The 115,343-nt window shown below is 35.2% G+C and carries 105 protein-coding genes, 2 tRNA genes, 1 pseudogene and 1 other annotated feature (1 of these 109 only partly in view); of the genes and pseudogenes, 20 read left to right on the plus strand and 88 right to left on the minus strand.

Going from position 1 to position 115,343, the window contains the following annotated elements; all coding sequences use genetic code 11:
• Positions 1 to 36 precede the first annotated feature (36 nt).
• From ymfI to LDM90_RS05790, 7 genes are all read right to left on the minus strand, one after another.
• Entirely contained in the window at positions 37 to 765 is a 729-nt protein-coding gene (gene ymfI, locus LDM90_RS05760) for an elongation factor P 5-aminopentanone reductase (protein ID WP_198213351.1), read from the minus strand.
• Between the two features lie 161 nt (positions 766 to 926).
• Positions 927 to 3,377, minus strand: coding sequence for an FtsK/SpoIIIE family DNA translocase (locus tag LDM90_RS05765; RefSeq protein ID WP_198213349.1), 2,451 nt, complete (start codon positions 3,375 to 3,377; stop codon positions 927 to 929).
• 19 nt (positions 3,378 to 3,396) lie between these two features.
• Entirely contained in the window at positions 3,397 to 3,789 is a 393-nt protein-coding gene (locus tag LDM90_RS05770; protein ID WP_034977408.1) for a DUF1149 family protein, read from the minus strand.
• Position 3,790: 1 nt separating this feature from the next.
• The gene (locus tag LDM90_RS05775; RefSeq protein WP_034977405.1) at positions 3,791 to 4,348 is read right to left on the minus strand and encodes a tRNA (cytidine(34)-2'-O)-methyltransferase; all 558 of its coding nucleotides are present in this window, start codon (positions 4,346 to 4,348) and stop codon (positions 3,791 to 3,793) included.
• Between the two features lie 37 nt (positions 4,349 to 4,385).
• Positions 4,386 to 5,612 (minus strand): AI-2E family transporter, encoded by a 1,227-nt coding sequence (locus LDM90_RS05780; protein ID WP_223896870.1) that lies wholly within the window; start codon positions 5,610 to 5,612, stop codon positions 4,386 to 4,388.
• Between the two features lie 13 nt (positions 5,613 to 5,625).
• Positions 5,626 to 6,006, minus strand: coding sequence for a PTS glucitol/sorbitol transporter subunit IIA (locus tag LDM90_RS05785; RefSeq protein ID WP_198213343.1), 381 nt, complete (start codon positions 6,004 to 6,006; stop codon positions 5,626 to 5,628).
• An 80-nt stretch (positions 6,007 to 6,086) separates the two neighbouring features.
• Complete coding sequence (locus LDM90_RS05790) at positions 6,087 to 8,843, minus strand: cation-translocating P-type ATPase (RefSeq protein ID WP_223896869.1); 2,757 nt, start codon at positions 8,841 to 8,843, stop codon at positions 6,087 to 6,089.
• Between the two features lie 170 nt (positions 8,844 to 9,013).
• On the opposite strand from LDM90_RS05790, the gene LDM90_RS05795 reads away from it, so the two are divergent.
• Positions 9,014 to 10,048: a lactonase family protein gene (locus LDM90_RS05795; protein WP_223896868.1), complete on the plus strand. Its 1,035-nt coding sequence runs from the start codon at positions 9,014 to 9,016 to the stop codon at positions 10,046 to 10,048.
• Between the two features lie 66 nt (positions 10,049 to 10,114).
• Here the strand turns inward: LDM90_RS05795 and LDM90_RS05800 are convergent, their stop codons facing one another.
• Genes LDM90_RS05800 through yjbM form a run of 3 tightly spaced genes read right to left on the minus strand, consistent with a single transcriptional unit; the run spans position 10,115 to position 12,427 of the window.
• Entirely contained in the window at positions 10,115 to 11,005 is an 891-nt protein-coding gene (locus tag LDM90_RS05800) for an RluA family pseudouridine synthase (protein WP_223896867.1), read from the minus strand.
• A complete protein-coding gene (locus LDM90_RS05805) occupies positions 10,992 to 11,798 on the minus strand; it encodes an NAD kinase (RefSeq protein WP_223896866.1) in 807 nt (268 codons plus the stop codon). Before LDM90_RS05805 ends, LDM90_RS05800 begins: the two co-directional genes overlap by 14 nt.
• On the minus strand, positions 11,798 to 12,427 hold the full coding sequence (yjbM, locus tag LDM90_RS05810; RefSeq protein ID WP_045927773.1) for a GTP diphosphokinase: 630 nt from the start codon (positions 12,425 to 12,427) through the stop codon (positions 11,798 to 11,800). Before yjbM ends, LDM90_RS05805 begins: the two co-directional genes overlap by 1 nt.
• Positions 12,428 to 12,780: 353 nt before the next feature.
• On the opposite strand from yjbM, the gene LDM90_RS05815 reads away from it, so the two are divergent.
• Together LDM90_RS05815 and LDM90_RS05820 are read left to right on the plus strand one after the other, a co-directional pair.
• Complete coding sequence (locus LDM90_RS05815) at positions 12,781 to 13,404, plus strand: CYTH domain-containing protein (RefSeq protein WP_223896865.1); 624 nt, start codon at positions 12,781 to 12,783, stop codon at positions 13,402 to 13,404.
• Positions 13,405 to 13,477: 73 nt separating this feature from the next.
• On the plus strand, positions 13,478 to 14,098 hold the full coding sequence (locus LDM90_RS05820) for a DsbA family protein (protein WP_223898733.1): 621 nt from the start codon (positions 13,478 to 13,480) through the stop codon (positions 14,096 to 14,098).
• Here LDM90_RS05820 and LDM90_RS05825 read toward each other — a convergent pair.
• From LDM90_RS05825 to ykzS, 6 genes are all read right to left on the minus strand, one after another.
• Entirely contained in the window at positions 14,084 to 14,899 is an 816-nt protein-coding gene (locus tag LDM90_RS05825) for a competence protein CoiA family protein (RefSeq protein ID WP_223898736.1), read from the minus strand. The genes LDM90_RS05820 and LDM90_RS05825 overlap by 15 nt on opposite strands.
• Before the next feature lie 99 nt (positions 14,900 to 14,998).
• Complete coding sequence (locus LDM90_RS05830; protein ID WP_198213333.1) at positions 14,999 to 15,724, minus strand: adaptor protein MecA; 726 nt, start codon at positions 15,722 to 15,724, stop codon at positions 14,999 to 15,001.
• A gap of 107 nt (positions 15,725 to 15,831) precedes the next feature.
• Positions 15,832 to 16,230, minus strand: a complete 399-nt coding sequence (spxA, locus tag LDM90_RS05835; protein ID WP_034977372.1) for a transcriptional regulator SpxA — start codon at positions 16,228 to 16,230, stop codon at positions 15,832 to 15,834.
• A 202-nt stretch (positions 16,231 to 16,432) separates the two neighbouring features.
• Entirely contained in the window at positions 16,433 to 18,166 is a 1,734-nt protein-coding gene (gene ptsP / locus LDM90_RS05840; RefSeq protein ID WP_223896862.1) for a phosphoenolpyruvate--protein phosphotransferase, read from the minus strand.
• Positions 18,166 to 18,432, minus strand: coding sequence for a phosphocarrier protein HPr (locus LDM90_RS05845; protein ID WP_034977366.1), 267 nt, complete (start codon positions 18,430 to 18,432; stop codon positions 18,166 to 18,168). Before LDM90_RS05845 ends, ptsP begins: the two co-directional genes overlap by 1 nt.
• A gap of 113 nt (positions 18,433 to 18,545) precedes the next feature.
• Entirely contained in the window at positions 18,546 to 18,728 is a 183-nt protein-coding gene (ykzS, locus tag LDM90_RS05850; RefSeq protein ID WP_034977361.1) for a protein YkzS, read from the minus strand.
• A gap of 170 nt (positions 18,729 to 18,898) precedes the next feature.
• Between ykzS and LDM90_RS05855 the strand changes: the two genes are divergently transcribed.
• The gene (locus LDM90_RS05855) at positions 18,899 to 21,094 is read left to right on the plus strand and encodes an ATP-dependent Clp protease ATP-binding subunit (RefSeq protein ID WP_198213328.1); all 2,196 of its coding nucleotides are present in this window, start codon (positions 18,899 to 18,901) and stop codon (positions 21,092 to 21,094) included.
• A 127-nt stretch (positions 21,095 to 21,221) separates the two neighbouring features.
• Positions 21,222 to 21,503 carry a DUF1827 family protein gene (locus tag LDM90_RS05860; RefSeq protein ID WP_034977791.1) on the plus strand — a complete coding sequence of 94 codons (282 nt, stop codon included), beginning with the start codon at positions 21,222 to 21,224 and terminating at the stop codon, positions 21,501 to 21,503.
• 30 nt (positions 21,504 to 21,533) lie between these two features.
• Here the strand turns inward: LDM90_RS05860 and LDM90_RS05865 are convergent, their stop codons facing one another.
• Both LDM90_RS05865 and LDM90_RS05870 read right to left on the minus strand, forming a co-directional pair.
• Positions 21,534 to 23,105 (minus strand): peptide chain release factor 3, encoded by a 1,572-nt coding sequence (locus LDM90_RS05865; protein ID WP_223896861.1) that lies wholly within the window; start codon positions 23,103 to 23,105, stop codon positions 21,534 to 21,536.
• Positions 23,105 to 23,977: a hemolysin family protein gene (locus tag LDM90_RS05870; RefSeq protein ID WP_034977355.1), complete on the minus strand. Its 873-nt coding sequence runs from the start codon at positions 23,975 to 23,977 to the stop codon at positions 23,105 to 23,107. Before LDM90_RS05870 ends, LDM90_RS05865 begins: the two co-directional genes overlap by 1 nt.
• A gap of 99 nt (positions 23,978 to 24,076) precedes the next feature.
• On the opposite strand from LDM90_RS05870, the gene LDM90_RS05875 reads away from it, so the two are divergent.
• Entirely contained in the window at positions 24,077 to 24,538 is a 462-nt protein-coding gene (locus LDM90_RS05875) for a hypothetical protein (RefSeq protein ID WP_223896860.1), read from the plus strand.
• Here LDM90_RS05875 and LDM90_RS05880 read toward each other — a convergent pair.
• Positions 24,535 to 25,020, minus strand: coding sequence for a hypothetical protein (locus tag LDM90_RS05880; protein WP_198213323.1), 486 nt, complete (start codon positions 25,018 to 25,020; stop codon positions 24,535 to 24,537). The two genes, LDM90_RS05875 and LDM90_RS05880, sit on opposite strands and share 4 nt — an antisense overlap.
• 8 nt (positions 25,021 to 25,028) lie before the next feature.
• Positions 25,029 to 25,844 (minus strand): recombination regulator RecX, encoded by an 816-nt coding sequence (recX, locus tag LDM90_RS05885; RefSeq protein ID WP_223896859.1) that lies wholly within the window; start codon positions 25,842 to 25,844, stop codon positions 25,029 to 25,031.
• A gap of 122 nt (positions 25,845 to 25,966) precedes the next feature.
• Here recX and rlmD (LDM90_RS05890) point away from each other — a divergent pair, with 122 nt between their 5' ends.
• The gene (gene rlmD, locus LDM90_RS05890) at positions 25,967 to 27,343 is read left to right on the plus strand and encodes a 23S rRNA (uracil(1939)-C(5))-methyltransferase RlmD (RefSeq protein ID WP_223896858.1); all 1,377 of its coding nucleotides are present in this window, start codon (positions 25,967 to 25,969) and stop codon (positions 27,341 to 27,343) included.
• 242 nt (positions 27,344 to 27,585) lie between these two features.
• On the opposite strand, the gene LDM90_RS05895 is transcribed toward rlmD (LDM90_RS05890), so the two are convergent.
• Positions 27,586 to 28,542 (minus strand): alpha/beta hydrolase, encoded by a 957-nt coding sequence (locus LDM90_RS05895; protein WP_034977340.1) that lies wholly within the window; start codon positions 28,540 to 28,542, stop codon positions 27,586 to 27,588.
• 71 nt (positions 28,543 to 28,613) lie between these two features.
• Here LDM90_RS05895 and LDM90_RS05900 point away from each other — a divergent pair, with 71 nt between their 5' ends.
• Positions 28,614 to 28,898 carry a hypothetical protein gene (locus LDM90_RS05900; protein WP_034977337.1) on the plus strand — a complete coding sequence of 95 codons (285 nt, stop codon included), beginning with the start codon at positions 28,614 to 28,616 and terminating at the stop codon, positions 28,896 to 28,898.
• 28 nt (positions 28,899 to 28,926) lie between these two features.
• Here LDM90_RS05900 and LDM90_RS05905 read toward each other — a convergent pair whose 3' ends face one another.
• From LDM90_RS05905 to map, 6 genes are all read right to left on the minus strand, one after another.
• Entirely contained in the window at positions 28,927 to 30,090 is a 1,164-nt protein-coding gene (locus LDM90_RS05905; protein WP_223896857.1) for a hydroxymethylglutaryl-CoA synthase, read from the minus strand.
• The gene (locus LDM90_RS05910) at positions 30,074 to 31,300 is read right to left on the minus strand and encodes a hydroxymethylglutaryl-CoA reductase, degradative (RefSeq protein WP_223896856.1); all 1,227 of its coding nucleotides are present in this window, start codon (positions 31,298 to 31,300) and stop codon (positions 30,074 to 30,076) included. The genes LDM90_RS05905 and LDM90_RS05910 overlap by 17 nt, the downstream gene beginning before the upstream one ends.
• On the minus strand, positions 31,301 to 32,449 hold the full coding sequence (locus LDM90_RS05915; protein ID WP_223896855.1) for a thiolase family protein: 1,149 nt from the start codon (positions 32,447 to 32,449) through the stop codon (positions 31,301 to 31,303).
• A gap of 156 nt (positions 32,450 to 32,605) precedes the next feature.
• Positions 32,606 to 33,493 carry a UTP--glucose-1-phosphate uridylyltransferase GalU gene (gene galU, locus LDM90_RS05920; RefSeq protein WP_045927754.1) on the minus strand — a complete coding sequence of 296 codons (888 nt, stop codon included), beginning with the start codon at positions 33,491 to 33,493 and terminating at the stop codon, positions 32,606 to 32,608.
• A gap of 65 nt (positions 33,494 to 33,558) precedes the next feature.
• Positions 33,559 to 34,476, minus strand: coding sequence for a YihY/virulence factor BrkB family protein (locus tag LDM90_RS05925; protein WP_223896854.1), 918 nt, complete (start codon positions 34,474 to 34,476; stop codon positions 33,559 to 33,561).
• 5 nt (positions 34,477 to 34,481) lie between these two features.
• The gene (gene map / locus LDM90_RS05930; protein WP_223896853.1) at positions 34,482 to 35,309 is read right to left on the minus strand and encodes a type I methionyl aminopeptidase; all 828 of its coding nucleotides are present in this window, start codon (positions 35,307 to 35,309) and stop codon (positions 34,482 to 34,484) included.
• Between the two features lie 136 nt (positions 35,310 to 35,445).
• Here map and LDM90_RS05935 point away from each other — a divergent pair, with 136 nt between their 5' ends.
• Both LDM90_RS05935 and LDM90_RS05940 read left to right on the plus strand, forming a co-directional pair.
• On the plus strand, positions 35,446 to 35,892 hold the full coding sequence (locus tag LDM90_RS05935) for a flavodoxin (protein WP_034977320.1): 447 nt from the start codon (positions 35,446 to 35,448) through the stop codon (positions 35,890 to 35,892).
• On the plus strand, positions 35,885 to 36,418 hold the full coding sequence (locus LDM90_RS05940) for a GtrA family protein (protein ID WP_034977316.1): 534 nt from the start codon (positions 35,885 to 35,887) through the stop codon (positions 36,416 to 36,418). The genes LDM90_RS05935 and LDM90_RS05940 overlap by 8 nt, the downstream gene beginning before the upstream one ends.
• Positions 36,419 to 36,470: 52 nt before the next feature.
• On the opposite strand, the gene wecB is transcribed toward LDM90_RS05940, so the two are convergent.
• Positions 36,471 to 37,613 (minus strand): non-hydrolyzing UDP-N-acetylglucosamine 2-epimerase, encoded by a 1,143-nt coding sequence (wecB, locus tag LDM90_RS05945; RefSeq protein ID WP_223896852.1) that lies wholly within the window; start codon positions 37,611 to 37,613, stop codon positions 36,471 to 36,473.
• A 418-nt stretch (positions 37,614 to 38,031) separates the two neighbouring features.
• Between wecB and LDM90_RS05950 the strand changes: the two genes are divergently transcribed.
• Entirely contained in the window at positions 38,032 to 38,268 is a 237-nt protein-coding gene (locus LDM90_RS05950) for a DUF2188 domain-containing protein (RefSeq protein WP_223896851.1), read from the plus strand.
• Positions 38,269 to 38,437: 169 nt separating this feature from the next.
• On the opposite strand, the gene LDM90_RS05955 is transcribed toward LDM90_RS05950, so the two are convergent.
• The 10 genes from LDM90_RS05955 to LDM90_RS06000 form a co-directional block, all read right to left on the minus strand.
• Complete coding sequence (locus LDM90_RS05955; RefSeq protein ID WP_223896850.1) at positions 38,438 to 38,878, minus strand: hypothetical protein; 441 nt, start codon at positions 38,876 to 38,878, stop codon at positions 38,438 to 38,440.
• 145 nt (positions 38,879 to 39,023) lie between these two features.
• Positions 39,024 to 39,096 (minus strand) — tRNA-Arg (locus tag LDM90_RS05960).
• Between the two features lie 53 nt (positions 39,097 to 39,149).
• Positions 39,150 to 40,478, minus strand: a complete 1,329-nt coding sequence (locus tag LDM90_RS05965) for a PTS sugar transporter subunit IIC (RefSeq protein WP_223896849.1) — start codon at positions 40,476 to 40,478, stop codon at positions 39,150 to 39,152.
• 2 nt (positions 40,479 to 40,480) lie between these two features.
• Positions 40,481 to 41,710, minus strand: a complete 1,230-nt coding sequence (locus LDM90_RS05970) for a DEAD/DEAH box helicase (protein ID WP_223896906.1) — start codon at positions 41,708 to 41,710, stop codon at positions 40,481 to 40,483.
• Complete coding sequence (locus LDM90_RS05975) at positions 41,707 to 42,414, minus strand: GH25 family lysozyme (protein WP_223896848.1); 708 nt, start codon at positions 42,412 to 42,414, stop codon at positions 41,707 to 41,709. Before LDM90_RS05975 ends, LDM90_RS05970 begins: the two co-directional genes overlap by 4 nt.
• A gap of 123 nt (positions 42,415 to 42,537) precedes the next feature.
• Entirely contained in the window at positions 42,538 to 43,539 is a 1,002-nt protein-coding gene (locus LDM90_RS05980) for a D-2-hydroxyacid dehydrogenase (protein WP_198213306.1), read from the minus strand.
• Between the two features lie 151 nt (positions 43,540 to 43,690).
• Positions 43,691 to 44,062, minus strand: a complete 372-nt coding sequence (locus LDM90_RS05985) for a hypothetical protein (protein WP_034977295.1) — start codon at positions 44,060 to 44,062, stop codon at positions 43,691 to 43,693.
• Between the two features lie 94 nt (positions 44,063 to 44,156).
• Positions 44,157 to 45,341 carry a metal-dependent hydrolase family protein gene (locus LDM90_RS05990; RefSeq protein WP_223896847.1) on the minus strand — a complete coding sequence of 395 codons (1,185 nt, stop codon included), beginning with the start codon at positions 45,339 to 45,341 and terminating at the stop codon, positions 44,157 to 44,159.
• A gap of 49 nt (positions 45,342 to 45,390) precedes the next feature.
• Positions 45,391 to 45,629: a binding site (T-box leader), on the minus strand.
• Positions 45,630 to 46,677: 1,048 nt separating this feature from the next.
• Entirely contained in the window at positions 46,678 to 48,741 is a 2,064-nt protein-coding gene (locus tag LDM90_RS05995; RefSeq protein WP_223896846.1) for a glucose PTS transporter subunit IIA, read from the minus strand.
• A gap of 1 nt (position 48,742) precedes the next feature.
• A complete protein-coding gene (locus LDM90_RS06000; RefSeq protein ID WP_223896845.1) occupies positions 48,743 to 49,444 on the minus strand; it encodes an N-acetylmannosamine-6-phosphate 2-epimerase in 702 nt (233 codons plus the stop codon).
• Positions 49,445 to 49,583: 139 nt separating this feature from the next.
• On the opposite strand from LDM90_RS06000, the gene LDM90_RS06005 reads away from it, so the two are divergent.
• Positions 49,584 to 50,405: a MurR/RpiR family transcriptional regulator gene (locus LDM90_RS06005; protein WP_223896844.1), complete on the plus strand. Its 822-nt coding sequence runs from the start codon at positions 49,584 to 49,586 to the stop codon at positions 50,403 to 50,405.
• A 70-nt stretch (positions 50,406 to 50,475) separates the two neighbouring features.
• On the opposite strand, the gene LDM90_RS06010 is transcribed toward LDM90_RS06005, so the two are convergent.
• The 3 genes from LDM90_RS06010 to LDM90_RS06020 all read right to left on the minus strand — a co-directional run bounded on the left by LDM90_RS06010 (position 50,476) and on the right by LDM90_RS06020 (position 55,117).
• Positions 50,476 to 50,961: a prolyl-tRNA synthetase associated domain-containing protein gene (locus LDM90_RS06010; protein WP_223896843.1), complete on the minus strand. Its 486-nt coding sequence runs from the start codon at positions 50,959 to 50,961 to the stop codon at positions 50,476 to 50,478.
• Between the two features lie 29 nt (positions 50,962 to 50,990).
• On the minus strand, positions 50,991 to 51,875 hold the full coding sequence (locus LDM90_RS06015) for a restriction endonuclease (protein WP_223896842.1): 885 nt from the start codon (positions 51,873 to 51,875) through the stop codon (positions 50,991 to 50,993).
• 125 nt (positions 51,876 to 52,000) lie between these two features.
• Positions 52,001 to 55,117, minus strand: coding sequence for a type I restriction endonuclease subunit R (locus LDM90_RS06020; RefSeq protein WP_223896841.1), 3,117 nt, complete (start codon positions 55,115 to 55,117; stop codon positions 52,001 to 52,003).
• 87 nt (positions 55,118 to 55,204) lie between these two features.
• On the opposite strand from LDM90_RS06020, the gene LDM90_RS06025 reads away from it, so the two are divergent.
• The gene (locus LDM90_RS06025; RefSeq protein WP_223896905.1) at positions 55,205 to 55,762 is read left to right on the plus strand and encodes a restriction endonuclease subunit S; all 558 of its coding nucleotides are present in this window, start codon (positions 55,205 to 55,207) and stop codon (positions 55,760 to 55,762) included.
• Here the strand turns inward: LDM90_RS06025 and LDM90_RS06030 are convergent.
• The 3 genes and pseudogenes from LDM90_RS06030 to LDM90_RS09500 form a co-directional block, all read right to left on the minus strand.
• Entirely contained in the window at positions 55,759 to 56,292 is a 534-nt protein-coding gene (locus LDM90_RS06030) for a restriction endonuclease subunit S (RefSeq protein WP_223896840.1), read from the minus strand. The two genes, LDM90_RS06025 and LDM90_RS06030, sit on opposite strands and share 4 nt — an antisense overlap.
• Complete coding sequence (locus LDM90_RS06035; RefSeq protein ID WP_223896839.1) at positions 56,282 to 57,814, minus strand: class I SAM-dependent DNA methyltransferase; 1,533 nt, start codon at positions 57,812 to 57,814, stop codon at positions 56,282 to 56,284. Before LDM90_RS06035 ends, LDM90_RS06030 begins: the two co-directional genes overlap by 11 nt.
• 335 nt (positions 57,815 to 58,149) lie before the next feature.
• Positions 58,150 to 58,649, minus strand: a pseudogene (locus LDM90_RS09500) (DUF7010 family protein).
• A 241-nt stretch (positions 58,650 to 58,890) separates the two neighbouring features.
• On the opposite strand from LDM90_RS09500, the gene LDM90_RS06045 reads away from it, so the two are divergent.
• Positions 58,891 to 59,325, plus strand: a complete 435-nt coding sequence (locus LDM90_RS06045) for a LytTR family DNA-binding domain-containing protein (protein ID WP_223896837.1) — start codon at positions 58,891 to 58,893, stop codon at positions 59,323 to 59,325.
• Positions 59,322 to 59,780 carry a DUF3021 domain-containing protein gene (locus LDM90_RS06050; RefSeq protein ID WP_223896836.1) on the plus strand — a complete coding sequence of 153 codons (459 nt, stop codon included), beginning with the start codon at positions 59,322 to 59,324 and terminating at the stop codon, positions 59,778 to 59,780. Before LDM90_RS06045 ends, LDM90_RS06050 begins: the two co-directional genes overlap by 4 nt.
• Before the next feature lie 129 nt (positions 59,781 to 59,909).
• Here the strand turns inward: LDM90_RS06050 and LDM90_RS06055 are convergent, their stop codons facing one another.
• From LDM90_RS06055 to rlmD (LDM90_RS06095), 9 genes are all read right to left on the minus strand, one after another.
• A complete protein-coding gene (locus tag LDM90_RS06055) occupies positions 59,910 to 60,275 on the minus strand; it encodes a TIGR02328 family protein (protein ID WP_223896835.1) in 366 nt (121 codons plus the stop codon).
• Positions 60,272 to 60,652: a YbgA family protein gene (locus LDM90_RS06060; protein WP_223896834.1), complete on the minus strand. Its 381-nt coding sequence runs from the start codon at positions 60,650 to 60,652 to the stop codon at positions 60,272 to 60,274. Before LDM90_RS06060 ends, LDM90_RS06055 begins: the two co-directional genes overlap by 4 nt.
• Before the next feature lie 117 nt (positions 60,653 to 60,769).
• Positions 60,770 to 61,387 carry a DUF6994 family protein gene (locus LDM90_RS06065; protein WP_223896833.1) on the minus strand — a complete coding sequence of 206 codons (618 nt, stop codon included), beginning with the start codon at positions 61,385 to 61,387 and terminating at the stop codon, positions 60,770 to 60,772.
• A gap of 110 nt (positions 61,388 to 61,497) precedes the next feature.
• The gene (locus tag LDM90_RS06070) at positions 61,498 to 61,764 is read right to left on the minus strand and encodes an AbrB/MazE/SpoVT family DNA-binding domain-containing protein (RefSeq protein WP_223896832.1); all 267 of its coding nucleotides are present in this window, start codon (positions 61,762 to 61,764) and stop codon (positions 61,498 to 61,500) included.
• 187 nt (positions 61,765 to 61,951) lie between these two features.
• Entirely contained in the window at positions 61,952 to 62,533 is a 582-nt protein-coding gene (locus LDM90_RS06075; protein ID WP_223896831.1) for an NAD(P)H-dependent oxidoreductase, read from the minus strand.
• Positions 62,530 to 63,069, minus strand: coding sequence for a TetR/AcrR family transcriptional regulator (locus LDM90_RS06080; RefSeq protein WP_223896830.1), 540 nt, complete (start codon positions 63,067 to 63,069; stop codon positions 62,530 to 62,532). The genes LDM90_RS06075 and LDM90_RS06080 overlap by 4 nt, the downstream gene beginning before the upstream one ends.
• Positions 63,070 to 64,151: 1,082 nt before the next feature.
• Positions 64,152 to 66,371 carry an N-6 DNA methylase gene (locus LDM90_RS06085; protein WP_223896829.1) on the minus strand — a complete coding sequence of 740 codons (2,220 nt, stop codon included), beginning with the start codon at positions 66,369 to 66,371 and terminating at the stop codon, positions 64,152 to 64,154.
• Positions 66,368 to 69,439 (minus strand): DEAD/DEAH box helicase family protein, encoded by a 3,072-nt coding sequence (locus LDM90_RS06090; RefSeq protein WP_223896828.1) that lies wholly within the window; start codon positions 69,437 to 69,439, stop codon positions 66,368 to 66,370. Before LDM90_RS06090 ends, LDM90_RS06085 begins: the two co-directional genes overlap by 4 nt.
• A gap of 637 nt (positions 69,440 to 70,076) precedes the next feature.
• Positions 70,077 to 71,429: a 23S rRNA (uracil(1939)-C(5))-methyltransferase RlmD gene (gene rlmD / locus LDM90_RS06095; protein WP_223896827.1), complete on the minus strand. Its 1,353-nt coding sequence runs from the start codon at positions 71,427 to 71,429 to the stop codon at positions 70,077 to 70,079.
• Positions 71,430 to 71,601: 172 nt separating this feature from the next.
• Here rlmD (LDM90_RS06095) and LDM90_RS06100 point away from each other — a divergent pair, with 172 nt between their 5' ends.
• A complete protein-coding gene (locus LDM90_RS06100) occupies positions 71,602 to 72,312 on the plus strand; it encodes a Bax inhibitor-1/YccA family protein (protein WP_223896826.1) in 711 nt (236 codons plus the stop codon).
• Positions 72,313 to 72,379: 67 nt separating this feature from the next.
• Here LDM90_RS06100 and LDM90_RS06105 read toward each other — a convergent pair whose 3' ends face one another.
• The 16 genes from LDM90_RS06105 to LDM90_RS06180 all read right to left on the minus strand — a co-directional run bounded on the left by LDM90_RS06105 (position 72,380) and on the right by LDM90_RS06180 (position 90,559).
• Positions 72,380 to 73,300: a diacylglycerol kinase family lipid kinase gene (locus tag LDM90_RS06105; RefSeq protein ID WP_122052089.1), complete on the minus strand. Its 921-nt coding sequence runs from the start codon at positions 73,298 to 73,300 to the stop codon at positions 72,380 to 72,382.
• A 30-nt stretch (positions 73,301 to 73,330) separates the two neighbouring features.
• The gene (gatB, locus tag LDM90_RS06110; RefSeq protein WP_034977233.1) at positions 73,331 to 74,761 is read right to left on the minus strand and encodes an Asp-tRNA(Asn)/Glu-tRNA(Gln) amidotransferase subunit GatB; all 1,431 of its coding nucleotides are present in this window, start codon (positions 74,759 to 74,761) and stop codon (positions 73,331 to 73,333) included.
• Between the two features lie 3 nt (positions 74,762 to 74,764).
• Entirely contained in the window at positions 74,765 to 76,204 is a 1,440-nt protein-coding gene (gatA, locus tag LDM90_RS06115; RefSeq protein WP_223896825.1) for an Asp-tRNA(Asn)/Glu-tRNA(Gln) amidotransferase subunit GatA, read from the minus strand.
• A complete protein-coding gene (gene gatC / locus LDM90_RS06120; protein WP_045927721.1) occupies positions 76,204 to 76,506 on the minus strand; it encodes an Asp-tRNA(Asn)/Glu-tRNA(Gln) amidotransferase subunit GatC in 303 nt (100 codons plus the stop codon). Before gatC ends, gatA begins: the two co-directional genes overlap by 1 nt.
• 14 nt (positions 76,507 to 76,520) lie before the next feature.
• Positions 76,521 to 77,660, minus strand: coding sequence for a CamS family sex pheromone protein (locus LDM90_RS06125; RefSeq protein ID WP_223896824.1), 1,140 nt, complete (start codon positions 77,658 to 77,660; stop codon positions 76,521 to 76,523).
• Positions 77,661 to 77,673: 13 nt separating this feature from the next.
• A complete protein-coding gene (ligA, locus tag LDM90_RS06130) occupies positions 77,674 to 79,686 on the minus strand; it encodes an NAD-dependent DNA ligase LigA (RefSeq protein ID WP_223896823.1) in 2,013 nt (670 codons plus the stop codon).
• Between the two features lie 46 nt (positions 79,687 to 79,732).
• Positions 79,733 to 81,985 (minus strand): DNA helicase PcrA, encoded by a 2,253-nt coding sequence (gene pcrA / locus LDM90_RS06135; RefSeq protein WP_223896822.1) that lies wholly within the window; start codon positions 81,983 to 81,985, stop codon positions 79,733 to 79,735.
• A gap of 80 nt (positions 81,986 to 82,065) precedes the next feature.
• Complete coding sequence (locus tag LDM90_RS06140) at positions 82,066 to 82,713, minus strand: glycoside hydrolase family 73 protein (protein ID WP_223896821.1); 648 nt, start codon at positions 82,711 to 82,713, stop codon at positions 82,066 to 82,068.
• Positions 82,714 to 82,876: 163 nt separating this feature from the next.
• Positions 82,877 to 82,962, minus strand: a tRNA-Leu gene (locus tag LDM90_RS06145).
• 72 nt (positions 82,963 to 83,034) lie between these two features.
• Positions 83,035 to 84,786, minus strand: a complete 1,752-nt coding sequence (locus LDM90_RS06150; RefSeq protein ID WP_223896820.1) for an ABC transporter ATP-binding protein — start codon at positions 84,784 to 84,786, stop codon at positions 83,035 to 83,037.
• Between the two features lie 80 nt (positions 84,787 to 84,866).
• The gene (locus LDM90_RS06155) at positions 84,867 to 85,547 is read right to left on the minus strand and encodes a MarR family winged helix-turn-helix transcriptional regulator (RefSeq protein ID WP_223896819.1); all 681 of its coding nucleotides are present in this window, start codon (positions 85,545 to 85,547) and stop codon (positions 84,867 to 84,869) included.
• Positions 85,548 to 85,654: 107 nt separating this feature from the next.
• Complete coding sequence (locus LDM90_RS06160; protein WP_223896904.1) at positions 85,655 to 86,119, minus strand: SprT family protein; 465 nt, start codon at positions 86,117 to 86,119, stop codon at positions 85,655 to 85,657.
• Position 86,120: 1 nt separating this feature from the next.
• Positions 86,121 to 86,819 carry a glycosyltransferase family 32 protein gene (locus tag LDM90_RS06165; RefSeq protein ID WP_223896818.1) on the minus strand — a complete coding sequence of 233 codons (699 nt, stop codon included), beginning with the start codon at positions 86,817 to 86,819 and terminating at the stop codon, positions 86,121 to 86,123.
• Positions 86,820 to 86,822: 3 nt separating this feature from the next.
• Positions 86,823 to 88,253, minus strand: a complete 1,431-nt coding sequence (locus LDM90_RS06170) for an oligosaccharide flippase family protein (protein ID WP_034977212.1) — start codon at positions 88,251 to 88,253, stop codon at positions 86,823 to 86,825.
• Positions 88,254 to 88,256: 3 nt separating this feature from the next.
• Entirely contained in the window at positions 88,257 to 89,399 is a 1,143-nt protein-coding gene (locus LDM90_RS06175; RefSeq protein WP_223896817.1) for a CDP-glycerol glycerophosphotransferase family protein, read from the minus strand.
• 311 nt (positions 89,400 to 89,710) lie between these two features.
• Positions 89,711 to 90,559, minus strand: a complete 849-nt coding sequence (locus tag LDM90_RS06180; RefSeq protein ID WP_223896816.1) for an aldo/keto reductase — start codon at positions 90,557 to 90,559, stop codon at positions 89,711 to 89,713.
• A 289-nt stretch (positions 90,560 to 90,848) separates the two neighbouring features.
• Between LDM90_RS06180 and LDM90_RS06185 the strand changes: the two genes are divergently transcribed.
• Positions 90,849 to 91,589, plus strand: a complete 741-nt coding sequence (locus tag LDM90_RS06185; RefSeq protein ID WP_223896815.1) for a CPBP family intramembrane glutamic endopeptidase — start codon at positions 90,849 to 90,851, stop codon at positions 91,587 to 91,589.
• An 8-nt stretch (positions 91,590 to 91,597) separates the two neighbouring features.
• Here the strand turns inward: LDM90_RS06185 and LDM90_RS06190 are convergent, their stop codons facing one another.
• On the minus strand, positions 91,598 to 92,236 hold the full coding sequence (locus tag LDM90_RS06190) for an HAD family hydrolase (RefSeq protein WP_223896814.1): 639 nt from the start codon (positions 92,234 to 92,236) through the stop codon (positions 91,598 to 91,600).
• Positions 92,237 to 92,238: 2 nt separating this feature from the next.
• Entirely contained in the window at positions 92,239 to 93,012 is a 774-nt protein-coding gene (locus tag LDM90_RS06195; protein ID WP_223896813.1) for a DeoR/GlpR family DNA-binding transcription regulator, read from the minus strand.
• A gap of 343 nt (positions 93,013 to 93,355) precedes the next feature.
• Here LDM90_RS06195 and LDM90_RS06200 point away from each other — a divergent pair, with 343 nt between their 5' ends.
• Complete coding sequence (locus tag LDM90_RS06200) at positions 93,356 to 93,940, plus strand: TetR/AcrR family transcriptional regulator (protein ID WP_198213263.1); 585 nt, start codon at positions 93,356 to 93,358, stop codon at positions 93,938 to 93,940.
• A gap of 66 nt (positions 93,941 to 94,006) precedes the next feature.
• On the opposite strand, the gene LDM90_RS06205 is transcribed toward LDM90_RS06200, so the two are convergent.
• The 15 genes from LDM90_RS06205 to LDM90_RS06275 form a co-directional block, all read right to left on the minus strand.
• Positions 94,007 to 94,765 carry a GntR family transcriptional regulator gene (locus LDM90_RS06205; RefSeq protein ID WP_223896812.1) on the minus strand — a complete coding sequence of 253 codons (759 nt, stop codon included), beginning with the start codon at positions 94,763 to 94,765 and terminating at the stop codon, positions 94,007 to 94,009.
• A 140-nt stretch (positions 94,766 to 94,905) separates the two neighbouring features.
• Positions 94,906 to 97,152, minus strand: a complete 2,247-nt coding sequence (locus LDM90_RS06210) for an ATP-binding cassette domain-containing protein (RefSeq protein WP_223896811.1) — start codon at positions 97,150 to 97,152, stop codon at positions 94,906 to 94,908.
• Entirely contained in the window at positions 97,145 to 97,576 is a 432-nt protein-coding gene (locus LDM90_RS06215; RefSeq protein WP_223896810.1) for a MarR family winged helix-turn-helix transcriptional regulator, read from the minus strand. The genes LDM90_RS06210 and LDM90_RS06215 overlap by 8 nt, the downstream gene beginning before the upstream one ends.
• 139 nt (positions 97,577 to 97,715) lie before the next feature.
• Positions 97,716 to 98,249: a ClbS/DfsB family four-helix bundle protein gene (locus LDM90_RS06220; protein ID WP_223896809.1), complete on the minus strand. Its 534-nt coding sequence runs from the start codon at positions 98,247 to 98,249 to the stop codon at positions 97,716 to 97,718.
• 62 nt (positions 98,250 to 98,311) lie between these two features.
• Positions 98,312 to 99,214 carry an ABC transporter ATP-binding protein gene (locus tag LDM90_RS06225; protein WP_034977195.1) on the minus strand — a complete coding sequence of 301 codons (903 nt, stop codon included), beginning with the start codon at positions 99,212 to 99,214 and terminating at the stop codon, positions 98,312 to 98,314.
• A gap of 3 nt (positions 99,215 to 99,217) precedes the next feature.
• Entirely contained in the window at positions 99,218 to 100,285 is a 1,068-nt protein-coding gene (locus LDM90_RS06230; protein WP_223896903.1) for an ABC transporter ATP-binding protein, read from the minus strand.
• A 5-nt stretch (positions 100,286 to 100,290) separates the two neighbouring features.
• A complete protein-coding gene (locus LDM90_RS06235; protein ID WP_034977189.1) occupies positions 100,291 to 101,199 on the minus strand; it encodes an ABC transporter permease in 909 nt (302 codons plus the stop codon).
• 2 nt (positions 101,200 to 101,201) lie between these two features.
• A complete protein-coding gene (locus tag LDM90_RS06240) occupies positions 101,202 to 102,134 on the minus strand; it encodes an ABC transporter permease (RefSeq protein ID WP_223898738.1) in 933 nt (310 codons plus the stop codon).
• Positions 102,135 to 102,211: 77 nt separating this feature from the next.
• The gene (locus LDM90_RS06245; protein WP_223896808.1) at positions 102,212 to 103,831 is read right to left on the minus strand and encodes a peptide ABC transporter substrate-binding protein; all 1,620 of its coding nucleotides are present in this window, start codon (positions 103,829 to 103,831) and stop codon (positions 102,212 to 102,214) included.
• 15 nt (positions 103,832 to 103,846) lie between these two features.
• Entirely contained in the window at positions 103,847 to 104,662 is an 816-nt protein-coding gene (locus LDM90_RS06250) for a PfkB family carbohydrate kinase (RefSeq protein ID WP_223896807.1), read from the minus strand.
• Positions 104,663 to 104,676: 14 nt separating this feature from the next.
• Positions 104,677 to 105,654 carry an SIS domain-containing protein gene (locus LDM90_RS06255; RefSeq protein ID WP_223896806.1) on the minus strand — a complete coding sequence of 326 codons (978 nt, stop codon included), beginning with the start codon at positions 105,652 to 105,654 and terminating at the stop codon, positions 104,677 to 104,679.
• A gap of 234 nt (positions 105,655 to 105,888) precedes the next feature.
• Entirely contained in the window at positions 105,889 to 106,542 is a 654-nt protein-coding gene (locus LDM90_RS06260; protein ID WP_034977176.1) for an amino acid ABC transporter permease, read from the minus strand.
• A 15-nt stretch (positions 106,543 to 106,557) separates the two neighbouring features.
• Entirely contained in the window at positions 106,558 to 107,196 is a 639-nt protein-coding gene (locus tag LDM90_RS06265; RefSeq protein WP_034977173.1) for an amino acid ABC transporter permease, read from the minus strand.
• The gene (locus LDM90_RS06270; protein WP_223896805.1) at positions 107,193 to 108,008 is read right to left on the minus strand and encodes a glutamate ABC transporter substrate-binding protein; all 816 of its coding nucleotides are present in this window, start codon (positions 108,006 to 108,008) and stop codon (positions 107,193 to 107,195) included. Before LDM90_RS06270 ends, LDM90_RS06265 begins: the two co-directional genes overlap by 4 nt.
• A gap of 11 nt (positions 108,009 to 108,019) precedes the next feature.
• Positions 108,020 to 108,757, minus strand: coding sequence for an amino acid ABC transporter ATP-binding protein (locus LDM90_RS06275; protein WP_034977167.1), 738 nt, complete (start codon positions 108,755 to 108,757; stop codon positions 108,020 to 108,022).
• Between the two features lie 332 nt (positions 108,758 to 109,089).
• Here LDM90_RS06275 and msrC point away from each other — a divergent pair, with 332 nt between their 5' ends.
• On the plus strand, positions 109,090 to 109,539 hold the full coding sequence (msrC, locus tag LDM90_RS06280) for a free L-methionine (R)-S-oxide reductase MsrC (protein ID WP_223896804.1): 450 nt from the start codon (positions 109,090 to 109,092) through the stop codon (positions 109,537 to 109,539).
• A 121-nt stretch (positions 109,540 to 109,660) separates the two neighbouring features.
• Here msrC and LDM90_RS06285 read toward each other — a convergent pair whose 3' ends face one another.
• Together LDM90_RS06285 and LDM90_RS06290 are read right to left on the minus strand one after the other, a co-directional pair.
• Positions 109,661 to 112,330 (minus strand): calcium-translocating P-type ATPase, PMCA-type, encoded by a 2,670-nt coding sequence (locus LDM90_RS06285; RefSeq protein WP_223896803.1) that lies wholly within the window; start codon positions 112,328 to 112,330, stop codon positions 109,661 to 109,663.
• Between the two features lie 250 nt (positions 112,331 to 112,580).
• On the minus strand, positions 112,581 to 114,983 hold the full coding sequence (locus LDM90_RS06290) for a phosphoketolase family protein (protein ID WP_223896802.1): 2,403 nt from the start codon (positions 114,981 to 114,983) through the stop codon (positions 112,581 to 112,583).
• Between the two features lie 287 nt (positions 114,984 to 115,270).
• Here LDM90_RS06290 and LDM90_RS06295 point away from each other — a divergent pair, with 287 nt between their 5' ends.
• On the plus strand, positions 115,271 to 115,343 hold the start of the coding sequence (locus LDM90_RS06295; RefSeq protein WP_223896801.1) for a DeoR/GlpR family DNA-binding transcription regulator. Its footprint extends 692 nt past the window's final position; 73 of the gene's 765 nt are visible here — the first part of the coding sequence; the start codon lies at positions 115,271 to 115,273; its stop codon lies off the right edge, out of view.

The raw sequence follows: 115,343 nt of genomic DNA on the forward strand, positions 1-115,343 counted from the left end.
TTTGAGTATAACATATACTACATACTATTTTTATATTTAAATGAGCCAGCCACCACTTACATAAATGGTCTGACCAGTTAAATATCCAGAATTAACGTCCAGCAGCGTTTTAACCCAATAGGAGATGTCTTTGCCTTCTGCTAAACGTCCAACAGGTATTTCGCCCCTAACCTCTTCCATTGCTTCTGGTGCTAATATTGAATTCATTGATGTGTTGACCGCGCCTGGTGCTAAAACATTAACTGTGAGATTGGCAGAAGCCACTTCACGAGAATATGCTTGTGCGAAGCGCTCAAGTCCAGATTTTGAAGAACTGTAGACAGCTTCCATAGCGCTGCCTGAACCACCATAAACCGAACCTAAATAAACAATACGACTATAATCACTTTTTATCAAATGAGGTTCTAACAAGCCTGTTAATTTAATAGGAGTAATCAAATTTATGTGCAAAACTTCATCAATTTTTGTCATATTCTGACTGCTAACAAAATTATAATCTGTAACTCCTTGGGCAAATACCACTGCGTTCACTGGCAAAAGCTCACTAACAAATTCTTTTAATTCGTCATTTTTAGCCAAAAAATCTAACTTTATAGGAATAAAGTCCTGACTAGGATATTTTTGACTCATTCCTTCAGCCATAGTATAGGCCTTTTGCCAATTTTGACTGCAATGAACATAAAGAGACCAACCGGCATTGGCTAAGTCAGCACAAATCGCTTGACCAATGCCACCTGTTGCACCAAATACAAGTGCTCGCTGCAATTAAAACATTCCTTTTATTTTATTTTAGTATGAAGATGACCATATAGCTAAACTAGTCTGTTAACGATAAATTCAGTTATGCATTCATATTCAATTTTATTTTAACATTATTTTTTTGCAAATTTGAACTAATAAAACGACATAATAAACTTTCTTAAAAATTAGGTCTTGTCCTCATCTTTTTTAGGCGGTAACAAAACTTGACGAGGCTTTGATCCTTCAGATGGGCCCACAATACCCTTCTCCTCCATCGCATCAACTATTCTGGCTGCACGATTATAGCCTATACGAAATCTTCTTTGTAAAAGTGATACACTTGCTGTTTGTTGCTGTCTTACCAGTTCAACAGCCTGATCATAAAATTCATCCTCTGGCTCGTCATCTTGTTTTTCTGAATTTTCTTGACCTTTTTGCGGAATCATCCCTTTATCATATTCAGGCTTTTGTTGTTTCTTTACCCAAGAAATTATCTTCTCAACCTCACTTGAAGAAACATAAGCACCTTGAATTCGTTCAGGTTTGGAGGCTCCTACCGGCATGTATAACATGTCTCCTCTGCCGAGCAACTTCTCAGCTCCAGTTTGGTCTAAAATTGTTCTTGAATCAATACCACTTGAAACAGCAAAAGAAATTCGAGATGGTACGTTTGCCTTAATTAAACCGGTAATGACATCAACACTCGGTCGTTGAGTAGCCAATATCATGTGAATTCCTGCAGCGCGTGCCATTTGCCCTAAACGAACAATTGCACCTTCAACATCGCGGCCACCAACCATCATCAGATCACTAAGTTCATCAACCACTACCAAAATATATGGCAATGGTTTCATTGCAGGCTTCGATTTATCTTGATTATTGAGTTGAACCTTATCATTAAACTCACCCACATTACGGACACCACTTGCGGCAAATAGTTTATAGCGTCGTTCCATTTCCTTAACAGCTTTGCCTAATGCATTCGCAGCTAACTTAGCATCTGTAACTACCGGTATCAACAAATGTGGTACACCATTATAAACTGAAAGCTCAACCATTTTAGGATCAATTAAAATCAACTTAACTTGATCCGGCAGTGCCTTCATTAATATACTTGTTAAAATGGTATTGATTGCAACAGACTTTCCGGAACCTGTCGAACCAGCAATGAGAAGGTGGGGCATTTTAGTTAGGTCAGCTGAAATCGTTTGTCCGCTAACATCCTTTCCCAAAGGTACTTGCATAGGATCTTTTTTAGCCCTATTATCTTGACTCTGCATTACATCTTTAAAAGCAACGACCGAAGTGTTTTTATTGGGCACCTCTATACCAATATATGGTTTGCCGGGTATAGGTGCTTCTATTCTGATATCTTTTGCCGCCAAGGCAAGAGCCAAATCATCTGCTAAATTAACAATCCTGCTAACTTTAACTCCAACAGCAGGCTGTACTTCATAACGTGTAATTGTAGGACCCAAAATTGCTTTTTTTATGATAACTTTGACGCCAAAACTTTTAAAAGTAGACTGTAAAGTTTGCGTATTTTTGCGAATAAGAGCCTTATCGGTACTTTGATCAATATTCTTAATGCTATCAAGCAAGGTTAAAGGAGGTTTTTGATAATTTGGTCTTACTTTCTGATCTTGTTTAAGTTCGCCATGATCAACAGATTCCAATTCTTGCTTAATTTTCTTATCTTCTTCAACAAAAGAATGTGATTTAGGTAAATTGCCACTGGTATTATTAGTTTTGCTCTCTTTTTGATTATTATTTTGACTGGCCACCTGAATTTGTGGCTCAACTGGAGAATGTTCTGGCATATCACCAAATTCAGATTCATGCGAAACAGAATTGTCTACGTCCTTAGTGTCTGCAAACTCTTCAGACGACTTGTCATTAACAGCAAAATCATCAACATCAGGAAAAACCATATTTTTAGAATCCGATGTTTCCTGAAAATTTTGAGATTGTTCATTCAAGTTCTTCTGTTGTTGTTTTTCTTTGAATGAACCATATTTATCTTTTATTTTCGTGCCAGCTGCCTTGTTTTTATCAATAAAAAGCTGACTAACCGTCTGAAATTTTTTAATTATAGTTGCAAACTTTACATCAAAGAACATCAAAATACCACATGGAATTAGTAGAATTGCAATTACTCGCAATCCTATATGACCTAGTAAGGGATAAAATATTTGGTAGCATAATGCACCAATTACTCCTCCACCAACATGTTGGGTAACAGCCATTCTGCCAAATTCAGCAGATATTTCATGCCAGAATGCATTCATAAACGCATTATTTACAAATTCACTTTCAAAATAAACGCTGCTCTGAATTAATAAAAATCCGAGTATTGCAAAAAACAGACCACAACTGCGCTTAAATTTAAAGTGCATCGGCTTGTTATAAATCAGCATAACCAGGCCAAAAATAATACAAATTCCAGCAGCTAATAAATAGGAATCTCCAAAAAAGAAACGAAAAATATTCGCAACTTGTTTACCAAGAATTCCAAATTTAACAAATGCCAAAACTGAAATAATAATTTGTACAAGGCCAAAAATTGCCCAAGTAATTCCAGTATTCTGATTTTTCTTATGAGACTTGGTGGTTTTTCTCCTCTTCTTTTTAGGCATAATACTACCTAATCAACAATTAAAAATTTGCTTGGAAGTTCAAATTAACTGGTTCATCCAAAGTAATTTGAGTAACTTCATAAGTAAGGGTTTCAATATATTCAACTAATGGCCGACTAAGCAACTTATAATCTGTCTTTTCCAGGTCGCTGCCATCACCAAAATAATCTTTGATTTTAACGATCTGACTAATCATTCCGCTAACCGAAAAATCACCCGGCGCTGGTGCCACGTCAAAAATAACAGTCACATCAAAATAATTGCCGTCAGAACCAGCATCAGTTGAACCATCATCATTTTGTTTTTCGACCTTTTTTAAGCCAAAATTTACCTGATCTTTAACTTCCTGGTCTTCATTAATATCATAATGAAAGTTTTTGACAATAACAGGAGTTTCTTTTTCAAATTCCATCTTATTTTCCTCCTAAATTTCTTTCATATCTCTCAGGGCGATTGTAGTTATCTTTTAATTTATCATTTTCATAATGATGTGTAGTTTCTAAATTAGGAAAACCTTGCTGACGCAATGCTTCAAGTAAAACTATCGCCACTGAGTTAGCCAAATTATAACAACGAATATTATCCGACATTGGTATTCTCAAATTGCGTTCGTAATATTCTCGCATAAATGTTTCTGGTAAACCAGTAGTTTCTTTGCCAAACACAAAGTAGTAATTTTTCGCAGAATCTGTATAATCTATTTCCGCATAATTTTTTGAAGAAAATTTAGAAATAAGATACATTTCGTCTTGAGGACCAAGTTGACCTAGGAATGCATTAAGATCTTCATGTACCCGAACGTCAACCTTATCCCAATAATCCAAGCCAGCTCGTTTCATTTTTTTGTTATCGATTTGAAAACCTAATGGCTCAATCAAATCAAGAACTGTATTAGTTCCGGCACAAGTTCGGGCAATATTACCAGTATTAGCTGGCATTAGTGGCTCATATAACACTACGTGATTTGTCAATCTTTTTCTCCTTCACTATATTTTTAACAAATAAAACTTATTTTTTTGGCGGTTTTTCTTCTGATCCTGCGATTAAATTATTCGGGTTCTCAGCCGCAACTTGGAAGTTTTCCTCATCTTCATCTTCTTTGAATACCTGAGAAACATTACGGTAATAGTTATAAACACGCAAAATAATAATTTTTAAAATAGCATAAATTGGAATACCAAAAATGACGCCCCATAGTCCCCAAACAGAACTTGAGCCTATCAATAATAAAATAGTGGTTACCGGGTGCATCTCCATCTTGTTTCCCATTACCAAAGGACTAATAACCCTTGATTCAATGGTCTGTTCTATTGCAAAAACAACCAAAACTTTAATTACCATTGGTACAGAAAGCATAATAGCAATCACGATTACAGGTATAAAGGAAATAAAAGTACCAAAATATGGAATAAGGTTAAGAATACCGCTTAAAACAGCAAGGGCAATGCCATACGGAAGTCCAATGATACTGTAACCAATGGCAAACATGATTCCGACCCAAAAGGCAACAGTAAGTTGTCCCCTAATATATGATGCTAGTGCAGTATTAATATCGTAAAGAAGTTCGCCAAAACTTTTCTGCCAGCGCTTCGGTGCAAATTGCATTAAGTAAGGGCGTAAATTGTGAGCATCTTTTAACATAAAAAACAGGATAAAGGGTGCAGTAAGTAAGGTCATAACTATGATAGTAACAACACTAATTGCTGAAGAAATATTGCTAAGCGCTGCATTGACGGCCTCATGACCTGACTTAAAGAGCATATCTTGCGCCCTATTGATAGCATCATTAATATTGCCCTTAACACTGTGAAGTTGCGGATTACTCAGCCAATCCTGTACCGCATTTGTAGCATCCTTCCAGATATGGGGCCAATGAGTAATTAATGAATTAATTTGACTTTGAACAATTGGCAATAAAGTATTAACTATCCAAACGAGCAAAACTGCTACTAAAACAAATAATCCAAGAATAGTAACAATCCTTGGTACTTTGAACTTTCTCTCTAAAATATCTACTAGCGGATTCATAATATAAAACTGAATCAAAGCCAGCATTAACGGAGGAAGAATCGCACTTACAAAGACCTTAGCGGGATTTAAAACAAATGATATTTTGTTGAACAACCAAATCACAAGGAAGAACAACAAAATGTTTAGTAGTGCAATACTAAACCGATTATTCAAAAACCATTTTTGAAATATGGTTCTTTTTTTATGCTTTTTCTCGTAGTCCATCAAATCATCCTAATCAAATATGCTCATATATTATGTCATCACCGATATTAAATTCGGGCATAGCCTGTTTATCTTCTAAAGTAAAATACACACCGTTAGCCAATGGATTTTTTGACTTTTTCTGATTAAAAAACAGTGTAACATGACCCAGAGCCCTCATATCGCTGGCAACCATAGAACCGACAAAGTCAGCAACATAGGTCTGCCCATCAATAGTAATTGTATCGCCTTTTTTCATAATAAAACCAGTGGGAGGAGTTTGGGGATCGAATTTTTGAATAACCGAAACATCGACTAGTTCAGGAGTGACATTTTCACCAAATAAAATCACCATGTTTCCCTTAGGCTCAATAGCTTGCTTACCAATTTTCGTAATAGTTGCTGTCCATTTCATAATTTGCTCTCCTTAAGCTTTAATTTTAGCATAACAAAAACCGCTTAACTAATATATAAGCGGTTTTCTTTGTTACTTCTTTATTTTTTATGATAGAGAAGCCATTTCTTAATTTCATCAATAATAACTAACGGTATTGGAAGACAGAATAAGAATAACCAGTCAACCGGTAATAACCTTGTCGTATTGAATAATTGCTGCAAGCCGGGAGTAACCGTTAAAGCTAAAAACAGAAGTATTTCAAAAATAATGCCATACCAAATATTACGATTGCTGAAAATGCCTTTTTTAAATAATGAAACTTTGTTTGTTCTGCAATTCAGCACGTTTGCGATCTGCGTAAAAATAATTGCTCCTAAAACCATTGTGGTTGCGCGCATATAAACTGGACCATCAGCAGCTAATGGCACATGAGGCCAGCCGTTTTGGAAATTCACAAAGAAATATGCACCGATCGATATGGCACTGGAAATCAAACCATACCACAAAAACGCTTTAACAATTACGCTTCTGTTGAGCAGGTGCTCATTACGTTTTCTTGGAGCTTGTTTCATGACATCAGGATCAACAGCTTCTCCGCCCAATCCTAATGCAGGCAACATATCTGTTCCCAAGTCGACTGTTAAAATCTGCATTACAGTCATTGGCAAAGGAATCATGCCTCCAGAAAACAGGAACAATATCGAGGGAAAGGCCTCAGGCACATTTGAAGTCAAAATATAAGTTAAAAACTTACGGATATTGCTGTAGACGGCACGGCCTTCTTCAATTGCGGCCACAATAGACGCAAAATTATCATCAGTCAAGATAATATTGGCTGCATCTTTAGCTACATCCGTACCAGTCAAGCCCATTGCTATACCAATATCTGCCTGCTTCAAAGCCGGTGCATCGTTAACTCCGTCACCAGTAGAAGCTACAATTTCACCATTTTCCTGTAAAGTTTTAACGACCTTATATTTTTGTTCAGGAGCTACTCTAGCAAAAATCACTTCTCCTTTCAATGCTTCTCGTAAATCTTCATTGCTCATGGTTTCTAGTTCATCACCAGATATGACTCGAGCCTTGTCAGAGGTCAAACCAATTTGAACTGCAACGGATTTTGCTGTCAACTTGGAATCCCCAGTAACCATAATAATTTTAATTTTTGCCTGGTGACAACGCCTAACGGCATTATATATTTCAGGACGAGGTGGATCACTCATTGTAGTCAACCCAACAAATATTAAGTGCTCCTCAGCTGATTCAATGGTTAACTTAGTAACATCAGTATTTTCTTTTTCCACAATTCGATAGGCCATAGCCATACTGCGAAGTCCTTTAGCAGCATAGTCGGCATTGTGTTTTTCGGCTCGTTTCTTATCATCGTCAGTCAGAGCCCGAACTTTACCATCGACTTGAATTTGGTCACACTGCTTAATCACATCGCTAAAAGAACCCTTAGTAAAAATGATATATTGGTGATCATTCCAGCGATGAATAGTTGACATACGCTTTCTATTAGAGTCAAAAGGCAGTTCTCTTAATCGCGGATACTTAACCAAAACTTTTTGACGATCAAACCCTGCTTTTTCGGCCATAATAATTAAACAGGCTTCAGTTGGCGTCCCCAAAATTTTGGGCTTTCCTCCTTTGACCTTGCTGGGTTGAACAGCAGTATCGTTGTCCAAAGATGCTATTTGAACCAACTTATGCAAGTCGGGATTTTCTTCATACCACAACTGTTTATTGTTTAATTCAATCTGCCCATTATTGACATAACCATTGCCAGTAACTTTATATTCATTTTGAGGAGTCCAAATGTAATGAATAGTCATTTGATTCTGGGTTAAAGTACCTGTTTTGTCTGAACAAATAACTGTAGTTTCTCCAAGTGTTTCAACAGAATTTAATTCCTTAACCAGTGCATGTTTTTTGGCCATGCGTTTAACACCCTGAGCTAAGCTAAGAGTTACAGTAGGCAATAATCCTTCTGGGATAAAAGCTACAATCATCCCTAAAGCAAAAATAAAGGCTTTAGCAAACGGATATTTAACAAAGAAAATCGCTGCAATTAGAAACAAAATACCTATCGAAACAGCAATTATTGATAATTGTTTCGTCAGGCGGTTTAATTCTTGGGTTAGTGGACTATCGACTTTATTTTGCTTTTGTGTTAACTGCGCTATTTTGCCAAATTCAGTATTCATTCCCGTAGCAAATGCTATTGCACGAGCTGTACCTGAGCCAACTGTTGTTCCTGAATAAACCAAATTAGCTTCTGCGTAGCTGCCTTCGCCCGGTGCGTAATCCGTAGTTTTTGATTCAGGTACAGATTCACCATTTAGAGCACTTTGATCAACTTGCATTGAGCTGGCAGTAATTAGTCTGGCGTCTGCTGGAATAGCATTACCTGCTTGAAGAATAAAAACATCTCCGGGAACCAATTCTTTGGCATCAATCTGCGTTTTTTTACCATCACGAATTGCCTGAACATAAGTTGGCAACATATTATTTAAAGCATCTGTTGCTCTTTTAGCTGCCCTTTCCTGCCAAAAACTAAACAAACCATTAATAATGTTGACCATCCAAATGGCAATTCCCAATTCAATGGTACCGCTGAACATCGCAACAGCTCCGGAAATCCACAACAAGATTGCCATCATACTAATAAAGTTCTTAAAAAAAGTCTTCCATTCAGACTCTTCCTCAGACTTTTTAATTTCATTACGACCATATTTAGCCAATCTTGCGGTTGCCTCTGCAGAAGTTAAGCCTGCAGAAGATGAGTGAAGATTAGTATAAACTTCAGAAATATCATTCTTAGCATAAAGCTCTCGAATTTTATTTTCTTCCATTCCCAACATACCTCTTATTTCAAAACTTTCAATTTAAAATTAATAAATAAAGCCGACACCATACTTTAACACTTTTTGAAATGTTAAAGTCACTCAATATTTTTACAATTGCGTGTCATGCTATACTAATTATTGAGACAATTATAAATGAAATTGGAGGCTTTTCAAGCATGAAATTATTAATTGGAGGATATACCAAAAAAAAATCAACGGGAATCTATGAATTACCACTCACACTCGATGAAAACGGTCTGGAAATGCAAATGGGACCAGCTAAAGAAGTAATAAAAGTTGGAGGTCCAACCTATTTTGTTCAAGATGGCAAGCTTATTTTTACTATTAATAACGCTGGCGATAAAGGTGGCATCAGCTCATTTGAACTCGTTGATGGTAAGGATCAGGAAAAAGATTCATACTTAACTCCCGGTTCGTCACCTGCCTACATTGGCATTAACCAGAAAAAGAAATTGCTTTATACTGCCAATTACCATACAGCAGTTTTAGCTGTATTCTCATTTGATGATGATGGCAAGTTAACTTTTTTGGATTCAGTGACTCACACTGCAGATAGCCTGGGGCCTTGTCCTGAACAAGCTGATGGTCCCCATCCGCATTTTTTTGATCAAACACCACAAGGAAATCTTGTAAGTTGCGACTTAGGCAATGACTGTGTTGATTTTTATAGCTTTAAAAATGATAAGCTGCATCATTTAGCTAAATATCAAAACGAGCCAGGCTTTGGCAGTCGCCACATTGTTTTCAGTCCTGATGGCAATTATTTTTATGTTGTTGGTGAGCTTTCAAGCAAAATTAATTTAGTCAAGTTTGATGAGGTTAATTGGCAATTTAAGAGTATTGCCACTTATTCAACTATTCCTGATGATTATTCCGACCACAATGGAGCGGCTGCTATTAAAATTAGTAAAGATGGTAAATTTATTTATGCTTCCAATCGTGGTCACGATACTATTACTGTTTTTGCAGTCAACGATGATCACACTTTACAGTTGCGTCAAAGAATCTCAACCTTTGGCGAATTTCCGCGAGATTTTAACTGGGATAAAGACGAAAAATATGTAGTAGCAACTAATCAAAATTCTGATAATGCTACTTTATATACCAGGGATGCGGAAAATGGCTGTTTGACTCCTGTGCAAAAGAATATTTTTGTTCCAGAAGGAACCCGCGTGCTTTTTAGCGAATAATTTTTCCAAAACAAATAAAGAGTTGTCTAAAATAATGACAACTCTTTTTTATTACATGTGCTAAAACTATTTCGGAATATTCTGCCATAATTCTTGCATATCAATTGGATCAGGGATCTCAATACTAACTTGCCTTTCTTTACTGAACGGATCAGGAAATTCTAAGTAAAAGCAATTTAATGCTTGTCGTTTGAAATTATCTTTTTGCCCATATAATGGATCTCCATATAACGGATGACCAAGATATTGCATGTGCAAACGAATCTGGTGAGTTCTCCCGGTATAAAGGCGTAGTTCTACTATACTGGCATTTTCTTTTTGTGCAATCACTTTATATGCCGTTTTTGCTTTCTTACCAGTGGGTTCAATACTACGTACAATCGAAGTTCCTTTTCGTCCAATTGGCTGATCTATGATGCCCTTTAGTTCGTCTAAACCAAAATTACCATGAACTATTGCATGGTACTTTTTAATAAATTTATCCTTTTTGAGCTGACTAAAACGTGCATGCGCAATAGCATTTTTACCAACTAAAACCAAACCAGAAGTGTCACGGTCAAGTCGCGTTACAATATGTGGCTTGATATTCACACTTTTTTTGCGCTCAAAATAACCTAAAATTTGGTTAACGAGTGCGTTATCATCATAGCGGGAAGGAATCGATAAAATCCCTGCAGGCTTATTAACAACCAGGTAGTTTTCAGTTTCTTTAACAACCTCAATAGGTTTTTGGGAAGGTGTGAGCCATGGATTATGCTTTTCCTGACCCGGAATGAAAATCACTTCATCGCCAACATGTAAATTGAAGTTTGTATAGCGCCTTTTATGATTAACAAGAATTAAGCCACCCGCATTTTTAGCATTATTGACAGCTCTTTTTGAAAAACCATTCTTTAATAAAAAAATCCCCAGTTTTTTGGGGGCCTTTTCATCTACAGTAACTTTAAATAGTGTCATCGTTATCTCCAATAAATGCACTTTGAACCCTTGACCAAAAATGGGTATGTCCAAACCTGTCAAAATGAATTTCCTTACTAGAAATACGGTAATTAATCTTTTTAGCATTTCTAATGTTAATGCGACGACCATCAATGGTCATTACAAAATGATCAGCATTAGGAACTATGGTAACACACTGCTGGGGAGCGAGTACAATTGGTGATGACAAAGATCTAAAAATACTATTGTTAATAGAAGCTATTTCTGCCATCTGTAAGGCTTTAAGTCTCGGATGGATCACGGCACCACCAAGCGATTTATTATAACCTGTTGAGCCAGTTGGAGTTGAAATACATAAACCATCTCCGCGGAAATTTTCAAATAACTGATCATCAATGTAAACTTTAGCTTCAAGCGTATGTGAAATGCGCTTTACTGCTGACTCATTTAAAGCTAAAAAGTGTTTCTTTTCATTAGCTTCAGTTAGAAGTTCCACCTCTAACAGCGGATAGCTGGCAGACTCAGGTTCTCTTAAAAATAAAGCATCTACCATTTTATCAACTTCAGGACCACGCCAATCAGTATAAAAGCCCAGATGTCCAGTATGGATGCCGATGAAGCGAATTGAACTGATTTGGTTTTCATATCTGTGAAAAGCATTTATCAAAGTTCCGTCTCCACCGACCGTAATCACTACATCTGGATACTTGGCATCAAAGACAACGCCCTCTTTGGTTTCTAACAATTTTCGCAAGTGCGCCACTACCTTTAGTGTCTCCTGATTGGTGTTATGGGCAATTGTAATTCTCATTATTTTTCCTTACCCTTGTTTTTGGTAAAAACTTTCTGAGCTTCTTGCACTTCATCTTTAATTAATGACATTTCTTCATCAAGCTTATATGCCGTTTCTGCAGTAGATTTTAGTCTTTCAGAAATATCTTTAGGATAAGAACCCTGATATTTGTAATTGAGAGTGTGTTCTACCGTTGCCCAAAAGTTCATTGCCAATGTTCTAATCTGAATTTCAGCTAATAATTTTTTTGGACCAGTCGGCAAATAAACAGTATATGAAATAACCATATGATAAGAGCGATAGCCCGAAGGTTTAGCATTTTTCACATAATCACGTTCTTCAATGACTTCCATGTCGGCACGTGTATGAATTAAGTCTACCACCTTATAAATATCATCGACAAATTGACAAACTATTCTAATTCCCGCTATGTCTTGCATATCAGTTTCAATAACGTCGAAACTAATTACACGTCTTTTCATTTTTTCTTTAATTGAGTCAACAGTTTTCACCCTGCCGACCACAAATTCTATAGGTGAATGTTCTCCCTTTGTCAAGAAACTTTGTCTTAAAGAACGAAATTTCACCTTTAATTCTCGCACGGCCTCTTCATATGGCCATAAAAAATTATCCCAGTCATAATTCATAGAAATAACCCTTTCTCAAACAGCATATTCATTTTAACATAATTTATATGATAGCAATTTCATATGGTCATTTACCTTAATAAAATAATCCCTGTTTTTCTATACAGGTGCCTAAAGCCTTATTACAAAGTCTTTTTTCTTGCACATTAAACCTTTTGATATTATGATAAATTTATTAATTTCAATTAGGCTATACTATCATAGCTTTAGCACTTATTTTACTTATTTAGAAAATTTTAAAATTTAATGACATTTGTTTTTGATTTTTAGAAACTACTTTTGAAAAATATAGATTTTGCTACAGAATATTAAAGTATTTCTTTCATAAACAAAATTGAATGGAGTAATATTAAATGTCTCAAAATAATGAAATTGAAGCAAAAATCATCTTACCTAAGGCAATATACCAAAAACTTTGTCATGATTTTCCAGTAAAGCAAAGCTTTACACAAGAAAATTATTATTTTGATACTACGGACAGTTTGCTAAAACAATATAACATAAGCTGTCGCATTAGGCTTTTTAGTGACCATGCAGAGCAAACTCTGAAGGTTCCAAATAAGAATCCCATACAACACGATTTTCATGAAGCAATAGAAATTAATGATTCCTTAAAATTAGATGAAGCTAAAGCATTAATTAAGCATGTAGCAAAAGGATCGCCTATAATTTTTAAGTATAGCGTAGGAGAATATTTGGATCAGAAATTTTCACAGAAGTTAAAACTGCATTTACAAACTTTCTGCAAAACTCACCGTATATTAGCGAATGGACCACAAAATTGTGAACTGACTTTTGATGATAACACTTATCCAGATAACTACGAAGATTTTGAGCTTGAGATTGAAAACCATAATCCAGATTTAATAGAGCAGATTCTTGCAGAATTAAAAAAAGAGTATAAATTTACACAAAATTATACTAATACTAACCAAGCAAAAGTTGCACGCGCTTACATACATTGTGTTAGAATATGATTGAGTGAACTTTTTAAAAGGGTAGATTTTTAATCATTTTATACTTAACAATCAGTATTGGAGGAGCCTGATCATGTTCGAGATTTTTCTTTTTGTTAATTCCGTTGGTATTTATTGTTATGATACGGAAGTTTTAATCAAAGACGCGATTGATGAACTTAATATCAACTCTTCTTTTCATTTTGTTCCGATCATAAATTCAAAAGTAATAAAAGAGGACATTATTAGAAGAAAAAATAATGGCCAGAAAATAAAAGATATACCGAAGTATACAATTGCTTCTTTCCAGGCTTTACGGCACTACAATGCAATCAAGATAGAATATGGCAACAAGAAAGCACGTGCTTATTTAGTAGCTTTACAGCGTGTTATGAGTACCGATTTTAATAAATACTCAGAAAGTTTGCCTAGAGAAATTGCGCAAAGTATAGACTTGGATTTTAGTCGCATTAATAGCCGCAAAATTGCCCGCTATGTTGATGATTCAATTCAACAAGACAAAGATCTTGCGCGTAAATTCAACGTCCGCAATTTTCCTACTACTATTATTTTTAATGAAAGTGGCAATTATAATGGTGTAATGTTAGAAGGTATTCTTGCACATGATAAACTGATAAAGCTTCTTAAGGATAATGGTTGTGTTGCCAGAGAGCCAAAAAATTATTACCCTGTACGACATTTACGGTTGATTTAAATATTTACTTACATTATCTGGCGAATTTATTTTACGAAAATTGTTAAAAACCCAAAGCGGCAAATCATCTATGGTTTGTCGTTTTTTATATAACAAATTTGCAATTTGTTTGCCTTTCAAGCTTTTATGTGCAAGCTGCATTTGCAAATATTGTTTTTGCTGTTTAGGATTAACATGATATTTCTGTAACAATGGCTGAAAATTCCATAATTTTTTTAAGCCTTTTGCACCGATACCAAATTTTTCTTCTTGAAAATGAACTTTATTTGTTAGCGGCTCAAGCAAAACGTTATATTTTAACCGAATAATCTTTTTAAAAGGATCAATCTCTAAATAATAATCTCGCCAAAAATTATTTTTACGAAAGAAAATGAGTTGAGATTTTTTCAAGTTTTGTAATAAAAAGTGCCTCTTACCAACTATCCATATATCCTTAATGCCTATTTGTTTATATAAAAAATGGCGATGTCGAAATTCTGACTTATTAAGAGGAGCACACTGAATTTCAAAGGCTAAATTTGAAGATGCCAATACATCAGCTCGCAATTGTCCATTAGCAAGACTGACCTCTGATTGAGCATCAAAATGTACCTCTCTCAATGCTTGAGTCAGTATTTTTTTACTTTGCGCATGTTCTTTATTTTCCCCGCATAAGTTAATTTCAGATGGTATATGTTTAAAGTAGGGTCGCTTATCTTTACTTACTAATCGCATTTCTCGTTCACAGTGTGGACAAAAATAATGTTTTTTAATTTTATTGTTACTTTGGGGCAACTTGGCTTCCTCAATTGCTAAAACCAAAATATTATTTAACAATGCTGCGTACATATTTATCACCTAAGAATAAATACGCAAAAAGGCAGGGTTTTACCTGCCTTTTTATTCAGCTATTTTGCTATTTTATTTAATATCACTAAAATATTGGCGTAATCGGTCTAAAGCATCATGAGATAACAAACATTTACCATTTGTTCGCACGCGAGCCATTTCACTTGTCTTTACTTTTATACCATATTCGTTTGCAATTGCCCATGCATCTGCTGGCTTTATTTCTGAATATTCTTGATCAGTAAAAATCAGCTCTAAATAAAATTTACCTCGTTCGAAATATAGGCTGGAAGATAAATCACTTGCTTCAAGACTGTCTGCTAATTCAGTTACCTGATCAAGATCAGTAAAGCAGTATGCCTGTTTTTTCTGCAATTTCCAAAACTGTTTCTTAACCTTAGGTTGAGAAGAATCTGCTGGCTCACTTGAACCTTCTTTATCTTCTTCCTCATTTTCAGGTTCAAGGTCGAGAAAAGACTTGCGAGCATCATTGTTCTTTTTATTGCCGTTGTTGGCAAAATCATTATCAAATAATTGAGCAAGATTATTACGATCTTTTTCTGTTACTTTAGTGATTAGTAAATCAAGTCCACCGTTATTAGGCATTACTTGAAAAGTTACCGGTGCATCCTGACTAAAAGAGTGATCAGTATCAATTTCATCCAAAATTGAGTAAAAGAAATGCTGGATTTTATTTTTATCACCTAGTAAATCCAAAACTTTGAGACCACGATTAGCTAACTCTTGTTTACCTATTCTCACGCGAATCGTATTATTGTTTATATGATCTACTTGCATGAGTTCTCACCTCCATCAGATTCTTTGTTCTATTGTAGCGTACTTTGCTAATAAAATAAAAGCGTTAGTTTAAAAACTAACGCTTTTATTTTAAACTTACCTGAATTTTATAAATCAGCTATCTTTTGCATTTCTTCAAGCTCAAGACGACGTACTTTTCTTGGTAAAAAGCGACGAATTTCGTCTTCATTATACCCAACTTGCAAACGCCTATCATCCATAATGATTGGACGTCTTAATAAACTAGGATTCTTTTCCACTAAGTCAAGCAGTTGGTCTATTGATAGATCATCAAGATTAACTTTAAGTTGTTGAAAGGCTCTTGAACGCGTAGAAATAATTTCTTCCGTACCGTTTTCAGTCATTCGCAATATTTGCATAAGTTCGTCTTTTGTCAGCGGCTCAGAAAAAATATTCCTTTCCTTAAACGGAATATCGTGTTTCTTTAACCAAGCCTTTGCTTTGCGACATGATGTACAGCTCGGAGATATATATAAGTTGACCATATATTTCACGCTCCTTTTAATTGTTTTCTAAATTATTATAACATACTACTTCTTTTTTGTAAGTAGTGTTTTTGATAACTAATTACATTCTTATGTTAAGTTCAAAACGTGAATATTCTGTGAACTTTTTGCCAAGAAAGATTAAAGAAATTAAAAAAGGATACAAAAACTTTAAGAATGTACCCTTTTTGAATATTAATATTTATTTATTTACTTTTTTCATTAAATCGCTAACTAATTTTTCGTTTTCTTCAGCAGTTTCTGAAACATAGCAAGCTTTATTTGCTAATTCTTTGATGTCATTAGTGTCAAGCTTCTTCATCAAACTTCTGATTCGTAAAATCGAGGTAGCACTCATTGAATACTCGTCTAAGCCCATTGACAACAGAATTGGGAACATGGTGCTGTCTCCAGCAGCTTCACCACACATGCCACACCAAATACCATTTTCATGAGCTGCATCAATTGTATGTTTAATCAGACGTAAAACAGATGGGTTCGCTGGTTGATACAAGTAAGAAACGTTATCATTACCACGATCAGCAGCCATTGTATATTGGATTAAATCATTAGTACCAATTGAGAAGAAATCAACTTCTTTTGCAAGTTGGTCGGCTAAAACGGCAGCAGCTGGAACCTCAATCATCATTCCAACTTCCAAATCTGAACCGATCTTAACTCCCTTTTCAACTAACTTGTCTTTTTCTTCACTTAAAATTGCTTTAGCTTTACGTAATTCATTAATGGTACCAATCATTGGGAACATGATACCCAACTTACCATAAGCAGATGCACGTAACAAGGCACGAAGCTGAGTACGGAAAATTTCTTCATTTTGCAGTGAAAGCCTAATTGCACGCACTCCCAAAAATGGGTTCATTTCTTCTGGCAAGTTCCAGTAGTCAAGGTGCTTGTCACCACCGATATCCATGGTTCTAATAATAACCTGCTTGCCATGCATGCCTTCAAGGACTTCTTTATAGGCTTCAAACTGTTCATCTTCTGTTGGAAAGTCTTTTGAATCCATGTACAAGAACTCAGTTCTATAAAGGCCTACAGCCTCAGCACCATTGTCATTCACACCCGGCATATCATTTGGCGTACCAATATTTGCTGCAATTGTGAATTTTTTACCATCCGCAGTTACTGAAGGCTCATCCTTTAACTTTTCCCATTCAGCTTTTTGCTTCAAGAAATCAGCACTCTTTTGCTTATAGTCTGCAATTTCGCTGTCCGTCGGCTTAACGACAACATCACCGCTAAGACCATCAACAGCAACAGCATCACCATTTTGAACATCTTTTGTGATTGAGTCAGTACCAACAACAGCTGGTAATTCAAGAGAACGAGCCATAATAGCAGAGTGAGCAGTCCTACCACCAATGTCAGTTACAAAGCCCTTAACAAACTTCTTGTTTAATTGAGCAGTGTCACTTGGGGTTAAGTCATGGGCTACCACAATTACTTCGTGATCAATCGATGCGGGATTAGGCAACTCTTTACCTAGTAAATGAGCCATAATTCTCTTTGAAACGTCTCGTACATCAGCTGCACGTTGCTGCATGTATTCGTTATCAGTCATGCCTTCAAAAATTGTAATGAATTTTTGAGCAGTTTCATCAAGTGCAGCTTCACTGTTAATTTTTTGCTCTTTGATTTCATTTTCGATGGCACCAGTAAATTCAGGATCGTTTAAAATCATCAGATGAGCTTCAAAGACTTGAGCTTCATCTTCACCTAAACTCTTCTTTGCGCTATCACGGATTTTTTCAACTTCAGCAGTTGATACTGAAATTGCCTTCTTATACCGTGTTAATTCACTTTCAACATCGCTAACTGTAGTTTTTGAAAATGAAAGATCAGGTTCAACCAAGAGATAGGCTGGTGCTACAGCAATACCATCACTTGCAGCAATTCCTTTTAATGTCTTGGTCATTATTCAGCTAAACCCTCTTTTTTCATTGTTTCAGAAATAGCGTTAATTGCGTCTTTTTCATCATCACCATCAGCACTGATCGTAACATCAGCATTTTTACCAACTCCGAGTGACATAACACCCATGATTGACTTCAAGTTAACAGATTTACCGTTGTATTCCAAGTTGATATCTGAACCAAACTTAGAAGCAGCTTGTACTAGCAATGTAGCTGGACGAGCATGAATACCTGTTTCTGCAACAACATGAAAATCGCGTTTTTCCATTATATATATCTCCTTTTAATTCAAAAAATCAAAACGGTAATAAATACCTATTCGCTTACTTAGACTATCATTTTTTTGTGAATTAGACAACATAAATGTAACAGTTTACATCACTAAACTCCAGTCTTAGACTGCGAATAAATTATTTTACCACCCCGCAAAGCCTTTCCCGTTATGTTTTGCCTCTTACCAAAAGACCTTAATGCAGATTGAAATTCAAAAGCGTTTTGAGGATCAACTTCATAATGATCTAGTTCACCATCTGCCAACTGCTCAAGAATTTTTTGATAATCCAAATTTACCACCGCTTTTATCCTATATTAATTCAGCAATATTTTTGATTTTGCCTACATGTATTTTAGCATATTTACCGTACTTACAAATAATAAGATCCAAGTTTTAGCACTTGATTATTCCGAGTGCTAATTATATAATTTAGTAAACTGATATGAAAGGCGGTAATACAATGCTTTGTCAAAACTGTCAAAAACGACCAGCTTCCATTCACTTATTTGCAAAAGTTAATGGACAAAGTCGAGAAATTAATTTATGCGGACAATGTTATCAACAACTTAAACAACAAGGAAATATTAATATGAATAATGACAATAATGGCTTCTTTGGTGATTTCAGCGACCTGTTTAACTATAATGGCAATGCTGGAAATCCAGGAGACCCTAGAATGAATAATGGTGGACCTAACAATGGTAATAATGGTACCGGAGGTAGTCGTTCACTTTTAGATCAATATGGTACAGATCTAACTGCATTAGCAAGAAAAGGCAAAATTGACCCAGTCATTGGACGTGATAAAGAAATTGCACGCGTCATTGAGATTTTAAACCGCAGAACAAAGAATAACCCAGTTTTAATTGGTGAAGCCGGAGTAGGTAAAACTGCTGTGGTTGAAGGCTTAGCTCAACAAATTGTTGATGGCTCGGTTCCTGCCAAATTACAAGATAAAAGAATAATATCATTAAACGTAGTTTCTTTAGTGCAAGGTACAGGTATTCGTGGCCAATTTGAACAGCGTATGCAGCAACTTCTTAAAGAAGTGGAAAATCACGATGACATTATACTATTTATTGATGAAATTCATGAAATTGTTGGCGCGGGGAATGCTGAAGGCGGAATGGATGCAGGCAATATTATTAAACCCGCTCTTGCCCGTGGCGATCTGCAACTAGTCGGTGCTACTACATTAAAAGAATATCGTGAAATTGAAAAAGATTCTGCTTTAGCAAGACGCTTTCAGCCCGTCGATGTTAAAGAGCCGTCAGTTCCAGAAACTATTCGGATTTTGAAAGGCATCCAAAAGCGTTATGAAGACTACCATCATGTACATTATACTGATGATGCCATAAAAGCTGCTGCTGAATTATCCGAGCGTTATATCCAGGACAGATTTTTACCTGATAAGGCTATCGATTTGCTTGATGAAGCAGGTTCACGAATGAATCTGACAATTCCGTACGTTGATAAAGATAAAATGAAGGAACGGATTGATGCAGCACAAAAATTAAAACAAGAATCTTTAAAGAACGAAGACTATGAAAAAGCTGCATACTACCGCGATCAAATTGAAAAATATAATAAGATGAAGGATCAAAAAGTCGATCCTGACAAATCTCCTATTATTACCAGCAAGATTATGAATAAGATTGTTGAAGAAAAAACTGGCATTCCTGTGGGCGATTTGCAAAAGCAGGAAGAAAACCAGCTGCAAAATCTGGCACCAAACCTGAAAGCTCACGTCATTGGCCAAGACAAGGCTGTTGATAAACTGGCTCGGGCAATTAGGCGTAACAGAATTGGCTTTAACAAATCTGGTCGTCCGATAGGCTCTTTCTTATTTGTTGGACCAACTGGAGTCGGTAAAACTGAACTAGCTAAACAATTAGCCAGACAAATGTTTGGGTCAGAGAATGCTTTGATTCGTTTTGATATGTCAGAATATATGGAATCATATTCAGTGTCTAAGCTTATCGGATCTGCACCTGGTTATGTGGGTTATGAAGAAGCCGGTCAATTGACTGAACGAGTTAGAAGACACCCATACAGTTTGATATTGCTTGATGAGATTGAAAAGGCTGACCCAGCTGTTATGAATCTATTTTTACAAATCCTCGATGATGGTCGTTTGACTGATTCTCAAGGTAGAACAGTATCATTCAAAGACACAATTATTATCATGACCTCTAATGCTGGTCAGGGAATTAAGAATACCAGTGTTGGTTTCGCAGCTGAAAATTCTAAGGATAAGCCGGATTCTGCCAGAAGTTCAATGAGTCAATTCTTCAAACCAGAATTTTTAAACCGTTTAGATGATGTAATAGAATTCAATGAATTAACTAAAGATGATCTGATTAAGATTGTTAATTTGATGCTTGACGATGTAAACAATATGGTTAAAAATCAGGGCTTACAGATTACTGTTAGCGACGATGCCAAGAAGAAACTTGTTGAAGAAGGCTATAATCCTGCTATGGGAGCAAGACCTCTGCGCAGAACTATTCAGGAAGAAATTGAAGATAAAGTTGCTGACTATAAGCTTGACCACCCTGCAGCAAAAAACTTACTAGCAAATGTTTCTGACAACAAAATTGTCATAAGCGAAAATGAAAATGTTGTAAATTCAGAAAACAGCAGTGATAATTACTAACTAAGTCAATTCTTATTAAGCATGGTTATTGTAAATTATGATAATCATGCTTTTTACTAAAGAAAAAAGTTTAGATTAGTTGTATACTAAAATAAAAAAGAGCTACTAGAAGAAACGGGTGAAATCCATGCATTTAATAGATGTAACCAATAGTTATAAGGACCTAGTTCATAGTCAACTAAATACGACTAACGTAAATTACGTCAAAGTTTACTCTCTAGGCAATACTTCCGTTATCTACACCGAAAGTGATAAAGCGATCGGAATTGTCTTGGAAAACCACAATCGCCGTGTACGCAAGGACGAAACAGATTTTGTCATTAAACGACTTATTCAGGAAAAAGATCCTATATATAAGTTGACAATTGATGAAAGCCAACATGTAATTGAAATCCATATCGATAAATAAAAAAAGCTGGTTTAAAAACCAGCTTTTTTGTTATAATTTTTCGGTTAATTTAACATCAGGATACTTATCTTTGAAAAATCGTTCAGCAAATTGATTTTCGAACAAAAATAGTGGTTGACCATAGCGATCTTTAACCAGTAGGTTTCGACTATTAGCCATGGCAGGATCCAGCTGTTCAGGGTCAATCCAACGGGCTACTCTATGACCAATATTAGTCATTTCAACATCAGAATTATACTCATTTTTCATTCTGAATTTAAAGACTTCAAATTGCAATTGACCGACTGCACCTAAGATATACTCATCAGTTTGATAATTTTGGTATAACTGAATTGCACCTTCTTGAACCAGTTGTACCATTCCTTTATGAAATGATTTCTGTTTCATAACGTTTTTAGCAGTGACCCTTACGAATAATTCCGGTGTAAATTCTGGCAGTGGTGGGTAAACCACTTTGTCTTTGCCGGCATAGATACTGTCACCTATCTGAAAATTACCAGTATCATAAAGTCCAACAATATCTCCTGCTACAGCATCCGAAACCTGTACTCTTTCGCTGGACATAAACTCTGTCGCATTATTTAACCTTATTGGTTTACCTGTACGAGCCAAAGTAACGTCCAATCCCTTTTTAAACTCGCCACTGCCAATACGAACAAAAGCAATGCGATCACGGTGATGAGGATTCATATTAGCCTGAATTTTAAACACAAAACCCGAAAATTCTGAATCATCAGGAGCCAGTTCTTCAGTTTCATTAACTGTATGACTTGCAGGTGCAGGAGCCAGTTTGACAAAGCTTTGCAGGAAAGTTTCAACACCAAAATTTGTTAAAGCAGAGCCAAAGAATACCGGAGTTTGATCTCCTTTAGCAATCTTTTGTAAGTCAAACTGGTTACCGGCTTCTTTAATTAATTCAATTTCTCCTAGTGTATCTTGAAATTGAGGATTTTGACTAAAGGGTTCACTGTCCGGCAATTTACCATCTTTATCTAGTGACAAAAAGCGGTCAGATCCATCTTTATGATACATTTCAATTTTGTTATTAGCGATATCATACAATCCCTGTAAGGTTTGGCCTGAACCAATTGGCCAATTCATAGCCACGCCTTCAATGCCCAGCAGATCTTCAAGTTCAGCAATCAAATCTAGCGGAGGTCTGCCGTCACGATCCAACTTGTTCATGAAGGTAAAAATTGGAATCCCCCTTTGTTTTACGACCTTAAATAATTTTTTAGTTTGAGGTTCGATACCTTTAGCAGAATCGATAACCATGACAGCTGAGTCAACTGCCATTAAAGTACGATAAGTATCTTCAGAAAAGTCTTCATGCCCAGGAGTATCAAGAATATTAATTCTCTTTCCCTGATATTCAAATTGCATGACGGAGCTGGTAACTGAAATGCCACGTTGCTTTTCAATTTCCATCCAGTCACTTGTAGCATAATGACCGCTTTTACGTGCTTTAACTGTCCCAGCACTGCGAATCACGCCACCAAAAAGAAGCATTTGCTCCGTAATCGTAGTTTTCCCTGCATCTGGATGCGATATGATAGCAAATGTTCTTCTTCTTTTTACTTTGTCTAACAGTTCGTTACTCATTAAGTATTTTGTTCTTCTTTCTTTTTAGGTTTTGCTTCAGGTATAGTTAATAAAACTGTCATTAGTCTTGAACGCATCATTCTTCTGGTAGTTAAAACCATGCCATTGTCTAATTTGACTGAGAGTTTTTCGCCTTTTGCAGGAATTATGCCTAATTTGGTAATCATATAGCCGGCAATGGTATCCACATCTTCCATTTCAAGATCCGTGCCAAATTGTTCATTAAAATCATCAAGAGGCATTTTACCATAAATGACAAACTTGTTTGGTGCAATCTGATGCACTAAAACCTCAGTTTGATCTACTTCATCATCAATATTACCGACTATCTCCTCAATAATATCCTCAATGGTTGCAATTCCGACAACCCCACCATATTCATCTGTCAAGATAGCTAATTGCTGCTGTGTTTGCTGCATTTCTACGAGTAGTTCTCTAAGTTCAGTTGTTTCTGGCGCAAAAAGAGGAGGATTCATTACATCATCGTAAGTAATTTTGTCAAAGCCCTTCTCCCAAGCTTTACGCAAAACAGTGCGAATATGAATGATACCAACTATTTTGTCCTTATCATGTTGATAAACCGGTATTCTGGAATATGGTTCACGCAGTATTTCTTTTAGATGATCCTGCAAACTTTCCTGGCAATCAACCATGAAAGCATCAATTCTGGGTACCATCACTTCACGTACCATCCGTCCCTGAAAATCCAAAACTGCATTTAACATTGAAAATTCATTGTCACTAATTTTCTTGTCTTTATGTAAATCTTCAATTTCTGTAATTAAGTGCTCTCTTGTTTCTTCATCATTTGTAGGGGAAAATTTATTTTTGAAACGCTCAAATAAATTCCCCTTGTCGGGGTCGCTAGCCATTTTATTGCTCTCTTTCTTAAAATAACGTATTAAATACCAACATTATATCATGTACGCAAACAATATGTTAGAATAGCACGTAAGAAATGAGGTCAAACTATGAAAAAAAGTCATGTCATACTTGTTTTCACGTTTTTACTGTTAATTCCCTATCTGTGTAGTTTAACCATTATTGGTATTGGTTATGATGCTCTGGTTTTACATTCAGCTGATCTTTTTCGCACTAGTATTGGTGCAACAGTCGGTGCCTTAATTATGTTTGCAATTAAGGCAACGATTCAAAGACCGGTCGATTTGCTGGCAGTTGAAATAAACGATGGCTTCTTGAAGCAACTGCTACGTTTTTTCAGTATCAGAAGACGCTACTTTTTGCAAATTGCTAATGTAATTTTGGATTTCATTCTTTGCTTTGCTGCCACTTTTGTAGTCAGAGAATTTTTAACACTAGATCAGATTGTGGGCAAATCAGTTGGTATCGTGATGCTGATCATGCTTTTGTCAACTTGCCTTGGTGCATATGTGGAGTATGATAACCTGTCAATTGATCCCAAACAACACTAATTTTTAAGACTGTCTTCAAGATATAATTCTTGGGTCAGTTTTTTTGTGTCTAAATTCAAGTTTTGCAAAATATAAGGAGTTAAACTATCTCCCGGATTTTGGTAAATTTTAATGCCTTCATCTGCAACAGCAGCTAAAAACTGTGAAATTACCATATTTAAAGGTTGACTAAAAAAGGAAATGTTTTGATTAGTTTTTTCTTCAATTGCTACTTGAGTTTCAGGCAAAACAAATTTCATTAAACCTTGAGGAACTTTAATATTGTTTGGTGCAACAACACCATACCAATACATGAAATTTTCAGGACCAAAAACCACCATACTGCTCCTAGTATTTTTCAAATTGTTTTTGCTAATAAAATCTTGGAAAACTTGATTTTGTTCCATTTCCATGTTTGCCTGATTAAAAGTTTTTTGTTCATCCATCACTTGATCTGGAAAAGGACGACCAACGAATGTTACTTTTTTTTGCAGTTTTTTCATAAATTCTCCTAATATTCAGCTAATTCATCTAAAGGAATAATTTCGCCAGCAAGAAAGGCATCAATTTCGTTACTGGCAAATCCATGTGTGAAGAGATAATTACGTATTTTATTTTGTCTTTCGCTTTCTGGTAAACGCCGAAAGCGCTTATATGCTTTTATGCCCTGCCTTTTTAAGGCTTCTGTTTGGTCTTCATCATTTTGTGGTAAATCAATTTGAGCAATTATTGTGCTGGTCAGAGAACTGGAGAAGCCATGACTTAATAATTTCACCGTCATTTTTCGTTCCAGCTCACGTTTTGCTAATTTGCCCACTTTGCTTCTCATTGATTTGAGAACTCTTTTGCCTGCATCCAGCCACTTATCGTCATCTACTTCAGCTAAAGCATTGTCGATTATTTCAGGATCAATTCCTTTTTGTCTAAGCTTATTGCTTAAACTAAGTGGTCCATCAGTACCTATACGTAAATCTTGTCTAATCATCAATTGAGCGTACTTGGCATCATCTAAAAAACCCATTTCTGTCAGCTGACTAACTGCTGCTTGTGCAGGTTCATTGTCAATGTCATGTTTATTGAGGTATTGTAAAACTTCAAAAACTGTTCTGGGCTCATAACTTAAAAATTTAGTTGCAATATTAGTTGCTTTAGCATCTGTATCAAATTGTTTAATTTCCACAATTTGTTCTTCAGAAAGCTCCTGCCCTTTTAAGAGCATAAACTCAGCCACAGTTTGTTCAGCAGCCGAAAAAGAATATTTGCCGTCTAAAAAGATATTAAAACGACCGGGTCTTTTTTGGCTGCTGACTTTAGTAATTATTGCCATAGTGACTCACCTTTCTACTCCCTAAATCCATGCTAGCAAATTTTGCTCTTTCTTGCTAAAAACTTTTTCCAGGGAGTACAATAAATTATTAACATTTAATATTTTATTGTAGAAAGAAAATTATGTACAAGAAATTTAATCAAAATAATCCAAAAGATAAAGATATTATTATTACAATTAAAAGACTAGGAATCAATGGTGAAGGCATCGGCTATTACCGCAAAAAAATAATTTTTATTCCCGGTGCCCTGCCTAATGAAGTAGTTGTTGCCAAAATTATTACAGAATATCCACGCTATATTGAAGCTGAGCTTGTCCGCATTAAGGAAAAAAGTCCTGATAGAGTATCTTTCCCCACTAATGTCAATCCAGAAATTGGTGGACTCGAACTTGCTCATTTAGATTATCCTAAACAGCTTGAATTCAAGCGTGACAATGTTCTTGAAGCTCTTAAAAAATATCATCCACGCGGTTACAGCAAGTATAAAGTTAAAAAAACAATTCCGGCTCCAGAAGAATGGCATTACCGCAATAAAGCTCAATATCAAATTGAACAATCTCATGGTCAGACCAGTTTGGGGCTTTTTGCACCTAACTCACACGAACTGTTTGATTTGCCTGAAATGCCAACTCAAAGTGAGGCAACCCAAGACACCGAACGTAAAATTAAAAGTTTAGTGGAAAAATTGCACATTAGAATTGCAGATCCTTTTCGGCACTTTGATGGTCTTAAGACCATTGTAGTACGTCAAGCCTATGCTACTCACGAAATTCAAGTAACTTTAATTATCGTAGGACACAGCCTTAAAAATATTAATCAACTTGCAAAAGAAATTATAAGGCTTCCAGATGTGGTTAGTGTTTATCAAAATGAAACTGATTGGCGCAACCCACAAGTCTGGGGCAACAAAACCACTAAAGTAGCAGGTAAAAATCAAATCACTGATGAAATTTTAGGCAAAAAGTTTGCCTTGTCACCGCGAGCATTTTTTCAGTTAAACCCGGTACAAACTAGTACTTTGTATTCACGCGCACTTAAATTTTTAGATTTGAGTCCAGATGAAACGCTGATTGATGCATACAGTGGTGTGGGAACGCTGGGAATTTTGGCATCAGATCAAGTCAAGCAGGTTATTGGCATTGAAACTATTCCTGAAGCAATTGCTGACGCTAATCATAACGTGGAATTAAATCATATCAAAAATGCTAATTATATCCAGGGAAGTGTGGAAAAGATTTTACCTGAACTAGTAAAAAATGGCGTTCCAATTGATGCGCTGATTGTCGATCCGCCCCGAACTGGTCTAGCGAAAAGTTTGATCAAAACCCTGTTGAGAGTAAAACCCAAAACCTTTGTTTACATTTCCTGTAACCCATCTACTCTCGCTCAAGATTTAGTTCTTTTAAGTGAGGCATACAATGTCAGATTGATTGAAAATGTCGACATGTTACCCCAAACACCTAGATGTGAATGTGTCGTTAAACTTACTTTAAGATAAATAAAAAGTAAAATAGTTGTCGCAATCAGCGACAACTATTTTTGTGGATCGGGTGTCAATTGAGAATATTTCTTGAGATAAAATCCTCATATACAAATATATAAAACTTTGCAAATTTTCGCGATAAACTTGTCATTTTAAAATTAGATAACAAACATATTATGGAGATAGAAATCTTGTAACCTTAACCACACTTTAATAATAGCAGATAGATGTAAGCGCTAGCAAATAAAATGCATAGTTTACTTCACATATTTAGCTAAAAATGTCGCAACACGTCTTTTATATTCCTTTGGATGCTTTGAAAATGACTTGGCATGTTTAGCTCCGGGAGCTACCCATATTTCCTTTGGTCCTCTGGTAGCATTATAATTAGGATAGACCATTTTAGTTGGTACAAAATTATCACGGCTGCCATGAATAAACAGCATTGGTCTATGATTTTTATGTAACTGTTTAACACTAGAGGCATTACCCATGAAATAGCCAACTTTTATCTTATTAATGCCGCTTAGAATTTCAACTAGTGGAAAACGAGGAAAAGCAGGCATATTGTACAAGACTCCTGCTTCATGCTCAATTTCATCCTTGACGCTGGTATAGCCACAGTCTTCTACAAACGCTTTAACTTGATGAGGAAGTTTAAGCCCACTTGTCATCATGGCAGTTGCCGCACCCATACTTAAGCCATAAATTACTACCTGTTGGTTCTGACCATATTTTTGCAATAAATACGAGACCCATTTTTTTACGTCATCTTTTTCCGGCCAACCATACCCAATGTATTTTCCTTCGCTCTTTCCCTGAGCTCTCGGATCTGGAGTTAAAGTATTATAGCCTAATTGATGAAACAAGGCATCATATTCTCCCATATCTTCTTTCGTGTCCATATATCCAGGTAAAACAATAGCTGTCTTGTTGGAAGTTTTGTAAGGAATAAAATTTGCGTCTAATTTGAATTTTTCATCAGCTGATTCAATATACCACTTTTGTTTAGCAGTTTTTTTAAACCAAATTTTTTCACGGTAAAGAGGATCTGACTTCTTGATTACTTTACTTGAAGAACTTAAAAAACTTTTTTTACCTGGTACACATGCCACTTTAAAGAAATAGTAACCTGCTCCTGTAAATAATACACATACTAGTAAGATAATAATAATTGATGAAAGCCATAGCTTTTTATGTTTTAATTTTTTCAATTAGTTCAGCCACCCTCACTAAAATAATATCTTATAGTATAACATTTTAAATTTGTATAGGAATATTAAAAATGAGATTAACAGATTTATTACAATTAACCAATGATCTAAGCAACCAAACTAACTTGTATTTAACTATCGGTCAAAAAACTATTCCTTTGGCAAAAGTAAAAATTTCAAGCAGTGAATGCTTGCTTTTTCCAGGAAAAAAGTCACTTACAAAAGAAAAATTGATTAACTTGGTTAAAAATATTCACGGTCGCAGTATTCCGATATTTATTTATAATCAAAAAGAGAGAATTGCTGTTTATGGTATTCAAATTTTACCTGATCAAAATGGAGTTAGGCTAACCTAAAAAGGCTGCCGTTTGGCAGCCTTTTTATCTATTTTTGGAAATATTGACGAATGCGGTTTTTGGTTCCGGCAAAATACCAGTTGCCGTTTTCCTCATCACTTTGAAGCTCTAAGTTATCTTGTGGAAATTCTAAAGCCTGATTAAAAATTTGTTCATATTCAGGAATAGTTAATTTCTGACGGCGATTAATCATTGTTTGATCTGCACTTGCATGTAGATTCTTTTCATAACCCTCAATAATTTGTCCTGAATAAAACTCACCCATTGCCCCTGAACCATAAGAAAATAAACCAATTTTTGCATTTGCCGGCAATTTAGTATTTTCCAGTAAACTCAAAAGGCTTAAATATAAAGAAGCAGTGTAAATATTACCGACTTCCTTGCCATAACTAGCAGCAGCAGTAAAATTCTCTGTCAGTCGTTTTTTTGCCTTTTCATCCAGATCAGTAATTGCCCATTCATTTGCTTTAAAGCCCATTTTTACAAAAGGCAAATGATAAAGTAATGCTGTGAAATCACTAGTTTTTATTCCAGTTTGTCTAAGATAATCCTTGAATGTGCGTTTAAAAAAGTCTAAATACACATTTTTAGAATATTTACCATCAACTACGGCAACTGCTGAATCATTAGGACGCCAGAAGTCATTAATATCCTCACTGTGTGAGCTGTGTCCATTATTGATAGCCAAAATTTGGGGATCAGCCTTTATCAACATGCTAATGCTGCCAGCTCCTTGTGTCACTTCACCCCCCGTGTTAACTCCATAACGAGCAATATCAGAGCCAATTACAATTGCACTATGATGTGGATGAACGCGGACGTAATCCCGAGCGATCATGATGCCTGCAGTCATGCCAAAGCAAGCTTCTTTTACTTCAAAAGTTCTGACATTTGCCGGTAATTCCAAAGCCGATTTGATGAAAAGCGAAGCTGATTTAGACTGGTCAACACTGCTTTCTGTTCCAACGATTAATAAACCGACTTTTTTACGTTCAATTTGATCTAAATATCTAAGCGTTGCATTAATTCCCATTGATACTGCATCTTGAGTCTGATCAGCAACACTCATTCTAATTTGACCAATACCAATCAAAAATTTATTAGGATCTTCATTTCGAGCTTTTGCCAAATCCACCATATCAACGTATTTGTTTGGTGTATAAAAACCAATTTGATCAATTCCGACTTGCATTATTTTCCTCTCTGATTTCTTTTAAAAATTCCTTAGCTGCAGATTGACTGTATTTTTTGCTATTTATGATTTTTTGGAATACAACTTTTTTCTCGGCAGCAGTAGCATCTAAAACTGCAACAATATTTCTGGCCTGCAGTTTCATGTGTCCTGCTTGTATTCCCCTGGTAGAAATTGCCAGTAATGCTGCTAAATTATTGGCTAAACCAATGGCAGCAATAATATTAGCCAATTGTTCTGCAGTAATTTTCTCCCCTAAAATACGATAGTTTTGCTTAACATCTTTTCTGGTATTAATTGAGCCGCCAACAGTTCCAATTGGCAAGGGAATGCTAAGCTTTCCGATAAGATTTTCATTTTCAAGCTGCCATTTGCTGAGACTGGTGTAGGTATCCTTTTTACTTGCAAAAACACCACAAGCTGCCTCTACTGCGCGAGTATCGTTTCCAGTTGCCAGTAAGACAGAATCAACTCCGTTCATGATTCCTTTGTTATTGGTAACGGCTCTCATTGGGTCGTCCTGACCAATTTGACTCAATAAAGCAATTTTTCTGGCAATTTCTGTTCCACCTATTAAATCAACAGGAATTGCAGCCTTGACTGTTGTGATTTGGCTAGGATAATTTGACAAAATGGCAAATAATTTTTGTTTAATGCCAGCAAAATCCTCTAACTCATCTGCCATAAATTCTAAAATTGAATTTACTTTATTTGCACCCATAGCCTCTGCAGGATCAACTAATACTTTTATATAAAGCAAATCATTTATTTGCTTAAGTTCTATTTTACGGACTCCACCGCCATGACTTACAAGACTGGCAAAATCAGTATTTGTCTCTTTAATAAGGGTTGGCAATACTTCTTGCAAGTTGGAGACTTCAAAATTTTCAGCCACCTGCATTACAATTTGGCCCCAAATACCGTCTCGTTGACTACTTGCGGTAAAGCCACCAGCTTTTGCAACAATACCAGCGCCATTATTAGCCGCTGCAACTACCGAGGCCTCTTCGGTCACCATTGGCACTTGGTAATTTTGACCATTAACCAATAGGTTTTGTGATAAACCAACAGGTAAACGTAATTGACCAATTACATTTTCACTTAATAAATCCAAGTCATGCAAAACCTGAGAATCAACTTGATCCAGTTTAATTCCTTGTTTTTGCAGCATTTCTCGTCTTTTTTCTGGTGCTAACTTATAAAACTTCATTTAAAATTTCTCTATTTCATATGCAATTGCTTGTCCGCCACCAATACAAAGAGTTACCAAAGCCTTATGACCATTGATATGATTCATAATATTGACAGCTGTTCCTACTAAACGAGTTCCGGTAGCAGCAAGAGGATGACCTAGTGCAATGGCTCCACCAAAAATGTTTAGTTTAGCGGGTGGAATTCGGAGTTTTCGAGCTAAGACAACGCTAGGGGCAGCGAAAGCTTCATTAACTTCGATTGCATCATAATCATTAATGGTATTGTTTGTTTTTTGTAATAATTTTTCTACTGCAAAATATGGCGCTACACCCATGTATGCCGGATCAGTACCAGATTCAGCAAACGATCCCAACCGCGCCAGAGGTTGCAGTTTGAGTTCCTTTACTTTTTCTGCGCTTGCCAAAATAATCATACTGGCACCATCACTTAAGGGCGAAGAATTGCCAGCTGTAACTAAACCATTTTTCTTAAAAACAGGTTTTAACTTGCTTAGTGCTTCTAAATTAGTATCAGCTCGAATTGTTTCGTCCTGCTGGATCATTTTACCGTTTACTTCTACGCCAATTATTTCATCTTGAAAAAAGTTTTGCTGAACAATTTCAACTGCTTTACGATGAGAAGCTAAACTATATTCATCCATTTCTGTACGCGTAACTCCATATTTTTCTGCTACGTTTTCAGCCGTTAATCCCATATGCTCATGAGAAAAAGCATCAATGAGACCATTTTGCAACATTTCGCTTTGAAACTGTGGTTTTTCTTTGTCCTCTGTTAAATAAACAGCATTAGACATACTTTCAGCACCTCCAACAGCTACCAAGTCAAAGTCGCCCAGTTCCATCTGTCCTTGAGCCAGTCTGAGAGCTTTTAAACTTGAACCACAGACTTCATTAATTGTAACGCTGCTACTTTTGGGACTCATACCCGTTTTCAGAGCAATTTGCCGAGCCATATTTTGTCCTAAACCAGCACCCAAAACATTACCCATAAATAAGGCGTCCAGTTTTTCAGCAGGCAGATTAATGCTTTTTAGTGTTCCTCTTAAGGCTAACTCTCCTAAATCTATTGCATTTTTTTCAGCCCATAACCCATGATAGCGACCAAAAGGAGTTCTTTTAGCTGCAACAATATATATATCTTTCATTTAACCTATCCCTTAGCGAAAAGTTTCAAGTTGCATGATACAAAAATTTTCAACTCGAGGACAGTAATTAGTCAGACATTAAGAAAAATTTTACATAAAAAAAGAAACCATTAAATGATGGTTCCTTTAATTGCATAATTGATTAATTTGTTATTGTTAATTTTGTTCTTCTAATTTTTTTCCTAAATCAATAATATATTTACGTAATGCATCCTTCGTTTCCGGATGTTTTAAGCCATATTCTATCGATGTTTCCAAATAACTTTCTTTATTCCCAACATCATGACGAGTCCCCTTAAATACGTGCGCTAAAACCCGTTGAGTTTTATTCATGGTATCAATCGCATCAGTTAATTGAATCTCCCCGCCTTTATCTGGTTTCTGTTCAGCCAAAATTGGAAAAATTTCTGGAGTTAAAAGATACCGGCCAATAATGGCATAATCACTCGGAGCCTTGTCTACTTCTGGCTTTTCTACAAAAGATTTAACATTTATTAAGCCAGGCGCAATTTCACTATCTGGTTCAATTATGCCATATTTATAAACTTCTTTATGTGGTACCGGCATGACTGCAATTGTGGAAGCATTAGTTTCACTATAACGGTCAATCAATTGCTTTGTTAATGGTACTTTGTCCATCATCAAGTCGTCGCCAAGCATAACGACAAATGGTTCATCTCCAATAAAACTACGTCCACGGGCAATCGCATCCCCTAAACCTGCTGGATAGGGTTGACGAGTATAATAAATATTAATTCCCAAATGGGTAATTTCCTGCGACATTTTAAGCAGACCTGTCTTGCCTTTTTCCTGCAGATTTTGTTCAAGTTCAGGATTGGAGTCAAAGTGATCTTCAATCGAGCGCTTATTTTTTCCAGTGACAATCAAAATGTCTTCAATACCAGATTTTTTGGCTTCTTCAACAATAAATTGAATAGTCGGTTTGTCGACAATCGGCAACATTTCCTTAGGCATTGCTTTAGTTACCGGCATAAACCTAGTACCAAGGCCAGCAGCAGGAATAATTGCTTTTCTTACTTTCATATTTTTTACGCTTTCTTTAAAATCATAAAACTAATATACCAAAATAAAATTGAATGCGCTAATTTTTAATGACTGCGTTTTCTTTGAATATATTCAGCTAAACGACCCACTGAATAGTTTACTTCTCCGTAATTAAGCGTTACTATCGCAGCATTTACACATGTCCCCAGTAAAAAGAGGATTGAGGAAATATTCAACCACAACATGAAAATAATAAAAGTACCGATAATGCCATAGTTTTCCCAGCTAATACGAAAATGATGCAAATAGAAACTAAAAAGCCAGGAAAGAATAATCCAGCCGAATAATGTAGTAAAAACACCTGGCCAGATAACTTTTTTCTTTAATCTGATGTTGGGTAAAAAATAATTGACATAATACAGTGAGCCTATCATTGTGATAATAATTACTGGGTAACGATAACTAAAAATTTTTTCAATTTCGCCAACAGAAAAAGAGAAAATTGGGCGTAAAAATTCGAGTACCTGCTGACCAAAAATCAAAGTTAAATTAAGCAAGGCAAATACTATAATCATGAGGTTGGTCAACATAATAGTAATAGATCTTGTCCAAACAGTAACTTGCCATTTTTGCTTTAATTCTTGGGCACGAACACCATAAACCCGATTCATACCAATTCTAATAGCATTAACTAACGAAGAAACAGACCATAATGCCAATATAATACCGAATGAAATATAACCACTTGATTTGCTTTTTAATAATGAGTTAATTATCGGCATAATAAATTTAGCAATTTTATCTGGAAAAATCAGTTTTAAATAACTGGCAATCGGTTCAGTATTAATATTAAATAACGGCAAAATATTTCCGATAATAATAATTAACGGAAATATCGAAAACAAAACATAGTAAGCAACCGCAATTGCGCTTGTTAAAACTTCACCTTGAGTAAATTTCAAGGAAACAGTTTTATAAAATAAAAAAGAGCGTTTCCTGATTGCCTCAGCTTTTTTACCCATGCAATTTAGTCATCCATTTCGTCAAAATGTGGTAAGTATTTTTCGTAGCCATCATATGGCTTTTGTAGCGTTAAAATTTTAGGACCATCCTTAGTTATTGCAAAGGTATGTTCAAATTGTGCGGATTTTGAGCCATCCGGTGTAGCGTAAAAGACCCAATCATCTTTAGGATCCGCAACGCTTTTTTCAACAATGCGCCAATCACCACCGGCTTCAACCATTGGTTCACAAGTAATAGTCATTCCTTCACGCAGTCTTAATCCGCGTCCCGCTTTACCCCAATGTGGCACTTCTGGATCTTCATGAATACTTGGCTGGATACCATGACCGACTAATTCTTTAACGTCACCATAATGATGCTCATCTTCTACAAAATGCTGTATTGCGGCTCCGATGTCCCCAATGCGATTACCTAAAACTGCCTGATCAATTCCTAAGTACATGGCTTTTTTAGTTGTATCCATCAAATCCTGATCAGCTTGAGAAATTTTGCCTACTGGGTAAGTAGTACAAGAATCTGTTTCAAAGCCATTGAGATTGCAAGTCACATCAACTTTAACCAAATCGCCTTCTTTTAAAACAGTGTCTTTACGTGGAGTAGCGTGGGCGATCTGGTCATTAACAGAAATACATGTCCCATATTTGTAACCTTCAAAGCCCTGCTCTGACAACCTGCCACCACGACTTTTGACAAAATCTTGACAAAATTCTTCAATTGACCAAGTGGTAATTCCGGGCTTAATTACTTCCCTTAGACCTTCAAACATTGATGCTAATAACCTGCCTGAAGCTTGCATGCCCTTCAATTCTCTAATGGATTTAATTGTAATCAAATTTAAATTCTCCTCTATTAAATGATGTTTGATTACATTATAGCGTTTTTTAAAAGTTTACTAAAGAATTTCATTAATTACGCAAAATTAGGTATAATGTTTTGATGAATTAGTTTTTGTGAAAGGTATGAATTTAATGAAAGCTAGAATAGTCTATGCAAGTATGACTGGCAACGATGCAGATATAGCAGATATTCTGGAAGAAGATTTGCAAGATTTGGGCTTCGATGTGGAAACGAGCGAAGCTGAATTTACTGACGCCAGTGATTACTTATCAAGTGATTTGTGCATCTTTATTACTTATACCTATGGCGAAGGCACTATGACTGACGATATTGCAGATTTTTATGACCAACTAAATGACTTGGATTTAACTGGAAAATATTTTGCTGTGATGGGCAGTGGCGACATGATGTATGCTGATCATTTTTGTGAAAACGTCTTTGATTTTGAAAAAAAGTTTAAGCAAGTTGGAGCAAAAGAAGTGACTAAACCTGTTACAATTGAAAATGCACCAAACGATAACGATATAGATGCAATTGATAATGCAGCTAAGGAAATGGCTGATCAGTTAAATGGTTAAGAATAAGAAAATGGATTCACAAAAATTTGACTCAATGTCTGATCCTAAAATTCATCACTTAGCACAAAAAGTAGTCAAAAGACATCGTAACTTATTTGTTTACATGATCTTTGGTTTTATAGCGGCTCTAATCAACACCGTGGTTTTTATGGTTTTACATAAATGGTGGCATAGCATTGTTTTAGTATCAAATACTATTGCATTTATTGTGTCTAACCTGGCCTCCTTCGTATTTAACCAAAAGGCTGTTTTTATCAATAATGTTGATGAGGAACATTCAACTTGGCAAAAACTGATTATCTTTTTTACTTATAGAATTATTAGTCTTATTCCGGACAGTTTAATTATGTTGGTCGGATTGTCCTGGCTTCATTTAGATGCACTGTTAGTAAAAATTGTTGATCAAATTTTAGTGGGTATTTTTAATTACCTCACTACGAGATCTGTGTTCCAAGCCCAAGAAACCACCATGATTGCACGAGCAAAAGAGAAAATTAAATCACGTAAAGAAAAAAGTGATAAATAAAAGCCAAGAAAAAACTTTTTCTTGGCTTTTTGTATAATAAAATTTAGACAGCTTATTTAAAATCAACAGGTTTTTCACCCTTATTTTGAGCAAAATAATAGGCAATATCATCCATTATTCTTTCTGATGCATGACCATCACCATAAGGGTTCTTTGCATTGGCCATCTGGTCATAAACTTTTTTATTTTCAAGTAATTCCAACATTGCGTTTCTGACATTATCAACTTGTGTTCCCACTAATTTTAGTGTCCCAGCTTTAACACCTTCTGGTCTCTCTGTAGTATCCCTTAAAACCAGTACTGGCTTATTTAATGCAGGAGCTTCCTCTTGAACCCCACCAGAATCTGTCATAATAAAGTAACTTAATTTAACTAAGTTATGAAAATCAACCACGTCTAATGGGGCAATCAAATGGACACGCGGGTCGTTACCTAAAATTTCGTGAGCAACTTTTTGCACACTTGGCGATAAATGAACGGGATAAATAATTTCAACATCATCTTGATTGTCTACAACTTGTTTCATCACTTTAAAAACTCGTCTCATAGGTTCGCCCTGATTTTCCCGCCTGTGCATGGTCACAAGAATTATCTTGTTTCCATGCTTAATCTGATCTAAAACCTCATGGTGGTAATCAGCTTGAACAGTTTCTTCCAAGGCATCAATAGCTGTATTACCTGTGATAAAAATATTGTCAGAATTGTGGTTTTCTTTAATCAGATTTTGCTTACTTACCGCAGTTGGTGCAAAATAAAGATCAGTTAAATCATCTGTCATTTGCCTATTCATTTCTTCGGGAAAAGGTGAATACTTATTCCATGTTCGCAGTCCAGCCTCAACATGACCTAAAGGACATTTATTATAAAAGCTGGCTAAACCAGCAGCAAAACTGGTAGTTGTATCTCCATGGACCAAAACAATATCTGGTTTAACTTCTTTTAAGACTTTTGTCATGTCGATTAATACTTTAGCCGTGACACCCTCTAAACTTTGGTTCTTTTCCATAATATTAAAGTCATAATCTGGCTTGATTTTAAATATATCAAGAACCTGATCTAGCATTTCCCGGTGTTGTGCTGTAACCACCGTAATTTCTTCAAATCGATTATCTTTTTTTAATCTCTGTACCAACGGAGACATCTTTATAGCTTCCGGTCTGGTACCAAAAACAGTCATTACCCTAATAGTGTTCATAAAATCCTCCAATTACTCCAATAAATAATATATTAATAAATCAACTAACAAAACACAAGCAAATATTATGCAATATTATTCATTGAACTGAAAAGGGTGAAAAAATGAATTATAATTTTAAGTTATTATTAATTACTGGTTTACTAATTGTTGTTGCCACTTTTTGTTTTGTTTTTGTTTTTGACAAGACAAAGACAGTCAAATGTAGAAGAATACTGCTTGGAATATCATTAACTTTATTCATATTAATCATCTTTTTAATTATTCGGATTTTAAAATCGCCAATATACTAAACAATTTCGCTAGCAACTGCTTTAAATTAGCAAACACACAAATAAACACTTTATAAAAAGTGTTTATTCTTTCACATTATATATTAATTAGCTGTATAATTACTTTGAAAAGAGGTGAATAAATTATGGGTAAGGAAGAAGTCACAAAAAATGTTTGGGTTACTACTCACGGCGATAAATGGGCTGTTAAAATCGCTGGTAGTGACAAAATTTCTAAAACTTTTGACCGCAAAGCTGATGCCTTGGAATACGCAAAAAATCTAGCACAAAAAGAAAAGACAGAACTTATTAGTCAAAAAAGAAATGGGCGTATTAATTTGAAAAATTCATACGGTCATGATAGTCCTAAAACTCCCGGATAGTATATATTGATACATTATTATTAATACTATTTTCATATATTTATCTATTTCTGACATTTTAATTAATCTTTATTTCTCAAACTAAAATATAAACTTTATTTTATTCATATTTACATAAATAACAAATCTTTCAAATTCTGGTCTGATTATCTTCTTGGTAGTCAGACTTTTATTTGTCCGCAATTATTTTTACCCCTAATATATCTGAACTATCAATACTATCTTCTTTTTTGTTACCAACAAACGTGAAATTTGTCTTTGTTGTATTTTTGATTAAAACATTCATTACCACAAAGGTTTTAATTGCACCATCTTTAAGCTTAAATTCTACTTTTTGACCTTTTAGGACAAATTTTAATTCACAGAATGGCATTTGATGTATATCTAAAGAAAAATTGGCACTGCCTGGAATTGCATCAACTACTTGTGAGATAAAAACATCATCTTTTGGATCATCAGCCATAAAAATCATTTCAGGTTGGTCATCATCTTCGTCCTCAATTTCATTAACAAAGATTGTTCTTTTAGTACCATCTTTTAATTTAAAAGTTACATTACGAGCCCGAAAATTATCTAAAATTTCGGGTAAAGACATTTTGTGTGGATTCATTTTTAAAAATTCTAATTAAACTAAAAAAGCCAATCTTGTTTAAAACAGGACAGTTAAGCTGAAAATGATCCTGCTACAAAGGATTATCAACTGTTTTCTAATAAATTTAAAATCTGTAAAATTTGTATTTAAATTATACCTTATATGACCCCGGTGAGATTCGAACTCACCTCTACGGTTTAGGAGACCATTGTTCTATCCAGATAAACTACAGGGTCGCAATAAATTAACTTTACCAAATTTGAGTGATAAAAGCCAATTTTTTTAGTAACTAATATTGACGAGTAAAATATGGTTGTGGTGCATTAGAATCAGCGATTTTATCTGCCGCAAAAACGAAGGGGGTCCAAATAGCTAAAGCTATCAGCATGTTGACAATTGACAATACAATAGCACGCCAATCATAATTACAGGCTAAAAATGGCCCGATGATTGGTGGCACAACGGCAGGAACTGCTACTTGTACAGGATTAACTATATTCATCATGCTGACACCATATGAAAAAGCTACATTGACTAAAGGAGCAACAACAAACGGTATAAAATAAACTGGATTGAGAACTACAGGCAAGCCGAAAACAATTGGTTCATTGATATTAAAAATTCCCGGTGCAAGTGCAACTTTAGCAATTGTTCGGTAGTCACTCCGTTTGGAAAACAGCAGTATGGCCACAATCAGCATCAAAGTTCCCCCTGCTCCCCCAAACCAGGCAAATGCGTCAAATGATCCGCGAACCCAGATAAAAGGTGCTTCTCTTCCTGCACGGGCAGCTGTAACATTAACGTTCTGGGCAGTTAGCCAAATTGAATCTAAAATTGGAGCCCAGACACTTAAACCATTAAAACCAAAAAAGCTAAAAATTTGGACTAATAAGGTCACAAGCATTACCATACCGAATCCTTGACCTAATTTTACTAAAGGTGTTTGAATCGAATTGAGCAACCAGTTGCCAAAAAAAGTTCCCGTGATTGTCTGAAAGACAAAATTAATCATACCAACACAAAATATCGCAATAATTGCAGGAATAAGTGAATCAAATGCCATTTGCTCAGCATAAGGCAAATTGGCAGAAAGATGAAGCTTGATTCTCGCTCTAAAACAAAGTGCAAAGATAGCAACACCGATTGAACCAAATAAAATAGCAGTAAAAATGCCAGTAGTCGAAAATTGTGAAATATTAAAAACTTTATGAACAGGAACTACTTTGCCGTTAATTTTAAGTTTAGTTAAATTAGCAATGCTCATGGCCAAAGAAGATAAAGAAACAATTGCTCCAGCAACTGGATCAACTTCCATGCTTTTAGCTAAATGATAGCCCAAAGACATTGACAAAAAAAGGGCAAATAAAGCAAAGGTACCGCGCCAAACTACATTACACACTAGTGAGAGCGGCTGCATTGCCCAAGCAAAAGTATACCAGCCTAATTCAGTTTTGGCTGCAGCAATCAGGCTTTTGACCAAAACAGCAAGAGAACCTGCAATTGTAATAGGCATTACTGAGACAAATGCATCCCTTAATGCCACAAGCCAGTGAGTTTGCCCTATTTTGTTTGCTACAGGCAAAATATAGTCTTCAAGCCAAGCAACTAATCGACTCATTTTTACTCCTTTCTTTTCAAATAATGAGGATGATATCCCTTGTTTTTATTCTTGTGCTTTTTATGTTTTTTGTTTGATGTACTAGCCCTCTTTTCTTCAATTGCGATTTGTTTCTTACTTTCCTTTTTACATGGCAATTTAGTAGTTAAATGAAATCCTGCAAAATATACACGTTCGATTTTTACACTTTGTTCAAGCAGCTTCCTAAGATCGCGCAAATCATGATCATCACCCAGGGTAACCACAAATCCTTTAGCACCCATTCTACCAGTTCTTCCGGCACGATGCATGTATGTGTTAACTTCACTAGGAATGTCGTAGTTTACCACATATGTTACTCCTGCTAAGTCTAAACCACGCGCAGCCAAGTCTGTTGCTAGGAGCAATTTAATTTTGCCAACTTTAAAATTGTTAAGAGCCGCCTCTCTTCTCTGCTTGCCAAAGTCATTAGCTAAAATACCAAATTTAGTCTTAGTATGTGCTAGAATACCCGCAAAACGCATCATAGTTTGGTTTGAATCAAAAAACAGAATGCCTTTAAAACCATCAAGTCGCATCAGCCGCTGAATAAAATCAACTTTATGCGCATTGTCTATTTGCAAAAAATAATTTTTAACAGTTGATTTCTGTTCTGGTCGCACATCAATCGTGATAAATTTACGAGCAAAAATATCTTCTGCCTTTTTGGTTATATCTGATTCAGTAGCACCAAAAAGCAAGATCTGCGAATTAGCTGTCATATTTTGTCCTAAAGAACTTAATAATTCCATTTTATTAAATTCTAAAACGTCATCTGCCTCATCTATTATCAGAGTTCTTATCTGATTAACTTTTATGCGATTAGCGGAAAAGAAATCAAAAAATCTTCCGGGAGTGGCAACGACAATTTCAGGGCGTTTCTTTTTTAAATTATCTTCCTGACGTTTGCGATTTCCTGCTCCAACAAGTGTAATTCCAGTTAAAGCGAGAGCATGAATAAAAGGATTAATGGCATGACGAATTTGCACCGCTAATTCTGTTGTTGGTGCAATAATAATTAAACTATTGGGTTTGCCTTTTTCTACTTTTTCCAATGCAGGTAACGCATAAGCCAAGGTTTTTCCCGTTCCAGTTTTGGCAAGCGCGATACAACTTGCACCATTTAAAATTGGAGTTCGCGTTTCTTGCTGAATCAAAGTTGGTTCAGCCATTTTTAATTTTGTTAAAACTGCTTGAATTTCTTGTTTCATTATTGTGTTAATTGTCCGTATTTCTCCTTGTACTGGGTAACTGTACCATTGTATGTTAGCATAACTACCCCACTTTCTAAATTTCTTACAGACTTTACCCGTCCGTCATTGTTATAGCGCCAAAATGAATATTGCATTTTATTTGGGGCTTTTTTACCGCCAGTAATAAACTGTACACCATGGGGAAAATATTTTTTATATTTAACTGGGATATCTACCATGACGCGTTTATTTAATCCTTGAAGCATGCCAGAAAATTGAGCCATTTGTTTAATATATGTTAAATCATAGTTATCAATAGCTGGTTCTATCCAAATTGGTAAACTTCCCGTGTCTGTGCCCACCTTTTTCAGAAAATACTGATAGTGCTGCAATGGTGTTGATTCATTGCTGTAAGCAACGATGGTGCCAAAAGCAAGTTTAGTTCCTAATATTTGATCACGATAAGACAAATAATCATCGTCAAAGTACGAGCGCCCCTGTGTACTTCTCAAATAGACAAATGAAATGCCGTTAGACTGCAGTTCATGTAAATCAACATAACCATAATTCTGGTTTAGTTCAACGCCAATTGCACTTGAATTGCCATTTGGCGGTAAAGTAGTTTGCTTATGCATATTGGCTATACCAACGATAAGAAGCCCAATTGCAACAATTAGCAATATTAGAATCGCAGGTAAAGTAAACTTATGATGAAACCTTTTCATCTTTTTCTCCGTTTATTTTTCTACACCTGTACATTATAGCAATTTTTCAGCTACAGTTGCTAACTACAATCTTGACAATAAAAAAGTGGCTGACTTTTCAGTCAGTCACCTAATAAGCAGTAACTATTCTTCAACTAAATATATTGGTTTTTGACCGTTTAATACTCGTTTAACATCAGTCATACTGTGTTCAATCATATTTTTAACAGAGGTCTTGGTGTAATATGCGGAGTGCGGCGTAAAGACCACATTAGGCATTTTTGCTAATTCCTGGTACTCAACTGGCAATTCGGAAATATCTTTGAATTTCTTCATGACAATTGCCTCTTCACCAGTCATAACATCCAATGAAGCACCAGCAATTTCTTTGTTCTTCAATGCATCAATCAAGTCTTGAGTATTAACCAATGGACCTCTAGCTGCATTAATGAGATATGCGGTGTTCTTCATTTCTTTAAATTGCTTTGCACTAATCATATCTTCCATTGAAGGCTCAAGCGGTGTATGCAATGTCAAAATATCCGCATTTTTGACTACAGTATCAAAATCGGTATATTCTAAAAATGCTTCATTAGCAGGATTTTCAACCAAGTCATAACCGAGTACGTTGGCTCCTAAAGCATGAAACATTTCTGCAACGCATGAACCAATACGTCCAACACCAATAATACCAACTGTTTGGTTATAGATTTCATCACTCATCAAATCTTCAGACCGAACAAAATTGAGGTGCTCTCTTTCATTATCTAAAATAGGTCCCCATTTTCTCAACAAGTACATTGCAGAAGTCAAAGTGTTCTCCGCCACTGCACGAGGAGAATATGCCGGTGTATTAGTTACAATCATATGATACTTGTGCACAAAGTCAAAATTGACAATGTTATACCCAACAGACCTTAAAGCTATTTGCTTAATTCCATATGAGCTCAGTTTACGATAGACCTCTTCCTCATCTATGTCAAAGACCTGCAAAACGCTGACAACATCATAGCCTTTCGCCATCTCAACAGTCTTAGCATCAAGCTTGTCTTCAGTTGAAACTAAATCATCTTCAGGATGATCTTTATTCCACTTGTCAGCATATACCTGTTGCTCCGGGGTCATATTGTAAAGTAAAGCTTTCATTATTAATCCTCCTTTTTTGGATAAAAAATTTATATCTCTTATTGTATCCAAAATTAGAATAAAATTAAAGATAAATTTTAAAAATAATAATTAATAATTTAAGCCTAATCATATGAAATCTAATAAGACTATCAGATTTGCACATTATAAATTAAATTTTTTGTTCAATTTGGTCGATATTAACCTGTAAAACTTCTCTTAGCCAAGGAAAACGTGCCTTCATTTCAGCAAATTCCGGTCCTTCTGCCAAGAATTTTCCGGTTCCTTTAACATGAAAGCCAGCTCCTGGACCAGCTGTACCCTCTACTTTTTTAGAACCCATAGTCAAAACAACATGATTGTCATTAGCAAAATCATTTTCAATACTATGCATGCCTGCTGCTGGGAGATAAAGGCGATTATTTTCCTCATCGACTTTTACATACGACATCCACGTATTTACCACACTAGCAGGGTTAGCATTAATAGTAACAATAGTGACTGGTCCTTCATCTTTCATTACATCTAAAAACTTCTGATTCATTTTTGTCCTCCTAAAAAATAAAAGAAGCTGCTTTTTTAGTAGCTCCCTTTATTATAGAACATTTGTTCGAAAATATAAAATAATATGCTTATATTTAGTAAGCTCGTTTGCCTTTCTTGTAAACCGCTTTGTCCTTTTGTACAACTGCACTGATTTTTTCTAACGGATTTTCATCCAGAACCAAGAAATCTGCATACTTACCTTTTTCTAAAGAACCGTATTCTTTATCTATTTTTAGAAGCTTTGCAGAATTATAACTGGTTTCTAAGGCTTCAAAATTAGTAAAGCCTTGTTCCACCAACAAAGGCAATTCTTCAGGAGTCATTGTAAAGTCATTAAATGGAGTTCCCGCATCAGTACCCAGAGTGATTTTGACACCAGCATTTTTAGCTTTAGTTATGTTGCCCCGCAAGTCTTTCCAAGCTGCAGCTATTTTATTCATTTCCCATTCAGGAATTTTCCCAGGAGCATATTCGATGAATGCCCAAGCTCCAACTATTGTTGGTGTTAAATATGTTCCTTTTTCAATCATCAACTTAATTTCTTCATCATTAACGTAAAAACCATGTTCAATGCTATCAACGCCGGCTTTAATCGCATTCAAAATTCCTGGGTTGCCCTCCGCATGTGCCGCTACAGTTAAACCTTTGTGATGAGCTTCTTCTACTGCAACGTGCATTTCGGCTTCACTTAATTGGGGATCATCAAGAGAGTCATTCTCAGTCATGACTCCGCCTGTTGCCATAACCTTAATTGCTTTAGCACCAGCCTTAATTCCTTGGCGAACAGCCTTACGCATCTCATCAGGTGAATCAACCAATACACCAAAGTTAGGCAAATCACCATGTCCACCAGTCATAGAAAATGGGTGTCCTGCGGGCACAATTTCTGGTACCTTAGTTAATTTGTTTTTCTTAATTAAATTATTAAGAGCAATATCTATATTATATGTACTGCCACATTCACGAATATAGGTAACACCTGATTTCAATAAATCATGCAAATGTTTAACGGCACGAACCGTAGAAGATACAACATCAGATTCACTGCCACCGTCAGGGGTCAAAGGATCCATAATAATATGAGTATGGCAGTTGATTAAGCCAGGAATCACATACTTATTCTGCAAATCAACTGTTTTATCTGCTTGAGGTGCAGTACCTGTAGCAATTTCGGTAATCTTACCACTCTCGTCATCAACCACTAATGTTGTATTAGACTGAATTTTATCATCAATCCCGTTAAACAAATTAACGTTAGTATAAGCAGTTTTAGTCATCTAAAAAACCTCCAAATTTTTGTATAAAAAAAGCACTCATCCTTTTCTTCTTAAGGACGAGTGCTCGCGTTACCACCTTTTATTCATTTATTACTCACGTAATAAACCTCATTAACTATCAAACAATAGCTTGCAAAAATAACGGATGCAACTCCGCCACTGGCTGATTATCACCAATGGACATCAATTAGAAGCCCATGTTCACTACTTACTGCTAACTGATTTTCACCAAATATCAGCTCTCTTTATCAGCAACAAAATAGTTACTCTGCTTTGCAGGATGTTGTTTATTTAATTGACTTTTAATCTATCATTATTTATTAATTATGTCAACACCATGAAGTAAAAATGAAGAATCGGCAGTTCACTTGGGGGTATAGCATTAACTATTTGGCTAAGAATGGTAAAAAATTTTATCATCTTAGCCTTACTTTTCTGATGTTTTTATAATAGTTATTTTGTTTAACCTGATGATATTGCTTTTTTTAAGTTTATGCTAGGTAAAATTTTAGTAACAGGTAATCGATAACCGCTTTGATGCCACACCTCCAATTACGACTTTAAATTAGTTCTGATTACCACTGTTTTTAGTCGTTAAGCCAGAATGCTAATAATTAATCTATCCCTACTCATATGCGTTTTTTCTACTAATTTGTAACTAGTATTAGCTTAATTGATCAACTAACAATCCTTTTTCCTGAAAGATGTAAAAGGCAAAAGCCTCAACTTTTTGCTTTAATCATCCGCTATTTTATTTCAACGTTGATGAGATATTAGCAAATTCAAATAAAAACTGAACTGATGAAATCCATCACCATTCAATGATTAAATGAATATTAATTATTCTAACTAAAACAACAGTTTATTGAGAAATTAGGTTTATACACAAGAAAGAAAGATACTTAATTAACAATGATTTAAATGTTTAATTAATGTCAAGATTAAACTGATAACTATATTTTTAACATCAGATTCGTTACCATTATTGGCTGCGTTCAGGTCTTAATTTCTTGGTGCTTTTAAAAGCAATATCCTAGTCCTGACCAGAGATTAACGGCAACGAAAAAGATTCTACAATGAAAGTTGATATAATTTAACCAGTTACATTCATAAATAAAAATATTTACCTTTTGTTAATAATTTAGTGGTATTTATTTGATAAATATATACAAATAAATTACTGTATGGTTTTATCAACAAAATAGCTTTTAATTACATTATTTTTAAATACTCTAACTTGAGAAATATATCTTCTTAATACTGGCTAAAACTAAAATCACAATCAACAAACGACCAAACTTTTGCTAACCAATATCATCTTATCTACCAATTTTATTTATTTGATTAAAGCATGATAAACATCATCTTGAGCGTGAATCTCATCGCCTGTTTTAGCATCATCACCTGCTTGTATAACATGATCTACTGAATTTGTAATTACTGTAATAATTGTTGGCTTTTTACCACTTGCTTTAATTTGCTCAAGATCCACTTCAGCCAACTCAGTTTTTGGAGAAACTTTCTCTCCTTCTTTGACTTTAATAGTAAATGGTTTGCCTGCCAGATCAACAGTATCGATTCCCATATGTAATAGTACTTCCAGTCCCTCTTTCGTTTTAAGTCCAATTGCATGCTTGGTCTTAAAAATTGAAACAACTTCACCTTCTACTGGACTGAAAATATGTTGATCACTTGGTTCAATTGCAAAACCTTCACCCATCATTTTTTTAGAAAAGACTTCATCATCAACATCAACTAAAGATTTAAATTTACCGTTAACGGGTGCAGTAAAGTCAATTGTCATTTTATTATTTTCACTTACTGTATTATCTTCAGCATCATGGCTAGTTATGGTCTCTTTTATTCTTTCAGGATGAGCTAGCAAATCATTTATTTCTTGACTATAAAGATCGGCTTTCCCACCAAAAATAATTTGTAGTCCACCTGCAACTTTTAAAACACCTGGAGAACCTAATTTTTTAAATACAGATTCATTAACTTGACTGTTATCTTTAAGTGAAATTCTTAATCTGGTAGCACAAGCAGAAATAGTATTTATATTCTCAGCCCCACCTAAAGCCGCAATAATTTGCTCAGACTCTGTATGTAGACTGGTGGCATTTCCTGATTTTTGATTATTTTTTTCAACGTCATTATCTACTTCAGTTTGCATTCCAGGGATATTGACGTGGAATTTTTTAATACAAAAAGTGAAAACAAAGAAGTAGAGGAAAAACCAAATAACACCAATAATTAATACATTAGGCCAGTTTGTTTTATCTTTTCCTTGCAAAACACCAAACAACAGATAATCTATTAATCCACCAGAAAATGAATTACCAATTCTGATGTTCATAATATCTGCAAGATAGAATGAGCAACCATCAAGAAATGAATGAATCAAATATAACCAAGGAGCTACAAATAGAAATGAGTATTCTAAAGGCTCGGTAATACCTGTAAGAAAAGAAGTAAGACCACCTGAAAGATACAATCCACCATCTTTTTTCCTGTTAGCTTTTGGCAGGCAAAGGTACATTGCTAAAGCAGCTCCAGGCAAGCCAAACATCATGGTTGCAAAACGTCCAGCAAAAAACCGAGTACCATAAGTGAATAAACCATGGAAATTCGGATCAGCTAATTGAGCAAAGAAAATATTTTGCGCTCCGACAACGGTTTTTCCAGCTACTTCTGCTGTGCCGCCGAGTGCCGTATACCAGAACATCGGATAAATAGTATGATGTAAACCGACGGCTCCAGTCAGCCGTAATAAAAATCCGTACAGGAAACTACCAAAACTGCCCATTGCAGCAATTGCATGTCCAGCAGTAGTCAGCCAACCTTGAATTGGAGGCCAGATTAAGTAAAATATTGCACCGATAACTATAGCAGCAATTGCAGAAATAATTGGTACGAATCTTGATCCGCCAAAAAAGCCTAAAAATTGTGGCAACTGAATTTTACGGTAATGATTATGCAAGTATGCAACAACGGAACCTATTACGATCGCACCTAAAACACCGGTGTCAATTGTATTTTTAGGGTTAAACAATTGTAGCAAACCAGAAATTGTCGCAGTATATACAAGATAGGCTACACCACCTGCTAAACCGGCAGTACCCTTATCACCTTTAGCTAAGCCAACGGCCAATCCAATTGAAAAGATTAAAGCCAAGTTACTAAAGACCGCGTTACCGGCAAAATTCATTATTTTTAATGTATTTTGTAACCAAACTTGATTTAAAACTGGAAAAGCTGAAACAGCCGCATCATTTGTTAAAGCTCCGCCAAGTCCTAATAATAAACCGGCAACCGGCAAAATAGCAATTGGCAGCATGAAAGCTTGCCCTAATTGAGTAAACCACTGACCAATTGCAGTGAATCTCTTATTTTTAGCCATTTTATTCTCTCCCTTTTTTAAATACTGAAGTGAACGTCCTAGCAATTTGCAGAGGTCTGGTAATAGCACCACCAACTACAATTCCAAGCGGATTAAGGTCTATTACCTTTTTTAATTCAGCTGGAGTATGAATTTTACCCTCCGCAATTAGTGGCAGGTCAGCATCCACAATTTTTTTAATTAATTGAAAATCTGGTCCAGACTTGTTTTCACTTTCAGCTGTATAACCAGCCAAGGTAGTACCAACAAAATCCATGCCACATTCATAAGCATTCTGCGCTTCTTCAAAGTTTGATATATCAGCCATCATTAACTGATGCGGATATTTCAATTTAACTTTTTTGATAAATTGATTAATAGTTTGTCCATCATGCCGAGGACGTAAAGTGCAGTCAAAAGCTATAACATCAACCTTGGTTTCAACTAATTCATCTACTTCTTTCATTGTTGGTGTAATGTACGGCTCTTCAGGTGGATAATCCTTTTTAATGATTCCGATTATAGGTAAACTAACCGTAGCTTGAATTTCTTTAATATCACGGACTGAATTTGCACGTATACCTACCGCACCCGCTTCTTCAGCAGCCTTCGCCATAAGAGGCATTATCCCTCCTTTTTCAGTATACAAAGGTTCTCCGGGTAAAGCCTGGCAAGAAACAATCAATCCCTTATGAATCTTATTGATAAACTTTTCTTTTTCCATATGTATTTTTACTCCATTAATGTTATTTTTTGAAGTTTTACTTCATAAAGTATGATATTATTTTTTGACGGGAAATGCAATCGTTTTCTTGAAAAAGGATGATATAATTTACTCATTAGCGAAAGAGGCTTTTTAAAAAATGAATTTTATTCAATTATTTAATGAGAACAAAAAAGAGTTGACCAAATCTGAAGTAAAATTAGCTAATTACATTGCTAGTCACGCAGAGCAAGTAATTTACGATACGATAAAATCATTGGCTATAGCTTCAGACACAAGCGATGCTACCATTATTCGCCTTTGTAAAAAACTTGGCTTTTCAGGCTTTTCTAAACTAAAAATTTATTTAGCACAAGAATCAATTTCGCAGAATAAGTTGGCTGCCACTAGTGGGGATAGCAACTTTTATGATAAAAGTGCAAACTTATTGATCGATTCAATCAACAAAACTAAAAGTTTGTTATTTCCACAAAATTTACTTAAAGCGGTAAAGATACTGGCTAAGGCCAAGCGGGTCTATTTATTTGGCCTAGGGCACTCTGGAGAGTCAGCAAAAGATTTTGCTAAAACATGGTTAAGGATAGGTCTAATAGCACATGCTGAAGTTGATCCACACATTCAAGTACAAATTAGTTCATTACTAACAAAAAAAGATGTTGTTATCGGCCTATCTCTTTCGGGTCATACCAAAGATACATATGACTCTTTAAAACTAGCTAAAAAGAACGGGGCAAAAATCATTACCATTTCTAATGAATTGAGCTCGCCCATAGCAAATTTAGGCGACGTTCAATTACAAACAGCAGTGGGAGAATTTATAAATATTGGTTCTGTAGCCGGACAAGTTTCTCAACTTTATCTGTGCGATGTGTTAGCACGCGGGTACGAAATTTATACTAAAATTGATAGCAATTCCATTAAGGAAAAAGTCCTACCAGAAATATTAAAAAAAGAAATTTAATAGTTGCTATAAAAAAAGATGGTAAATCTATTTTTAGATTTACCATCTTTTATAATATTCAGAATAAAAGTTACATCTTTACTACCCTAACAGGATTACCCAAACTTTTTATGACTTTAAGCAAGTCTTGCGGATCTAGCCAAATAGTAGCTGTATTGTCGTTGGGATGAACAGCGATTCTAGACTGCTGACTAAAGTATGAGTCAAGGTAAAACGGTATTTCATGCTCAGGATCGTTTAACAGACCTAAAGGTGTAACTGAGCCAGGTTCCAAATCCATTTTTTCTTTCAAATCTTGCGGCGAGGCAAAACTAAGTCTGCGTGTGCCATTTTCCTCACGAAATTGCTGTAAGTTGACTCTTTTATCGCCCTTAATAGTCAAAAGATAGTAGTTACGTTTCTTGTCATCCCTCACAAACAGGTTTTTAGCATTAGCTTCAGGATATGGCAGAGCAATTTTTTCCATTTCTGCCATATTATAAACAGCTGGATGCTCCACTATTTCATATTTAATTCCGTGTTGATCAAGGTAATGTAATGTTTCGTTTTTGTTCATTTGGTGTTGCTAAATTCGTGTTAAATAGTTTAATCTTTATCAGTATAAAATGATTTCAACCGATACGTTGTCACAGGCTCCACGTAATAATTATATTTTGCTACCAGGTCACAGATTTCCTCACCATCAATCAAAGTGATAATTCTGGTGCCCTGACGTGCCGTCTTAATTGCGCCGCGAGTAAAATCAGAATTCGTAATAAAAATACCAAATTCCGCATTGTATTTATCCATTGCTCCGCGAAACTTATCTATTTCAGGTGCTGGCACATTAGATTGCCAGCGTTTTGCTTGTAGAGCTACTCGGGTAGTCCGATAATCGTTTGAACGAACATAGCCAAAACCATCAAGACCACCGTCAGCAACGTAGTTAACGCCAATCGTGTCATCAACGTCAATCCCCATTTTGGTAAGTAAACCGCGGCAAAAGATTTCAAACCTTCCTGGATCCATTTTCATCAAAGCATCAAGTAAATCTTGTCTCCACTGGTCGTTTTCTATGTCTTCATCCGTAGTTTCTTTAGCAGAGTTAATTTCAGCTAAGCTCTTTTTCTTCAATTCCTGAGAATTATTGTCTTCTAAAAATGGGCGTACATCCTTTTCCGGATCAAAAGTATCAAGATCAACTTTACGACCTTTTTCTGCTAATTCTAATTGATGACCGTCTTCAGCTAAATAGCCTGTTCTCACCAAATAGATAACTGCATAATTCAGCGTATAGTCAAAAGGTTTATATTTATTACCCGTTTTCTTAGACACTTTAATTTTATCTACTTCTTGTTCTGAGATTGCAGTGGAATTGTCACGAATATCTGAACTAATTTCACGTCTTGTAACTTGACCGCCCAAACGACGCATTGCAATCAGAATTTCTTTCATAGTTACATTCTGAAGATTAATTTGTCGATTAGCCATTTAAATACTCACCTGTTTTTAATTATTATTGTCTCTTACACTATAATTAATTTTAGCAAAATTTTTTGATTCAAGAAAACATAGCAGATAAAATTAATTGCTATCTTGGTTCCATAAGAGCTGTATTAATCATCTGCTGCCATCAACTCTGCCTGCTCAACGACAGTGTCAACTGCTGCTGGAGCGATATCCGGTGGGTAACCGTATTTTCTTAATAAGTGTTTGACCGCAACTCTCATTTTTGCTTGGATATTTCTACGTTTTTCCCAATCAACACCAGCCTCTTTTTTAACTAGTTTAACAAGTTCTTGAGCAATTAAATGTAATTTTTCTTCTCCTAAAACTTCAACTGCCTTCTTATGATCAGCCAAAGCATCATAAAATGCAATTTCTTCTTGACTAAGTCCAAGATCTTTTCCTCTTTCTTGTTCAGCATTAATTTTCTTGGCCATTTCAATAAGCTTTCGGATTACCAGTTCACTAGTAATACCCCGCTTATTGTATTCATCAATGGCTTTTTGAAGCATTTCCTGAAATCTTGCTGACATTACCTTATTAGTTTTCATCATCGCTTTTACTTTACCTTTAAGTAACTTTTCTAATAAAGTGATCGCAATATCTTTTTCAGGCATACTTTCGACTTTTTGTAAAAATTCATCAGAAATAAGATCAACACTTTGTCTTTTAATACCCAATTCATTGTAAATATCGATATCTGGTTCAGAAATAATCGATTGATCAAGCAACTGTTGCATTTGATATTTAATATCCTTATGGTTATTATAGTTTGTTGAATTATCAGGTGCTTTTAATTTCATAATGAAAACTTTAACAGTTTTAAAAAAAGCAATTTCTTTACCATAAGCTTGTGCTTGAGGCTGCGTTGCAGTTAATGCATAGGCTTTTTCTAACTCGGTAACCACGTCTAAGAACTTTTTCTGACGTTGTTCATTCTCATGCAAAATCTCATTTGCAACTTTTTGCGTAACTTTCAGTCTAACTGCACCATCAGGAGAATTAAAGTCTGAATAGTCAATTCCATAAAGATAATCATTGGTAATAATGTCATATTTTTCTTTCAGTACGGCAAGCGCTTTATCCATATTAATAGCAACTTGACCTTGATCATCTGTAGAATAAACTTTTAAAGCATCCTTTAGATTTTCTGCAATACCAATATAATCAACTATTAAGCCACTATCTTTATCTTTGAATACGCGATTAACCCGTGCGATTGCTTGAATTAAATTATGACCTTTCATCGGCTTATCAATGTACATAGTATTCAATGAAGGTACATCAAAACCAGTCAGCCACATGTCAACGACTATCACTATTTGTAATTCATCGTTATCGTCTTTCATTCGTTGCTGCAAAATTCGTCTTTCGGATTTATTTGTTTGAAACTTAGACATCTCTGGACCATCCGCAGCAGAAGACGTCATTACAACTTTAATTTTGCCTTTTTTTAAGTCCTTACTCTCCCAATCTGGACGCAATTTTATTATTTCGTCATACAATCTAACCGCGTTACGACGTGACATCTCAACAATCATTGATTTGCCAAACGTTTCTTTTTGACGAGTTTCAAAATGATTCACAAAATGTTTTGCAATACTTTTTAAACGTGGTTGTGCTCCTGCCAAAGCTTCTAAACGCGAAAATTCACGATTTCGTCTGGCATTATCTTCATTAGTAGGGTCATCATCTAGGTCAACTTGTTGTATAAGCCTTTGATATTTTTCATTCGCATCACTTTTTAACTTAAGGGGAAATACATGACTTTCATAATAAATTTTTACAGTTGCATGATCATTAACAGCTTGCGTAATGTCATAAACATCGATGTAGTTCCCAAAAACAGCCACTGTTGACTTATCTGCTGTAGACAAAGGGGTGCCAGTAAAGCCTATAAATGACGCATTAGGCAGCGCATCTCTTAAATACTCAGCAAAGCCATATCTCAAGCCACTACTAGTAAACTTGGGCTTTAAACCATATTGACTCCTATGGGCCTCATCAGCAATAACAATAATGTCGTTTCTTTTCGACAGAACAGGCATCCTAGTTTCACCACTATTAAAATCAGGCGAAAATTTTTGAATAGTAGAGAAAACTATCCCACCCGCTTGTTTTTTCAGCGTTGAACGTAATTCATCGCCAGATTCAACATGCTCAGGATTTTGACGCAAATATTCATGTGCTGCAGCAAAGGTATCATATAGTTGATCATCAAGATCATTACGATCATTAATTACCACAAACGTAGGATTGTTTAATTTACGAGCAGCTATACTAGTAAAAAAGACCATTGATAAGCTCTTACCTGAACCAGTTGTATGCCAAACGACCCCAATTCTCTTATCATCGGGGCTTTTAATTGCCTTGTTAGCAGCTTTAATTGCTTTATTTACCATGTAGTATTGGTGATAGGCTGCAAGAAGTTTGATTGTTTTGTCGCCGTCTGTTTCAAAAATTATGAAGTTTTCAATGATATTAAGTAAATCTTTTGGCCTGAGCATGAACTTTATCATTGTTACTAATTCCAGTTCATCTTCAGATTCACTATTCTTAGGAGCTCTCCATCTCATAAAACGATCAAATCCGGCAGTTAATGAACCAGCTCTTGCATTAATACCATCAGAGGTAATCAGGATTTCGTTATATTTCATATAGTCAGAAATATCAGATTTATAGGTTTGTAATTGCTGGTAACCACTTTCTATACCAACATGTATATTGCCAGCGTCCTTAAACTCAAAAGTAACTACAGGAATACCATTGATAAACAGTGTTGCATCAGGTCTACGTTCTCTCTTACCTGCAAAAGTAAATTGATTGGTAGCTATAAATTCATTAGCATCAAATTTTTCAAAATCTATCGGATATAGTGTATCTGTATGATTCTCTCCGTTTAAAGTAGTTCTCACTTTGATACCTTCAATCAATAACTTATGAAAGTAATGGTTGTTTATCATCATATCTGGATTATCAGCTAATCGAATTATTTGTCTAAATGCGTCTTTATAAATTTCTTCGTCATAACCAGGATTAAGTCTCCTAAGAGCTTTATTTAAGTTATCAAATAAAATTGCTGAAGTATGATCATTGTTACGTGCAGCATCAATAATTGGATTAGGACCACTTGAAATAGGACTTTTAAACACCTTATACCCCACAGTCTGTAGGGTATTTAAGGCTAAATTTTCAACATCTGATTCTAAAAGATATCCTTTTGACATATTAATTTCACTCCTTTCTATACAGATATTGGTTAACTAAATGATAATTTAGATGATTTACTGACCTTAATTTTTGAGAAATTTGCAATTAATGAGAAATTCGAAAAAAGTAATTTAGTTGGTATTGCTAATTTTAAAAATGGTCTCCCAATGCAAAAATTTCAATGTGAAAAATTTGAAAATGGAATACCAGTACTTAAAATTAGAGAATTAAGCCAGGGATACACTGACAGCTCATCAGATAGATGCTCTATGAAAATTAACAAAGATTATATTGTGAAAACAGGTGATATTGTTTTTTCTTGGTCTGGTACCCTTATGGTAAAAATCTGGTCAGGAACTACTTCTGGGTTAAATCAACACCTTTTTAAAATAACATCAAAGAAATTTCCATCTTGGTTTATTTATGAGTGGACAAAGCATTATTTAAAAAAATTTAAATTAATTGCTGCTGGAAAAGCAACAACCATGGGACATATAAAAAGAAGTGACATTATGGACTCAATTGTTTTTATACCAAATTACAAATTTTTAAGTCAATTAACTAAGATAATGAAACCTATTTACGATGAACGAATTAAAATAATTAAACAGAATCAACATTTAAATTGTCTAAAGAAGGAATTTTTAACTAAATATTTCTAAGCAGCTAAATTATCATTTATCTGATCATTTTCCTCAATTTTTTTAAAAATCGGATTCAGTTTCTGAACTATTTTCTTTTGTTCTTTTAATTCCGGTATGTCGACCGTAAAATTAGACATTCCTTTCCCAGAAATTTCTTTAAAAGTAGACCCAGATGCTATTTGCTCTAATTTATCCTTACTTTTTAACATTAAATAATAAAGATATTCAGGTATTACTTTTGAAGTATTTGGTACAATGCTTTTAAAGCCTTGACTCGTAGCTAAATCTGTACCTGCCATTGCAACGTAACCAATAGGAGCTCTGGAGCTTACTAATATGCTATCAACAGGCAATAATTTAGCGCTAGAATTTTTTAATCCTTCTTCAGAAATATCTTTTGCACCATGCCCAATATATTTTTTGTGATAGTCACTCAGGTCTTTAGGCGTTATCCAAGCTATTCCATTTTTTGAATAATATTCAGCATGCTTAGTGGATGGAGTTCCCCCACCGACAACTTTACCTATTTCTGATATTTTATATTTCATATCCAAGCTCCTTTAAAACATCTTTTATTTGAGCTTGAAGTTTATCGCTTTCAGCAAATTCCTTTTTTAGTTCACCAGTAAGGCGTGCCATTTTAACTTCATAAGGTTCACCATCATCTTCTTGTTTGGCTAAACCTACATAACGCCCCGGGGTCAAAACATAATCGTTTTTTGCAATCTCATCTAAAGAAGCTATTTTGCAAAAGCCTGCAACATTTTCATACTTCTGCTTGTTAGTCCCACGATAGGCATGATAAGTGTCAGCTACCTTAGCAATATCCTCTTTAGAAAATTCTCGATGAGTTCGATCCACCATTTCTCCAAGATTACGTGCATCAATAAATAAGGTTTCACCTTTACGAACCCGCTCTCCTTGAGAAGCTTTATCCATGTCAATAAACCATAATGAAACTGGAATTCCTGTTGAATAGAACATCTTATCAGGCAAAGCTACAATAGCATCAATTTTATCGTCTTCTAAAATTGCTTTACGAATAGCATATTCGTCCTTTGTAGAAGTCGATAATGCGCCGTTTGCCAAAACAAAACCAGCCTTGCCATTAGGCGCTAATTTACTAATTATGTGCTCTATCCATGCATAATTAGCATTACCGGTTGGAGGTACTCCATATTTCCAACGTGAATCTTCTCTTAGCTTTTCTCCATTCCAGTTTTTAACATTGAATGGTGGATTAGCCAGAATAAAATCAAATCTTTCACCTTTATGTAGATCGTTGAGAAAAGTATCACCCTGATGAGGTCCAAGATTATTATCAATACCACGAATAGCTAAATTCATCTTAGCTAATTTCCAAGTGGTCGGGTTTGATTCTTCTCCATATACTGAAAGATCATTAATCTTTCCTTGATGTTCCTGCACAAATTTATCAGATTGAACAAACATACCACCAGAACCGCAACAAGGATCATAAATTCTGCCTTTATAAGGTTCAATCATTTCTACTAGTATTCGTACAATAGACCGAGGAGTATAAAACTCCCCTCCCTTTTTCCCTTCCTGCGAAGCAAACTCATTTAAAAAATACTCATAGACACGTCCCAGCACATCAGATTGCTTAGCTTTTTCGTTTCCTAAACTGATATCGGAAATTAAATCAACGACTTCGCCCAACCGGGTTTTATCTAAGTCAGGCGAGGCGTAATTCTTACTCAATACACCGCGCAAAGAATCATTATTTTTTTCTAAAGCATCCATGGCATTATCAATAATTTCACCTATTTTAGGTGATTTAGCAGAATCTTTAATCAATTCCCAACGTGCTTTTTTCGGTACCCAAAAAATATTTTCAGAAAGATACATATCAGGATCTTCTGCATCTTCTGGAAATTCTGTTTTTAATAACTCGCTTCGTCTAGCTTCGAAAGCATCGGAAACATATTTTAAAAAAATCAATCCTAAAACCACATTACGATATTCAGAAGCATCCATGCTTCCTCTTAAAGCGTTTGCAGTTTCCCACAGTTTGTTTTCTATATTTAATTCTTTTGTATTTGCTGTCATATAATAATTTCCTTTTGTCTTCAACTTTAATCCTTATGTTAAAAACCTTAATTAAATTATACACTTTGAATATATATGTGTGTGCTGATTTTCTTAATTTTATAAATTAGCAGTTATGAAATAACAGTTTTCTTGATTTAATTTATGTGTTTATAATTTGTATCCGCTTAATAATTTATGGTATCAAGCTTTTTAAAACTAATCATTTTAGTTTTAAAATATTCAAATTTGCTTTTCTAAATACAATTAAATACTATTTAGTATTTATTAAGTCATAAAAAAAGAACAGATGATTAATATCACTGCTCTAAATATAGTTTTTATTTACTTAAAAATTATATTTTCCTATTTTCCCAAACTAAAGCCAAAGAAAAGATAATTTCAATTCCCATCATTGTTAAAGCCAAAATTGCTGGCTCAAAGTTTAGTCCAATGATTAAAGCCAAAAAGGGTATTAAAATCGACAAGACCAAATAAACCCTTGACTTATAGAGCCAACTATATGGTAGCAAATGTGCGCCAAAGATAATTGCTAATATCATAAGCATTTTTTCTGCTATAGTTGGATAAATCCACATTGCAATTAGCAAATACAATGCTTGATTAACAGAAAACAGTATTCCTAATTCAGTTAATGGATTCCCTTGTATTGAAAATCAACCTTAATTAGCTTAGAGACAAAATAAGATAATGGCAATAAAACCGCAGCACAAACAAAAGTAAAAAGATTTTTCGTTAATATTGGCATAGACGAAAAGTGAATAATTGAAATAGCTAGCCAAATAATAATTGAAGCCAGTATTATATGCACTCCTCTTTTTTTGTTTAAGTGCACAATCTAATCTTAATTCATTAATTTCTTTCATCATCTTCATCCTTTTAAGTAAAAAACTTTTCTTTTAAATTATACTTTAGTATATTCATGCACTTAAACTCTCTTTTTATTATAAAAGCTAAATTTTAGCCAGAAAGACAGATTTTGTAACCTTTAATGACACTTATTCCACCATTTGCAGTAATCTAGGATAAAAGTTGAATTCATCTACTATACTTATTAACAGAAAGGAGCGCCAGGAATGAAAATTAATTGTCACATCAATCCTAATATTAGTGAAGAACACGGTGAATTATGGATCAAAAAAATGACACCAGCAATTAATGAACTTTTGCAAAAATTAACAAAGTCCGAAAATTCTTTATGGTGCCATTATCAATCTCAAATTTATCCGATTAATTTTGAAGATATTTATTCACTTGAAGTTGCTAATAGAGATATTAATGTTTATACAGAAAAGCAGCAACTTACATATAATGATCGTTTATCTAATTTGAAAGCAGATCTACCGAACTATTTTATTGAAGCTTCACGCAGCGCTATATTTAATTATCAGCATATCGACCACCTTGAATTACTTAATAATGGGTTAATCGATGTTGTTCTGACTAATAAGCATCGCGTACAAATATCAAGAAGAAATATTAAGAACCTGAAAGAGAGGTTAGGAATATGAAAAACACAAAGAGATTTATCATTTATTTGTTTAATTTTGCGGTTAGGGGAATCTTCATTGGTTTGATGATTTCTATCTTTTGCAGTTATGCATCACATAGCCCAGTCTATGTCCCATCTAGTCCATCTTTTACGACAAAATTTAGTAATTTGCTCAATGCTTTTAGCGTCTCAATTATTCTTTGGGCGGTTACTGGAATATTTTTCGGTTTTGGCAGTTTTATCTTCACTATTAACCAATGGTCATTATTAAAGAAGACGGTTATAAATTTCTTTACCTACTATTTTGGGTTTGTTTTTTTGGCCCTTTTAGCTGGTTGGGTTTCGTTAAATTTGATTAACTTTACAAAATTTACTGTGATTTTTTTCATCATCTACTTAATTTGCTGGTATTATAATTACCATAAAATTGCAAAGGAGATTGCAAGTATTAATTATAAAATCAAAAAAAAGTAATCTAATTACCATGGCAAAAAAGTTGAGCATTCATGTCAAAGTGCTCAACTTTTTTACTTGCGTTTCTTAAAAAAATCTAGGAAATTGTCATCATCCAGTGTCAATTTTGCAATTTTTAGCAAACTAAACTTAATATAAATCAATTCCTTTTTGGTGCAAATTATCCAAACAACTTTGTAAATATGCATCGTCGTGCTCAGGGTATATCGGATCGGTCCAGGGAATAGCCGGTAAACTTTCGTACTCAGGACAATATTGTCCTCTATAATAAGGATCAAACCATTTAACATCTGGATGATACTGGCGCCGTTGCATTTCAGCTAATACTAACAAATGAAATTGATACAATTTATATGGTGAATATTGAAAAACATAGTTAACAGTAGAATGTGGTTTGCCCCAGCCACGTCCGCGCAAAGCTGCAATTTCTCGATGTTGCCCTAATAACTGTTGCCTAGGCAATCGCCAAATTAAGTCTTGATGCCATAACCTCATAATTTTTCTCTATTCTCCTGAATTAAACGTGAATTTAATAAATAAGAAACTTGATACTTTTCAGCTAAATGACTTAAAAATGAACCCAATTCATCTTCTGTTGGTGATAATTCTTGCAATAAATGTAAGTAAGTTTGTTTTTCCTCTGGCGTACAAATTTTCTTAAAATAGCCCCAGACATGCTGATAAGCGTTGGTTAAAGTTTTAACTGTTGGAGTTTGACTGGCCGCTTTTTCTAATAAGTTCTTGAATTCAATATTCTTTTGTTCTGGCCATTCGTTGTCTTTAGCCAGCAGCCTAATCTGCTCATAGCACTGTTGCGAATGAGCCATCACCCAATATTTATTATACGCCCACTCTTCTTGCCATTTTTCCATTTTCATTTGTCCTATTTTTCGCGCATTTACATGTATAGTTTTATTAATAATAAATGCTCCCTGACTAAATTTTATTACTAAATACTATTTCTAAACAAATGATTCAAACTAAATTTATTAAAACAACTTGTCCAAAGTTAACAGCTGTTCCATGTATCGTTTTTGAACATTTTTATTCTTACCTTTACTCTTAAGTTGCTGTAAATCACCATTAACAGTTTTTCTTTGTCCAAATTCAATATCCAACACATCATAGTTTTCATTAACAAAATCTTCGAAGTGCATTTCGTGAACAAATTTTGGAAAATCATCAGTAAAGGTATCTAGCCAAATTTTAGTATTATTATTTTGATATGCTTTTTGCATTGGTGTTTTTTCACCCATAAAGTAATGTTTCAAATCATATAACAAGTAATCAATGCGGTCGTAATAAATTTGATAGCGATAAGTATTTATTGTTGGAACTTTACGTTGCGACCATATGAAATGTAACTTTACACTTGATCTTATTTTGGCATAATTTGACAAAAATTCTGGCGCACTTGACCCTAAATCTTTTAAACTTTTAACACCACAAACAATATCTGCTGACATTTTTATCTTTTGATTATTGACGTCAACAAATAAATTACATTTCTTGCACTCTAAATTATATTTAAGAGCTAGATTTTTGTATAATTCATCATCACAATCATCTGGATCTTCATATAGAGCATCTTCAACATTTTTGACCATTTTAGGATCATTAGTTTCCAACCAGCTGTAATAATCACTTTGATAGAAGTTTTTAAACGCTCAATGTTTTTTAAATATACTTGCAAAAGTCATTCATTCCTCTGACTCTATTAGCCATTAACCATCCAGTCATGGAAATCCGGTGATTTTCTAGGGTCAAAATAACCATTTTCATCGATTTTGACATCCTCAACTGGAATTTGCTTAACCAAATTAGTCCAATCTAATGCCGTTAATACTTTTTTGATAGTAATTTCACCATTCTTTAGCTCGAATGACACTTTGCTTCCCTTTTTCAAACCTAAAGCTTTTCTGATTCGTATTGGAATAACTACTTGTCCTTTTTGTGAAACTTTACCAATCAAAACGCGGTCCATAACTATGCCTCCTTTTTAGTTTACTTCTATTAATTGTTTTACCAAAAATACCTGTTAATGCCCAAAATTATATCAATTAATTTTGTTAACAAAGTATTTGACATCAATAAAGCATCGCTTAAGAATAAATTATTTAGTACAAAATTCTCTTGTTTGTTAAACAATTGAAAAAACAAGTGGAAACTTTTTAGCTAAAAATCTGTTTAGTTAATTGGTCTAAGTATTTCCTCCTTCGTTCAAGAGAAGAATTAGTAAAACCACCAAAATTTTGCCAATAACATTGCCTAAACCCTAATTGGCGCAAAGTTTTGTTAATGAAAATTTTTTTAATAGCATTACCTAAAAAGAAACGAATATACCATGTTGGTGAAGTTGAAATGGTTAGCACATAGCAATGTTTAACATTAGTCAACTCACCTTTCACTCCTATTTTAGTAACAGTGTGTGATAAACCTTCTCCTTCTTTCATTACCTTGTCAACAAATCCTTTTAACATCCCTGGAATATCATTCCACCAAAAAGGAGTAATAAAAATCACAGTATTCGCTTGTTGACATAGTTTTAGGTATTTAGTAACTAGAGGATCGGTAGTTTGACCATGATGATAGAGTTTCAATTCTTCCTTTGAGTACACTGGATTAAAATGATCCGCATACAAGTCTATTATTTCGTATTTCTGATGAGCAGCACTTAGATTTTCTTTAATTATTTTTAGTTCCGCATGATTAAAGCTCTGATCATAGGGATGACAATAAATTATCAAAATCATTTTTTACTACCTCCAATCATTTCATTTAGGGTTTTTTCAACTAAAATAGGCTCATATTCAGCTACCCTGTTTATGATTAACAATGAATATCCTTGAATAAAGGCCCAAATCTGAGTAAAGAATTGTTGATCAGTAACTGCACCGCTGTTTATCTGATGAACTAACCTCATTACCTGATCGTAAAATTGAAAATCATGATTGGCATGTTGGTAAAAATTCTGCAAACTTGAATTAAAAAATAGGAAGTTGATTAGCTTCGCCTGTTCCTGGCTCAACTTACAGAATTCATTAGCTAATGAAAGTAGTTCATCCTTTGGTGAACTCTCAGAAGTAGTAATCAGTTGTTCAGCAAATTGCTGTGATAATTTAATCGACACTTGGTAAAACAACTCATCCTTGTTTTGAAAGTATTTATAAATGGCCCCAGTAGTCATTCCTATTTTTGTTGCCAATTTACGCATCGATAAGTTCTTATAATCATCTGTTTTTATCCATTCTATCGTTGCTTGAATGATTTTATCTTGTGTATTGTCCATTTTACATACCTCCTTAAATAACACCGTTATCTGCAATCTAAAATATAACACTGTTATCTGAAGACGTCAATAAGATTAATAATTTAAGATATTACCAAGTAGAAAACAAAAAAGCGTACTAACTCCAATCATTAAAAAATAAATTAGTACGCTTTTATTCTATTAAAATGCCACATATACGGGCTAGTACTTATTTCCTAGTCCGTTCCAGTACCGTCACTGCTTCAACATGCGGTGAGGCAATTGCGCATTGAGGATAAGTGGCAATGTGTCGTGGTTGTCTATGTCCGTGTAATAGTAGCTTTTATGTCTACACAGCCGTTATGGCTCATGGATTTGAGAATTTTCAACATTACTCAAAGGCAAAATTTTTAATCGGTCTGTGGAAAACCATCAGCCCTATTAATTAAAACTGTGCGTTTGTGGGAACTCAACTTTATTCCAAGGACAAAACCCAGATATGATTATAACCACCTTTGCGAGAAGTTTTATGGGCGGTGACTGTTTTCTCGAGATGAGGTGGTTCTATGAGCTATTCTTCAAAAAGAATTCGGTCCATGAACGTCTACCAGGCGCTTATGCTAGCGTCAGCATTTGCGACTTTAATCGCGCCTTGCTGACATTTATTTTCACGTTTTATGCATAAAAGGCCGCCCAATTTGGCAGGTTGCGAACGAATTTTCTGAAGATATAAAGGTAACCAAGTCGCTTTCTTTATGAAGGATGGGACAAAAGTTAGACAAAATTGAATAATCAAGCTGCTAAGGTATGATTAGAATATTTAACTGGAGTCATGCTTATTTAAGTCGTTCTGACGTTGTTTAAGTATGAACATATTCTTAGTCAATTCGGTTATTGGGCAACATCTTAAGCATATTACTCACGACTCTTTAGAGAATAATCTTTCCATAGTAATTAAAAAATCATTTTAGTTTGTCCGAATTATCAAATATTTCAAACCGGTAATTTAAAAATAAACAGTTCTTCCAAATAAAAAGGAAGGCATACTGAAGATTAACTTAACAATTATTTCTCAATCTCTAGAATAAAAAATCCCCTAATTGAAGTTTAAGATTGCTTAGTTAAATTGTTATTTTTTGGAAATCTTTTTCTAAGCTCTTATTAAACTTTTGCATCACTTCTGCAGTTGGTATCGGTACTTTAACATTTTTTTCAAAAGAATTAAATATCAAATTTTTTATTCCCGTAGTATTATTTTCAAGGTTAAAGAAATATCCGCGGTCATATAAAAGCACAAGATAGTTATATACATATAATGCTAATTCAGGTGATTTCAATCTTAAAATCCTGCAAAAGTTGGTGCATAACACAGGTACACTCATTTCTTTTAGTAATTTCTCTGTAATTAAACAAATTCTCCCAGTTGATTGAATCGGACTACCTCCTGAAATTTCAATTATTATGTCATTAACACGTACACTTTTTTCTTTAATATGCTTGTCCAAAACATATCTGGTAGGTACCTCATCATAATATGCTATCGATACATTAGGAATATCTGTACCTCTAATACACTTTATTCTATTTTTATAATTACCCTGCTCGTTAGCCTTTCCCCATTCTCCTCCAATTGTTTTATCTAATAGCTGTTCTAAAGATATGAGTTCAATTTCAACGGGTATGTCCCCATATAATGAAGATTTTTGCTCTCCTGAAAATACACCAGTATCAGCATTAAATTTTACAAACCATTCAATTATTTTATTACGTTCCAATTCATTTCTTATATTCCATAGCAATCCTTTTTTTCTTTGCTTTGCTTTCCTAATTTCACTATTTAGATTCACAAGATAGTTAGTCAAGACAGAATATTGCATTTCGAAATAAAGGCCCGGTTTTAGCATATAGTCATTATCAGTAATTGTACTGGTTGGAACTAAGGTAGAAAATTCTTGCACTTCTTTATTGTTAACTATTGCATCAGATATTCTTTGTTGATCTTGGTCAGAAAGAACAACCCTAGTATTATCTTTTGCCTTTACTAAACTTCCTAACTTTGAAGCATCTACAAACATAACATTAGTGTGTTCCTTACTTTTATCAATAAAAATTACTGAAACGCTTGTATTAGTAGTTGCAAATACATTTGTAGGCATCTGAACAACCGCAAATAAAGATTTATTTTCAATCACTTTTTTACGAAGTTCTGATTCAATGGAACCTGTATCTGTCAAAAAGCCACTAGGTACAACTATTGCAGCACGCCCATCATTACGCATTGAATACAAAATATGTTGTATAAAAAGTAAATAAATAGACATGCTACTTTTTTTCTTTTTTGGAATATTAGGAGTACCAGCAAAAAATCTTAAATTACTATCAGGTAACGTCATTACCTCATCTCTCCATTGAGAGAAGTCTAAATTGAATGGTGGATTCGAGACAATGTAGTCCATTTTTTCATTATGTTTGTTATGAAGTATTGTATTTCCCTGAACAATATTATGGATTGAGTGACTCAACCCATTTAAGATCAAATTCAAACGCAATAAATTGGTCGATTTTTGAGAAATATCTTGACTATACACAGTAGTTTTATCAGTACCAATTTTGCTAGCTAACGTCATCAACAAGGTACCAGATCCGGCTGCAGGGTCATATACTTTTACATTCTCTGGCGTATCATTTCCAACCAGAATATTGGCGATAATTTTAGCAACAGAATGTGGGGTATAGTATTCAGCGTATTTTCCACCACCATCCTTGTTGTAATCTTTGATCATATATTCAAAAATAGTGGAAAAAAAGTCGAAACCAGCATCAAAGATATGCTCATCAAACTTAGTTTCTGACAATTTATTAATAATTGCTCGAGCGACAATATTACGTTGTGATCCGTCGATAACGTTATCTTGAATAAGATCACTATCAAATAACCGTACTTGAGTATTTCCGGCAGTTTCTACTGAATAAATATCATTATTATCAATGGCAATGTCATTCAATGTAGCATCAAATAAAGTACTAAAATCATCTTCATTTTGACGATTAAACAGTGTTTCAATCAGATCCTCTCGTTTAATTACTGCGGACTCATTACCCAGATCCATTTGTAATCCCTCATAAACATCATCACTCATTTTCATGAGAGTTTGATAATCATTCTTAGGGTCAAATTTCCGTGCTTCATACAAGAATTTATCGTTAATAAATTTGTACAAGAAAGATTGAGTAAGTAGTTTATATTCACCGGCTTCTCCCCCTAGCCCAGCACTGGTAAAGACGCCTTTCAAATCATCAACTAATTGCTTGACCTTATTACTGTACTCAGTATTATTCATTTGTTTTGATCAACTCCTTGATACTCTTTGTCATATTCCTCAGTCAAAAGACTAGAAACTTCTTTAACTTCTGGCACAGGTATTTTTATATTCTCTTCTCGACTACTTTGACGAATAGATTGTCTAGCTTCGTTGTTAAAGTATGCCTTATTTACGACCATGTTTTGGTTTTTAGACACCTCATCATCAATTTTATCTTTTGATTTTTTCATAACCTTATATAATCCAGGTTCTTCAGCTACTGAACTAGGTGCAGCACCCTTTTTCTTATATATGACATACTTATACGTTCTAGCAAACTTTTTATCGCCATTAAATGCCGTTGATAAACGTCTATTCTTAGCATTTAAATTGTTAATTCGCTTTATTATTAGATCAAGAGCAGTTGTATTCAATTTAGTATCTGTTGTTGTCATTTCACCAATATGCTGTTTTTCAAGAACGCGTGTAAATTCTTCATAAAGGCTAATCCACTCAGGATCTTTTTGATCCCAATTATGACCCAAAGCTGATGCAGCTTGCCTCTGCTTCTCAAAAAAATCATTTGCTGCTAACTGCAGTTCAACCTCGCCGACCTTCTTAAAACTAAAGTCTATTTTATTCATGGCCATTCTCAAAAGCTGGTCACTAGAGTCATCTTTGGCATTAGAAATAAGATTTAAGGTCATCAACCTGTCAGATACTATTTTTAATAGTTTAGGAACTTCTACTGCCTTGATTTTTTCTGTTAAATCAGTGTACGACATCAGTCGGCTAATGTTGTAATACTCTTTAAGCTTTTCAAGGGTATTTTTTAACTCCAACAAATCTTTCTTTTCTGGCGTTTCACTAACCTGATAACTAAAGTTCTCTAAATTATATGTATCATATTGTGACAGAATAATTTTTGCCTGATCCAGGCTATCCTCAATTTCATGTGCGGGTACAAAGAGGGATCCATATATATTTTCAGCTTTTTCATCTGTTAAGTCAGAATTGTACTCACTATTTAATTCTTCAAAATATGCATGGTTTGTCTTATCAAACTCTTTTGAAATATTCGCAAAATCTACAATATAGCCCATACGAAAATCTTTATATGGTCTGTTAACACGTGTTAAAGCTTGCAATAAGTTATGTGCTTTAATCATTCGTCCAAGATATAATTTTTTGAGCCTTGGAGCATTAAAGCCTGTTAGTAGCATCTTATAAACAATGAGTAAATCTGTTTTACCTTTTTTAAAATCTTCAACCTCTTCTCCCCTAGTTTCTTTATCATCTTTTTCAGAAAGGATGAGTGACGCAGTTAACTTTGTCTTGCCAGACCGTCGCCTTTCTTGGAATTTCTTATACATCTCGCTAGCTTGTTCACGAGATTGTGCAACAATCATTCCTCCGATGGTATGGTCTCCATATATATCCCTCGATTTGACAAAATCTTCAATTATATAATCCAACATTGGAGAAACAAATTTTGGATTGGAGTAAAAACGGTTTTTATTCAAGCTTCCCTTTTCAACATCACCATCTAAACCATCTAAAATATCCTTTAATTTATGCTTATAGCTGGTTTCAATTTCCTCTCGCATCAAGCGTAGAGTATAACCATCTTGGATAGATTGGTTGTAATAGTACTTATGAATATAATCACCAAATATTTCCTTAGTGGTAGTTTTCTTATCTTTGTGATCAATATTGATTAATGGCGTACCAGTTAATGCGATTTTTATAGACTTTTTGTCAGCATTGTATAAGTTAGGCAAATATGATCCTTTTTTATTATATGAGCGGTGAGCTTCATCAATGAAGTAAATATTTTGAATATTCAGATCATATCTGGATTTGTTCGTCAAATCAGTATCTTCACTAACTTTTTGAATATTAACTACAGCTACATCCTCAGAAAAAGACTTATTAAGTTGTCTCTTGTTTGAAATTAGCTTAACTTTCAATCCACGTTCTTTAAAAGACTTACTTGCCTGAGCCGCTAAATCCAATCTGTCTACAACAAAATAAAATCTCGGGATAACATTCTTTTTTTGAAAAAGGTATCGCAGATATCTAATATTAAAAAATGCTAGTGCAGTTTTACCTGAACCCTGTGTATGCCAAATAACGCCCTTCTTCACTCCTTCTTTAATTTTGTCAGCAACTGCTCGGGTAGCAAAAAATTGCGGGTATCTCATAATATGCTTTTGCAGAACTTCGTTACCATTTTTGTCTTTTTTATCAACATAGGTCATCCCAAAGCGCAAGAAAAATAGTAATCGCTGTTTGTCATACATTGAAGTTAAGAATTTATTCATTGGGGTTTCATTTTGACAATTCGTCTTAAATTCAGGACTATTTTTTAGAACAATCTTATTTGCATCTTTTAATACTTCATTTACTTGTTGGTCTGAAATAGCTCCAATTCTATCCACTAATTCTCCGTACCTTTCTTCATGCATGGAATTAAAAATGACTTTTCCAAGACTTGTAGTAGCATAATATGAGCCTTGCAATTGTTGTCCTTTATCATCAGCATAGGGCATATTGTCTGAAAAACAAATTAATTGAGTAATATTGTGGAACTTTCTGAATTTTTTATTTTTAAGCCTAACAGTCATCCGATTAAATTCTGACTTCATTCCCGTTGTTTCATCCCTAATTGCATTAGGTTGTTTTACTTCGATATAACTAAGTGGAAGGCCATTAACGAATACCGTTATATCAGGTCTAAATTCTTCTTCGCCATTTATGCAAGGAACTTCAATAGCTATTTTGAATGAATTCTTACTAAAGTTTTCCCAATCAACAAATTTATAATTAGAATTACTTGTTCCTTGTATTCTGTTAAAGAAGCTGTAACCTAGATCGTTATAGCCTAACTCTAATTTGATATCCTTAAATTCTTTTTCAAAATCAGAATTTGTTGCTCCTGAATTTAATTTTAGAAACTGCTCTCGAAACTCTGGAACAAAAATATTAGTTTCATTATCAATATCTTGTTTGTTTTGCTTATAGGAAAAATATTTATAGCCCAGCTTTATTAAATGCAGTACAGCAGGAAGTTGAACTCGAGTTAATTCATTATATGTTTTTACCATGTTTTCTCTCCAAAACTAAGATCTTACAATTCCCATAATTTGTTGTAGCTTAAATACATACTTTTTCTTTGAATAAATAGTCTAATAGTTTAATTATACAGTATTTTTTATTAATTATAGATACTTAATTCTACGTTCGCATAATCTAAGAACAAACAAAAACTGATACTAAAAAAATCCTTTTCAGTACCAGCAGTTTTCAAACTCTATTTGCCAATATATAGCAAAAAGCCTCCCCGTTCGCTATTATTTTCAAATTCGGTTACATTCGCTTTTACTTGATCAAAAGCTCTCCTCGACATGTCAGTATTATTTAATTAAAATTACTTTACCTTTTTTGGATGAGAGATTAAATAGCTCAGCAACTCTGTCTTCAGATTATTAGGTAAACGAGAATTTTCAACTTCTAACCAATAAACAGTTTTTCAGCATCACACAAATACCAAACATTTCAGCTATTTTCACTACACACAAGTACACGACTTCCAAAATTGGACACTGATAAATTATCAAAATAGGACATAGAAAACTCGACCCACCAGCCAGAAAAACAAAAATTGTACTAATTCCTATCATTCTGAAAGGAAAAAGCACACTTCCGATTATCTACAGATGATATTAGGATAAGGTTTAACGGTTATTTATCTGTACGTTCCAGCACCGTCACCGCCTCTACATGCGGTGTTTGTGGAAACATGTCAACAGGATCGATTTGACTGAAGGTGTAACCCTCATTTATAAATTCCTGCAAATCACGAATCATGGTTGCGGGATTGCATGAGATATAAACAATCTTCTTTGGACTAGTTTTTACTGCTGCCTCAATAAATTCTGACGTTAATCCTTTTCGTGGTGGGTCGACAAAGATGACATCGGCTTTTATCCCCTTTGCAGCCCATCTTGGCATCACTTCTTCAGCTTTACCTGTAACATATTTGGCATTATTGATACCATTCAACTTAGCATTATTATTGGCATCTTTCACCGCGTCAGACACGCTTTCAATTCCGCGAACAGATTTGACGTGTTTAGCAACACTTAAGCCAATAGTTCCAATACCAGAATAAGCATCAATCACGATATCATCAGGCTTTAAATCAGCTTTTTTGATAGCTAAATCATATAAGCGGGGAGTTTGCAGTGAATTAATTTGAAAGAAACTTTCAGGGGAAATCTTAAACTTAACATCACCTATTTGATCCGTAATTTGTGGTTTACCAAAGATCAAGTAATCAACCTTACCCAAGATAACGTTGGTCTTCTTCGGATTATAATTCAAGACAAGACTAGTTACACCCTCGATTTGTTTAATTGCATCAGCCACTTCAGGTAGTTGCGGAAAATCCTTGTGCAGACAAACCAAGATGACCATAATTTCACCAGTCGCTTTACTGCGGCGAACGTCCAAGTACCTGACTTCACCCTGATTATGAATTTCATCGTAAGCTGGAACACGGTATTGTCTTAAAATGTCACGCACAGCAACTAAAACGCGGTCAATTTCAGGATCAGTAGTAAAGAAATTAGTCAGTGGCACTAAATCATGTGAATGTTTTCTGAAAAAACCAATTTCAAGCTGGCCCTTAACTTCACGAACCGGCACCTGTGCCTTATTACGGTAGCCAGTTTGTTCTGGACTAGGCAAAGTCTCGCCTACTTTTACATCATCTAAATGTGCTTTCTGCAATAAATTTAATACTTGATTACGTTTAAATTCCAGCTGCTTATCGTATTTAACGTGTGCTAAAGATGCCAAGCCGGTTTGAACCCACTGGTTGAGCTTAATATTAACCCGGTCAGGACTTTCCTTAATGATCTGCTCGATTTTAGCAAAAGCAAAACTCTTTTTGACTTTTAAGATCTTGGCTTCTACCGTTTCTCCCGGTAAAGCATTGTTAACGAATACCGTCATCCCTTCATAATGGGCTACTCCCATAGCTTCATATGATAAGTCGGTAATTTCAAGTTTAATTATTTGATTCTTTTCCATATTTTGTCCTTTTTTACAAACACTAATTAATATATCTATTTTACTAAAAATCCCAACAAAAGTAATGTACATGCCGTATTCTTAATATTGAATTAATTTCAGTTTTTTCCCTTCACACTTACTTTAGTCTGTGTTACTTTTAATATTAATAATTAAAGAAAGGACGTTTTTCATGAATAATTACGATACTAATTCAGATAGGCGCCAAATCCACACCATCTCCGAAACTAATACTTTTTTAACTAAAATGTATGCTCTCATGGGTGGTGCCGTGCTGATTTCTGCATTAGCAGCTTACTTAACAATGACCGTATTCAGAAGCGCTGTGATGAACATGCCAGTAGCTATGATGTGGCTCATTTTATTTGTACCTTTTGGCTTATCAATGGGAATTAGCTTTAAGGCAGATCGTAGTCCAGTTGCAAGTTTAGTAATGTTAACAATACTATCAGCAATTTACGGCTTTGAGTTTGCCTTAATTGCCGGCTTTTATACCGGCACCCAAATCACCACTGCTTTTGTTTCAGCAGCTGCCGTGTTTATTGCCATGGCCTTGTTTGGTACTTTTACTAAAAGAGATCTTAGCAACTGGAATTCATACTTGAGTGCTGCTTTACTTGGTTTCGTTGTTGCCTGGGTAGTTAATATGTTTTTACGTAGCCCTGCCGTTACCTATGTCTTCTCATTTATCGGTGTCATTCTTTTCACGGGCTTAGTTGCCAGTGATGCTAACCGAATGAAAGCAATTTACAGTAATTACAGTGATCAAGTTTCAACTAATGGTTTAGCAGTTCTTGGTGCATTGCAACTTTACCTTGATTTCATTAATATTTTTATGTTCTTGCTAGAAATCTTTGGTGGCAGTGGCAATAGCCGCAACTAATAGATTTTATTAACAAGCAAAAAGAGCAACTACTGTTAATAGTAGTTGCTCTTTCTTTGTGTTTTAATTATTCACCAACAAAAAATTCAATTCGTTGTTGTAAATTTTTAAAGGTAACAGGACAATAATCACCAATTTCACCATCAAGGTTAACTGGCAACTTCTCTCCCTTGCTTTTACCCATTAGTTCAATCTTTAAGCTACGTGTCTTGGTGTAAATAATGTCTGGGTCATCAACATGCTTGCCGTTTAATGCCAAAGCCATCAATTTCAGTAATTTTACTGGATCGGACGGCTTAACAATTATTAGTTGGAATAAACCATCACTTAGTTCAGCATCAGGCATTATTTGTTCAAAACCACCAATAGAATTAGTCATTCCGAGCAATAGCATTGAAAGCTTGCCCTCATACACGCCCTCATCATATGTCAGACGCAATTCATTTTCAGTTAAATGAGGCAACATTTCAGCACCTTTAATTAAATAGGCGGTATAACCCAGAGCAGACTTTACTTCTGAAGGAACTCCATAAGTTAATTCGGTTAGTGAGCCACAAGCTGCAATATTGACGAAATACTGAATATCTTTGGCAAAAGTCGCTTGACCAATGTCCATTTTACGAGTTTTATTTTTGAGAATAACTTTTGTCGCTTCGGCAATATCATTTCGTGGAATATGTAGAGCACGAGCATAATCATTAGTTGTACCGGCAGGAATAATTGCCATCTTAGGTCTTTTCTCTAAATAAGCAATGCCGTTTACTACTTCATTGATAGTGCCATCACCACCAGCGGCAACAATCAATTCAAAACCTTCATTAGCTACACGGGTTGCTTCTTTTTGCGCACTCTGCTTTTCCGGCTTAGTTCTAAATGCACTTGCCTCATATCCAGCTTGTTCCAAAACGTCCAATATATCCGCGACATTTTTAGGCATCTGTTCGTGACCAGATACAGGATTATAGATCAATCTTGCTTTTTCAGTCATAATTTCTACCCTTATTATTTCAAAACTTACTTAACGCTTCTGCAATTCTTCATTCAGTAACTTATTAATTACCTTTGGATTTGCCTTGCCCCTGGTCTGTTTCATCAACTGGCCGACAAGATAGCCAATTGCACGGTCTTTACCGTTCTTAAAGTCTTCTACTGATTGTGGGTTGTTATCAACAACTTCTTTCACCATAGGTGCTAAGACGCTGGTATCAGATAACTGCACCATACCTTTGTCTTCAACATATTTCTTAGGATCGGTACCATTAGCAATTGTCTCTGCAAAAACTTTTTTAGCAATCTTAGAAGAAATCGTGCCATCTTTAATCAACTTAATCATGGCAGCCAAATGCTCTGGTGTCAACTTAATATCAGCAAGTTCAACGCGATTATCATTCAAATAACCATTAACTTGGGTATTCATCCAATTGGCAGCAAGTTGCGGATCAGCTCCAGCAGCAACAGTTTGATCAAAGAAGTCTGAACTTTCTTTAGTTTGCAAAAGAACATTAGCGTCGTATTCTTTCAAACCAAATTCATTCACGTATTGGTTGTATCGTTCTTCAGCTGAGCGTGGCAAAGTTGATTTGATTTCATCAATCCACTCTTGGCTGATATGATCAGGAGCAATATCAGGTTCAGGGAAGTAACGGTAATCTGCATCTCCTTCTTTGACACGTTCCAAAACAGTTTTACCAGTTGCTTCATCAAAACGCCGAGTTGAAAGTTGCACGCGACCACCAGAAAGGAGAACTTGTGCTTGCCGCTTTTCTTCATATGCCAAAGATTTACGCACATGTTCAAACGAGTTCAGGTTTTTCATTTCAACTTTAGTGCCCAGTTCTTTTTGACCAGCGGGTCTAATGGAAATATTAGTATCAACACGCATTGATCCCTCTTCCATCTTAACATCAGAAGCTCCTGTAAACTGAACAATTTTACGTAATTTTTCAAGGTAGGCATAGCCTTCATCAGGATCAGCAATTTCTGGTTCAGAAACAACTTCAAGTAAAGGAACACCCTGACGGTTTAAGTCAACGTATGAATACCCGTTTGTACCATGAGTATTTTTGCCGGCATCTTCCTCGATGTGCATTTCATGAATGCCGATACGCTTTTTCTTACCGTGAGATTCAATTTCAACATAGCCATCACGAGCTAGTGGTTGGAAAAATTGGGTGATTTGGTAAGCCTTAGGACTATCTGGGTAATAATAATTTTTCCGATCAAAATGAGTAGTCGGTAAAATATGAGCATGCGTTGCCAATGCAACCATAATTCCTAAGCGATAAACGTCTTTGTTAACGTAAGGTAAAACACCTGGCATTGCCCAATCAATTACATTTGTTTCCGTGTTGGGCTTTGCACCATAACTTACTGGTGAAGGTGAAAAAATCTTACTTTTAGTTTTTAATTCAAAGTGAACTTCGAACCCAATCGTTGATTTAAAATTCATCAGTTAATCCTCCATTCCAGTTGGTGTTTTTTCATAAAATTTATTAGTTCTTTCAATAAAGTCAGCCACTTGGAAAATGCTGCCTTCATCGAATCTTTTGGCCATAATCTGCAGACCTACAGGCATTCCGTCAACTAAACCAGCTGGAACACTGGCAGCCGGTATTCCGGCTAAATTAGCTGAAATTGTCAAAATATCATTGTTGTACATTTTGATTGGATCGGAAATTTCACTACCGATGCCAAAAGCAGGAGTTGTCGTTGTTGGTCCCACAATAACATCATTTTCTGCAAAAACTTTTTCGAATTCATCACAAATTAACGTTCTCACTTTAGATGCTTGTCTAAAGAAACGATCATAAGAACCAGCTGAAAGTGCAAAGGATCCCAGCATAATCCGGCGTTTAACTTCTTCACCAAAACCCTCTGAACGAGATTTAACGTATACATCTAGGAGGTTCTTAGTATCTTGAGCACGGTAGCCGTAACGAATCCCATCAAATCTTTGCAAGTTTGATGAAGCTTCACTTGAGGCAATGATATAGTAGTCTGGAACCGCATATTTTGTTAAAGGTAAGGATACTTCAGTGATAATAGCACCTGCTTTTTCCAGAGCATCAATTTGTTCTTGCAGAACAGCACGCATATCGCCATCAACTGCAGCCATATATTCTTTAACAACTGCTACATGCATCCCTTTAACATCTTGACCAATATACTTGGTAAAATCGGGAACTGCCCTAGTTGAAAGAGTAGAATCGTGATCGTCACTACCTGCAATAACATTTAAAACTTGAGCCGAGGTTTTTGCTCGCTTACTCATCACACCGATTTCATCTAATGAAGAAGCAAATGCAATTAAACCCCAACGTGAAACTCGACCATATGTCGGCTTAATACCAAAAATACCGTTAAATGCAGAAGGCTGTCTGATTGAACCACCAGTATCAGATCCTAGCGCTGCTACAACTTGCCCAGAAGCAACAGCAACAGCTGAACCGCCCGATGAACCGCCCGGTACCTTATCCAGATTCCACGGATTATGGGTGATGCCAAAGTATGAGTGCTCCGTAGAGGAACCCATCGCAAATTCATCCATATTGGTTTTGCCCACGAAAGTCACTTGTGCTTTTTTCAGCCTTTCAATGACCGTTGCATCATATACCGGAATATAATTATCCAAAATATGACTGGCAGCTGTGGTCTTAACACCATCAGTTATAATGTTATCTTTAATAGCAATTGGAATACCAGCAAGTTTATTTTGATCAAAATTAAGATTACTTGTAGGTTTAGCATCTTCTTGAACAGTAATCCAGGCATTCAACTTGTCATCTGTTTTTTTAATATTAACGATTGTATCTTGCGCTAATTTGTCTGCAGACAAAGTTCCTTGGGCAAGCTTTTCATTTAAAGAGTCAATATCTTCATTTAAATAATTCATTACTCGTCCTCATCCTTGTTAATAATTACTGGAACCTTAATGAAGCCATTGGCTTGATCAGGAACATTTTTCATTAATTCATCTCTGTCTTGCCAGTGTTCAGGCTTATCTTCTCTAAAGACAGTATCACGATCAACAACCTGAACTGTCTCCTTAACGCCATCGGTATTAACTTCTGACAATTGATCCGCCATATTAATAATTGAACTCATTTGTTCAGTTACTTTGCCGATATCTTTTTCATCAATTTCAAGTCGCGACAAAGTCGCAACGTGTTTAATTGTATCTTCTGTAATTTCCACGCAAATATACCTCCTTATTCGCCACCATAAATATGGACTTGATAACTACTATCCCCTGTTTCCTTGGCAACTAAAGCCTGGATGTCATTAACAGAGCCAATTTTAATTTCAATTGGCACGTTATTAGCTAAATACTTCTTTGCAGTTGATAAAACAAGTCTCGTGAAACTTTGAATTTGCTCATACCCATAAAACTGGGTAGTAATTGAAATATTTTCCTGAGCTAATTTACCATTTTCATATCGCAAAGTTGCCGTCACACCACTGATATTAGGGAAATAATTTTGAATAGATTCTTTAAAACTATTGAAACTGGAAGCATCACTGCTGTTGATTGCTTTTTTACCACCAACAGTAGGCAAAACTTCAGATTGAGTATTAATAGTTTTCCATTTAGTTATTTTACTACTATTAGCAGCCGCTGTCCCACTCAAAAAGTAAGTTCCAGCAACTAACGAATCCTTGCTTTCTTTAGCAAAAAGACCAACGGTGATTGGGATTTTCTTTAACGATTTTTTCTTACGCAAGCGAGCTACGACTTGCTCAGCTGCTGCTTGGCCATATTGCTTTTGCTTTGCCCGCGATATTTGGGCTTGATATTCAGGACCATCTTTTTTCTTTTGGTAGTAATCAATAGAATTAAGAGCAAGTCCAACGCTAATACCGCCAATATGATAATTCGAACCGGATCCTGTCAAAAAATCTTGTTCAAGTATTTCTTCTAAATAATATGGCTGATAATTTTTCTTAGTTCCAGCTACAGGATTCAGACCATTGGGATTTGACTTTGACTTGCGCCCTAACCATTCATTAGCCATGTTGGCAGAAATATACTGACCCTCTTGAAAAACATAAGAATTGGTTGAATAAACACCCTTAGAAATCTGAACCAATCCTCGTTCTAATTCTCTGGTATCCACCGAATTATCATTATTAGTTGCCGTTAAACCAGATATTGGGCTAGTTACATAGTGTCCGTTTTTAAGTAAAACAGTATATCCATTGTTACCAGTATCAGTAGTCTGATAAGTTTTAGAATTGGAATTAGAAGATGTTTTGGCATTATTCGCCAAGTCAGAATTTTTCAAGTTTCCACAAGCCGTCAAACTTAATGATATTCCTAAAAGCGCTAATATATGCAAGTATTTTTTCACTTTAAATGGTCCTTTATTTAACTTGAGCAATTGCTTCTTCCTCAGTCAATAATGGTACACCCAGTTTCTGAGCCTTTGAGTACTTGGAACCAGCATCCTGACCGTAAATGACATAGTCTGTTTTACCAGAAACAGAACTAGTTACTTTTGCACCTAAAGATTGCAATTTTTTAGTAAATTCACTTCTAGTATAGTGAGCCAAAGTCCCTGTTAAAACAACAGTCTTATCTTTAAAGTAATTATCTGGAATAGACTCAGTTTCTTCTGGACCTGCACCAAGATAATCCATATTAAGGCCGCTATTTTTAAGTTCATTGACTAAATCTACGACTTCATCTTGAGCAAAATAAGTAGTCAAAGATTCTGCAATTGTCATGCCTATTGTATCTATTGCAGCCACATCTTGCACGTCCGCTGCCATAATCTTTGCCATATTTTTAAACTTTTGTGCAATCAAACGTGCAGCTTTAGCACCAACATGATCAATACCCAGTCCAGTTAACAATAATTCGACTGAATTTCTTTTCGAATTATTTATTGCATTTAATAAATTGCTGATGGATTTATCTTTGAAATGTTCTAGTTTTGCTAAATCAGATGCATTTAAATGATATAAATCAGCCACATTATGTACCAAATCGTTCTTAATTAGCTGTCGCACAATTTTGGGTCCTAAACCATCAATATTCATTGCAGGTCTTGAAGCAAAGTGAGTAATTCCTTCTTCAATTTGAGCGGGACAAGACGGATTAACGCAACGCAAAGCCACTTCATCTTTTAGATGAATCAGTTTTTCACCACACGATGGGCACTTTGTCGGAATTGGATACGGCTGGGCATCCCTAGGCCGTTTAGCTAGCACCACTTCTGAAATTTCAGGAATAATGTCACCCGCTTTATGCAGCATAACGGTATCACCAATACGAACATCTTTTTGTTGCAACAAATCGGCGTTATGCAAAACTGCATGAGAAACTGTGGTACCAGCAAGTTGCACAGGATCCATGATAGCAGTCGGCGTTACGACACCAGTACGACCAACGGTCCATTTGATTTCATGAACCACAGTTTCTTGCTCTTCTGGTGGGAACTTATAAGCTATTTCCCAACGAGGCACTTTAACCGTGTTTCCCAGTTCTTGTTGTAAATCCAGATTGTCAACTTTTAAGACGATACCATCAATGCCATAATCAAGTGAATTTCTTTTTGCAGTAAATTCATCAATAAAAGCAAAAATGTCAGACATTTTAGCAATTCTGCGCCCAGTTTGGTTGGTATGAAAACCAAGCTGAGTCATTTTTTCAATAGCCTGGTGTTGACTGGTAATTTCTGCTGGTGGATTAACCCAAGTATAAATAAACGTACTTAAATGACGGTGCTTGGTAATACTGGCATCCAGTTGCCTCAAAGACCCAGCTGCAGCGTTACGCGGATTGGCAAAAGTTGTTTCTCCCTTTTCATCACGTTCTGCATTAAGCTTTGCAAAAGGCTCTTTGCCCATATAACATTCGCCCCGTACTTCCGTTGTCAATTTTTCAGGTAAAGTTTGGGGAATATCTGCAATATAGCGAGCATTAGGTGTAACGTCTTCACCTACTTGACCGTTACCTCTAGTGGAAGCTCTGGTTAATTTACCGTTAGTATACTCAAGTGCAATTGATAAACCGTCAATTTTTAATTCGACGTTATAAGCAACTTCATGACCAATCTGTTTTTGTACTCTGTCATCAAATTCTTGTAATTCTTCTTTTGAAAAGACATCACCCATTGATAACATCGGAATTTCGTGATTAACCTTAGCAAACTGATTGTCAATCTGTCCCCCGACCTTTTGGGTAATTGAATCTTGCGACACCAGCTGCGGAAATTCCTGTTCAAGTTCAACTAAACGATTATAGTTTTTATCATACACATTATCTTCAACTTCAGGTGTGTCTTTTGTATAATATGCATTTGCCCATTCATCTAGCTTATCTCTTAGCGCAGAAACTTCTTTTCTGGCCTCATCAAGAGTTAAATCTGCCATTTTCTTCCTCCTGATTAAAAAATAGTATTTTTTACTTCTACTTTAATTATACCTTTTTAATTGGTGCAAATGCTGCTAGAAGCCGCTTGATTCCTTTGCCACTAAATGCAATATCTAGCTCCATGTCTTCGCCTTTACCGTTAACCTTAGTTACAACGCCTCTTCCCCAAGACTTATGTTCTACTTGATCACCGACATTCCAACCCTTTTTCTCTGCTCCAACTGCACCAGCAGGTTTGATTTTAGGAGTGTAAACCTGTGCACGGGCTCGTTCATCGCTATTAGCAAAGGGAGCAGTTTGTGTCTGGTAATTGTCATTTGAGAAAGTAATTGGAACTGAATTTTCAATATCCAGATCATCTTGATCAATTTCTTCCAAAAATCTGGATGGCAGATTATTCTGCATTCGACCATACATCATACGCGAGTATGCATTAGTTAAGAATAGCTCGCGCTTAGCTCTGGTAATTCCAACATATGCCAATCTACGTTCTTCTTCTAATTGGTCATCTTCCATTAATGAACGTGATAAAGGAAAAAGTCCATCTTCCATCCCCACTAAAAAGACTACAGGAAATTCCAGTCCTTTGGCAGCGTGTAATGTCATTAATGCCACCTGATCATCATTATTAGCTAAATCATCTTGGTCACTTAAAAGAGAAACTTCCGCTAAAAAGTCACTAAGAGCATTTTCGGTCTCATCACTGTCGTCATTTTCTTCATATTCGTCATCAAAACGTTTCGTAACAGACAAAAATTCATCCAGGTTTTCTAGTCTGGTTTCAGCTTCAATTGTGTGTTCAGCTTTCAAGGCAGCAGTATAGCCAAAATCCTGCAGTATTTTTTCTGTTAGCCCAGTAACGCTATGATCTTTAGCAAAATTAATCGCATCGCGTAGTTTAGCGCCAAAATCACTAAGTTTGGCCACTGCCCGAGCAGTAACGCCCGACATATTAAGGTGATCAAAAGCTCCTAGAATCGACAAATTATTTTCACGGGCAAAATCTAGAAAACGTCTGACACTAACTGGTCCAATACCACGTTTAGGGGTATTAATAATGCGGTTAAAACTCATTGAATCGCTCGGATTAGCAACCAATTTCAGATAAGCCATAATGTCCATGATTTCTTTTCTGTCATAGAACTTATGACCACCGACAATTTGGTAAGGCACGTTCGACTTTACGAATGACTCTTCGACTGTTCTAGACTGGGCATTAGTACGATATAAAACCGCAAAATCATGGTAAGAACGTCTTTTCTCTTCTACCTCTTCTTGAATTTTTACAATAATAAAGTGCGCTTCATCGTCGCCACTTTGAGCACGGTAGTAAGTTACTTTTGCTCCTTCACCTTGGTCTGTCCATAATTTTTTAGCCTTACGGTTGCTATTATTCTTAATGACTGCGTTAGCGGCAGACAAAATATGGCCAGTTGAACGGTAATTTTGTTCCAGTTTAACGGTTTGAACACCTGCATCATGATAATCTTTTTCAAAATTCATGATATTTTCCATATTAGCACCGCGCCAGCCATAGATAGACTGATCCGCGTCTCCCACAACGCAAATATTTTTATATTGTGCAGCTAATGCATGACACAATTCATATTGTGCCTGGTTGGTATCCTGGTATTCATCAACTAGCAAATAGCGAAACTTATTTTGATAATAATGCAAAACAGTAGGATCAGTTTTAAACAGAACTAAGGTCTGCATGATCAAATCATCAAAATCCATAATTTGATCATTCTTTAAACGTTTTTGATATTCCTGATAAACTTGGGCAGTTACTTTTTCAAAAGGTGAGGAAGCGCTAGCAGAATAGGCATCTGGAGTAAGTAAATCATTTTTGCCATTAGAAATAGCAGATAAAATCCTGCGCGGTTCATACATTTTAGGATTAATATTTTGTTCTTTTTGAATATGCTTAATTAAAGTGAGCTGTTCCGCCGAATCCGCAATAGAAAAATTACTGGTATAACCAATTTTTTCTGCATCTCGCCTTAATATTCGCACACAAAGTGCGTGAAAAGTAGACATCCAGATACTGTCAGCCTGTTGTCCCAATAATTTATGCTCACGCTCTCTCATTTCAGTGGCAGCCTTATTGGTAAAAGTGATAGCCAAAATATTCCACGGCGCAATTCCTTTTTCAGCAACAAGGTAAGCAATTCTTCTGGTTAAAACGGAAGTTTTCCCTGAACCTGCTCCTGCAACAACTAATAATGGTCCTTCAGTAATCTGCACTGCCTTTTTTTGCTGTGGATTTAAACCCGCTAAAATTGATTCTGCGCTCATTTTGAATTCTTTCACCCCAAAAATTTTTTAACTATTCTATTGTACCAAAAATCATGATCATATTTTGAGTTGATTGCATTCTATTTATCAAAACGTGCAAGATTGTATTCTTCGATTAACTTAATTAATTTGTCAGCATAATTGGGGTCTGTTGCGTAACCGTCTTTTACTAAGGCACGAGCCTGCGTTTGATAGTTCTTAGCAGCCAGAACGTGACGATATTGTTTTGCGTCCCAAGTTGTCCCCTTTTGGAACAATCTGGCATGAGCCCTTATAGAAGCTTCATAGGAATCATAAATTTGAAAACGGGCTTTAACAACTACCCATTTGCCTTTTTCAAACTCTTTGGTTTTTAGTACTGCCGAAGTATTAGGATTATTTCCTTTGACGCCAAATAGGTTATTGTATTTTTGTGAAAGGTCGCTTTTGCCATAATCACTTTCAAGGCAGGCCTGAGCAATCGTGATGCTTGGCAAGAGAACGAAGGATTTATCTACTTCTTTAGCTATCGGACCTATTTCTCTGATAAAAGCTTTATGTTGCCTGATGATCTTCTGCCTTGCCTGTTCTCGAGCAAGCTGCTCCTGTCTAATCTGCTCTGATTGAATTGCCTGTCTGCGATAATAACGAAAAGTTGCAAAAGCAATAATCAATAAAAATAGGATTATAAATGTTCGAATGATGATCGCTGTATTAGATAATTTTTTGCTTTTTCGTTTTCTCGCCATTTGTTTTCCCTTGCTTTAAAAATCTCCTCTTAAGTATAACCTCTCTTGAGTATAAATTATGCAATGTAATTAATTTTTAAAATAAAAGTAGTAAGCTGACATAACAATTTTGCTCATTTAAAATTAAGTATACAAAAAAATGGAGCCAAAGCTCCATAAAAAATGCGGGCAAGAAGACTCGAACTTCCACGATCTAAAAGCGATCACAAGATCCTTAGTCTTGCGCGTCTGCCATTCCGCCATGCCCGCAACACATTCAATACTATAACCCAAAATTAAATTTAACACAAGACTTTTCTTACTCATTTTGTCTAAAAAGGTTTAATCGACCATTTGCTCATTTACATACTTGGCATACAAACTGTGATTTTGCATTAATTCGTGGTGAGTACCATGACCTGTAATTTTACCGTTCTCTACAAAATAAATTTGATCAGCATTAACTATCGTAGCCAGGCGGTGTGCAATAACCAATGTTGTTCTATTGACCATTAGTTTATCTAGAGCTTGTTGCACCTTCCCCTCAGATTCTGAGTCCAGACTTGCCGTTGCTTCATCCAGCATTAAGATTTTAGGATTACGCAAAAAGGCTCTGGCAATAGCTAAACGTTGTTTCTGACCACCAGATAGTTTAATTCCACGCTCACCAATTTCAGTTTCCATTTGATTAGGAAACTCACGCACAAATTGATCGGCATATGCCAATGCAAGCCCATGCCAAAGATCATCGTCAGTCATATCTCTGGTCAAACCGTAAACCAAATTTTGCCGAATCGTTCCGGAAAAAATAGCACTGTTCTGAGAAACATAGCCTATTTGGGAGCGCCAATTTGCCAGGTCAATATCCTGAATATTTTCATCCCCAATAGTGAATTTGCCACTTTCAGGCTGATAAAAGCGTTCTAATAAGGCAAAAATGGTAGATTTGCCACCACCACTAGGTCCCACAAAGGCAATTACAGAGTTGGGTTTTGAAACAAATGAAATAGATTGTAAAACGGGTTCGTTTTTAACATAACTAAAACTAACGTTTTGTGCCGTCAACGTTTTATTACTCAAATCAAAAGTATGATGACTTAAATTCTTTTCAGGTTCAATTTGTAAAATTGCTTGTATGCGTTCAGTTGAACCCAAGGCTTTTTGTATCTGTGAAAAGAAAGTTGCAAAATTAGCAACTGGTGCAATCACGTTAAACAGATATAGTAAGAATGCTACAAGAGAACCACTGGTCAAAGAACCCTGACCTACGCGAATAATGCCAAATGCCAGAATGCCTGCAAAAGCCGCCATCATTAAAGTCATGATAATCGGCTGCAAAATAGCTTCAACACGAGCATCTAGTACGCCAATAGTAAAAATCTTCTTGATCCTGTGGTTACCCGATTCTTGTTCATACTTTTCGCCATTACTGGATTTAATTAAACGTACTTCAGACAATTTTTCACTGACATCACCGTTAAATTTAGCTGTTTCTGACTGCAATTTGCGACCAAGTCTCACCATAATGCGACCAATTGGCAATAAAATTACTACCACAATAGGAATTACAGTAAACATTAAGGTGGCCATTTGCCAATCCATCACAAATAAAATGATTAATGAGAAAAAGAGTTGAATTGCGCCAGTAATAAAGTTAGGGAATTGAGAAGCCAGCAAATCTTTAATAATTCCCGTATCATTAACCAGGCGAGAACTGCTTTCACCTACTTTGGTAACATCAAAATACGTAACAGGTAACTTTAAAAGATGTCCCCATAAGCGTTCACGAAGGCTCTTAACTACGCTTTCACCAAAATAGCGCAGAACAAATCCCCCAACTGTTCCTAAAATTAATTGTAGGACAAAAACAACGATAATAATAATTAAGCTCGAGTAATTAAAATTATCCCACTTGCTCGTATCCACTAATTCTCTTGTCAATAGTGGCAATACTAAATTTGCTACACTTGTGATCAGACTGAGAAACAGCCCTATTGCAAATAACGATTTTTTAACATTCAAACTTTTTAACAAGTTTAAAAAATCACTGAATTTAACACTTTGTGTTTTATCTTTAAGTGACTTGAATGCCATAAAAGATACCGGCTTTCCTTAGTTAGACTAAATAAAAAAGTTTTTCAATAATTGAAAAACTCTTTATCTTATCTTGCTAATTATAATTCTTCATTTTCATTATGCCAGAATTTACGCCAAAAGTCCCGATCATATTTGTGCATTTTATCATAATTGTAACAATTTTTGGTAAAGTCACGTGGTTCAAAGTCATGATTGCAGTGATGCTTCCTATACATGTGGCGGCACATGTCTCGCATATCAGACCTAGAGAAGTCATGGTCTTCAGCATATTTACGCCATTTTTTAATCCTTTCCATACGGTAGGCAGGATCAACAAAATCAGTGGCTTTTTCCTTAAAATCTTCATCCCAGCCAGCAGCAATTTTTTGCAGATATTGACCAAATTGCTCCTGCTCTTCCGCAGTCAAACCGGCAAAGAAAGGTTCGGTATCTTGCTTGTCTTTTAATTCAGCCAGCTTGGCAGCCTTTTCTTTCCCAGCTGCTGTTAGATAAACACGTTTAACTCGTTTGTCCTGCTCATCAACTTCACGTGAGATATCACCTTTTAGTTCCATTTTTTTCAATAATTCAGCTAAAGACCCGGGTTTCAAAGCCAAAATTTCAGCTAAATAATTTTGGGTTAAACCGTCTTCAAGTTTTAAAACAGCCAATACCCGTTTTTGTCCCGATATCGGTTCTTTGTTTTGAAACATATAATAACGACTAGCCCGCAAAATAAAATGAAGTTGTTTCATTAGTTGATCACTTGTTTGACTCATAATTAAGCTCCTTTTATGTAATAAAAAGTTAGGTACCTAATATAATTTACAATTAAATTATAGTTTGGTACCTAACAGTTTGTCAAACAAAATATGTTAATTAGCTTCTATTTAACTTTTTTAAAACTGACTAATTTTAACCTACCGCCGCATCTACCACAGCCATAGCAACGTAAATTAATGCGCCGAACCCGCACAAACTGTTGTCCGCATATAGTGCAAACATACAAATATTTTGCTTTTCTTTTGCGTTTGAGACCTATGTCTGGGGCATATCGCGAACCACCTACTTTATCAAGCAAAATCTTGAAATCTTGATCTTTGTGACGATATCCTTTATGAGTTAAGTGCAAATGATAATGTGTTAATTCATGTTTAATAATGCCAATCAATTCTTGACGATACTGTGGAGCTAAAAAATGCGCATTAACTTCAATATGATGATCGTCTAAGTGATAACGACCACCAGTAGTTGTCATGCGCTTATTAATTTTTACTTGGTGCTTAAACTGTCTGCCAAAATACTTAAGAGAAACTTCTGCCACCAGGTTCTGTAATTCTTCTTCAATCAGATTATCTGAAAACTTTGGCATATAGTGCTGCCTCTTTTTTCGTTTTGATCCTGACTTTTAAAGCCGTCACTATTTTTCTTTTCAGTGGCTTAGCTCCTTCCATCCATGTTCCGGTAAAAACATGGATGGTCTTTGACTGCGCAGAAGGATTACAAAGAACGCCATCAGGATAAACATGTATGCCTTCCTGCAATTGCTGCTCCTTGTTATTAGGCTGAGCATTATACTTATTTTTTAAAATGTCAGACACCGATACAGTATTGACTCCCGCCAATTGGTCCTGCTTATCAAATGTAAAATCTCGGTCATCATAATAAGAAAGCATGTCTTTAATTAATGGATGACCTTTTTCAGCGCCAAAGACTGCCGTAAAGGGATTTTCCTTATTTTCAAAACCGACAAAAGCTCTATTACCTAATAAATCATGCAAATCATCTAGCACCAAGACGTCAGTATCCATATAAATGCCGCCCATTTCATAGACTGCTTTAGCCCGGATATAGTCGGAAACAAATGCCCATTTTTTAGCTTGATAAGCCTGCTCGACATATTTATTTTCGTGGATATCAAAATTTTGTTCGTTCCATTCGATTATTTGGTAGTCTTGCAAATGCTTTGTCCAAGTTTTCATGCAACGCTGAATATTTTTAGGCTTAGGGTTGCCCCCCACCCATACATAGTGAATTATTTTGGGAATCATAATTTAACCTCTGGTAAAAAATTTCTTCAATAGCAAAATTATGTCTTGATTAAAGTCTAGTTTCAACAAGAACATTAAAGCGATATACAAAACAAACATAATGATTGATTTGACTAGCATGTTAAGAAATGCTGATGAAAACATTTGTGGCAAAAGCATCCCCGCTGTCAAAACAATAATTGCAATTATAAAATATTTAGGAATTTCGCGAAAAGAATATTTAAAATCATAGCCATCACGAACAATCCATAGTCGTAAAAGCAAAACTATAAACTCGGTAATTAAAATTGCAATCATTGCTCCCGTTGCACCATAAAACTGATCCAAGAAATAGCTTAATACTACTTCTAAAATGGCTCCCACTATAACGGGAATGGCATAATCTCGGTCTCGGTGGTTTGCAAGTGCAAATTGGTTAGCAAAAACTCCACCTGTTGGAATCATTATGATGGTCAAAGTGAAGAAGAACATCAAAGGCGTCATTGGGATAAATTTATGCCCAAAAAAGAAAGGCACAAATTCTTTAGTATTAGCCATAATAATAACTGCAAATAGTGTTCCCAGCATCACTGTCGCTTCCAAAGATTTTTTTAAAATAACCCGTTGTTCTTTTTTTCCTTCACCCGCCATTTTAGGCATAATTACTAAGGAAATACTAGTTACAATTCCCAAAACCATATTGGAAATTCTTTGTGAATTGTCATAAAAAGCAACCTGAGTGGAATTCTGAAAAAGTCCTAAAATAGGCTTGTCAAGTGAAGTGTAAATCTGTGTTGCAATTTGCGGAATCAAGAGAGTGATGATTGCTTTAACAGTCGCACGGTATTGATAAAAGTGTTTGACAGGCCCACCTACATAACGGTGTATATCAAACCAAAAGACAAATGATCCCAACATAGTTGAAACCGACATAATCAACATATACTTCCAAAGATCACCAGGACTTTTAACCCATAATAAAATCAAGATAACAGATACTAGTTTAACGGCAGTATTTTTTAAAACCACTCGGCCAAAATCAGCCAGTCCCTGAAAGAACCAGGAAATATCTACTTGTGCTGAAATAAGGTAAGGCACCATTAATAACAAATATTGACCGTACTTAATATGGAAAAAACTCGTTACAGCAATTACTAACGCAATTGTCACAAAACCAGCAATAGCCTGAAAGTACCACAGACCCCAAAAAGCTTTGGTTAAATCCTGTTCACTACCGAAAGATCTAATCTGCGAAATTGTTCTCATACCAATATATGACACAGACAGTGTACAGAATATCATTAAGAACTGAACAATATTATTCACATTACTATAAATACCATATGTTTTAGGACCCAAAATTCTGGAAAGGTAAGGCACGGTTATTAACGGTACTAATACCAAAAATATTTGGTAAACCGCATTATATAGAATGTTTAAAAATGTTCTTTTCACAATTTACCCTCTATTTTTTAACAACTTAAATACATTTTCACAATTTGAATCAGCCTGCACCTCATTAGTTAAATTTAGCCAGTAGTGCCGCTTTTGACTGAATTGATCAGGCATTACAAGTGCCTTAATCAGCTCCTGCTGCGTTTTCACACATAGTCCAGGCACAATTTCTTCATAAGGACCCATTAAAAGTCCTCGCTTTTTTTCGTATTGCCTCAAATAATTGGTAATAAATATGATTGGTTTGTCAATGTTTAAATAATCAAAATAAATCGAAGAATAATCAGTAATTAAAAAGTCTGTATTACCTAAAATTTCATATAAATCAATATTAAGTTGATACAAATAGTCGTTATTGAGAAAGGCAATATTTGAAAAGCTGCTCCGAAGGTGTTTAAACAGGTTCATTTCATAGGGATGCAACTTTACTATTAAAAACTGATGGTTCTTTTTTAAAGAATTATTCAGCTTCACAGCATCAAAATCAGGCAATGCAAAGAAATTACCATGCTCAACTTGCGTCATAATTTGTCGATCATCCATTTCATAACGAAAAGTTGGCATGTATATTCCAATTTGAGCATCATTATCCTCAGCTTTGAATAAGTCAGTTAATAATTTCTTTTTACTAATAGCAGGATTTTTCAAGGCATCAAGACGAGGAAACCCAGTTTTTCGATATTTGTTAGTTTCAATCGCGCAACAGGCACTCATTAGACTTTCGTATAAATCACTGCTTGAGCAAACAACGTCAGCATTTTTTTGCCATAAATTAGCATTACGCTGATCAGTTTTGAGACTAGTATTATTAGCCATAAATCCCATGCGCTTGAGTGGAATACCATGCCAGAACTGAATATTGATTTGTCTAGCATGAACTTTAAATGGTTGGTGTGTCGTTAACACAAACTTTGCTGCACCGATTTGTCGCCAAGTTTTTAACGATAAATGTGAAGACGGCCATGGTTCAACGGTAATAACTTCATATTCAGGATGGTTTTTCTTCAAATATTTGCCAAATAAATAACCATTTGAACCCGATCTACCTGCGCCATTAAGTATAACCACTTTATTATCTTGCACTGGTGTGAAACGAGCAATTAATTTCATTGCCACCAAATATAAACGAAACAAAAAACTCTTCATTATTTAACTTCCCAATTTCTTACCTAGTATAAGGGTACAGAAAAAGCCTGAGAGAACTCAAGCTTTTTTACTTTATTTTTTAGTTTTTTAATGATTATGGTTTGTAAATAACTTTTTTTAGTTGTTGTTTTTCAATAATTTGCATTTGCTCATATAAAGAATCCACAATTAAAATAGAATTTTCTATGGACTTTAAAAAAGAAGCAAAAATACAGTATTAAAGAAAGTTTTAGTAATATATCAATATTTTTTACCTTTGGCGGACTGTATAAAAGTTGACATATTGGGGCTTAATACAAAAGCATTGTTTTTTAAAATATTGCCAGAGGCTCTTTATGATCTGGTTTCGGATAAGCCTGTTCCAAAACTTGTAAATCTTCCTTTGTTAGCTCAATATCTAACGCCCTAAGATTAGATAATAAGTGCTTTGAACTACTACTTTTTGGTATCGCTAAAACATCTGGCTGTTGCATTACCCAAGCAAGTAAAATTTGATAAGGACTTGCCTTGTGTTTTTCAGCTACTTGTATGACCGCCTCATTTTTCATCATTGTGCTACCCATTTTAGGTCCTCGACCCAGTGGACTATAGGCAATCAATGGAATATGAAGTTCTCTTTGCCAAGGCAAAAGACTGAATTCAATTCCCCTAGTCTCCAAATTATACAAATCCTCATTAACAACGCAGTTCTGACCATTTGGCACCTGCCAGAGTTCTTGCATATCATCGATATCGAAGTTTGATACGCCCCAAGACCGAATTAGTCCTTCATCTTGCAAAGACTGCAATTCCGAAACGGTCTCCGCCAAAGGAACCATTCCGCGCCAATGATATAGATACAAATCTAAATAATCAGTTTGCAGCCTCTTAAGACTAGCTGCCAAACTTTGTCGCATTTTATGTGCAGAAGCATTTTGGGGCAATACTTTAGATATTAAAAAAATTTGTGATCTTTGATAAGGCTTTATTGCCTCACCAACTAGTTCTTCCGAATGACCATTGCCATACATCTCAGCCGTGTCAATCACTGTTAAGCCAGCATCAAGTCCTGAACGAATAGCTGTTATTTCTTCTTCTCTGACTTCTGGGTCATCCCCCATTTCCCAAGTACCAATACCTAAAGCTGGCAGAACCTGATTATTGATAGTAACATTTTTCATAAGCAACCTCCTTATGATTCTATCTAAACTATTGTGCATATATGTATAATTATATAAGCGAAAATAAACAAAATTTTAATAGCATCCACTTATGGATTTTCCAATCTTGATATAATTAATTGTAACACATGTTCTACTAGTCTATATTTGGGGAAATTCGCCTTTAAGTTAAGGTATCAAAATCTCATTAAATAGTTACACAAAAATATCATGTTTTATTTTTCACAAGCTTGGGGATTGTATTTTTATGATTGGCAATATAAAATCAAAAATAAAAAGGTGAATTTCAATGACAAATAATTTAACAAATTCATTTCATTTATCTGGCAAAAAATGGTTATTAATATTATTATCGAACATAATCGCATACTGCTGTTTGATAATGCCTGGTATACAAGTTCCAGACTATTTAGTTTTTGATGAGAATCATCCCTCTTTAATAGCTGCTTGTTTTCAGCTATTAATTGTAACCATTTTTTTAGTAATTCAAATAATCGGTGTACAAATTGCTACTGGTAAAAGATGGCATCATTTATTTCATGTACCACATGCTAAAGAATGGCTTTGGATTCTTGTTTTCTTTATCTTTGCCTATTTCATATCTGTGTTATCAGGAACAATTTCTCAAAAATTATTTGGTTCTGTTTCTGGCAATGCAGCTGCGGGATTGACTATGAAGACACCACATGTTTGGCCAATTTTTCTCTATCAACGTATAAGCAGCGCTATCCAAATATTGGGCGAAGAATTTTTAGCAATCATGCCTTTATTAGCTGTCACCCAGTTAGCTGATTCTTGTCATATGCCTCACCCTTTATTATGGGGTAATATTGTTTCGGCTTTAATATTTGCACTACTGCACTTATCAACTTATGACTACAATCTGGGTTATGTCATATTAGGATTGGCATTTACACGTCTAGTTTTAAATTGGGCTTTCATCAAAACCCATAATATTTGGGTCAGCTTTTTAGTCCACTTCTTGTTTGATACAGTAGCTTTTCTAATTTTATTGTTAGCGACAAAGTAGAAAATTATTTAATTTCCTAAATATTTAAACAAATCGGTTGGTTTATATAGAATCATTTGTGCTTGATTGAACAGTTTTTCTTGAGCTTTTGAGCCCCATTTTGCCCAAGCAAAATTTACGTCGCTATTTATAGCGGTTTCCAAATCATAAGGTGAATCACCAACATACACGGTTGAACTGCTAGGTTTATTTAATTTTTTTAAAGCAAAATTAATTGGATCAGCATCAGGTTTATGCTTTTTAGTATCAGACGCATTTATAATACAGTCAAAATAAGTGTTTAAATCAAATCTATTGAATTCACTGTCCATCTCATATTGATTTTTAGAAGTGACAACTCCAGTAGTATAACCAAGTTTTTTTAAGTCAGCTAATAAATTTTTGATGCCGGGGAAAACTTTTTCTTTATATTTCAAGGTAGCAACATTTTTAGCCCAGTCATTTAATAAAATTACTTTTTCTGCATCATTGGTCACGAATTTGGTTATTGCCTTTTCCCCAGTAATTCCTAAAATAAAATACAATTCAGAATCATCTTTTATGGTAATATTTTTAAGCTTTTTTAAAGTGATTTTTAAAGAGTCAATCATTACACTAGCAGTATCTATCAAAGTGCTGTCTACATCAAATAAAATCGTATCAATCATTATTATCCCTTTGCTTTTAATATTTTTACTTGGTTCATGGTTAGAGCTTTTTCCAGTTTTTTAGGTAAAGTAACTGTTGTTATAAGTACATCAATGTCTTTTAAGTTAAAAACATGAAAATTATGAGTAGCATTAATTTTTTTATGGTCTAACAATAAAACTAGTTGATCTGTTCTTTTCTTAATCTGTCTTTTATATTCTATGTCTTCATCATAAGAGTAAAAAACGCCTTGTTGAGTAATACCGTCCGCACTTAGAAATGCCTTACTAAAATGGTAGTCAGTTAAATCAGAAAGTGCTTTAGTTCCAATCACACACCTTTTTTCTCTATCCAAATTACCACCCAAAAGTCTAACTTCACTGTCAGTTTGCCTTAGTAATTTATCCGCAATATCAATGGAGTTAGTAATTGTATACAGTGAATCGAATTGTTTTAAATACTGAGGTAAAAAACTAACTGTTGTTGATACATCTAAATACAAAAACTCTCTAGATTGGACCAGATGACTGGCCATTTTAGCTATACATTGCTTCTCGGTTTTTTCTTTATCCATTCTATCCAAGAAAACGCTTAATTTATTATAAGAGCTGGGTAAACTAAGACCTCCATAATTACGAACAGCCATATTATTATTAACCAATTTTATAATATCGCGTCTAGCAGTATCACGAGAACTACCTGTTAAATCAATAATCTCTTGCAGTGTTAATGAATTTTTTTCTTGCAAATTTAATAAAATAATATCTAGCCTCTGTTTTTGATTGATGATAAACACCTACATTCTGATAAGTCATTTTAATGTTATATTTGATATTAACTTATTCTGCCTTACAAGTAAATGATTTTGAGACCTATTACTACAATTTTTAAACTAATATTCAACAATTTACTCAGTTAGAAGCTTGAATGACCACTTTACGGGCAGCCCAATATTTCTCACATGTCTACTATGGAATACAAAATGCTTTAACCTATAGCGATAAATTTTTAACACAATACCAAATTTGATTATGCGCATTAATTTTAAGTGCCTTGTTACTTAATGTGATAATTGTTACAATTAGACACAAACAGCCATTATTGAAATTTAAAGAATTGAGTTAAGGTGGGTGGCCAAAATGAGCGGTAATGTTGAACAGAGAATATTAACAGCTTTCTCACAATTATTAATTCACAATGGTTATCAAAGAACCACTACTAAAAAAATTGCTCAAGTCGCTCAAGTTAATGAAAGCACCTTGTTCAGACATTTTAAAGACAAACGTGGTATTTTGCAGCAACTGATATCCAAGTATCATGATGATATTCAAATGATTAATAAAAATTATCAGTTAGTTGGCGATTTAGATAAGGATATTATGAATTTTTCCATTATATACCAAAATTTTATAAAGCAACATCTAGCTTTGTTTTTAACTGGTATTCGCGAATCTCAAAATTTGCCAGAACTGCAAACAGTGATTAAAAATCTTCTCGATTTAATCAGAAAAATTTTAGCTGAAAAGTTTGAACAAATGCAAAAAACAGGAGAAATTGCTCAAGATATTGATAAAAATGTTGAAATTGATAATTTAGTCCTACTCAATTTAGGTCAAGCTATTATGCAGCATTCCTTTCCTAATTGTGTTTTTCAAACTCAGCCACATGCTTTTGTACAAAATAATATTCGTGCCTACTCTCAACATTTAAAGCCTAAAAAATAATAAAACGACCAGGTGAATTCAATTCACCTGATCGTTTTTAAATATTGGAAAGTTTTTTAAATACAATTACTTTTTGTGGTTAAGATAAATATTGCTGTCATTTTTGGAGTCGATAGTATAAACCATTTTATCTCCTCTTACCACATAATGAGAAAATTCTAGCGGTTGATCAAACTGATTATAAACAGTCTTGTTTACATCAAAAAGTGGTACTACATTAGTTAATGCCAGTAATCTAGCTTGTTCACTACTGGGTAAGATAGTGCTGATTTCGCGATATGAACTTGCTAAAGTTTCATGGTACTTATCTGCTAGGTATTGGTATAGTGAGATATCTTCCTGAATATTTGTAAGCAAATCTGGAAAGCGTTCAGCTGATAGCCAGGCTTCATCAATTGCCATAGGCTCATTTCCTGTTTGAGAAATTCTTTTAATATAAACTAAATCTGCTGGCTCAGACAGTTGCAAAATCCTAGCAATTTGAGAATTTTGTAATATTTCTCTTTTTAAAATAATCTTTTTATTTGTTTTAGAGCGAGACTCAGAAAATTCTGAGAAGCCTTCAATTTGTTCCAGTCTTCCCCTCAGCTTTTTGACATTGACATAGGAGCCTTTTCCTTGGATAGTAACTACTAGTCCTTCATCAGTCAATAATTTCAGAGCTTTACGCACTGTTATTCTGCTAACCTGATATTTTTGACACAAATATTGTTCACTCGGTAATTTTTCATCAGTTTTCAAAATGTTTTGCTGAATCTTTTGTTTGATATCTAAGTAGATTTTTTTGTAAAGTGGTACGCCAGCTATTGTTTTGACAGAATTCATTATCACACTTCCTTAACTATTCAATATTACTAAATTAAAATAAAAATAACAAACTCAAAGATTAGTATAACAGTCATTTAAAATTATAACTGTATGAAAAGTTTGGGAGATTAAACTAACTAAAAAACTCTAAAAATATTTTAAAGCCTGAAATATTGCTTTAGAGCCTTAGCTGTCAAAGTTTTTCCTTTATCAATTAATTGTTCTGGACGACCAGAAAACATAATTTTCCCACCTTTATTACCAGCATAAGGTCCTATATCAATAATCCAATCTGCTTGTTCAATTAAGCGTAAATTATGTTCAATAACAATAATTGTTAATTGATAAGTTGAAATTAAGCTTTTTAACAGATCAATTAAATCTTGAATATTATATTCATGCAGACCACTTGTTGGTTCGTCTAAAACTAAAATTTTACTGGACTGTTTTAAAAGAAACTTGGCTAATTTAAGCCGTTGCAATTCGCCACCAGAAAAAGTGTCTAAGGACTGATTTAACTTTATATAACTTAATCCTACTTGTTTTAATGCTATCATTGCAGGATTAAGGATAGGATATTTAACAGCAAATTCGGCAGGACTCAAAGCCATCGCTTCTGCAATATTCAAGCAATTGACTTTTAAATTTAAAACCTTTTCTGAATAACGTTGTCCCTGACAAGCTTCGCAAACCGTAACAGACTCTCCAATATATGCTAAGTCAAGCTTAAGCATCCCCTTGCCTTTACATATCGGGCAAGCTCCCTGACTATTAAATGAAAATAAACCTATTGTTTGATTAGTGGCATCAGCAAAATACTGTCGCAATTTATCAAAAACATTTAAATACGTTAACACATTTGACCTGTTATTCCCACGAATTTCACGTTGACTTAAAACCGCTGTTTGCGGATACTGTTTTTTTATTATTTTTACTAAACTACTTTTGCCCGATCCGGCAACTCCTGTAATTGCTGTTAAAGATTGTTGAGGAATTTTAATGCTTATATCATGCAGATTATTTAGGGATACATTACTTATATGATAAAAACTGTTAAATAATTTGGTTTCACTTTTAAGAATACCAAAATTACGCAAGCTTTTTCCTGTTAAAGTATTACTTTGAACTAAGTTTTTAAAATCACCTGTAAATGTAATATATCCACCTTTTTCACCAGCTAACTCCCCTAAATTAATAATTTTGTCAGCTATTGCCATCACTTCAGGGTCATGATCAACAATAATTATTGAATTTCCTTTATCCCGTAATTGCCTAAAAATATTGTTAATTTTTTGAAGGTCATATGAGTGCAAACCTACGCTGGGCTCATCAAAGATATAAAGCAAGTCGGTCAAATCACTATTTAAATAGTTTGCTAATTTAACTCTTTGAGCTTCTCCACCTGATAAAGAGGCAGTGGTCCTGTTTAAACTCAAGTACCCTAAACCTGCATTAATTAAATTAGTTATCTGAGCTTCTATTTCTTTTTGAATAAGTTTAGTTTTTTCATCATCAATTCTACTTAGCCAAAGTTTCAATTCAATTAAACTCATCATACTGCAATCAGCAATATTATTATTATTAATTTTAGCAGAAAGTGCTTTTGCATTTAGCCTTTGCCCATGACAAGCTGGACAGACCTTCACTTTAACAATCCTCTTTAAATCATTTTGGTATTGAGAATCATTTTTGCTTAAAAAAGTTTGAGTTATCCTGGGGATAAGACCAATATACTTCGCACTTTTATGCCATTTTCTCGTTGGGTTTGGTGGTACTTGCTTCTCACCATTCAATAACAGAGTAATTTTTGATTCAGACCATTTTTTTAGTGGTAAATCATTATCAAAAAAGCCTGACTCAGTATAACGAGTTAATCGCCAACCACCTGGTTGAAAGGTAGGAAAATCTATCGCTCCTTCATTAAGTGATTTGCTCATATTCAACAAATCCTCTGGAATAATTTCTCTAACTTCTCCTAATCCTTGGCATCTGGGACACATGCCCACTGGATTATTAAAAGAGTAGTTCATTGAATAACCAATAAACGGCTTTGCCAAACGTGAAAACAACAATCTCAATGCTGAATAAATATCAGAATAAGTACCAAGAGTTGAACGCTTGTTGTTTCCGATACCTTTTTGATCAACTACTACAGTAAATGGCAAATTTTTAATTTTATCAACTTCAGGTTCTTTAAAATGAGGTAAAAGTTGTTGAACATAGGCGCTGTATGTCTTATTCACCTGCCTTTGAGCTGCTGCTGCAATAGTCGACAATGCCAGTGAGGATTTGCCAGCGCCAGATAAGCCGGTAATAACGGTAATTTTATTTTTGGGAATTTCAACCGAAATATTTTTTAAATTATTTGTATGTGCACCTTCAATAATTATTGGTTTACTACTCATTTCCAATCCGGTCTTTCCTTAAAACAGCAATTAGTTTATTTGCTAATAAAACAAATTGTTCTTGTTCTTTCTTGGACCAAATTTTTTGAGCCTGATTATATAGTTCGCCATGCTTTTCAGCAATATCATCCATAAAAGCAAGTCCTTTTGCAGTAATTTCTGTTATCAGTTCTCTATGATCTTGTATGTCTGGGGTTTGCTTGATATAGCCTAATTTTCTTAATTTGGTAAAATTTTTGGATAATTTCGCCTGCTTAATTCCAAGTTGCCGGCTTAAAACGGTTGGTTTGCAAGCATGATCCTGCAAAACGCTCAAAATATCATATTGCAACCAGTTAATTTGTCCTGGATTTACCAAATTTCTTTCAGCAACCAACTCACACTGTAAGTCCATTAATGTCTGGTATAACTTATTATTTTTCATTATAATTTCCTTTTATTAATATTTTCTATTTAGAAATTATATCTATAGAGAAATAAATTGTCAAACTTCTAATTTACCTAATAAGTAAATTAATCAATACAAAAACCGCAGCTTTTACGCTAACGGTTTTAATAAGCCCTTATTTCAAGGATCTTTGATATTTTCGTAACTTTTTTAAAGCCCATTCATAATGACTGCAAGTATTTGCAATGAAGTAAGTACCTAATGCATTATTACCAGTCCAAGGAAAAACATTTTTTTGAAAGAGTTGCTCTTCCGTATAGGTATCAAGCAAAGCCATGGTTTGCTTATGACTAGTCGCTAGCATTTTTTCTGCTTCTGCAAGTGGCGTAGATTGGTGCTTTTGCCAAAATTCTTGATTCATTTCACCATAATTACGCCAATTATACCCTTCAGGCAAAAATTCTTTGTCTTCACCGGATTGATTGCTTTTAACCCACTCTAGCAACAATTTTTGCCATTCATATAAGTGAATCAAAACATCACGTACATTATTATCTCTCTTCCAATGGGCTTCTTTTAATTTACTCGTATCAAAATTGAAACTGCCAGTGCGAGCATCCTCTGGCAACTTAGCGATTAAATCAACTATCTTCTGGTATGACGAATTACTTGCATCAACTAATTCTTGCTTGGTTTTAGGACGTGGCATCTATTTTTCCTTTTCTTGATAATATTAAAAATTTATTTATCAATATTTTATCATAAGGAGTTTTACTTAGTCCACGACCCATCGTCTATTGCATAGTGACCATTGCCTAAATCTGCCATTTCTTTATTTTCATATTGTTGTCTAAATGCATGATAATTTGATAACTTTTTATTTTGTTCTGCTATTGGATTAGTAGTGGGGATAGCAGTTAACAAACTTTTTGTATAAGGATGCACAGGATCGTCAAAAATTGCTTCTGTTGGCCCAATCTCGACAATATGTCCCAAATGAATTACTCCTATATGACTTGAAATATGTTTGACCATTGCCAAGTCATGGGCAATAAAGAGCATGGCACTGCCACTTTCTCTTTGTATTCTTTGAAGAAGATTAACAACTTGAGCTTGTACTGAAACATCTAGAGCAGAAATAGCTTCATCTGCAATAATAAGTCTGGGATGCATGATAACTACTCTGGCAATACCAACTCTTTGTCTTTGTCCACCTGAAAGTTCTTGCGGGTAGCGGTTAACAAATGATGAGTCAAGGCCCACTACTTTTAACATTTCAATAACTTTTTGCAGTTTTTCATCCTTAGATAATTTAGGATAATGAATATCAAGACCCAGCTTGACTATGTCACCAACTTTTTTACGAGGATTTAGTGAAGACATAGGATCTTGAAAAATCATCTGCATGTCTTTACGCAACTTAGCAGTCTGCTTTTTACTTAGTTGACCTGCTATTTGTTCACCTTCAAAAATTACTTCACCTGCAGTAGGCCAATAAAGACGAATAATAGAGCGTCCAATAGTGGTCTTTCCACTTCCTGACTCACCTACCAGACCAAAAGTTTCACCATTAGCAATATTAAAGGAAACATCATCTACCGCTTTAACTACTTTTTTATTTGCAACTGGAAAATATTGCTTTAAATGATGAACTTCAAGGATATTTTTAGTCATTGCTTATGATGCCCCCTTCATTTTTAAAATTCTCTTTTGCAAAACTGCTGGAATTGGTACTTTGGGAGCTCTTTTATCTAAGAGCCAAGTTGCAGCATAATGGTGGTCATTAATTTTAAACATTGGCGGTTGTTTTTTAAAATCAATGTTTAAGGCATACTTATTTCTGGGAGCAAAAGCATCTCCAACAATCGGTTGTGTTAAGTCTGGAATCGTTCCGGCAATAGTCGGTAATTCGTCAACCTTCTCATTGATATCAGGTACTGATTCAAGCAGACCCCAAGTATATGGGTGACGAGGTTCAAAAAAGATATCTTGGCTCGTTCCAGTCTCAACTATTTTTCCAGCATACATGACGTTCACATATGTTGCAATATTGGCAACCACCCCTAAATTATGGGTGATAAAAATAACAGATAATTTCCTGCTCTTTTGTATATCTTTAATCAGGTTCAAAATTTTAGCCTGAATAGTAACATCCAAACCCGTAGTTGGTTCATCACAGATCAGTAAACTGGGATTCCCGGCCAACGCAATGGCGATAACAATTCTCTGTCTCATTCCCCCAGAAAGTTGATGTGGATATTGGTTCTGAACAACCTTCATGTTTTGAATGCCAACGGTTTCAATTAAATTAAGCACCCGTTCGTTGATTTGATCCTTGTTCATCTCAGGATGAGAAGCCTTTACTGCCTCAGCGATTTGCTTATTAATTTTCATGGTTGGATCGAGAGAAGTCATTGGGTCTTGAAAAACCATTGCTATTTCTTTGCCCTTAATATGATTTTGCATAATCTTAGGACTAATTTTTAATAAATTAACTGTTTGTGGACCATTTTCAGTCTGGTAAGTGAAATTGATCTCACCGGATTTAATTATTTGATTGGCTTCTTTTTCGCCCATGATTGGCTTTACACTAGCTGACTTGCCACAACCGGATTCACCAACTAAAGCAACTGTTTCACCCTTTTTTACCTGATAACTTATTCCTCTGACAGCTTGCACTTCTCCGTGATCGGTATGATAGGCTACTTGTAAATTTTTTATTTCTAAAACTGTTTCGGTCATAATTTTACCTAACTTCCTTCAATAGCATCCCGTAAGCCATCCGCAATAATATTAAAACTCAGCATAATTAGTGCTAAAAACAATACGGGGAAAATGACCATGTATGGATAAACGATAGCCTGGGTATAACCATCATTAATCATTGTTCCTAATGAAGCTAATGGTGCCGGAACACCTAAACCGATAAAGGCTAAGAATGCTTCCAAAAAAATTGCGTTCGGAATAGATAACATAAATGTGGTAATTATTTGTCCTAATGTATTAGGCAAAATTTGAGAGAAAATAATTTTAATATCAGATTCTCCCATTGTCTTTGCTGATAAAACATACTCGCTGGTTTTTAGTTCCAACACCTGTGCTCGAACTATTCTACTCATATTAATCCAGCCGACAATCATCATCGCAGTAATTATGCTTACTAGACCTGGCTTCATGACCAGAACAAGCAAAGTCACAATAATGATCATAGGAATAGTACTAAGAATTTCTGTTATTCTTTGCATGAATAAATCAATTTTGCCACCAAAATATCCTGAAATCAGGCCATAACTAGTACCAATAACCAGATCAATTGCCATAGCCACTAGAGCAACCCTTAGTGAAACTGAAGTACCAGCAGCAACTCTTACAAAAATATCTCTGCCTAAGTTATCTGTTCCAAACCAATGACCATTAACTCCAGGAGCTAAATTAGACTGGTTAGGATATGGTGTAGTGGGTGAGTATTGACTAAGGTAAGGCGCCAGAATGGCTATTAAAGCAATAATAATTAAAACAACTGCGCTAATCACCGCACCTTTATTTCTTAAAAAGCGATGCCAAACCAACTGCCCATATGAATAAGATTTACCGGAATAATGGTCAACTGTTTCAGATTTATGGGCAAATTCAAAATCATTATTTTCTATATTAGTCATAATTATTTGCCCTCATCTAATCTAATACGCGGATCTATTAACCCATAAAGAATATCAACTATTAACATAATACTAATAAAAAACACTGCATAAAAGAACGTTATGCCTAAGACTACATTGTAGTCATTAGCTTGTATAGCACTGATATACAATGTTCCCAAGCCTGGAATAGCAAAAGCTTTTTCAATTACCATACTCCCGGCAATTAGGTCAATCATCAGTGGTGCTAATACTGTAATAACTGAAATTAAAGTGTTTCTGATAACATGGTGTCCGATCAACTGGAACTTTTTAATTCCTTTTGAATCCGCTAAACGATAATAATCAGAATTCATAATATCAATCATGTCATTTCTAACATATCGCTCAATACTTGCCATAGTAAAAGTACTCAATGCTATTGTAGGCAGAATACTTGATACAAATGGTTGTGTTGGTTGGTATGTTCCTGGAAAGACCATTAGTTTATAAGAAAATATGATTGACACGATCAATGCTACTACAAAGTTAGGAAGACTTATTCCCAAAACAGAAATGCCAGTCATTAAGTTATCCCAAATTGTACCTTTTTTGATTGCTGCCAAAATTCCCATCAGAAAGCCTAAAACTGAACCTAGTACAGTAGCCTGTAAACCTATCTGGAGTGAAATGGTAAAATGCTGCAAAATCATTGTAGTAACCGGCGTATTAACTTGAACGGTATACGAAACACCGAAGTCACCAGACAACATATTTTTCAAGTAATTAAGAAACTGCAGTGGCACTGGACCGTCTAAACCATATTTATGATAAAGTGCCGCTACTTGAGCATGTGACATTTTTTCATCATTAAATGGAGAACCAGGCATTGCCTTTTCCATAATAAAAAGAATCAAAGTAATCAAAAATAATGTAATCACTGCGATTAATATTCTTTTTAAGACATACTTTTTCAATTTTTTCCCTCCAATCTTCCTAAATAAGCAAACAGAGCTGAGATTGTATCCCAGCCCTATTAATACTTTTAATGAAATTATTTAATTGAAGCATATTTGAAGAAGAACGATACGCCGGCTATATGCATTGGCAGTCCTTTAATATTTGCTCTTTGCAAAACTGGTGCACCAATCTGATAAAGCGGTGGGCAAGAAGCACTGTTAATTAGGATATTATTTGCTTTAAGAAGCAATTTGTATCTCTTAGCTTGATCAGTAGTTTGGTCAGATTGGGCCATTAACTTATCAAATTCTGAATTTTTCCAGCGACCATAATTACTATCATTCTCAGATTGATACATACTTAAAATTGCTGTTGGATCTGCATAATCAGGTCCCCAGCGTGTCAGTGTGACATCATAAGTTGCTTTTGACATCTTATCATTCCTAGTCTTCTTTGCTACTTGTTGCAGTGTTACTTTCATTCCTGGAAGATTTTTCTCCACCTGTGCCTTAACATAAGCTGCTACATTGGCATAAGAAGGATCACTGTCATCATAAAGCAGGGTAAATGAACGCAGGTTAGTTGCTTTTTTGGCCTTATTCCAATACTTTTTAGCTTGAGCTGGTGAGTATTCTGACAAATTAGTGGTTGATTCATCCGCAAAATCTTTGCCATTTGTAGGATTTTTAACCAAATTTTTCATAACCATTGAATGAGAAGGAATTGAACCATCCTTCAGAATATGAGTAGTAATTTCTTTACGGTTAATACTGGAAGATATAGCTTTACGAAGGTCAGCATTATCTAGTCCAGGCTTTTTCAAATTAAACATGAGATATTGAGTAAAGTTACCAACATCATTCTTAAAATTCTTATCTTTCCGATACTTAGAAACAAGCTGACCACTTAAGTGAACATAGTCTGCACTGCCATTTTCGAATGCAATAGCTGCCTTTTCCGGGTCCGTAATAATATCAAGCTTAACATTCTTAATTTTGACATTCTTGGCATCCCAATATTTAGGATTTTTAACTAACTGGATAGTGTTATCACCTAATTTCCAATCCTTGATTTGGTAAGGACCAGAGTAAATTAAATGATTTGAATCTTGTGCAAATTTCTTTCCTACTTTTTCAAAATATTTTTGGTTAACAGGAGCAAAATCACTGAATGCCAGCAATTTGTTCATATAAGGTACAACATGATCAAGTTGAACAACTAAAGTTTTAGGACCTGTGGCCTTAACACCCAATGACTTGACTGGCTTCTTTCCAGCTACAATGTCATTAGCATTTTTAATTCCAGCCGCACCTGGCTGGAAATTAAATGCTGAGGCTATCTTAGGATCTGACAGCCGACGCCAGGCAAAAACAAAATCATTAGCCGTAACTGGATCACCATTTGACCATTTAGCATTTTCACGAATTGTATAGGTCTTGGTTAGTCCATGATTGCTCGTTTTAACTTTAGAAGCCAAAGCTAATTGAGGTTTATCATGGTCATCAATGGTATAAAGCCCTTCTGTAGTGTTAGCAACAACAGTTACAGAGGTGTTTTGATACGCTAATATTGGGTCAAGAGAATCCACCGTAGTATTTTGAACAACAGTAATTTTATCTTGATTTTTTGTACCAGAACTAGAATTTTTCTGGCATCCTGTTATCAACAAGCCTACACATGCAATTGCAGTTGCAAACAATGCACTTTTTTTCATAAATATCACTCTTTTCTAAAAGGATTTCTGATGACCAAAGCCACCAGATAGTTGGCAAGTAGCTGCAGCATTTTTACTAGCTGCTAAAGCAGCTTCTTGCAGATTGTTTTTATTTAAGTAAGAAACTAGAAAACCAGCAATAAAGCTGTCACCTGCGCCCATAGTGTCAACGACTTTTACTTTTTGTGGTTTTTGATAATAGGATTTCTGTGAAGTTAACAAGAATGCAGAATTTGCACCTCTTGTGATGACTATGACTTCCGGTCCCAAAGTTAAATATTTTTTAGCAAATTCTTCCACTTGTTCATCAGACATCTCTGAACCTGAAAAGAAAGCATAATCTACAAACGGTAAAACACGTTTAAAGTAACCTTCATTGCGAGAATCTGAAAAATCAAATGATACTTTGGTAATATGATGTAATTCATCAAGATAATTTTCAATTCCCGAATCAATTCCAATATGAACAACATCAAACTTTTTTATTTCCGCAAAATCTGTTGGGGTAAGCCTTAAGGATAACAAATGCATTACTGAATTTTTAGGACCAGGGGCAAAAGTTCTATCACCTTCATCTGTGAGAATAACTCGAGGCTGTGCTGTGGGGGCATAGACCTTACGACAATTAATAAGTTCTACATTTTCTTCTGTTAAAGATTTTTTAATATGCTGTGCTCGATCGTCATCTCCAAACATTCCTAGATAAGCTGAAACATCAGCTCCAGCTTTTTTGGCATCAACTGCTACATTGACACAATTTCCGCCTGGAAAAAATATCTTTTGCTTGATGTATGTATCAGCTACATTGTCACCAACTGCAATTATTTTCATGATTTACAGCCTTTTTAATAATCCAGATGTCCCATATAACGACGGACATCTAGTGAGTGTCCTCTTTCATAAGCAAATCCTTCGGCTAATTGACGGAAAGCAACTCCTGAAAGAATCTGAGAATAGTATTCTTTAAAGTCGTCATCTACTTCATGCATATCAAAGTCAGCGTCGTCAATCACGTAAACTTTTTGACTATGCTTTTTAGCAAAATCGATTACACGTTGATCCATTTTTCTTGTTACGCCTAATCCTTTGCAAATGATAAAGGGCACATCAAAATCTGTTACTTCGAATGGACCATGGAAATACTCGGCAGAATTGATGTAACCACTATGAATCCATTGCATTTCTTGAAGCCAGCATGCTGAGAATGAATATGTTTCTCCAGTATTAATACCTGATCCTAAAGCATAAATTAATTTTTCGCGTTTTAATTCACTGGTCCATTTCTTTGCAGTTTCTCCAAATTGCTTTCTTACCCTGTCAGCCATAGTTTCTAAACTATCCAAAGCTTTCAGGCCTTTTTCAAATTTGTTATCACCAGTTATGGACTTCAATAAACTAAATATGAAACCATATAAAACTCCATTATTTAAATCAGAAGCATCGGTACCTTTGCCCCAACTGTAGTGCAAAGTGAAATCGGAATTCTTTTCTAAGTCAGAACCTGCTGTATAGGTAATACCTACTGTTAGAGCACCTTTACTTTTGGCAAAATTAACTGCCTCATTTGTTTCCGGTGTACTACCTGAATGTGAACAAGAAACTACTAAACTATGGTTTCCCAAATCATGAGGATTACGTGTTGTAAATTCCCGTGCTGGTAAAATTGTGGCTGGAATATCACATTCGCGGTTGAAAATATATTCAGCTGGTTGCATAAAAGCCATCGATCCTCCACAAGCTACAAAATAGACATGATTAATGCCATCAATCTTTTCTGCAGCGGCAAGAGCATTCTTAATTTCTTGTTGATATTCTTTTTTCATTTTTAACCTCTCAATCATTCTTGTTATATGATGTTATATTATAAGATAATAGCTAATTTTTAATATGTCAAGCATTTTTCTTAAAATTATTTAATAAAAATAATTGACTAGTAAAATCAAATAAAAAAGTTTGTGAAATGGTATGAACCAATGGCCTGTGTATCAGAGCAAACAAAAAAAGCAATTCACAAACTCGTGAATTGCTTTTTAATAATTACTAATCAAATTCTTATTTTAAGACAAATGCCTGCCTATTGCACTGCCGATAATTGACAATGTAAAGCACACAGCAAAATACAAAACAGCTAAAGCAGCAAACATCGGCAAAATGTAGTTTGCATTTTGACCATAAATAACTTGTGCGTGCTGCATCATTTCCGGAACAACTATGATTGTTGCCAAAGATGTGTCCTTAATTAGAGAAACAAACTGACTAATAATTGTTGGAATCATGTTTTTATAAGCTTGAGGCAAAACAACATGCCATAAAGCCTGAACAAACGACATGCCAGTTGATCTTGCACCCTCCATCTGACCGATAGAAACGGATTGAATACCTGAACGCACAATTTCAGCAATCATACAGGATTCGAATACTGTCATGGCAATAATCGCTGCGGGTATGGTTTCCGGCCTTAAACCAAAGTTTGGTAGCCCAAAATAAGTAAAGAAGATAATCAGCAGCAGGGGAATATTACGAATAATATCAATAATGAAACCTACAACAGCTGAAACATACTTAATTTTAGAATATCTAATTATTCCTAAAATCGAGCCAATAATAAAACTTAAAATGACCGAAATTACGGAAATGTAAATAGTTACCCAGAGGCCCATTAACAAAAAGCGTACATTAAGCCATGAAAAGGCGTTAACCCAATTTTGCATTTTCTAGTACCTCCTTTAACCTAATTTCTTTTCCAGGTGTCGCATATAATAACTAATCGGCAATGTAACGATCAAATATAGAACACCTACAACCAAATAACTGTTAATAGTGTCAAAAGTTGCTGAAGCAATTGAATTTGCTTGATACATTAAATCAAATCCTGCCACAAAGGCTAGAACTGAAGAGTTTTTGACCAAGTTAACAAACTGGTTGCCTAAAGGTGGTATTACTATCTTGAATGCTTGAGGCAAAATTATATAACGCATTGCCTGCCAGTAGGTCATACCAGTTGATCTTGCACCTTCCATTTGACCGCCAGAAACAGATTGAATTCCTGAACGAATTGTCTCGGCAATAAAAGCAGAAGTATATAAGGTTAACCCGATTGTACCAGCAGTAAAACCGTTTATTTTGACAACGTAAATCGGAATTACCAGATAGAAAAACATAGTGATTACAAGCAAAGGAATGTTACGCATTATTTCCACATAAGCATGTCCAATTACACGCATTACTTTACTTGGAACAACTTCCATAATTGCAAATATCGTTCCAATTATTAAACTGAAAAATAAAGCAATTACACTAGATAGTATTGTCCAGCCCAAGCCAACAAACAGCTGGCTGCTGAATTTTGAAAAAATATTAATCATCGGCGATACAGCTCCTTATACTTAAATCCTGGAACATCGCCAAACCACTTTTTAATTAAGCGATTATATTCACCATTATGCTGCATCTCAAGAACTGCCTTGTCTACAGCTTCAGTAAATGAGGTTTGTCCCTTATTAACCGCAACACCGTATGGTTCAACAGTAAAAGTGCCGCCACGAACTTCGTAGCCCGGATTTTGAACTGCTAACCCAAACAAAATTCCGTTATCAGTAGTTAATGCATCCCCCTGATGTGATTTTAAAGCGTTCATTGCCTGAGCATAGTCTTGCAACTCAATTACTTTTGCTCTTGGTGCCACCTTTTTAATGTTATCGACTGAGTTTGCGCCTACAACACCGATAACTGTCTTACCATTAAGATCTTTTGTACTCTTGATTGAAGAATCTTTAGGAACTAAAAGTGACTGACCAGCATCAAAGTATGACTTTGAAAAAGAAATAATCTTTTTACGCTCTGGCGTGATTGACATCGTGGCTATAACGGCATCGACATTTCCATTCTTTAAAAGTGGAATTCTGGACTGAGATGTTGTTGTAACAAACTCAGCTTTCCCTTGAGGTCCTAATATATGCTTTGTAATATGCTTTGCCATATCAACATCAAAACCCTTTTGTTGGCCGTCCTTTACATCAATTAAGCCAAAAAGTTTAACATCACCTTTAACGCCCCAAACAATAGTATTTGATTTCTTGGCATTATTTAAAACAGATTGGTCACTAAGACTTTTACCACAACCGGTTAGCATTAAAATACATGCTAATAAAGGAAGTAGCCAAAATTTCTTTTTCATAATTGGCCTCCTTAGTGAGAAATAATTTTACTCAAAAATTGTTGTGCCCGCTCCGTCTTAGGCTGCTTAAAGAAGCTCTCGCTATCATCATCCTCAACAATTCGGCCTTGATCCATAAAGATAACTCTATTTGCTACCTCTTTAGCAAAGCCCATTTCGTGAGTAACAATTAATGAAGTCATACCACTTTCATTGGTAACCTTCTTCATAACTTGTAAAACATCATCAATCATTTCCGGATCAAGAGCAGATGTTGGTTCATCATATAAAATAAGTTTTGGTCTCATTGCCAGCGTTCTGGCAATAGCAACACGCTGTTTTTGACCACCGGAAATTTGTGAAGGCATATTATGTGCCCATTTGCGTAGCCCAACCATATCAAGTAAATCTAATGCCTGTTTTTTATTTTCTTCTTCAGGCATGTGACTTACTATTCTGGGAGCCAGCATAATATTTTCCAATACATCTTTATTCTTATACAAATTAAAATGCTGGAAAACCATCCCAACATCACTACGTAAGATGTTGAGGTTTGTCTTTGGATCTGAAAGATCGTGACCGTTAACTACTAACTTACCTTTCTGGATTGACTCAAGACCATTTACGGTCCGTACTAAAGTACTTTTACCTGAACCAGATGGTCCAATCAGAACCACCGTTTCACCTTCATCAATCTCTAAATTAATGTCGTGCAGTGCATGAAAATGGCCATAAAATTTTTGCACGTCATGGAACTCTATCATCGACATTGTCATCGCCCCTTTCATAATCAATGCATGAAATAATAAGTTGTAGAATCTATTTTACTATAACCGTTAAGAATTTTAAAAGTAATACAGTGTTTTTAATAAAAATTTATAGAAAGATCTGTTTAATTCACATTGGCTTTGAAGTCATTTAGTTGGCGCTATGACAGGAAAGTACAATAATAAAAAGCCTTTTTGTATGTTCATTAATGACAATTTATTGTCAGAAATTGCCATTTATAATTAAAATTATCTGTGAAAAATATACTCTTATTTGCATTTTTTTCTTTCAAAAATAGTTCGACTAGCATACACTCTAACTAAGGAGAAAACTTATGGATAAAGAAAGAAATTATAAATTACTTTTAAAACAAGCCGGCAGTCTTCTGCAAGGCGAAAACGATTTAATTGCCAACATGAGTAACATTAGTGCACTGCTTTTTAATGGGTTACCCAAAGTAAGTTATGCCGGATTTTATCGCTTTCAAGAGCAAGAGCTTATTTTAGGACCCTTTCAAGGACCGGTCGCCTGCATGCATATTCAGTTAGGAAAGGGTGTCTGCGGCGCAGCTGCACAAACCGGTCAAACTCAAATTGTTCCGGATGTTCATAAGTTTAGAGGTCATATTGCCTGCGATGCCAATACCAATTCAGAAATCGTTGTTCCCATTATCCACAATAAAAAACTTGTCGCTGTTCTTGACCTTGACAGCAATGACTTTGACAGATTTGATCAAATTGATGCTCAATATTTATCAAAAATAGCAGAACTACTATTTAATTAAGCGAAAGAAATAATCTTGCATAAAATAAAAGACCAATAAATCATCTTTTAAATGACTTATTGGTCTTTGTAACTTATAAACGACTTTAGATCTCTATCGAAAAAGTGTTCGTTTCACTTTTTTATTTTTTACCGGAGAGACGCTGAAATCCCTTCACAATTTCTACTATTAAAATCATACAAATTCCAGCTCCCAAAACTATTAACCATTGTGTTGAATTTAATTCCGTGACATCAAAGAACTTTGTCATAAATGGTAATTCAACTGCTGCCATGACAATAGCTGAAATCAAGATTGCCCAATTAAACCACTTATTAGCAAATGTCCTCTTAGAAAAAATTGATTGATGAATATACTTAGAATTAAAAGCATGAAATAGTTGAATAAGTCCTAATGTAAGAAAGGCCATTGTCAGAGCATCAGCGTGTTGCAGATTGGCATTACCCCTGTGAGGGCCAAAGTTTAAGCCTAGTTGATAAGTAGTTAAAACAATGACACCTTCGAGTATTCCTTGGTAAACAATTGAGCTGGCAACGCCACCGCTAAAGAAGTTTGATTTCTTACCCCGAGGCGTACGCTTCATAATACCTTTTTCAACTGGTTCAAGTCCCAAGGCAATAGCTGGTAAAGTATCTGTCACCAAGTTAATCCACAGCAATTGTACTGGAGCTAAAATATCCCAACCCAGCATGGTCATCATAAATACTGTTAAAACTTCCCCGACATTACAACTCATGAGGTAAAGAATGGCTTTTTGAATATTGCTAAAGACCTTGCGTCCTTGTTTAACTGCTTCAACAATAGTTGCAAAGTTGTCGTCTGCTAAAACCATATCACTGGCACCTTTTGACACTTCTGTACCAGTGATGCCCATACCAATTCCAATATCAGCTTGCTTTAAACTAGGTGCGTCGTTAACTCCGTCCCCTGTCATAGCCACAATTTTGCCTTGGGCTTGCCAGGCCTTAACGATACGAACTTTGTGTTCTGGAGAAACCCTGGCATAAACATCAAAATCAGCTACATGCTTTTCCAGATATTCATCACTAAATTCATCCAGCTGTGCACCGGTAACTACCCGCTCATCTTGGCCAGGCTTCAAAATGCCCAGTCTTTCTGCAATTGCCTGAGCAGTGACTTGAAAGTCACCTGTAATCATAACTGTTCTAATACCGGCACTGTGAGCTTCTTTAATAGCCTCTTTTGCTTCAGGACGCTCTGGGTCTATCATCCCCACCAAGCCAGCAAAAATCAAGTCCTGCTCAACATTATCAGTTGTAGGATCATCATATAATTGTTCAACTGGTTTATAGGCTAACCCCAAAACTCTCAACGCATTTTTAGCCATATTTTGATTTGAAAGCATAATTTCATCTTTTTGCTTCTCAGTGATCTCACTGACTTTACCATCAAGTTCAATCCGCGTTACTCTTTTAAGCAGTTGATCTGGAGCTCCTTTAACTGCTACAAAATATTGTCCATTGTTCTCATTAATAGTACTCATTAATTTACGACCGGAATCAAACGGAACTTCCTGGAGTCTCTGATGATTTGCAAGCAAATTATGCACATCAATTTTTTGATCAAGCGCATACTGAACCAATGCAGTTTCAGTTGGATCACCCAACAATTGATTATTATCGTCAAGTTTTGAATCATTAGCTAAAACCATTGCCATTAAAGCATGATTATCAGTACTGATTCTATTGGAAGAATTATGAACCTGGTTATCATAATAAACCTGTTCAACTGTCATTTTATTTTGAGTTAATGTACCTGTTTTATCAGAGCAGATAATATCTGTAGCTCCTAAAGTTTCCACTGCTGGCAACTTACGCACAATCGAATTGTGCTTAGCCATTACCTGAGTACCAAGAGCCAAAATAATGGTTACAATTGCAGGCAAACCCTCCGGTATTGCAGCAACAGCAAGTGAAACTGCCACCAAGAACATATCAATTGCTAATTTATCTGTAGGTTCTGTTCCCTTTTTAGTAAAAAAGCCTACAACAAAGACTACAGCACAGATCAGCAGAATCATAATAGTTAGCGTTTTACCAAGCTGATTTAGATTACGCTTTAATGGCGTATCCGTTTCATCAGTGTTGTTAAGCATTGTCGCAATCTTTCCGACTTCAGTATTCATACCTGTTTCAGTGACAATGCCTTCACCGCGACCGTAAGTAACATTAGTATTAGCAAATGCCATATTATCTTGATCTGCTAGTGCTACTTTTTCTTCATTAATAGGTTCACTAGTTTTGTCAACCGGAACCGACTCGCCGGTTAAAGCTGATTCTTCAATTTTGAGACTTTTGGTAAGAGTCAAACGCAAATCTGCCGGTACAACATCACCCGCTTCAAGTAACACAACATCCCCAGGTACTAATTCCGTACTTGGTATTTCTGCAATTTGGCCATCACGACGTACATGGGCGTTAGGAGTAGCCATTTTCTTTAAAGCATTAATTGCCTCCTCAGAACGTGTTTCTTGAAAAACGCCTAATACTGCGTTCAAAATGACCACAATCATGATTATTGCCGCATCTGTCCATTCTTGAGCTACAAAGCCTGAAAGCAACGCTGCAACTATCAAAACAATAATCATAAAATCCTTAAACTGGGCTAAAAAACGTTGCCAAATGCTGATTTTCTTTTTGCTCGTCAAACTATTAGAGCCATATTTTGTACGCAATTCTTCTATTTGGTTTACGCTTAATCCTTGACTTGATGATGTTTCTAACTCTTGAGCTACATCTTCAATCTTTTGATTGTAAAAATTCTGGGGCATTGTTACCTCCTAATAACAAAAAAGAGACTTATATGTACAACACACACAAGTCTCACTATTTAAGATAAGTCCAGAAGTATTTCTTCGGGTGTTGGGCTTATCGCAAGTAATTGCTGTTACTCCCTTATGATGATTCTTATTATAAATAAAATTATTGTTTTTAACAAGAATAAGGCTAATTAAATTAACCGAATAAAAAGCAAAAACATAGCTTCTCTTATTAAGAAACTATGTTTTTAACTAACAATATTTACTTGAAACCTGTCCATTTCCATTCAGTAACTTCAGGCATATCTTTACCATTATCACGAATGTATTGGTGGTGTTTTGCAAGCAATCTGTCCATTTCTGCCACAAAGCCAGCACTCTTTTCAGCGTAACGAGGAACACTTAAAATGGCATCCTTTGCTAAATGGAATCTATCAAGTTCGTTAACCACCCTCATATCAAACGGTGTAGTAATATCTCCTTCTTCTTCATAACAATGAATATGAACATTGCCACGCTTGCGACCAAACCAAATGGATTGCATCATTGCCTTATAGCCATGCCATGCAAAGATTACTGGCACATCGCTTGGGAATAATTCAGCAAATTCTTCATCAGAAATTGCTTCTGGGTTATCCTTAGTATTCATCAATTTCATAACGTCAATTACGTTAATATAACGAATCTTGAGATCAGGGAAATTCTTATGCAAAATGTCAATTGCAGCAAGAGATTCCATTGTCGGTTCCGTTTCAGTTGAAGCAAATACAACATCAGGCTTAGCATTTTGGTCAGTCGATGCCCAATCAATGTATGATAAGCCGTGGTTTGCAATACGAGTTGCTTCATCAATTGAGAACCACTGAGGTCTTTCCTGCTTTGAAGTAACCAAAATGTTGATGCATTCACGATCGCTGAAAGCTTTTTGTGAAATAGCGAGTAATGAATTAGTATCAGCTGGTAAATACTCATGAACTAAATCTGGACGATTCTTTTCATACATGTGAGTCAAGACACCTGGGTCTTGGTGAGTATAACCATTATGATCTTGTTGGAAGACAGTTGAAGTTGCAATGAAGTTTAATGATGGATAATCCTTACGCCAATATTGTTCCTTAGCTTTTCTTAACCATTTCATGTGTTGAGTCAGCATTGAATCTACAACACGACCAAATGACTCATAAGTAGCAAAGAAACCATGACGACCTGATAAAACGTAACCCTCAAGCCAGCCTTCGGCTTGGTGTTCTGATAATTGAGAGTCAATTAAACGACCACTTGGTGCCAAGTTTTCATCATTAGGTGTATGAACGGAGCTTTCCCATTGCCGTTTTTGTTCATCAATAAACTTAAATAAGCGGTTAGACTTAGACTCATCTGGTCCAAAACCCCGGAAAGTATTTGGATTTAGTTCAGCAATTTCGTTCAAATATTTAGCCCATTCCGACATGTCTTCAGCTTCAATAGAACCTGGTTGATCAAATTTTAAGGCATACTTACGGTAATCAGGCAAACTAAGACGCTTAGCTTTCTCCCCACCTGCATTAGTGATTGGGTTCATGGCCATTCTGCTATCGCCAGTAACATTATCAGCCGTGACTATTTCAGTTGGAACGCCATTTTCATCGAATAACTCTTCCGGTTTATAACTCTTAAGCCAATCAACCAGCATATCTTTATGTTCCATGTCATTTTGAGCGACTGGAATTGGAATCTGATGAGCCCTAAATGAGTTTTCAATTGGATTACCATCAAGATCCTTCTTTGGACCTGTCCAACCCTTTGGTACACGGAAAATGATCATTGGCCAATGCGGCAAAGTTTCATCATTATTCTCACGAGCATTCTTTTGAATAGCCTTAATTTCTTCAATCACGTTATCCATCAATTTAGCCATTTCTTCATGAATCTGCATGTGGTCTTTATAGCCATCAAACTCGCCGCCCTTGTATGCAGAAATAATATAAGGATGCCAGCCCATGCCTTCAAAATACTTGGTCAATTCTTCATCTGACATTCTAGAAACAATAGTCGGATTTGAAATCTTGAAACCATTAATTTGCAATATTGGTAAAACTGCCCCATCTTTGATAGGGTTAATAAACTTATCACTAAACCAGCTAGCTGCAAGAGGACCTGTTTCAGCCTCGCCATCACCAATTTCAACAGCCGCAATTACGTCAGGATTATCTAAAATTGCACCTGTGCCATGAGAAAGAGAATAACCTAGTTCTCCACCTTCGTGCATCGAACCGGGGGTTTCAGGTGCAGCATGTGAAGCAGACCCGCCAGGGAAGCTGAAACGTTTAAAGAGCTTAGCCATCCCTTTTTCATCTTGTTGAATTTCAGGATAAAGTTCACTATAAGAACCATCAAGGTATGAATTAGATACCATAACCTGACCACCATGACCTGAACCTTCAATATAGAACATATTTAGGCCATATTTTTTGATAACTCTATTTAAATGAGCATAAATAAAGTTTTGTGGTGAAATAGTACCCCAGTGACCAATTGGTTTAGGCTTAACTTCACTTGCTTTCAAATCATGTTTTAATAATGGATTACTCATTAAGAAAAGCTGACCTACAGATAGATAATTTGCTGCACGCCAGTGAGCATCAACACTTTTGAGAAATTCTTTTGAGTCGTAATCAACTGCCATTTTTATTCTCCCTTTTTAATATTTGCTAAAATTCATTTGATAAACATATTATAGCAAGTTTTTGTCAAAGTTCAACCATTTTGAAAATTGGTTCGTCCCAATTTCTAAAAAATAAGTGTTTAGTTATTGTCGAGTAGATAATTAATACTATTATTATGGTATTTTTTATTTACAGATCAGCATATTTATGTTCAAATACTGATAAATACTTATTTTTTAAATTAAATACTGAAAAAGTGATTAAACAATATTTATTCTAGTGCTAAATTAGGCACAGGAGAGGTAAAATGACACAAGAAGAACGCCTGCGACAAATTAAGCAAATGCTTAATAAAGAAAATCATTTGAGTACTCGCAAGT

It is taken from the genome of Lactobacillus huangpiensis (assembly GCF_019972815.1).
In the GTDB taxonomy this organism is placed as follows: domain Bacteria; phylum Bacillota; class Bacilli; order Lactobacillales; family Lactobacillaceae; genus Lactobacillus; species Lactobacillus huangpiensis.

Bases quoted from the DNA above. Each gene is read 5' to 3' on its own strand.
- LDM90_RS05765 (WP_198213349.1), bottom strand. From the start codon at position 3,377: ATGCCTAAAAAGAAGAGGAGAAAAACCACCAAGTCTCATAAGAAAAAT.
- LDM90_RS05770 (WP_034977408.1), bottom strand. From the start codon at position 3,789: ATGGAATTTGAAAAAGAAACTCCTGTTATTGTCAAAAACTTTCATTAT.
- LDM90_RS05780 (WP_223896870.1), bottom strand. From the start codon at position 5,612: ATGGACTACGAGAAAAAGCATAAAAAAAGAACCATATTTCAAAAATGG.
- LDM90_RS05785 (WP_198213343.1), bottom strand. From the start codon at position 6,006: ATGAAATGGACAGCAACTATTACGAAAATTGGTAAGCAAGCTATTGAG.
- LDM90_RS05790 (WP_223896869.1), bottom strand. From the start codon at position 8,843: ATGGAAGAAAATAAAATTCGAGAGCTTTATGCTAAGAATGATATTTCT.
- LDM90_RS05795 (WP_223896868.1), top strand. From the start codon at position 9,014: ATGAAATTATTAATTGGAGGATATACCAAAAAAAAATCAACGGGAATC.
- LDM90_RS05800 (WP_223896867.1), bottom strand. From the start codon at position 11,005: ATGACACTATTTAAAGTTACTGTAGATGAAAAGGCCCCCAAAAAACTG.
- LDM90_RS05805 (WP_223896866.1), bottom strand. From the start codon at position 11,798: ATGAGAATTACAATTGCCCATAACACCAATCAGGAGACACTAAAGGTA.
- yjbM (WP_045927773.1), bottom strand. From the start codon at position 12,427: ATGAATTATGACTGGGATAATTTTTTATGGCCATATGAAGAGGCCGTG.
- LDM90_RS05815 (WP_223896865.1), top strand. From the start codon at position 12,781: ATGTCTCAAAATAATGAAATTGAAGCAAAAATCATCTTACCTAAGGCA.
- LDM90_RS05820 (WP_223898733.1), top strand. From the start codon at position 13,478: ATGTTCGAGATTTTTCTTTTTGTTAATTCCGTTGGTATTTATTGTTAT.
- LDM90_RS05830 (WP_198213333.1), bottom strand. From the start codon at position 15,724: ATGCAAGTAGATCATATAAACAATAATACGATTCGCGTGAGAATAGGT.
- spxA (WP_034977372.1), bottom strand. From the start codon at position 16,230: ATGGTCAACTTATATATATCTCCGAGCTGTACATCATGTCGCAAAGCA.
- ptsP (WP_223896862.1), bottom strand. From the start codon at position 18,166: ATGACCAAGACATTAAAAGGAATTGCTGCAAGTGATGGTATTGCTGTA.
- LDM90_RS05845 (WP_034977366.1), bottom strand. From the start codon at position 18,432: ATGGAAAAACGCGATTTTCATGTTGTTGCAGAAACAGGTATTCATGCT.
- LDM90_RS05855 (WP_198213328.1), top strand. From the start codon at position 18,899: ATGCTTTGTCAAAACTGTCAAAAACGACCAGCTTCCATTCACTTATTT.
- LDM90_RS05860 (WP_034977791.1), top strand. From the start codon at position 21,222: ATGCATTTAATAGATGTAACCAATAGTTATAAGGACCTAGTTCATAGT.
- LDM90_RS05865 (WP_223896861.1), bottom strand. From the start codon at position 23,105: ATGAGTAACGAACTGTTAGACAAAGTAAAAAGAAGAAGAACATTTGCT.
- LDM90_RS05870 (WP_034977355.1), bottom strand. From the start codon at position 23,977: ATGGCTAGCGACCCCGACAAGGGGAATTTATTTGAGCGTTTCAAAAAT.
- LDM90_RS05875 (WP_223896860.1), top strand. From the start codon at position 24,077: ATGAAAAAAAGTCATGTCATACTTGTTTTCACGTTTTTACTGTTAATT.
- LDM90_RS05880 (WP_198213323.1), bottom strand. From the start codon at position 25,020: ATGAAAAAACTGCAAAAAAAAGTAACATTCGTTGGTCGTCCTTTTCCA.
- recX (WP_223896859.1), bottom strand. From the start codon at position 25,844: ATGGCAATAATTACTAAAGTCAGCAGCCAAAAAAGACCCGGTCGTTTT.
- rlmD (WP_223896858.1), top strand. From the start codon at position 25,967: ATGTACAAGAAATTTAATCAAAATAATCCAAAAGATAAAGATATTATT.
- LDM90_RS05900 (WP_034977337.1), top strand. From the start codon at position 28,614: ATGAGATTAACAGATTTATTACAATTAACCAATGATCTAAGCAACCAA.
- LDM90_RS05905 (WP_223896857.1), bottom strand. From the start codon at position 30,090: ATGCAAGTCGGAATTGATCAAATTGGTTTTTATACACCAAACAAATAC.
- LDM90_RS05910 (WP_223896856.1), bottom strand. From the start codon at position 31,300: ATGAAGTTTTATAAGTTAGCACCAGAAAAAAGACGAGAAATGCTGCAA.
- LDM90_RS05915 (WP_223896855.1), bottom strand. From the start codon at position 32,449: ATGAAAGATATATATATTGTTGCAGCTAAAAGAACTCCTTTTGGTCGC.
- galU (WP_045927754.1), bottom strand. From the start codon at position 33,493: ATGAAAGTAAGAAAAGCAATTATTCCTGCTGCTGGCCTTGGTACTAGG.
- LDM90_RS05925 (WP_223896854.1), bottom strand. From the start codon at position 34,476: ATGGGTAAAAAAGCTGAGGCAATCAGGAAACGCTCTTTTTTATTTTAT.
- LDM90_RS05935 (WP_034977320.1), top strand. From the start codon at position 35,446: ATGAAAGCTAGAATAGTCTATGCAAGTATGACTGGCAACGATGCAGAT.
- LDM90_RS05940 (WP_034977316.1), top strand. From the start codon at position 35,885: ATGGTTAAGAATAAGAAAATGGATTCACAAAAATTTGACTCAATGTCT.
- wecB (WP_223896852.1), bottom strand. From the start codon at position 37,613: ATGAACACTATTAGGGTAATGACTGTTTTTGGTACCAGACCGGAAGCT.
- LDM90_RS05950 (WP_223896851.1), top strand. From the start codon at position 38,032: ATGGGTAAGGAAGAAGTCACAAAAAATGTTTGGGTTACTACTCACGGC.
- LDM90_RS05955 (WP_223896850.1), bottom strand. From the start codon at position 38,878: ATGAATCCACACAAAATGTCTTTACCCGAAATTTTAGATAATTTTCGG.
- LDM90_RS05965 (WP_223896849.1), bottom strand. From the start codon at position 40,478: ATGAGTCGATTAGTTGCTTGGCTTGAAGACTATATTTTGCCTGTAGCA.
- LDM90_RS05975 (WP_223896848.1), bottom strand. From the start codon at position 42,414: ATGAAAAGGTTTCATCATAAGTTTACTTTACCTGCGATTCTAATATTG.
- LDM90_RS05980 (WP_198213306.1), bottom strand. From the start codon at position 43,539: ATGAAAGCTTTACTTTACAATATGACCCCGGAGCAACAGGTATATGCT.
- LDM90_RS05985 (WP_034977295.1), bottom strand. From the start codon at position 44,062: ATGAATCAGAAGTTTTTAGATGTAATGAAAGATGAAGGACCAGTCACT.
- LDM90_RS05990 (WP_223896847.1), bottom strand. From the start codon at position 45,341: ATGACTAAAACTGCTTATACTAACGTTAATTTGTTTAACGGGATTGAT.
- LDM90_RS05995 (WP_223896846.1), bottom strand. From the start codon at position 48,741: ATGGCTAAAAATAAGAGATTCACTGCAATTGGTCAGTGGTTTACTCAA.
- LDM90_RS06000 (WP_223896845.1), bottom strand. From the start codon at position 49,444: ATGGAAAAAGAAAAGTTTATCAATAAGATTCATAAGGGATTGATTGTT.
- LDM90_RS06005 (WP_223896844.1), top strand. From the start codon at position 49,584: ATGAATTTTATTCAATTATTTAATGAGAACAAAAAAGAGTTGACCAAA.
- LDM90_RS06010 (WP_223896843.1), bottom strand. From the start codon at position 50,961: ATGAACAAAAACGAAACATTACATTACCTTGATCAACACGGAATTAAA.
- LDM90_RS06015 (WP_223896842.1), bottom strand. From the start codon at position 51,875: ATGGCTAATCGACAAATTAATCTTCAGAATGTAACTATGAAAGAAATT.
- LDM90_RS06020 (WP_223896841.1), bottom strand. From the start codon at position 55,117: ATGTCAAAAGGATATCTTTTAGAATCAGATGTTGAAAATTTAGCCTTA.
- LDM90_RS06030 (WP_223896840.1), bottom strand. From the start codon at position 56,292: ATGAAATATAAAATATCAGAAATAGGTAAAGTTGTCGGTGGGGGAACT.
- LDM90_RS06035 (WP_223896839.1), bottom strand. From the start codon at position 57,814: ATGACAGCAAATACAAAAGAATTAAATATAGAAAACAAACTGTGGGAA.
- LDM90_RS06045 (WP_223896837.1), top strand. From the start codon at position 58,891: ATGAAAATTAATTGTCACATCAATCCTAATATTAGTGAAGAACACGGT.
- LDM90_RS06050 (WP_223896836.1), top strand. From the start codon at position 59,322: ATGAAAAACACAAAGAGATTTATCATTTATTTGTTTAATTTTGCGGTT.
- LDM90_RS06055 (WP_223896835.1), bottom strand. From the start codon at position 60,275: ATGAGGTTATGGCATCAAGACTTAATTTGGCGATTGCCTAGGCAACAG.
- LDM90_RS06060 (WP_223896834.1), bottom strand. From the start codon at position 60,652: ATGGAAAAATGGCAAGAAGAGTGGGCGTATAATAAATATTGGGTGATG.
- LDM90_RS06065 (WP_223896833.1), bottom strand. From the start codon at position 61,387: ATGGTCAAAAATGTTGAAGATGCTCTATATGAAGATCCAGATGATTGT.
- LDM90_RS06070 (WP_223896832.1), bottom strand. From the start codon at position 61,764: ATGGACCGCGTTTTGATTGGTAAAGTTTCACAAAAAGGACAAGTAGTT.
- LDM90_RS06075 (WP_223896831.1), bottom strand. From the start codon at position 62,533: ATGATTTTGATAATTTATTGTCATCCCTATGATCAGAGCTTTAATCAT.
- LDM90_RS06080 (WP_223896830.1), bottom strand. From the start codon at position 63,069: ATGGACAATACACAAGATAAAATCATTCAAGCAACGATAGAATGGATA.
- LDM90_RS06085 (WP_223896829.1), bottom strand. From the start codon at position 66,371: ATGAATAATACTGAGTACAGTAATAAGGTCAAGCAATTAGTTGATGAT.
- LDM90_RS06090 (WP_223896828.1), bottom strand. From the start codon at position 69,439: ATGGTAAAAACATATAATGAATTAACTCGAGTTCAACTTCCTGCTGTA.
- rlmD (WP_223896827.1), bottom strand. From the start codon at position 71,429: ATGGAAAAGAATCAAATAATTAAACTTGAAATTACCGACTTATCATAT.
- LDM90_RS06100 (WP_223896826.1), top strand. From the start codon at position 71,602: ATGAATAATTACGATACTAATTCAGATAGGCGCCAAATCCACACCATC.
- LDM90_RS06105 (WP_122052089.1), bottom strand. From the start codon at position 73,300: ATGACTGAAAAAGCAAGATTGATCTATAATCCTGTATCTGGTCACGAA.
- gatB (WP_034977233.1), bottom strand. From the start codon at position 74,761: ATGAATTTTAAATCAACGATTGGGTTCGAAGTTCACTTTGAATTAAAA.
- gatA (WP_223896825.1), bottom strand. From the start codon at position 76,204: ATGAATTATTTAAATGAAGATATTGACTCTTTAAATGAAAAGCTTGCC.
- ligA (WP_223896823.1), bottom strand. From the start codon at position 79,686: ATGGCAGATTTAACTCTTGATGAGGCCAGAAAAGAAGTTTCTGCGCTA.
- pcrA (WP_223896822.1), bottom strand. From the start codon at position 81,985: ATGAGCGCAGAATCAATTTTAGCGGGTTTAAATCCACAGCAAAAAAAG.
- LDM90_RS06140 (WP_223896821.1), bottom strand. From the start codon at position 82,713: ATGGCGAGAAAACGAAAAAGCAAAAAATTATCTAATACAGCGATCATC.
- LDM90_RS06150 (WP_223896820.1), bottom strand. From the start codon at position 84,786: ATGGCATTCAAGTCACTTAAAGATAAAACACAAAGTGTTAAATTCAGT.
- LDM90_RS06155 (WP_223896819.1), bottom strand. From the start codon at position 85,547: ATGAGTCAAACAAGTGATCAACTAATGAAACAACTTCATTTTATTTTG.
- LDM90_RS06165 (WP_223896818.1), bottom strand. From the start codon at position 86,819: ATGATTCCCAAAATAATTCACTATGTATGGGTGGGGGGCAACCCTAAG.
- LDM90_RS06175 (WP_223896817.1), bottom strand. From the start codon at position 89,399: ATGAAGAGTTTTTTGTTTCGTTTATATTTGGTGGCAATGAAATTAATT.
- LDM90_RS06180 (WP_223896816.1), bottom strand. From the start codon at position 90,559: ATGAAAAATGTTACTATCAATAATCAGGTTCTGCCAGCTTTAGGTATT.
- LDM90_RS06185 (WP_223896815.1), top strand. From the start codon at position 90,849: ATGACAAATAATTTAACAAATTCATTTCATTTATCTGGCAAAAAATGG.
- LDM90_RS06190 (WP_223896814.1), bottom strand. From the start codon at position 92,236: ATGATTGATACGATTTTATTTGATGTAGACAGCACTTTGATAGATACT.
- LDM90_RS06200 (WP_198213263.1), top strand. From the start codon at position 93,356: ATGAGCGGTAATGTTGAACAGAGAATATTAACAGCTTTCTCACAATTA.
- LDM90_RS06205 (WP_223896812.1), bottom strand. From the start codon at position 94,765: ATGAATTCTGTCAAAACAATAGCTGGCGTACCACTTTACAAAAAAATC.
- LDM90_RS06210 (WP_223896811.1), bottom strand. From the start codon at position 97,152: ATGAGTAGTAAACCAATAATTATTGAAGGTGCACATACAAATAATTTA.
- LDM90_RS06215 (WP_223896810.1), bottom strand. From the start codon at position 97,576: ATGAAAAATAATAAGTTATACCAGACATTAATGGACTTACAGTGTGAG.
- LDM90_RS06220 (WP_223896809.1), bottom strand. From the start codon at position 98,249: ATGCCACGTCCTAAAACCAAGCAAGAATTAGTTGATGCAAGTAATTCG.
- LDM90_RS06225 (WP_034977195.1), bottom strand. From the start codon at position 99,214: ATGACTAAAAATATCCTTGAAGTTCATCATTTAAAGCAATATTTTCCA.
- LDM90_RS06235 (WP_034977189.1), bottom strand. From the start codon at position 101,199: ATGACTAATATAGAAAATAATGATTTTGAATTTGCCCATAAATCTGAA.
- LDM90_RS06245 (WP_223896808.1), bottom strand. From the start codon at position 103,831: ATGAAAAAAAGTGCATTGTTTGCAACTGCAATTGCATGTGTAGGCTTG.
- LDM90_RS06250 (WP_223896807.1), bottom strand. From the start codon at position 104,662: ATGAAAATAATTGCAGTTGGTGACAATGTAGCTGATACATACATCAAG.
- LDM90_RS06255 (WP_223896806.1), bottom strand. From the start codon at position 105,654: ATGAAAAAAGAATATCAACAAGAAATTAAGAATGCTCTTGCCGCTGCA.
- LDM90_RS06260 (WP_034977176.1), bottom strand. From the start codon at position 106,542: ATGCAAAATTGGGTTAACGCCTTTTCATGGCTTAATGTACGCTTTTTG.
- LDM90_RS06265 (WP_034977173.1), bottom strand. From the start codon at position 107,196: ATGATTAATATTTTTTCAAAATTCAGCAGCCAGCTGTTTGTTGGCTTG.
- LDM90_RS06270 (WP_223896805.1), bottom strand. From the start codon at position 108,008: ATGAAAAAGAAATTTTGGCTACTTCCTTTATTAGCATGTATTTTAATG.
- LDM90_RS06275 (WP_034977167.1), bottom strand. From the start codon at position 108,757: ATGTCGATGATAGAGTTCCATGACGTGCAAAAATTTTATGGCCATTTT.
- msrC (WP_223896804.1), top strand. From the start codon at position 109,090: ATGGATAAAGAAAGAAATTATAAATTACTTTTAAAACAAGCCGGCAGT.
- LDM90_RS06285 (WP_223896803.1), bottom strand. From the start codon at position 112,330: ATGCCCCAGAATTTTTACAATCAAAAGATTGAAGATGTAGCTCAAGAG.
- LDM90_RS06290 (WP_223896802.1), bottom strand. From the start codon at position 114,983: ATGGCAGTTGATTACGACTCAAAAGAATTTCTCAAAAGTGTTGATGCT.